111 protein-coding genes, 1 tRNA gene, 1 other RNA gene and 1 pseudogene (1 of these 114 cut by a window edge) are annotated in these 113,527 nt (G+C 54.1%); 49 read left to right on the forward strand and 65 right to left on the reverse strand.

Annotated features, from left to right (window positions below; genetic code table 11):
- Both ampE and ampD read right to left on the reverse strand, forming a co-directional pair.
- Positions 1-866, reverse strand: an 866-nt coding sequence (gene ampE / locus WKJ03_RS06350) for a regulatory signaling modulator protein AmpE (protein ID WP_337841336.1), incomplete at its 3' end; no start/stop codon positions are given.
- A complete protein-coding gene (gene ampD / locus WKJ03_RS06355) occupies positions 863-1,402 on the reverse strand; it encodes a 1,6-anhydro-N-acetylmuramyl-L-alanine amidase AmpD (protein WP_337841337.1) in 540 nt (179 codons plus the stop codon). The genes ampE and ampD, both read right to left, overlap by 4 nt.
- Positions 1,403-1,467: 65 nt before the next feature.
- On the opposite strand from ampD, the gene WKJ03_RS06360 reads away from it, so the two are divergent.
- From WKJ03_RS06360 to yacG, 9 genes are all read left to right on the forward strand, one after another.
- Positions 1,468-1,989 carry a TIGR02281 family clan AA aspartic protease gene (locus WKJ03_RS06360; RefSeq protein ID WP_337841338.1) on the forward strand — a complete coding sequence of 174 codons (522 nt, stop codon included), beginning with the start codon at positions 1,468-1,470 and terminating at the stop codon, positions 1,987-1,989.
- 70 nt (positions 1,990-2,059) lie between these two features.
- Positions 2,060-2,899 (forward strand): carboxylating nicotinate-nucleotide diphosphorylase, encoded by an 840-nt coding sequence (nadC, locus tag WKJ03_RS06365; protein ID WP_337841711.1) that lies wholly within the window; start codon positions 2,060-2,062, stop codon positions 2,897-2,899.
- A gap of 196 nt (positions 2,900-3,095) precedes the next feature.
- A complete protein-coding gene (locus WKJ03_RS06370; RefSeq protein ID WP_337841339.1) occupies positions 3,096-3,473 on the forward strand; it encodes a prepilin-type N-terminal cleavage/methylation domain-containing protein in 378 nt (125 codons plus the stop codon).
- Between the two features lie 72 nt (positions 3,474-3,545).
- The gene (gene pilB, locus WKJ03_RS06375; protein ID WP_337841340.1) at positions 3,546-5,243 is read left to right on the forward strand and encodes a type IV-A pilus assembly ATPase PilB; all 1,698 of its coding nucleotides are present in this window, start codon (positions 3,546-3,548) and stop codon (positions 5,241-5,243) included.
- A 15-nt stretch (positions 5,244-5,258) separates the two neighbouring features.
- Positions 5,259-6,479: a type II secretion system F family protein gene (locus WKJ03_RS06380; protein WP_337841341.1), complete on the forward strand. Its 1,221-nt coding sequence runs from the start codon at positions 5,259-5,261 to the stop codon at positions 6,477-6,479.
- Positions 6,480-6,490: 11 nt separating this feature from the next.
- Positions 6,491-7,360, forward strand: a complete 870-nt coding sequence (locus WKJ03_RS06385; RefSeq protein WP_337841342.1) for a prepilin peptidase — start codon at positions 6,491-6,493, stop codon at positions 7,358-7,360.
- Complete coding sequence (gene coaE, locus WKJ03_RS06390) at positions 7,357-7,974, forward strand: dephospho-CoA kinase (protein ID WP_337841343.1); 618 nt, start codon at positions 7,357-7,359, stop codon at positions 7,972-7,974. The genes WKJ03_RS06385 and coaE overlap by 4 nt, the downstream gene beginning before the upstream one ends.
- 44 nt (positions 7,975-8,018) lie before the next feature.
- Positions 8,019-8,765, forward strand: a complete 747-nt coding sequence (gene zapD / locus WKJ03_RS06395; protein WP_337841344.1) for a cell division protein ZapD — start codon at positions 8,019-8,021, stop codon at positions 8,763-8,765.
- A gap of 26 nt (positions 8,766-8,791) precedes the next feature.
- Entirely contained in the window at positions 8,792-9,043 is a 252-nt protein-coding gene (yacG, locus tag WKJ03_RS06400; RefSeq protein WP_337841345.1) for a DNA gyrase inhibitor YacG, read from the forward strand.
- A gap of 48 nt (positions 9,044-9,091) precedes the next feature.
- Here yacG and mutT read toward each other — a convergent pair whose 3' ends face one another.
- The 3 genes from mutT to WKJ03_RS06415 are packed head-to-tail and all read right to left on the reverse strand — an operon-like array spanning position 9,092 to position 13,170.
- Entirely contained in the window at positions 9,092-9,493 is a 402-nt protein-coding gene (gene mutT, locus WKJ03_RS06405) for an 8-oxo-dGTP diphosphatase MutT (RefSeq protein ID WP_337841346.1), read from the reverse strand.
- On the reverse strand, positions 9,493-12,204 hold the full coding sequence (gene secA, locus WKJ03_RS06410; protein ID WP_337841347.1) for a preprotein translocase subunit SecA: 2,712 nt from the start codon (positions 12,202-12,204) through the stop codon (positions 9,493-9,495). The genes mutT and secA overlap by 1 nt, the downstream gene beginning before the upstream one ends.
- 51 nt (positions 12,205-12,255) lie before the next feature.
- Positions 12,256-13,170 (reverse strand): peptidoglycan DD-metalloendopeptidase family protein, encoded by a 915-nt coding sequence (locus tag WKJ03_RS06415; protein WP_337841348.1) that lies wholly within the window; start codon positions 13,168-13,170, stop codon positions 12,256-12,258.
- A 29-nt stretch (positions 13,171-13,199) separates the two neighbouring features.
- On the opposite strand from WKJ03_RS06415, the gene WKJ03_RS06420 reads away from it, so the two are divergent.
- Entirely contained in the window at positions 13,200-13,673 is a 474-nt protein-coding gene (locus WKJ03_RS06420) for a DciA family protein (RefSeq protein WP_337841349.1), read from the forward strand.
- A 6-nt stretch (positions 13,674-13,679) separates the two neighbouring features.
- Here the strand turns inward: WKJ03_RS06420 and lpxC are convergent, their stop codons facing one another.
- The 18 genes from lpxC to chrA all read right to left on the reverse strand — a co-directional run bounded on the left by lpxC (position 13,680) and on the right by chrA (position 33,735).
- Entirely contained in the window at positions 13,680-14,591 is a 912-nt protein-coding gene (lpxC, locus tag WKJ03_RS06425) for a UDP-3-O-acyl-N-acetylglucosamine deacetylase (RefSeq protein WP_337841350.1), read from the reverse strand.
- 92 nt (positions 14,592-14,683) lie between these two features.
- Positions 14,684-15,859 carry a cell division protein FtsZ gene (gene ftsZ, locus WKJ03_RS06430; RefSeq protein WP_337841351.1) on the reverse strand — a complete coding sequence of 392 codons (1,176 nt, stop codon included), beginning with the start codon at positions 15,857-15,859 and terminating at the stop codon, positions 14,684-14,686.
- Between the two features lie 63 nt (positions 15,860-15,922).
- Positions 15,923-17,158, reverse strand: coding sequence for a cell division protein FtsA (gene ftsA / locus WKJ03_RS06435; RefSeq protein WP_337841352.1), 1,236 nt, complete (start codon positions 17,156-17,158; stop codon positions 15,923-15,925).
- Entirely contained in the window at positions 17,136-17,912 is a 777-nt protein-coding gene (locus WKJ03_RS06440; RefSeq protein WP_337841353.1) for a cell division protein FtsQ/DivIB, read from the reverse strand. Before WKJ03_RS06440 ends, ftsA begins: the two co-directional genes overlap by 23 nt.
- Positions 17,909-18,823, reverse strand: a complete 915-nt coding sequence (locus tag WKJ03_RS06445) for a D-alanine--D-alanine ligase (protein ID WP_337841354.1) — start codon at positions 18,821-18,823, stop codon at positions 17,909-17,911. The genes WKJ03_RS06440 and WKJ03_RS06445 overlap by 4 nt, the downstream gene beginning before the upstream one ends.
- 3 nt (positions 18,824-18,826) lie before the next feature.
- Positions 18,827-20,275, reverse strand: coding sequence for a UDP-N-acetylmuramate--L-alanine ligase (murC, locus tag WKJ03_RS06450; RefSeq protein WP_337841355.1), 1,449 nt, complete (start codon positions 20,273-20,275; stop codon positions 18,827-18,829).
- A complete protein-coding gene (gene murG / locus WKJ03_RS06455; protein WP_337841356.1) occupies positions 20,272-21,348 on the reverse strand; it encodes an undecaprenyldiphospho-muramoylpentapeptide beta-N-acetylglucosaminyltransferase in 1,077 nt (358 codons plus the stop codon). Before murG ends, murC begins: the two co-directional genes overlap by 4 nt.
- On the reverse strand, positions 21,341-22,540 hold the full coding sequence (ftsW, locus tag WKJ03_RS06460; RefSeq protein ID WP_337841357.1) for a cell division protein FtsW: 1,200 nt from the start codon (positions 22,538-22,540) through the stop codon (positions 21,341-21,343). The genes murG and ftsW overlap by 8 nt, the downstream gene beginning before the upstream one ends.
- Entirely contained in the window at positions 22,537-23,862 is a 1,326-nt protein-coding gene (gene murD, locus WKJ03_RS06465) for a UDP-N-acetylmuramoyl-L-alanine--D-glutamate ligase (protein WP_337841358.1), read from the reverse strand. The genes ftsW and murD overlap by 4 nt, the downstream gene beginning before the upstream one ends.
- 3 nt (positions 23,863-23,865) lie before the next feature.
- Positions 23,866-24,948, reverse strand: a complete 1,083-nt coding sequence (gene mraY / locus WKJ03_RS06470) for a phospho-N-acetylmuramoyl-pentapeptide-transferase (protein WP_337841359.1) — start codon at positions 24,946-24,948, stop codon at positions 23,866-23,868.
- Positions 24,942-26,318 (reverse strand): UDP-N-acetylmuramoyl-tripeptide--D-alanyl-D-alanine ligase, encoded by a 1,377-nt coding sequence (gene murF / locus WKJ03_RS06475; RefSeq protein ID WP_337841360.1) that lies wholly within the window; start codon positions 26,316-26,318, stop codon positions 24,942-24,944. Before murF ends, mraY begins: the two co-directional genes overlap by 7 nt.
- Positions 26,315-27,796, reverse strand: coding sequence for a UDP-N-acetylmuramoyl-L-alanyl-D-glutamate--2,6-diaminopimelate ligase (locus tag WKJ03_RS06480; protein WP_337841361.1), 1,482 nt, complete (start codon positions 27,794-27,796; stop codon positions 26,315-26,317). The genes murF and WKJ03_RS06480 overlap by 4 nt, the downstream gene beginning before the upstream one ends.
- Complete coding sequence (locus WKJ03_RS06485) at positions 27,786-29,549, reverse strand: penicillin-binding transpeptidase domain-containing protein (protein WP_337841362.1); 1,764 nt, start codon at positions 29,547-29,549, stop codon at positions 27,786-27,788. The genes WKJ03_RS06480 and WKJ03_RS06485 overlap by 11 nt, the downstream gene beginning before the upstream one ends.
- Positions 29,546-29,851 (reverse strand): cell division protein FtsL, encoded by a 306-nt coding sequence (ftsL, locus tag WKJ03_RS06490; protein ID WP_337841363.1) that lies wholly within the window; start codon positions 29,849-29,851, stop codon positions 29,546-29,548. The genes WKJ03_RS06485 and ftsL overlap by 4 nt, the downstream gene beginning before the upstream one ends.
- Positions 29,848-30,786: a 16S rRNA (cytosine(1402)-N(4))-methyltransferase RsmH gene (gene rsmH, locus WKJ03_RS06495; protein ID WP_337841364.1), complete on the reverse strand. Its 939-nt coding sequence runs from the start codon at positions 30,784-30,786 to the stop codon at positions 29,848-29,850. The genes ftsL and rsmH overlap by 4 nt, the downstream gene beginning before the upstream one ends.
- On the reverse strand, positions 30,786-31,250 hold the full coding sequence (gene mraZ / locus WKJ03_RS06500; RefSeq protein WP_337841365.1) for a division/cell wall cluster transcriptional repressor MraZ: 465 nt from the start codon (positions 31,248-31,250) through the stop codon (positions 30,786-30,788). The genes rsmH and mraZ overlap by 1 nt, the downstream gene beginning before the upstream one ends.
- Before the next feature lie 524 nt (positions 31,251-31,774).
- A complete protein-coding gene (locus WKJ03_RS06505; RefSeq protein ID WP_337841366.1) occupies positions 31,775-32,398 on the reverse strand; it encodes a flavin reductase family protein in 624 nt (207 codons plus the stop codon).
- Positions 32,398-33,735, reverse strand: coding sequence for a chromate efflux transporter (chrA, locus tag WKJ03_RS06510; protein WP_337841367.1), 1,338 nt, complete (start codon positions 33,733-33,735; stop codon positions 32,398-32,400). Before chrA ends, WKJ03_RS06505 begins: the two co-directional genes overlap by 1 nt.
- A gap of 313 nt (positions 33,736-34,048) precedes the next feature.
- On the opposite strand from chrA, the gene WKJ03_RS06515 reads away from it, so the two are divergent.
- Entirely contained in the window at positions 34,049-34,627 is a 579-nt protein-coding gene (locus WKJ03_RS06515; RefSeq protein WP_337841368.1) for a hypothetical protein, read from the forward strand.
- A complete protein-coding gene (locus WKJ03_RS06520) occupies positions 34,624-36,249 on the forward strand; it encodes a hypothetical protein (RefSeq protein WP_337841369.1) in 1,626 nt (541 codons plus the stop codon). Before WKJ03_RS06515 ends, WKJ03_RS06520 begins: the two co-directional genes overlap by 4 nt.
- Before the next feature lie 69 nt (positions 36,250-36,318).
- On the opposite strand, the gene rnpB is transcribed toward WKJ03_RS06520, so the two are convergent.
- Both rnpB and rsmI read right to left on the reverse strand, forming a co-directional pair.
- An RNA gene (rnpB, locus tag WKJ03_RS06525) (RNase P RNA component class A) lies at positions 36,319-36,672 on the reverse strand.
- A 95-nt stretch (positions 36,673-36,767) separates the two neighbouring features.
- Positions 36,768-37,613, reverse strand: coding sequence for a 16S rRNA (cytidine(1402)-2'-O)-methyltransferase (gene rsmI / locus WKJ03_RS06530; protein ID WP_337841712.1), 846 nt, complete (start codon positions 37,611-37,613; stop codon positions 36,768-36,770).
- 77 nt (positions 37,614-37,690) lie between these two features.
- Here rsmI and WKJ03_RS06535 point away from each other — a divergent pair, with 77 nt between their 5' ends.
- The 4 genes from WKJ03_RS06535 to dolP are packed head-to-tail and all read left to right on the forward strand — an operon-like array spanning position 37,691 to position 41,046.
- Entirely contained in the window at positions 37,691-39,544 is a 1,854-nt protein-coding gene (locus tag WKJ03_RS06535) for a penicillin-binding protein activator (RefSeq protein WP_337841370.1), read from the forward strand.
- Positions 39,545-39,880: a YraN family protein gene (locus WKJ03_RS06540; protein ID WP_337841371.1), complete on the forward strand. Its 336-nt coding sequence runs from the start codon at positions 39,545-39,547 to the stop codon at positions 39,878-39,880. It abuts the gene before it with no gap.
- A 12-nt stretch (positions 39,881-39,892) separates the two neighbouring features.
- The gene (locus WKJ03_RS06545) at positions 39,893-40,480 is read left to right on the forward strand and encodes an SIS domain-containing protein (protein ID WP_337841372.1); all 588 of its coding nucleotides are present in this window, start codon (positions 39,893-39,895) and stop codon (positions 40,478-40,480) included.
- The gene (gene dolP, locus WKJ03_RS06550; RefSeq protein WP_337841373.1) at positions 40,480-41,046 is read left to right on the forward strand and encodes a division/outer membrane stress-associated lipid-binding lipoprotein; all 567 of its coding nucleotides are present in this window, start codon (positions 40,480-40,482) and stop codon (positions 41,044-41,046) included. Before WKJ03_RS06545 ends, dolP begins: the two co-directional genes overlap by 1 nt.
- Before the next feature lie 32 nt (positions 41,047-41,078).
- Here dolP and WKJ03_RS06555 read toward each other — a convergent pair whose 3' ends face one another.
- Both WKJ03_RS06555 and WKJ03_RS06560 read right to left on the reverse strand, forming a co-directional pair.
- Positions 41,079-41,753 (reverse strand): DUF599 domain-containing protein, encoded by a 675-nt coding sequence (locus WKJ03_RS06555; RefSeq protein ID WP_337841374.1) that lies wholly within the window; start codon positions 41,751-41,753, stop codon positions 41,079-41,081.
- An 18-nt stretch (positions 41,754-41,771) separates the two neighbouring features.
- Positions 41,772-43,688 carry an ATP-binding protein gene (locus tag WKJ03_RS06560; protein WP_337841375.1) on the reverse strand — a complete coding sequence of 639 codons (1,917 nt, stop codon included), beginning with the start codon at positions 43,686-43,688 and terminating at the stop codon, positions 41,772-41,774.
- 168 nt (positions 43,689-43,856) lie between these two features.
- On the opposite strand from WKJ03_RS06560, the gene pyrC reads away from it, so the two are divergent.
- Positions 43,857-44,897, forward strand: a complete 1,041-nt coding sequence (gene pyrC, locus WKJ03_RS06565) for a dihydroorotase (RefSeq protein WP_337841376.1) — start codon at positions 43,857-43,859, stop codon at positions 44,895-44,897.
- Here the strand turns inward: pyrC and WKJ03_RS06570 are convergent, their stop codons facing one another.
- Entirely contained in the window at positions 44,898-46,409 is a 1,512-nt protein-coding gene (locus WKJ03_RS06570) for a DUF3612 domain-containing protein (RefSeq protein WP_337841377.1), read from the reverse strand.
- A gap of 122 nt (positions 46,410-46,531) precedes the next feature.
- Here WKJ03_RS06570 and WKJ03_RS06575 point away from each other — a divergent pair, with 122 nt between their 5' ends.
- Both WKJ03_RS06575 and WKJ03_RS06580 read left to right on the forward strand, forming a co-directional pair.
- Complete coding sequence (locus WKJ03_RS06575; RefSeq protein ID WP_337841378.1) at positions 46,532-47,026, forward strand: malate synthase; 495 nt, start codon at positions 46,532-46,534, stop codon at positions 47,024-47,026.
- Between the two features lie 109 nt (positions 47,027-47,135).
- The gene (locus tag WKJ03_RS06580) at positions 47,136-48,074 is read left to right on the forward strand and encodes a ZIP family metal transporter (protein WP_337841379.1); all 939 of its coding nucleotides are present in this window, start codon (positions 47,136-47,138) and stop codon (positions 48,072-48,074) included.
- Here the strand turns inward: WKJ03_RS06580 and WKJ03_RS06585 are convergent.
- Positions 48,071-48,886 carry a polysaccharide deacetylase family protein gene (locus WKJ03_RS06585; protein WP_337841380.1) on the reverse strand — a complete coding sequence of 272 codons (816 nt, stop codon included), beginning with the start codon at positions 48,884-48,886 and terminating at the stop codon, positions 48,071-48,073. The two genes, WKJ03_RS06580 and WKJ03_RS06585, sit on opposite strands and share 4 nt — an antisense overlap.
- The gene (locus tag WKJ03_RS06590) at positions 48,886-50,607 is read right to left on the reverse strand and encodes a potassium/proton antiporter (protein ID WP_337841381.1); all 1,722 of its coding nucleotides are present in this window, start codon (positions 50,605-50,607) and stop codon (positions 48,886-48,888) included. The genes WKJ03_RS06585 and WKJ03_RS06590 overlap by 1 nt, the downstream gene beginning before the upstream one ends.
- A gap of 520 nt (positions 50,608-51,127) precedes the next feature.
- Between WKJ03_RS06590 and WKJ03_RS06595 the strand changes: the two genes are divergently transcribed.
- Together WKJ03_RS06595 and WKJ03_RS06600 are read left to right on the forward strand one after the other, a co-directional pair.
- Entirely contained in the window at positions 51,128-53,206 is a 2,079-nt protein-coding gene (locus WKJ03_RS06595) for a TonB-dependent receptor (RefSeq protein WP_337841382.1), read from the forward strand.
- Positions 53,207-53,213: 7 nt separating this feature from the next.
- The gene (locus WKJ03_RS06600) at positions 53,214-54,395 is read left to right on the forward strand and encodes a heparan-alpha-glucosaminide N-acetyltransferase domain-containing protein (RefSeq protein WP_337841383.1); all 1,182 of its coding nucleotides are present in this window, start codon (positions 53,214-53,216) and stop codon (positions 54,393-54,395) included.
- Positions 54,396-54,547: 152 nt separating this feature from the next.
- On the opposite strand, the gene pelA is transcribed toward WKJ03_RS06600, so the two are convergent.
- The 14 genes from pelA to kduD form a co-directional block, all read right to left on the reverse strand.
- Positions 54,548-55,711: a pectate lyase gene (gene pelA, locus WKJ03_RS06605; protein WP_337841384.1), complete on the reverse strand. Its 1,164-nt coding sequence runs from the start codon at positions 55,709-55,711 to the stop codon at positions 54,548-54,550.
- Positions 55,712-55,737: 26 nt separating this feature from the next.
- The gene (locus WKJ03_RS06610; RefSeq protein ID WP_337841385.1) at positions 55,738-57,360 is read right to left on the reverse strand and encodes an NADP-dependent glyceraldehyde-3-phosphate dehydrogenase; all 1,623 of its coding nucleotides are present in this window, start codon (positions 57,358-57,360) and stop codon (positions 55,738-55,740) included.
- Between the two features lie 90 nt (positions 57,361-57,450).
- A complete protein-coding gene (locus tag WKJ03_RS06615; protein ID WP_337841386.1) occupies positions 57,451-58,392 on the reverse strand; it encodes a sugar kinase in 942 nt (313 codons plus the stop codon).
- Positions 58,393-58,405: 13 nt separating this feature from the next.
- Positions 58,406-59,074, reverse strand: coding sequence for a bifunctional 4-hydroxy-2-oxoglutarate aldolase/2-dehydro-3-deoxy-phosphogluconate aldolase (eda, locus tag WKJ03_RS06620; protein ID WP_337841387.1), 669 nt, complete (start codon positions 59,072-59,074; stop codon positions 58,406-58,408).
- Entirely contained in the window at positions 59,071-60,594 is a 1,524-nt protein-coding gene (locus WKJ03_RS06625; protein ID WP_337841388.1) for a mannitol dehydrogenase family protein, read from the reverse strand. The genes eda and WKJ03_RS06625 overlap by 4 nt, the downstream gene beginning before the upstream one ends.
- The gene (gene uxaC / locus WKJ03_RS06630; RefSeq protein WP_337841389.1) at positions 60,591-62,003 is read right to left on the reverse strand and encodes a glucuronate isomerase; all 1,413 of its coding nucleotides are present in this window, start codon (positions 62,001-62,003) and stop codon (positions 60,591-60,593) included. Before uxaC ends, WKJ03_RS06625 begins: the two co-directional genes overlap by 4 nt.
- Before the next feature lie 28 nt (positions 62,004-62,031).
- On the reverse strand, positions 62,032-63,597 hold the full coding sequence (locus WKJ03_RS06635; RefSeq protein WP_337841390.1) for an altronate dehydratase family protein: 1,566 nt from the start codon (positions 63,595-63,597) through the stop codon (positions 62,032-62,034).
- Between the two features lie 72 nt (positions 63,598-63,669).
- Positions 63,670-65,187 (reverse strand): glycoside hydrolase family 28 protein, encoded by a 1,518-nt coding sequence (locus WKJ03_RS06640; protein WP_337841391.1) that lies wholly within the window; start codon positions 65,185-65,187, stop codon positions 63,670-63,672.
- Between the two features lie 818 nt (positions 65,188-66,005).
- Entirely contained in the window at positions 66,006-67,034 is a 1,029-nt protein-coding gene (locus WKJ03_RS06645) for a LacI family DNA-binding transcriptional regulator (protein WP_337841392.1), read from the reverse strand.
- Between the two features lie 93 nt (positions 67,035-67,127).
- The gene (locus WKJ03_RS06650; RefSeq protein ID WP_337841393.1) at positions 67,128-68,423 is read right to left on the reverse strand and encodes a TRAP transporter large permease; all 1,296 of its coding nucleotides are present in this window, start codon (positions 68,421-68,423) and stop codon (positions 67,128-67,130) included.
- The gene (locus WKJ03_RS06655) at positions 68,423-68,920 is read right to left on the reverse strand and encodes a TRAP transporter small permease (protein WP_337841394.1); all 498 of its coding nucleotides are present in this window, start codon (positions 68,918-68,920) and stop codon (positions 68,423-68,425) included. The genes WKJ03_RS06650 and WKJ03_RS06655 overlap by 1 nt, the downstream gene beginning before the upstream one ends.
- On the reverse strand, positions 68,913-69,935 hold the full coding sequence (locus WKJ03_RS06660; RefSeq protein WP_337841395.1) for a TRAP transporter substrate-binding protein: 1,023 nt from the start codon (positions 69,933-69,935) through the stop codon (positions 68,913-68,915). The genes WKJ03_RS06655 and WKJ03_RS06660 overlap by 8 nt, the downstream gene beginning before the upstream one ends.
- Positions 69,936-70,006: 71 nt before the next feature.
- A complete protein-coding gene (gene kduI, locus WKJ03_RS06665) occupies positions 70,007-70,849 on the reverse strand; it encodes a 5-dehydro-4-deoxy-D-glucuronate isomerase (protein WP_337841396.1) in 843 nt (280 codons plus the stop codon).
- A 31-nt stretch (positions 70,850-70,880) separates the two neighbouring features.
- A complete protein-coding gene (kduD, locus tag WKJ03_RS06670; protein WP_337841397.1) occupies positions 70,881-71,648 on the reverse strand; it encodes a 2-dehydro-3-deoxy-D-gluconate 5-dehydrogenase KduD in 768 nt (255 codons plus the stop codon).
- A 325-nt stretch (positions 71,649-71,973) separates the two neighbouring features.
- Between kduD and WKJ03_RS06675 the strand changes: the two genes are divergently transcribed.
- The 4 genes from WKJ03_RS06675 (at position 71,974) to WKJ03_RS06690 (ending at position 79,194) form a co-directional block, all read left to right on the forward strand.
- Positions 71,974-74,760 carry a TonB-dependent receptor gene (locus WKJ03_RS06675; protein ID WP_337841398.1) on the forward strand — a complete coding sequence of 929 codons (2,787 nt, stop codon included), beginning with the start codon at positions 71,974-71,976 and terminating at the stop codon, positions 74,758-74,760.
- A gap of 92 nt (positions 74,761-74,852) precedes the next feature.
- On the forward strand, positions 74,853-77,333 hold the full coding sequence (locus WKJ03_RS06680; RefSeq protein WP_337841399.1) for a glycoside hydrolase family 88 protein: 2,481 nt from the start codon (positions 74,853-74,855) through the stop codon (positions 77,331-77,333).
- Positions 77,334-77,440: 107 nt separating this feature from the next.
- Positions 77,441-78,421: a hypothetical protein gene (locus tag WKJ03_RS06685; protein ID WP_337841400.1), complete on the forward strand. Its 981-nt coding sequence runs from the start codon at positions 77,441-77,443 to the stop codon at positions 78,419-78,421.
- Positions 78,418-79,194: a rhamnogalacturonan acetylesterase gene (locus tag WKJ03_RS06690; protein WP_337841401.1), complete on the forward strand. Its 777-nt coding sequence runs from the start codon at positions 78,418-78,420 to the stop codon at positions 79,192-79,194. Before WKJ03_RS06685 ends, WKJ03_RS06690 begins: the two co-directional genes overlap by 4 nt.
- Here the strand turns inward: WKJ03_RS06690 and WKJ03_RS06695 are convergent.
- Positions 79,186-79,479, reverse strand: a complete 294-nt coding sequence (locus tag WKJ03_RS06695; protein ID WP_337841402.1) for a DUF3861 domain-containing protein — start codon at positions 79,477-79,479, stop codon at positions 79,186-79,188. The two genes, WKJ03_RS06690 and WKJ03_RS06695, sit on opposite strands and share 9 nt — an antisense overlap.
- Positions 79,480-79,558: 79 nt before the next feature.
- On the opposite strand from WKJ03_RS06695, the gene WKJ03_RS06700 reads away from it, so the two are divergent.
- Entirely contained in the window at positions 79,559-79,981 is a 423-nt protein-coding gene (locus tag WKJ03_RS06700; RefSeq protein ID WP_337841403.1) for a MarR family transcriptional regulator, read from the forward strand.
- Positions 79,982-79,993: 12 nt separating this feature from the next.
- Here the strand turns inward: WKJ03_RS06700 and WKJ03_RS06705 are convergent, their stop codons facing one another.
- Positions 79,994-81,958, reverse strand: a complete 1,965-nt coding sequence (locus WKJ03_RS06705; protein WP_337841404.1) for a methyl-accepting chemotaxis protein — start codon at positions 81,956-81,958, stop codon at positions 79,994-79,996.
- 110 nt (positions 81,959-82,068) lie between these two features.
- A complete protein-coding gene (locus WKJ03_RS06710; RefSeq protein ID WP_337841405.1) occupies positions 82,069-82,956 on the reverse strand; it encodes a LysR family transcriptional regulator in 888 nt (295 codons plus the stop codon).
- Positions 82,957-83,045: 89 nt separating this feature from the next.
- On the opposite strand from WKJ03_RS06710, the gene WKJ03_RS06715 reads away from it, so the two are divergent.
- Positions 83,046-84,218 (forward strand): MFS transporter, encoded by a 1,173-nt coding sequence (locus WKJ03_RS06715; RefSeq protein ID WP_337841406.1) that lies wholly within the window; start codon positions 83,046-83,048, stop codon positions 84,216-84,218.
- A gap of 115 nt (positions 84,219-84,333) precedes the next feature.
- Positions 84,334-85,146, forward strand: coding sequence for a 2,5-didehydrogluconate reductase DkgB (gene dkgB / locus WKJ03_RS06720; RefSeq protein WP_337841407.1), 813 nt, complete (start codon positions 84,334-84,336; stop codon positions 85,144-85,146).
- Between the two features lie 32 nt (positions 85,147-85,178).
- Here dkgB and WKJ03_RS06725 read toward each other — a convergent pair whose 3' ends face one another.
- The 3 genes from WKJ03_RS06725 to WKJ03_RS06735 are packed head-to-tail and all read right to left on the reverse strand — an operon-like array spanning position 85,179 to position 87,356.
- Entirely contained in the window at positions 85,179-85,376 is a 198-nt protein-coding gene (locus WKJ03_RS06725; protein WP_337841408.1) for a hypothetical protein, read from the reverse strand.
- Positions 85,377-85,412: 36 nt separating this feature from the next.
- Positions 85,413-86,330, reverse strand: coding sequence for a LysR family transcriptional regulator (locus tag WKJ03_RS06730; RefSeq protein ID WP_337841409.1), 918 nt, complete (start codon positions 86,328-86,330; stop codon positions 85,413-85,415).
- Between the two features lie 15 nt (positions 86,331-86,345).
- Positions 86,346-87,356: a zinc-binding alcohol dehydrogenase family protein gene (locus WKJ03_RS06735; protein ID WP_337841410.1), complete on the reverse strand. Its 1,011-nt coding sequence runs from the start codon at positions 87,354-87,356 to the stop codon at positions 86,346-86,348.
- Between the two features lie 379 nt (positions 87,357-87,735).
- Between WKJ03_RS06735 and WKJ03_RS06740 the strand changes: the two genes are divergently transcribed.
- The 3 genes from WKJ03_RS06740 to WKJ03_RS06750 all read left to right on the forward strand — a co-directional run bounded on the left by WKJ03_RS06740 (position 87,736) and on the right by WKJ03_RS06750 (position 90,434).
- Positions 87,736-88,152 (forward strand): organic hydroperoxide resistance protein, encoded by a 417-nt coding sequence (locus WKJ03_RS06740; protein ID WP_337841411.1) that lies wholly within the window; start codon positions 87,736-87,738, stop codon positions 88,150-88,152.
- 64 nt (positions 88,153-88,216) lie between these two features.
- Positions 88,217-89,251 (forward strand): alpha/beta hydrolase, encoded by a 1,035-nt coding sequence (locus WKJ03_RS06745; RefSeq protein WP_337841412.1) that lies wholly within the window; start codon positions 88,217-88,219, stop codon positions 89,249-89,251.
- Between the two features lie 280 nt (positions 89,252-89,531).
- Positions 89,532-90,434, forward strand: a complete 903-nt coding sequence (locus WKJ03_RS06750; protein WP_337841413.1) for a GNAT family N-acetyltransferase — start codon at positions 89,532-89,534, stop codon at positions 90,432-90,434.
- 39 nt (positions 90,435-90,473) lie between these two features.
- Here the strand turns inward: WKJ03_RS06750 and WKJ03_RS06755 are convergent, their stop codons facing one another.
- Positions 90,474-91,121, reverse strand: a complete 648-nt coding sequence (locus tag WKJ03_RS06755) for a hypothetical protein (protein ID WP_337841414.1) — start codon at positions 91,119-91,121, stop codon at positions 90,474-90,476.
- A 45-nt stretch (positions 91,122-91,166) separates the two neighbouring features.
- The gene (locus WKJ03_RS06760; RefSeq protein ID WP_337841415.1) at positions 91,167-92,039 is read right to left on the reverse strand and encodes a hypothetical protein; all 873 of its coding nucleotides are present in this window, start codon (positions 92,037-92,039) and stop codon (positions 91,167-91,169) included.
- Positions 92,040-92,372: 333 nt separating this feature from the next.
- On the opposite strand from WKJ03_RS06760, the gene WKJ03_RS06765 reads away from it, so the two are divergent.
- The 15 genes from WKJ03_RS06765 (at position 92,373) to WKJ03_RS06835 (ending at position 98,262) form a co-directional block, all read left to right on the forward strand.
- A complete protein-coding gene (locus WKJ03_RS06765; RefSeq protein ID WP_337841416.1) occupies positions 92,373-93,374 on the forward strand; it encodes a sigma-54 dependent transcriptional regulator in 1,002 nt (333 codons plus the stop codon).
- Complete coding sequence (locus WKJ03_RS06770) at positions 93,371-93,589, forward strand: DUF2046 domain-containing protein (protein ID WP_337841417.1); 219 nt, start codon at positions 93,371-93,373, stop codon at positions 93,587-93,589. Before WKJ03_RS06765 ends, WKJ03_RS06770 begins: the two co-directional genes overlap by 4 nt.
- Positions 93,564-93,908: a hypothetical protein gene (locus WKJ03_RS06775; RefSeq protein ID WP_337841418.1), complete on the forward strand. Its 345-nt coding sequence runs from the start codon at positions 93,564-93,566 to the stop codon at positions 93,906-93,908. Before WKJ03_RS06770 ends, WKJ03_RS06775 begins: the two co-directional genes overlap by 26 nt.
- 9 nt (positions 93,909-93,917) lie before the next feature.
- The gene (locus tag WKJ03_RS06780; protein ID WP_337841419.1) at positions 93,918-94,286 is read left to right on the forward strand and encodes a hypothetical protein; all 369 of its coding nucleotides are present in this window, start codon (positions 93,918-93,920) and stop codon (positions 94,284-94,286) included.
- Positions 94,279-94,569, forward strand: coding sequence for a hypothetical protein (locus WKJ03_RS06785; protein ID WP_337841420.1), 291 nt, complete (start codon positions 94,279-94,281; stop codon positions 94,567-94,569). Before WKJ03_RS06780 ends, WKJ03_RS06785 begins: the two co-directional genes overlap by 8 nt.
- 180 nt (positions 94,570-94,749) lie before the next feature.
- Entirely contained in the window at positions 94,750-94,965 is a 216-nt protein-coding gene (locus WKJ03_RS06790) for a RebB family R body protein (RefSeq protein ID WP_337841421.1), read from the forward strand.
- Between the two features lie 12 nt (positions 94,966-94,977).
- A complete protein-coding gene (locus WKJ03_RS06795) occupies positions 94,978-95,289 on the forward strand; it encodes a hypothetical protein (protein WP_337841422.1) in 312 nt (103 codons plus the stop codon).
- A gap of 26 nt (positions 95,290-95,315) precedes the next feature.
- The gene (locus tag WKJ03_RS06800; protein ID WP_337841423.1) at positions 95,316-95,945 is read left to right on the forward strand and encodes a hypothetical protein; all 630 of its coding nucleotides are present in this window, start codon (positions 95,316-95,318) and stop codon (positions 95,943-95,945) included.
- Positions 95,946-96,102: 157 nt separating this feature from the next.
- A complete protein-coding gene (locus WKJ03_RS06805; RefSeq protein ID WP_337841424.1) occupies positions 96,103-96,333 on the forward strand; it encodes a RebB family R body protein in 231 nt (76 codons plus the stop codon).
- 32 nt (positions 96,334-96,365) lie between these two features.
- Positions 96,366-96,596, forward strand: coding sequence for a RebB family R body protein (locus WKJ03_RS06810; protein ID WP_337841425.1), 231 nt, complete (start codon positions 96,366-96,368; stop codon positions 96,594-96,596).
- Between the two features lie 56 nt (positions 96,597-96,652).
- Entirely contained in the window at positions 96,653-96,892 is a 240-nt protein-coding gene (locus tag WKJ03_RS06815) for a RebB family R body protein (RefSeq protein ID WP_337841426.1), read from the forward strand.
- A gap of 25 nt (positions 96,893-96,917) precedes the next feature.
- On the forward strand, positions 96,918-97,157 hold the full coding sequence (locus WKJ03_RS06820) for a RebB family R body protein (RefSeq protein ID WP_337841427.1): 240 nt from the start codon (positions 96,918-96,920) through the stop codon (positions 97,155-97,157).
- Positions 97,158-97,253: 96 nt separating this feature from the next.
- Positions 97,254-97,463: a hypothetical protein gene (locus tag WKJ03_RS06825; RefSeq protein WP_337841428.1), complete on the forward strand. Its 210-nt coding sequence runs from the start codon at positions 97,254-97,256 to the stop codon at positions 97,461-97,463.
- Positions 97,464-97,510: 47 nt separating this feature from the next.
- On the forward strand, positions 97,511-97,765 hold the full coding sequence (locus WKJ03_RS06830) for a hypothetical protein (protein WP_337841429.1): 255 nt from the start codon (positions 97,511-97,513) through the stop codon (positions 97,763-97,765).
- 59 nt (positions 97,766-97,824) lie between these two features.
- Positions 97,825-98,262 carry a hypothetical protein gene (locus tag WKJ03_RS06835; RefSeq protein WP_337841430.1) on the forward strand — a complete coding sequence of 146 codons (438 nt, stop codon included), beginning with the start codon at positions 97,825-97,827 and terminating at the stop codon, positions 98,260-98,262.
- A 41-nt stretch (positions 98,263-98,303) separates the two neighbouring features.
- On the opposite strand, the gene WKJ03_RS06840 is transcribed toward WKJ03_RS06835, so the two are convergent.
- From WKJ03_RS06840 to WKJ03_RS06870, 7 genes are all read right to left on the reverse strand, one after another.
- The gene (locus tag WKJ03_RS06840; RefSeq protein WP_337841431.1) at positions 98,304-98,546 is read right to left on the reverse strand and encodes a hypothetical protein; all 243 of its coding nucleotides are present in this window, start codon (positions 98,544-98,546) and stop codon (positions 98,304-98,306) included.
- 5 nt (positions 98,547-98,551) lie between these two features.
- Positions 98,552-99,055, reverse strand: a complete 504-nt coding sequence (locus tag WKJ03_RS06845) for a hypothetical protein (protein WP_337841432.1) — start codon at positions 99,053-99,055, stop codon at positions 98,552-98,554.
- A gap of 13 nt (positions 99,056-99,068) precedes the next feature.
- Positions 99,069-99,524, reverse strand: coding sequence for a hypothetical protein (locus WKJ03_RS06850; RefSeq protein WP_337841433.1), 456 nt, complete (start codon positions 99,522-99,524; stop codon positions 99,069-99,071).
- A gap of 157 nt (positions 99,525-99,681) precedes the next feature.
- Positions 99,682-100,242, reverse strand: coding sequence for an AraC family transcriptional regulator (locus WKJ03_RS06855; RefSeq protein WP_337841434.1), 561 nt, complete (start codon positions 100,240-100,242; stop codon positions 99,682-99,684).
- On the reverse strand, positions 100,239-100,385 hold the full coding sequence (locus WKJ03_RS06860; RefSeq protein WP_337841435.1) for a hypothetical protein: 147 nt from the start codon (positions 100,383-100,385) through the stop codon (positions 100,239-100,241). The genes WKJ03_RS06855 and WKJ03_RS06860 overlap by 4 nt, the downstream gene beginning before the upstream one ends.
- A 138-nt stretch (positions 100,386-100,523) precedes the next feature.
- Positions 100,524-102,902 carry a PAS domain-containing protein gene (locus WKJ03_RS06865; protein WP_337841436.1) on the reverse strand — a complete coding sequence of 793 codons (2,379 nt, stop codon included), beginning with the start codon at positions 102,900-102,902 and terminating at the stop codon, positions 100,524-100,526.
- A 220-nt stretch (positions 102,903-103,122) separates the two neighbouring features.
- Positions 103,123-104,058 (reverse strand): alpha/beta hydrolase, encoded by a 936-nt coding sequence (locus WKJ03_RS06870; protein WP_337841437.1) that lies wholly within the window; start codon positions 104,056-104,058, stop codon positions 103,123-103,125.
- A 125-nt stretch (positions 104,059-104,183) separates the two neighbouring features.
- Here WKJ03_RS06870 and WKJ03_RS06875 point away from each other — a divergent pair, with 125 nt between their 5' ends.
- Positions 104,184-104,771, forward strand: coding sequence for an ABATE domain-containing protein (locus tag WKJ03_RS06875; protein WP_337841438.1), 588 nt, complete (start codon positions 104,184-104,186; stop codon positions 104,769-104,771).
- Between the two features lie 198 nt (positions 104,772-104,969).
- Here WKJ03_RS06875 and WKJ03_RS06880 read toward each other — a convergent pair.
- Positions 104,970-105,046, reverse strand: a tRNA-Arg gene (locus tag WKJ03_RS06880).
- Positions 105,047-105,263: 217 nt separating this feature from the next.
- On the opposite strand from WKJ03_RS06880, the gene WKJ03_RS06885 reads away from it, so the two are divergent.
- Complete coding sequence (locus tag WKJ03_RS06885) at positions 105,264-106,802, forward strand: L-lactate permease (RefSeq protein WP_337841439.1); 1,539 nt, start codon at positions 105,264-105,266, stop codon at positions 106,800-106,802.
- A 15-nt stretch (positions 106,803-106,817) separates the two neighbouring features.
- Here the strand turns inward: WKJ03_RS06885 and WKJ03_RS06890 are convergent, their stop codons facing one another.
- Positions 106,818-108,797 carry a winged helix-turn-helix domain-containing protein gene (locus tag WKJ03_RS06890; RefSeq protein WP_337841440.1) on the reverse strand — a complete coding sequence of 660 codons (1,980 nt, stop codon included), beginning with the start codon at positions 108,795-108,797 and terminating at the stop codon, positions 106,818-106,820.
- Positions 108,798-108,915: 118 nt separating this feature from the next.
- Between WKJ03_RS06890 and WKJ03_RS06895 the strand changes: the two genes are divergently transcribed.
- Entirely contained in the window at positions 108,916-109,731 is an 816-nt protein-coding gene (locus WKJ03_RS06895; protein WP_337841441.1) for a hypothetical protein, read from the forward strand.
- 190 nt (positions 109,732-109,921) lie between these two features.
- Here the strand turns inward: WKJ03_RS06895 and rnk are convergent, their stop codons facing one another.
- The 4 genes and pseudogenes from rnk to WKJ03_RS06915 form a co-directional block, all read right to left on the reverse strand.
- Positions 109,922-110,338: a nucleoside diphosphate kinase regulator gene (rnk, locus tag WKJ03_RS06900; protein ID WP_337841713.1), complete on the reverse strand. Its 417-nt coding sequence runs from the start codon at positions 110,336-110,338 to the stop codon at positions 109,922-109,924.
- Positions 110,339-110,416: 78 nt separating this feature from the next.
- Positions 110,417-110,824 (reverse strand): annotated as a pseudogene (locus WKJ03_RS06905) (GreA/GreB family elongation factor); the annotation flags it as partial.
- 191 nt (positions 110,825-111,015) lie between these two features.
- On the reverse strand, positions 111,016-112,323 hold the full coding sequence (locus WKJ03_RS06910) for a DUF3472 domain-containing protein (RefSeq protein WP_337841442.1): 1,308 nt from the start codon (positions 112,321-112,323) through the stop codon (positions 111,016-111,018).
- A gap of 56 nt (positions 112,324-112,379) precedes the next feature.
- Positions 112,380-113,527, reverse strand: partial view of a TonB-dependent receptor gene (locus WKJ03_RS06915; RefSeq protein ID WP_337841443.1) — the final stretch only. Its footprint extends 1,687 nt past the window's final position; only the last 1,148 of its 2,835 coding nucleotides appear in the window; the start codon falls outside the window, past its right edge; its stop codon occupies positions 112,380-112,382.

Consider the following 113,527-nt stretch of genomic DNA (forward strand, 5'->3'; position numbering starts at 1 on the left):
GTTTCTTCGCTGCAGTTGTAGCTGTCTTCCGGTAATGGTTCTGCCGCTTTGGCGACAGTGGTAATCACAGTGCTGGCTGGCGCCTGAGTATTGGCAAAAAAGCCAATCAATGCAGCCGAAGCCCGCGAGAAATGCCCAACCAGAGCTAAACCCAGGCCAAAGATCCGGGCGGGCAACCAATCCGCCCAAAACATCAGTCGCTGCAAAGGCTGCCGTTCTTGCAGCCAGCCGGAAGCTGGCTCTGGTTTTCCAGTTTCCGGCGTTTTATCATCTTGAGCCTGATAAACTTCAGTCCCTTCCTCGACAGTCACCAGTTCGGTGTCCGCCACCTCTGCTGTTGCCTCGTCTTGCCACAACACAGGCTCCGACAGCTGGCGCAGCAATGCATAAGTTAAAGCGCCGGCTCCACCGAATAAAGCGAACCAAAACAACACAGCGGCATAGTAGCGGAAATTCAGCCAGACCAGACGCTGACCATAACTTAATTCCTGTTCCGTCAGTCCCGTATCTTTGGCTATTTGCTGCATCGTCAGAAAAGCGGCTTCATTGTCGCCCCGTTCTGTCGCATTCAGGTAGTGTTTGTACTGTTGACGGTAGTGCCAACAGCCAATACAGAGCAACAGCACCAGCGTATTGAGCACCAGCGACAGCAGGCCGCTGTCAGCCAGCCAGAGCAGCAGCGCATACAACAGCCCAGGCAATAACAGCCAAAGGTACTGACCATGAGGATGTGAAGCCAGCCGGGCAAGGCCACTGTTCTGGCTGAATCTGAGGTATTTTCGGGCATAGGGCCAGAATTGCCAGGCATCACTGCGCACGGCCAGACGTTCCACTATCAGGGCTATCAGCATACTGATCAGCGTCATATATTGTTCTCCTTTACAGCCTGCAGGTACCTGCCCCAGTCAAAACTGGCGCCTGGGTCGGTTTTACGGCCTGGTGCAATCTGCTGATGTCCGACAATACGTTCAGCAGTAATTCCTGGGTAAAAGCGACAGAGTAAAGCAGTAACCTGAATCAAACTTTGGTATTGCGCTTCGGTGTAAGGCACCTGTTCCGTACCTTCCAGTTCTATACCTATCGAATAGTCATTACAGTTTGCTTGTCCTTGAAACTCGGACTGGCCTGCATGCCAGGCTCTTTTGTTAAAAGGCACGTACTGATGCACTGTACCATCACGAAAAATCACCAGATGTGCCGACACCTGCACTCCGGCCAGACTGGCAAAGCTGGGATCGGCTTCATAATCCAGCTGCCCCATAAAAAGGTCATGGATGTAAGGCGTACCAAAGTTCCCGGCGGGCAAACTGATGCAATGGATCACCAGTAAACTCACAACTGTGCCTTGCGGTCTGTCGTTGTAATGCGGGCTTTGGTACTGCACCATCTGAACAGCGGACATCTGCCTTTTCCCGTTGCACGCTATTGGTTAAGCTATGGCTTTATTGTCAACGCGAAAAGAAATGAATGCAAGCACATGAAGGGACAACAAAAATCGGCAGACTATTCAGCTGGATCAGCTGGTTATTGCTGCTTGGTCTGCTGTATTGGTTCTTTGCTGACTATATTTCGTTACAAATTAACCCGAACCAGCAATTGCAAAGCCAGACGGGTCTATCCGGTGAAAAAATTACTGTACTCAAACGCAACTCTTCCGGTCATTATGTCGGCACCGCATTGTTTAACGGGGTCGAAGCGCAATTTATGCTGGATACAGGCGCCACAACGGTCGCCGTCTCCGAACAAGCCGCTGTGCGCCTGGGCATGCCCAGAGGCCGGGCCTACCCGGTCAGCACGGCCAACGGCACCAGTACAGCTTATGACAGCCGGCTGAGCAGCCTGCAATTGGGTGATATTGTGTTGACCGATATCCGCGCCAGCATCAGCCCAGGCCTGGCAGGCACTGATATTTTGTTAGGCATGAGTGCACTGAAACAATTAGAATTCAGCCAACAGGGAGACGAACTCCGTCTTATTCAACGCCACTGACACCAGCTTGTCTGGTGCAAAAACGGACCGCTTTATGACGTTATTTGCTGTACCTTATGCCGACCAGCTGATGCTGGAAATCCAACGTTCTGTCGCTGCTGCTTTAGCCGAAGATTTAGGCCATCAGGATCCGCTCAGCGGAGATATTACTGCGTCACTGATCCCCGCTGAGCAGCAGGCTGTCGCCACTATTATCAGCCGTGAAGATTGTGTGCTGGCCGGCGCCGCCTGGCTGGACCAAGTCTTTGCCCAGTTATCGCCACAAGTTCAGGTGCAATGGTTTGCCCAGGACGGTGATCACCTGACTGCCAATACCGTCTTGTGCGAGCTGACAGGACCGGCCCGGGTTCTGCTGACCGGTGAACGCACCGCATTAAATTTTGTGCAGACTTTAAGCGGTACTGCGACCACAACAGCAAGGTACGTTGCTCATCTGACAGGCAGCCACACCCAACTGCTCGACACCCGCAAGACTTTGCCCGGTTTACGGCTGGCGCAAAAATATGCAGTGGCCTGTGGAGGGGGTAAAAACCACCGCCTGGGTTTGTTTGATGCTTTTTTGATCAAAGAAAACCATATCGCCGCCGCCGGTTCCATTAAAAAGGCGGTCGATAACGCGCGCCTGAATTTTCCGGGTAAAGCCGTTGAAGTGGAAGTCGAAGATCTGATTGAGTTTGAACAGGCTCTGCAGGCCGGTGCCGACATTATTATGCTGGACAACCTGCATGTGGCCGATATCCAGCAGGCCGTCAGTCTGAATAAAGGCCAGGCTAAACTGGAAGTGTCAGGCAACATCACTGCCGAAGCCCTGCGTGCGCTGGCAGCCACCGGTGTGGATTATATTTCCAGCGGTGCTTTGACCAAACATGTCCAGGCCATCGATCTGTCCATGCGGCTGCGTTCGCTGTGAAGATTTGTTCTGCGGGCGACCTGGGTCGCCCTGCCTCACCTCTCTCCAGCCGGCTTTCAGAAGAATCGGCTCAATACGCTCTAATCCTTTGTTTTCTTTTCAATTTAGCAAAAGCAGGCCCCTGGACTTGCGGAATAACAAATTTTTACCACACTTAGACTGTTCTTCAGTGGACAGGACTTTCAGGAGAAGTTTCATGAAAAGAAATCAAGGCTTTACCCTTATTGAACTGATGATTGTTGTTGCCATTATCGGTATTTTGGCCGCAATAGCTTTACCTGCTTATCAGGACTACACTGCCCGCGCCCGTGCTTCTAATGCGGTCGCATCTTTGGGTGGTCAGAAGATCAAAGTAGCAGAGGCATTTGCGACCACTGGTACTTTGGGATGCACAGATTCTGCAGGCACTGCGATTCCGGATTGTACCGATGCGGGCGTATTGTCGATGGACTATGATGGTATTACCGCAACCTTAACCCCCACAGCTCCGGCCAATGCCGGCGAAAGCATCACCTGGGCTTGTACCCTCAGTGGCGATGGCGCTGTGCCCATTCAGGGTTGCACTGCAGGTTAAGCACTACATCTGAAAACGGCCCACAGGGGCCGTTTTTATCTTGATGCCGGTTTTCCTTTCTGGTCGGACAGAATGGCTCTGAATACACAGTCAGTACTGGTCAAACGTCTACAACAGTCTCAGCTGCTGGATTTACAGCTGCTGCAAAAACTGCTGCAGGAAAAGTCCCACCACTACCAAAGCCTGGTGGAGCTGTTGGTGCAGGAAAAACTAATCAGTGCCAAAGCCTTGGCCGAATCGGCTGCAGCTTATACCCTGCACAGCAGTCTGGACCTGGATTTTTTTGATCTCAACGCCATTCCTGAAGCGGTCCGTAATGAAAAACTAATCCGTAAACACCAGATACTGCCTTTGGCACGACGCCACAAAACATTATTTCTGGCTGTGGCGGACCCCACAGATATGGCACCGGTGGAAGACTTTGAGTTCAACACCGGCCTCAATGCAGAACTGGTCGTGGTGGAGTTTGATAAGTTACACAGAGCCATTGAGCAGCTGTTTGAAACCACCAGCACCGACAGTTTTTCCAATACAGAGTGGGACCTGGCCAAACTGGGTTTAACAGGGCCTGAGGACGAGGAACACAAAACAGTTGGCAGCGACAGCGAGGACCAGCCCATCATCAGCTTTATTAACAAGATGCTGCATGACGCTGTGCGTAAAGGTGCCTCCGATCTCCATTTTGAGCCTTATGAAAAGATCTACCGTATCCGCTTTCGTATCGACGGTATTTTGCATGAAGTGGCCTCCCCACCAGCGGCACTGTCAACCCGTTTGTCTGCCCGACTGAAAGTGATGTCCAGGCTGGATATTGCCGAAAAACGCGTGCCGCAGGATGGCCGGATTAAGCTCAAACTGTCGCAGAAAAAGTCCATTGATTTTCGTGTCAGTACCCTGCCGACTTTGTGGGGCGAAAAAATCGTGATGCGGATCCTCGACTCCGACAGTGCCATGCTGGGTATTGATGTATTGGGTTACGAAGCCGACCAGAAGCAGCTGTATTTACAGGCTCTGGAACAACCACAAGGCATGATCCTGGTCACAGGCCCCACAGGTTCGGGCAAAACAGTGTCGCTCTATACCGGGCTGAATATTCTCAATACGGAACAAACCAATATTTCCACCGCTGAAGATCCGGTGGAAATCAACCTGCCTGGTATTAATCAGGTGCAAGTGAACCCCAAAGCGGGCCTCACTTTTCCCTCCGCACTGAAGGCCTTTTTGCGTCAGGATCCGGACGTCATTATGGTTGGCGAAATCCGTGACCTGGAAACCGCTGAAATCGCTATTAAAGCGGCTCAAACCGGCCATTTGGTGCTGAGCACTTTGCACACCAACTCCGCACCTGAGACCTTGACCCGTCTGCTGAACATGGGGGTGCCGGCTTATAACGTGGCAAGCTCTGTCAGCCTGATCATCGCTCAGCGCCTGGCCAGACGTTTGTGCCCGCACTGCAAGGCGCCGGAGCAACTGCCGGAAAACGAAGCGTTAAAACAAGGCTTTGAGCCCAGTCAGCTTGCGGGGCTGAAGCTGTTTAAAGCCGTGGGCTGTGATTATTGCACCGGTGGCTATAAAGGCAGGGTCGGTATTTACGAAGTGATGCCCATCACCAGCGGAATAGCTGAACAGATTATGCAAGGCGCCAATTCTTTAGACATAGCCCAACTGGCCCGCCAACAAGGGTTTGCCAGTCTGCGCCAGAGTGCGCTGAAAAAAGCCGCAGCCGGCCTGACCAGCCTGGCTGAAGTGAACCGGGTCACCAACCTCTGACGGGAACACTGATGCATGGCGCAACCTAAACTAAAAGAGCTGGACACCTTTAGCTGGAAAGGTCTGAACCGACGCGGCCAGAAAATCAGCGGTGAATTGAAAGCAGGCTCCATCGCTGACGCGCGCCAGCAATTAATCCGTCAGGGCATTAACCCAACTGCGGTGAAGAAAAAAGCCAAACCTATTATGATTGGTCAGCCGAAAGTGGGGTCGGCAGATATTGCAGTCGTCACCCGGCAAATTGCCACAATGCTGGGCGCTGGTGTGCCATTGGTGCAAAGCCTGGATTTAATTGCCAATGGCGCCAGCAATGAAACCTTACGTCAGTTGATGCTAAAAATATCGTCCAGGGTACAAGGCGGCACCCCCTTGTCAGAAGTGCTCAGAGAGCATAAAGATTACTTCGACGAACTCTTCTGTGACCTGGTTAAATCTGGCGAACAATCCGGTGCGCTGGACCGGATTTTTGACCGCATTGCGCTCTACAAAGAAAAAGCGGAAGCGCTGAAGTCCAAAATTAAAAAAGCCATGTTTTACCCTATAGCAGTGGTGGTGGTTGCCATCATAGTCACCTCCATACTGCTGATTTTTGTCGTGCCTCAGTTTGCGCAAATTTTCGGCAGCATGGGGGCCGAATTACCGGCTTTTACCCTGTTCGTACTGGGTATATCCGAGTGGATGCAGGCCTATTGGTACGTCGCATTGGGTGTGGTGATGGCGCTCATCTGGGCCTACGGCAAGGCTTACAAAAACAACCTGCAGTTTAAAATAGGCGCCGACCACGCCATGCTGAAACTACCGATCATAGGCTCCATACTGAACAAAGCCGCAGTGGCGCGCTATGCCCGCACCCTGTCGACTACCTTTGCAGCCGGAGTGCCGCTGATTGAAGCATTGGAATCTGCAGCAGGAGCCTCAGGCAATGAAAAATACCGTGCTGCTATCCTGACGGTGCGGGAAGAGGTGGCCGCAGGCAACCAGATGAATATGGCGATGAAAACCACTCAGGCCTTTCCGGAAATGCTGAATCAAATGGTGGCCATTGGGGAAGAATCCGGCGCTTTGGACAGCATGCTGGCGAAAGTGGCGACGATTTACGAACAGGAAGTGGACGATGCGGTCGACGGCCTCACTTCCTTGTTGGAGCCCTTGATTATGGCGGTATTAGGTGTCTTAATAGGCGGCCTTATCGTGGCAATGTACCTTCCGATTTTCCAACTGGGCAGTATTGTGTAATGGATTTTTTTATGCCGTTGTTGCAGGCCATGCAACAGTCTGATTGGGTGTTTTTACCTTTGGTATTTCTGTTCAGCCTGATGGTCGGCAGTTTTCTGAATGTGGTGATTTACCGTCTGCCGAAAATGCTGGAACTCGAATGGCAACGGGACTATCAGGCGTACTTTCAACCCGATCAGCCAGCACAGACCAAAGGTTTTAATCTGGCCGTGCCTGGTTCCAGCTGCCCGCACTGCGAACATCCGCTGGCAGCCAAAGACAATATTCCGCTGCTGAGTTATCTGAGCCTGAAAGGCCGTTGCCGGTATTGCGGTGTCAGCATCAGCGCTCGTTATCCACTGGTGGAGTTGTTTACGGCGCTGTTGTCGGTGGCATTGGCCGCACATTTTGGTGTCACCCTCACCTGCCTGGTGTATCTGGTGCTGAGCTGGGGCCTGATTGCATTAACCTTTATCGACCTGGATAAAATGCTGTTACCGGACCAGATCAGCCAACCTTTGTTATGGCTGATGTTGCTTTGCGCTGTGGCTGGCTGGACTATTCCCGTAGCGGATGCATTACTTGGGGCTGTGTTTGGGTACCTGAGCCTCTGGTCCGTGTACTGGCTGTTTAAACTGGCCACAGGCAAAGAGGGCATGGGGTACGGTGACTTTAAACTGCTGGCGTTGCTTGGCGCCGGTTTGGGCTGGGCCTTATTGCCGCAGATTATTTTATTTTCCGCTTTGGTCGGTGCTGTAGTGGGCTCCATGCTGCTTTTGGTGCAAGGCAAGGACAAAGCAACCCCCATTCCTTTTGGCCCATATATTGCGGCAGCCGGTGTCATTGCCATGTTGTGGGGCGAACAGATCAACCACTGGTATCTGGCGAGCCTGGGTTTATGAGTCAGTTTATTGTCGGCCTGACCGGTGGCATTGGCAGCGGTAAAAGCACAGTGGAGTGTTTCTTTCAGCAATTAGGCATTCAGACTGTCGATGCCGATCGGATTGCCCGCCAGGTGGTTGAACCAGGCCAGCCAGCGCTGCAGCAAATTATCGACCACTTTGGAGACCGGTTGCAGACAGCCGAAGGTCTGCTGGATCGGGCAGCGTTGCGCGACATTATTTTTGCCAACCCGGAAGCGAAAGCCTGGCTGAATCAGTTGCTACACCCGCTGATCAGACAACAGCTGCTGCAGCAGCTGGCCCAATGCCAGTCGGTTTACGCCATTCTGACGGCCCCTTTATTACTGGAAAATGGTTTGCAGCAGTACTGCGACCAAATCCTGGTCGTTGATGTTCCGGAGCAGGTGCAAATAGAGCGTACTGTGCAACGCGACCAGGTCAGCGAGCAGCAGGTACGCAGCATCCTGGCCAGTCAATACAGCAGGGCCCAACGCCGGGAACTGGCCGACCAATTAATAGATAACCATCAGAGCCTGCAGCTGGTCGAACAGAGGGTAAGACGGCTGGATGAACTCTATCGTCAGCTTGCTGAGGAAAAACTAGCCAAAGCCTGAACTTAGGTTTATGGTAATGAACATTGTTAACAAATGTTTCTGCTATGGCTGCTGTACTGTACGAACATCCGTTGAACGAAAAAGTCCGGACTTACCTGCGGGTTGAGTACCTGTTTGCCCAGGTGAAGCAGTTTTTGCCTTTAGAAACTCAGTGGCAACAACAAGGTTTTTTCACTGCACTCTTCGCCCTGATTGAAGTACTGGACCGCAACGATGTGCGGCCGGATCTGATCAAGGACATCGAGCGCTGTGAAGCCTCACTAGTCAACTGGTCACGCCATCCACAAATCTCCGACGACGCTTTGCAGCAAGTGCTGCAAAAAGCGGTACGGTTGCAAAGCGAGTTACTGCGAGGCAGTAAATTTGCGAATTGCCTGAAAGAAGATAAATTTCTCTCTCCGCTGCGCCAACGTTTTTTTATTCCGGGCGGCACCTGCCCTTTTGATTTGCCTCAATTGCAGTACTGGTCTGAGCAAGCACACCGCATCCGCCAGCAACAGGCCAATGACTGGCTGGAGCAATTGCGGCTGGTCGAATCGGCCATCACCTATGTACTGAGCTTTCTCCGTGAACGGGGCCAGTTCCACAGCCTGGTGGCTGAAAACGGTTTTATGCAAAACAACACTGAACAATTTGAATTACTGCGCATTCAGTACGACAGCCAGGCTGGCTGTTACCCCACCATCAGTGGTAATAAATACCGCTATGCCATTCGTTTTATGCAGCTTTGTGACGCACTGGGACGCACGACCATCGACAAAAACGTCAGCTTTCAACTGGCCTGCTGCTGAGGCTTCCGCTACACTGCGGCCGATATTTGTCGCAGGAGAGCCCAATGGCCACTATTGTAAAATGCCCAACCTGCCAGACTGAAGTTGTCTGGGGACCCGAAGCCCTATTCCGACCTTTTTGCTCTGAGCGTTGCCGCTTGATAGACTTGGGCGCCTGGGCCGCAGAAGAACATCGTATTGCCGACAAAAGCCTGCAGGAGCAACCCTTGACTGAAGCGCAACTGACTGAGTTAGATGAGTTATTTGCTGAGCAGGAGAATCAGTTTTTTAAAGACTGATTGCCGCAGATGGCGGCTGTATAGCACAGGCGGATAGAAAAAAGCCGCTTATAAGCGGCCAAATTCTGCAAGCAATTTGTCGAGAATGGGTTGGTTGGCATCAGGAAACTGATACTGCCCCAGCTCAGACAGCGGCACCCAACGCACCGGCTGCCCTTCCAGCCCTTGAGCTTCCCCGCTGAAGTCCTGCACCAGATGAATATCCAGCCGGACTGTTTTTTCCGGGTAATCGTACGTCAGTTCAAACCAAGGCGTGCTGCTGTGCACCGTTAAGGCCACCTCTTCAGCCAGCTCGCGGGCCAAAGCCTGCGCAGTGGTTTCACCGGCTTCCACTTTACCGCCCGGAAACTCCCAACGCCCGCCCTGATGCAGCTTGTCAGGCCGCAGTGCCAGCAACACCTGCTGCTGGCGCAAAATAATGCCAACAGCCACATGCACCACTTTAGTCATCAGACTAACTTACCGTGACAGGCTTTGTACTTTTTCCCTGAACCACAAGGGCATGGGTCGTTACGGCCAATCTTCTCGCTGTCGCGGAACACAGGCGCTTTCTGTTCAGGTGCTTCAGAAGCAACCCCTTGTGCTTCGTCATGCTGATACTGCACCTGTGTGCTTTCTGCCTGACGACGTTGTTCTTCCACTGCATCGACGTCTTCGGCAGCACGGATTTGCACCCTGGACAATACCCCAATGACGTCCAGTTTTAACTGATCCAACATGGTGGAAAACAGTTCAAAGGCTTCACGCTTGTATTCCTGCTTCGGGTTCTTCTGCGCGTAACCACGCAGATTAATGCCCTGACGCAGATGATCCATAGCCGCCAGATGCTCTTTCCAGTGCGTGTCCAGACTCTGCAACATCACCGATTTTTCGAACTGACGCATCACAGACTCACCCACCATCTGCTCTTTCAGCTCATAGGCTTTTTCAACAACATCCTGAATACGTTCACGCAGTTGTTCTTCAAAGAGTTTTTTATCGTCAGCCAGCCATTTGGCCACCGGCATATCGATGGCGAAGTCAGCACGCAGACGGGCTTCCAGACCAGGCACATCCCACATTTCATCCAACGACTGAGGCGGAATGTACTGGCTGATCACCGAATCCACTACGTCGTGGCGGATGGCTTTGATGGTGTCCGATACATCGCTGGCATCCATCAGCTCATTACGTTGCTCGTACACCACTTTACGCTGGTCGTTGGCGACATCATCGAACTCCAGCAATTGCTTCCGGATATCAAAGTTACGGGCTTCCACTTTACGCTGCGCATTTTCAATAGCACGGCTGACCCAAGGGTGTTCAATGGCTTCGCCAGGCTGCATACCCAGTTTACGCATCATGCCCGCCATACGGTCTGAAGCAAAAATACGCATCAGTGCATCGTCCAGCGACAGATAGAAACGGCTGACACCCGGATCCCCCTGACGGCCGGCACGACCACGCAACTGGTTGTCAATGCGGCGTGATTCATGCCGCTCAGTACCGATAATATGTAAACCACCCGCTGCAATAACGGCATCATGCCGCTGTTGCCATTCGGCTTTGGCCTGTGCGACCTGTGCTTCAGTCGGGTTTTCACCCAAAGCCGCAATAGCAGCCTGTAAATTACCACCCAACACAATGTCGGTACCACGACCCGCCATGTTGGTCGCAATGGTCACAGTTCCTGGAATACCCGCCTGGGCAATAATCTGCGCTTCGTTGGCGTGAAACTTGGCATTCAGTACCTGATGCGGGATTTTGGCTTTATGCAGTAAAGATGACAGGTATTCAGAGGTTTCTATCGACGCTGTCCCCACCAGCACCGGGCGGCCGGCTGCACGGGTCTCTTCAATATCTTTGATAATGGCGTTGTATTTCTCTTCCGCCGTCAGATACACCAAGTCCGCCATATCCTTACGGATCATCGGTCTGTTGGTTGGAATCACAATGGTTTCCAAGCCATAGATTTGTTGAAACTCAAAAGCTTCAGTGTCGGCCGTCCCTGTCATACCAGCCAGCTTGTCATACATCCGGAAATAATTCTGGAAGGTGATAGACGCCAGTGTCTGGTTTTCGTGATTAATCCGCACCCCTTCTTTGGCTTCAATCGCCTGATGCAGACCTTCAGACCAGCGACGGCCTTCCATGGTGCGGCCTGTGTGCTCGTCAACGATGACTATTTCACCTTCTTTGATCACATAATCCACATCCTTACGGAACAGGTTATGGGCACGCAAAGCGGCATAGACATGGTGCAACAAGGTGATATTGCTGGCGGAATACAGGGAATCACCGGGCTGGATCAGCTTCAGCTCGGTCAGCATCTCTTCAACCTGGATCTGACCACGTTCGGTCAGATAAATCTGTTTGGCCTTTTCATCGATGGTGAAATGGCCATCCCCCATTTCACCTTCTTGGTCTTCTTTTTCCTGCTTCTGCAGCTTAGGCACCACAGTATTGATCACCCGGTACAGCTCAGAACTGTCTTCCGCCTGACCGGAGATAATCAGCGGCGTGCGGGCTTCGTCGATCAGAATGGAGTCCACTTCGTCGATAATGGCGTAGGCCAGACGACGCTGCACCCGCTCTGGTGCTGAAAACGCCATATTGTCGCGCAGATAGTCGAAACCAAATTCATTGTTGGTGCCGTAGGTAATGTCGGCCTGATAAGCCTGCTGTTTTTCGTAGTGGCCCATACCAGGCACGTTGACACCTACACTCAGCCCCAGAAAACCGAACAGCGGCGCATTGGTTTGTGCATCCCGTTTAGCTAAGTAATCGTTGACGGTAATGACATGCACTGACTGACCACTTAACGCATTCAGATAAGCCGGTAAAGTTGCCGTCAGGGTTTTACCTTCCCCTGTACGCATTTCGGAGATTTTGCCCTGATGCAGCACCATACCGCCAATCAGCTGCACATCGAAATGCCGCATGCCGAATACCCGTTTGCTGGCCTCACGCACTGTGGCAAAAGCTTCAGGCAATAACTCGTCCAGCGTGGCGCCGTCAGCAAAGCGCTGCTTAAATTCTGCTGTTTTTTGCTTCAGTTCGTCATCAGACAAAGCCGCAAATGTAGGCTCAAGGCTGTTAATCAGATCGACATGCTTTCCCAGCTTTTTCAGGAAACGATCATTGCGGCTACCAAACATCTTGGTAAAAAGTTTTGCGAACATCAGTTGTTACCACTTCATAGGTTGAAACCTGCACTGGCGCAGGTCTTTTTCTTATTGGATACGGCGATTGACAAACAGCATAGGGTCAATTTGCTGGCCATTCTTTAATACTTCGTAATGCACATGGGGCCCGGTAGAGCGGCCTGTATTGCCCATCTCTGCCACCTGCTCCCCTTTGCTGACCACCTGACCTATTTGTACTGTGACTGCTTTGGCATGGGCATAACGGGTGCGGTAGCCATCACTGTGTTCTATCTCCACCATTAAACCATAACCAAAACGCTCACCGGCCCAGGTGACAATGCCACCGGCTGTCGCCATAATGGCATCGCCCTCTTTACCGGCGAAGTCCACGCCGCGGTGAATAGCAGGTTCACCACTGAAGGGATCACTACGCACCCCAAAGCTTGAGGATAAATAACCGCTCAGTACAGGCCGGCCTGACAAGGCAACGCTTTTTCCGATCTGGTGATTCAGATCCAAAGATTCAAGCATGGCAAAGCGGGTTTGTTCAGACTGCAGGTTTTGCTCCAGCTCATTGAGCTGCAATAACACCGCATTAAGCTCCGCCAGACTGATCTCCGTGGAGGTCTGAGAAGGCCCGCCCATCGCAGGAGCACTGTGCAGATTGAATTCTTCAGTCGGTAAATTCGCCGCATCAATCAGGCGTTCACCGACCATATTCAGCCGGTTCACTTGCGCCTGCAGTGTGGCGACTTTGGCGGTCAAGGCGGCCAGCTGGTTTTCAGCACGGCGGCGGATATCGGCAATTTCTTCGGTTTCAGCAGCCCGGCTTAAACGTACTTTTTCTAATTCTGCATTGCCTTGCTGGAATAAATTAGAAAAAGCAGCTCCTGCGCCTGCGGCTATACAAAACAGCATAACGGCCGACACTGTCAGCTGCCATGGCGTACTGCCAAAGCTGAAGTGCCGATGTCGGCCACGATAGAAAACTGTTACACTCATGCAACCTCAATTCGAATTTTTGTCAGACCATGGCGCGTTACAGCACTAAACCTGTCGCTTTGCATCAGCTTTTGGAACAGAACTCTTTGGCCTGTTCAGCCCAGCACACACAATTGTTGCGCCAACTTAATACCGAATTAATCCGGTTCTTGCAACTGGAACAGTCTGCTTTTTGCAAAATCAGTACCATCAAAGCAGGCCGGCTGATGATTTTATGCCAGTCACCTGCCTGGGCCACCCGGCTGAAAATGCAAAGGGACGCCATTCTAGCCAATTTCCGCCAGAAAATCCTGCCTGAATTGGCAGGTATTGATATTGAAGTCTCGCCCAATCTGCAATTGCAGTATGAAAAGCCTGAGCCTGTACCACAAAAAGACTTACCGAAAATCTCAGAGCAGGCAGCAGATTATCTGCTGGCAGCAGCAGATACGATGGACGGGAAACTGAAAGAGAAACTGCAGAAGCTGGCGGAGCTGGCACAACGCCGCTCCACCACAAACTGAGCCAGCCTAGGCCAGAGAAGGCGCCAGGTAAGAGATAGGCAGGTCAGCTTCCTGTTCGAAGGTGACAAACTCGTAGTTTGCTTCATCCGCCAGCACCGCATTTAACAGCACGTTATTCAGTGCATGGCCTGTTTTGTAGGCGCGGAATTCACCCAGAATGCTGTAACCGGCCATATATAAATCGCCGATGGCATCGAGAATTTTGTGTTTGACGAACTCATCGTCATAACGCAGACCATCCGGGTTCATCACCCGGAACTCGTCCAGTACCACCACATTATCCATACTGCCGCCGAGCGCCAGTTTATTGGCGCGCAGGTACTCCACTTCCTGGATAAACCCAAAAGTACGGGCACGGCTGATATCTTTGATAAAGCTGGCGGCCGAAAACTCCATCTGCACATGCTGACGGCTTTCCGAAATCACCGGGTGGTCAAAATCGATAGCAAAGTCCAGACGGAAGCCATGGTGTGGCACGAACTCGGCCCATTTATCACCATCCTCTACCCGTACTTTCTGTTTGATACGAATAAACTTTTTCGCTTTTTTCTGAGCGCTGATACCTGCCTGCAGTAGCAGGTAGACAAAAGGATTGGCGCTACCGTCCATAATGGGGATTTCCGGCGCATCGACTTCAATCAGCAGATTGTCAATGCCAAGACCGGCGATAGCGGCCATCAGGTGTTCTGTGGTCGACAGGCGCACACCTTCTTCATTGATCAAACAGGTACACATGACAGTGTCACCCACTAATTCTGGGCGCACCGGAAAATCCACGACCGGATCGAGGTCCACACGACGGAACACAATACCTGTGTTGTCAGGGGCAGGCCGGAGAGTAAGCGTAACCTTTTCCCCTTTGTGCAGGCCGACACCGACCGAACTTACCGTTTTTGTAATGGTACGTTGTTTAATCATAATTTCTTCCTGTTCAAATTTTGAACATGTCAAAATGGTGGCGCAGCATACCACAGCCTATCCATTCTGCCAACTTAGAGCCTGTGCAGGCCTTAGTCTGCCTGCTTACGCAGGAATGCCGGAATATCAAAAATATCGATATTCGCTTGTTTTTCCGCCACTGGTTTGGTGGCTGTCATTGGCATTTCCATCGCAGCTGGCGCCAGCTCGCGTGCGGCATTGCCCTGGTAGGTTGTACCCGCATTGCCATAAACGTGCGCTGAACGGGCCGGTTCACGGTGGCTCTGCACCAGCGTAATGTCCGCTTTACGCTCTGCACCAATACCTGTAGCAACTACAGTCACCCGCAGCTCGTCAGACATATCCGGGTCAATCACAGCACCGACCACTACGGTGGCATTTTCAGAGGCAAAGGCTTTCACTGCATTACCCACAGTTTCGAACTCTTCGATACTGATATCCAGACCCGCTGTGATATTCACCAGAATACCTTTGGCACCGGACAGATCGATATCCTCCAGCAGTGGGCTGGAAATCGCCTGCTCTGCCGCTTCCTCAGCACGGTCCGGGCCTGAAGCACGGCCAGTGCCCATCATTGCAGTCCCCATTTCTGACATCACAGTACGCACGTCAGCAAAGTCCACGTTAATCAGACCAGGACGGGTGATCAGTTCAGCAATACCCTGCACAGCACCTAACAACACGTTGTTCGCGGCTTTGAAGGCGTCCAGCAGGCTGGTGCCTTTGCCCAACACTTTGAGCAGCTTGTCGTTTGGAATGGTGATCAGGGAGTCGACATGTTTCGCCAGTTCGCTGATGCCTTCGTCGGCGTAAGTCGAACGTTTTTTGCCTTCGAACGGGAAGGGTTTGGTGACCACAGCCACCGTCAGTATCCCCATTTCACGGGCCACTTCTGCGACTATAGGCGCAGCACCAGTACCAGTCCCGCCCCCCATACCGGCAGCGATAAACACCATGTCAGCGCCAGCCAGGGTTTTCTTGATGGTTTCACGGTCTTCTTCGGCAGACTTGCGGCCCACTTCCGGGTTGGCACCTGCACCTAAACCTTTAGTGACGTTCGCACCTAACTGCAGCGTCAGGTGAGCAGACGAATTACGCAGCGCCTGCGCGTCTGTGTTTGCAGCAACAAACTCCACACCTTCGATATTGCTGGCGACCATGTATTCCACGGCGTTACCGCCGCCACCGCCAACCCCAATCACTTTAATAACAGCTTCTTCGCTGTGGTTTTCCATTAACTCAAACATAGCTTCTCTCTCCGTTTTGTTACGCCTAAGCAGTTACGCTTTTTCTGTTACGCTTACTCAAAATTAAAATTCACCTTTAAACCAGCTGGTCAGCCGCTTCATCATCGAGCCCATGCTCTCCCGCGAAGCCACAGATTTTTTCAGCTGGTTTTTCATGTCTTTGCCGTAAATCAGCAGGCCAACGACACTGGCATACGCCGGGTCGGCCACATATTCTTTCAGGCCGGTAATGCCAATGGGGTAGCCCAGGCGCACTGGCATCTGGAAAATGTCTTCGGCAAACTCCACAGCCCCTTCCATCTTGGCTGTGCCACCTGTCAATACGATGCCAGCCGCAATCTGCTCTTCCAGACCGGACTTGCGGATCTCATCCAGCACCAGTTCAAACAGTTCCTGGTACCGGGGTTCCACCACTTCAGCCAGGGTGTGGCGAGACATACTGCGGGCCGGACGACCGCCGACACTGGGTACTTCAATGTTTTCTTCTTTGCCCACCATGCTGCGCAGTGCACAGGCGTACTGCACTTTAATCTCTTCTGCATGGCCTATAGGGGTGCGGAATATTTTTGCAATGTCACTGGTCACCTGGTTGCCTGCCACGGGAATCACAGCGGTGTGGCGTAAAGCGCCATTGGTAAAAATGGAGATGTCGATGGTGCCGCCCCCCACGTCGACCACACAAACCCCCAGCTCTTTTTCATCTTCAGTCAGCACTGCGTAGCTGGACGCCAGCGAGCTGAAAATCAGCTGGTCTACATGCAAATCACAGCGTTCGGCACATTTTTCAATGTTTTTTGCCATGTCGTTGGCGCAGGTGATGATATGCGCCTTGGCCTCCATCCGCACGCCGGACATGCCAATAGGGCTTTTAATGCCTTCCTGCATATCCACAGAGAACTCCTGTGGCAACACGTGCAGCATGCGTCGTTCGGCCGAAATAGGCACCGATTTGGCCGCATGGATCACATTGGTGACATCTTCAGCCGTCACCTCAGCGTCATTAATAGGCACCATGCCACTTTCGTTCTGGCAGCGAATATGTTTACCGGTAATGCCCAGATACACCGAAGACACCCGGCAATCCGCCATCAGCTCGGCTTCTTCGACAGCACGACGCACCGACTGCACCACCAGGTTCAAATCGTTGACGCCACCTTTGTCCATACCACGGGCCACATGAGTGCCCACACCAACAATACTCAGTTGGTTGTCCGGGGTAATTTCCCCCACTAAGGCTTTTACCTGCGCCGTGCCTATATCCAGGCCTACAATCAGGTCACGTTCTGCTGACTTTGTCATCTTGTTCTCTTGTCTCTGGCGCTTCGACCCAACGCACTGCCATGCCGGTGTCGTAGCGCAAATCCACCTCCGCCAGCGGCAGAGGTTTGTGTTGGCTGATCTGTGGGTACAAATCAATAAAACGTTGCACCCGTTTGACCGTATCTTCCCGCCCCAGGGTAAGCAACAAACCGTGCTCCAGCTGCAACTGCCAGGCCTGACGGGCAGTCACTTTCAGGCCTTTGGCCTGATGCTGATGCACTTTAAGCATCTGATTTAAATTGTTGAACATGGCCAGGGCATCCTGCTCTGAGCCATCCGGCCCCTGCAACAGAGGCAATGGCTCTTTCAGCTCATTCACCGGTGCGACAAAGATCTGACCTTGTTGATTGAGTAGTGCATGATCATTCCATATCGCCACTGGCTTATGCTCCGTCACCACCACCACCAGGGTATCAGGCCATTGTTTGCGCACGGCTGCCTGAGCGACCCAAGGTTGTTGTTGCAGGAACAACTGCACCTGATCCACGTTCAAGTTAAAAAAATTGCCCAGATACTGCTGCTGCAGTTTCTGATTCAGACCTTCGGCCTGAATATGGGCGAATTCACCATAAAGCCGGATCTGCTGAATAGGCGCACTGTTCTGATCCTGACGCCAGGCCCAGATCTGCATCGCCATCCAGCTGACCAGCCAGAGGCAGAGACAAAAAAACAGCACACCCGCCCAGTAGGGCTTGTCGATGCGTTGCCAGATTGTCAGCTGCGTTTTTTTCATAATGTCTGTTCTAAAATCTCAACCACGAGCTGTTCAAAACTCAACCCTGCCGCTTTGGCCGCCATAGGCACCAGCGATTTCTCAGTCATGCCAGGCACTGTGTTCACTTCCAGCAGGTAGAAATGCCCCTCTTGGTCCAGCATGGCGTCCACCCGGCCCCAGCCTGAAGCCCCTACGGCCTGAAAGGCTGCCACAGCGGCTTGTTGCAAGCTGGCCGTTTGTTCAGCCGTCAAAGGCGCCGGGCACAGATACTGGGTGCTGTCGGATTTGTATTTGGCTTCGTAATCGTAAAAAGAGCGGGGGGTACGCATTTCGACCACGGGCAGCGCTTTGCCATTGAGCACAGACACGGTAAATTCACGGCCCTGGATCCACTGCTCCACCAGCACGTCAGTGTCGTAGGCAAAAGCGGTGTCCAGCGCCTGCTGCAACTCGGCAGCGGTGCTGGCCGCACTCATGCCAATACTGGAACCTTCGTTGGCTGGCTTGACCATCACTTTGCCGTTGAGCTCTGCCAGCATAGCGGCATGATCCGGCTGGCTGCCCGCTTTAGCGACCCGGAACGGTGCTGTCGGTAAGCCCTGCGCCTGGAATAACCATTTGCAGCGGATTTTATCCATCGCCAGCGCTGAACCTAAAACGCGGGAACCTGTGTAAGGCAAACCGAGCAGCTCCAGCGCACCCTGCATAGTGCCATCTTCGCCGCCACGACCGTGTAATACGATAAAGACCCGGTCGAAACCAGCCGACAGCAGTTCTGTCAGCGCCTGGTTTTTCGGGTCAAAGGCGTGTGCATCAATACCTTGTTTTTGCAATGCCGCCAGAACGGCAGCACCAGAGCGCAGTGACACTTCACGCTCTGCGGAATGTCCACCAAACAACACAGCCACTTTGCCAAATTTGTTGCTCATACTTCAAGCTCCTTCGTTTGGTTTTAATGCAGAAATTTTCAGCTCAAGCGCCGCCAGTTGTTTGGCCAGAGCACCTATATTACCGGCCCCTTGGGTCAGCACCACATCACCATCCTGCAGCACATCAGCCAAAGCGGCAGGTAAATCGGCCGGGCCCGCCACATACACTGGGTCGAGCTGGCCCCGGGCACGGATAGAGCGGCACAGGCTGCGGCTGTCGGCACCAGGAATGGCGGTTTCACCGGCGGAGTACACTTCCAGCAGCAGCAACACATCCACCCCCGACAGCACTTTGGTAAAGTCTTCGTATAAATCACGGGTGCGGCTGTACCTGTGAGGTTGGTACGCCATCACCAGACGGCGATCTGGCCAGGCACTGCGGGCAGCCGCCAGCGTGACCGCCACTTCACTGGGGTGGTGACCATAATCATCGACCAGCAGCACTTTGCCACGGCCGGTGTCGAACTCGCCGTATTGCTGGAAGCGACGGCCAATGCCTTCAAACTTACGCAGCGCGGCCAGAATGGCCTCTTTGCGGATGCCTTCGTCTGTCGCCACCGCAAAAGCAGCTGTGGCATTGAGCGCGTTGTGGCGGCCCGCCAGATTCAGTTCAATGCTGTGCAGCTGTCCTTGGGGGTCTTTAATCTCAAAGCGGCTTTGGGTGCCGGTCTGGCTGAAGTGGCTCAGCACATAATCAGCGTCTTCGCTAAAACCGTAAGTAATCACCACCCGGCCAATCTGCGGGATCAGTTCACGCACCACAGGGTCGTCAATACAGACCACCACAGCGCCGTAAAACGGCAGGTTGTGGCAGAATTCCAGATAGGTCGATTTCATCTTTTCAAAATCGCCCTGGTAAGTGTCCATATGGTCGGGTTCAATATTGGTAATGACCGACGCCATTGGCTGCAAATGCAGGAAAGACGCATCGCTTTCATCTGCTTCCGCAATCAGGTAACGGCCTGAGCCCAGACGGGCATTGGTGCCGGCCGAATTCAGCAAACCACCAATCACAAAAGTCGGGTCTGTACCGGCCTCGGCAAAAATGGAAGCAATCAGGCTGGTGGTGGTGGTTTTGCCATGGGTGCCGGCAATGGCAATGCCATGACGGAAGCGCATCAGCTCAGCCAGCATCTCAGCACGGCGCACCAGCGGAATACGTTGCTCCAGCGCTGTGGCCACTTCAGGGTTATCGGTTTTAATGGCGCTGGATACCACCACCACACTGGCCCCCTGAATATTGTCAGCGGCGTGACCGATAAAAATCTGTGCGCCCAAAGCGGTTAAACGCTCAACCACCGGATTGCTGGAAATATCTGAACCCGACACTTTATAGCCTTCATTCAGTAACACTTCGGCAATACCACCCATACCGGCGCCACCTATGCCGACAAAGTGGATGCGCTCAACCCGGCGCATGGCTAATTTCTTTTGTTGTGTTGTCGTGCTCATTTCGTGTTACCTGCTAACTCACGGCAGACTCTGACTACTTGTTCTGCCGCATCATCTGTGGCGGCACGGCGGGCCTGTTGCCCCATCCGCACCAGCGCTGTTTTGTCCTGCAGCCAGGGCTGCAGCAAAGGCACCAAAGCACCCTGGATTAAGTCGTTTTGTTTCAGCAGTACAGCGCCCTGCTGTTGCACCAGATAATTGGCGTTTGCGGTCTGGTGGTCGTCAATGGCCGATGGCAGCGGCACAAAGACCGCCGGCAGACCGGCACAGGCCAGCTCAGACACAGTTAAAGCACCGGCGCGGCACACCACCAGATCGGCCCAGTGGTAAGCACCCGCCATATCGTCAATAAAGGCCTCCACCCGGGCCGCTAACCCCAGTTGCTGATAAGCCTGCTGCACCTGCGGCAAATTGGCCTGACCTGTCTGGTGCCAGATCTCCAGCTCACCCAAAGCGGCGAGTTGTGCAAACTGGCCTGGCAACTGCTGGTTAAATACCTGAGCCCCTAAACTGCCACCGACCACCAGCACCCGCAGCGGCTGCCCGACTGCTTTGCCTTGGCCTGTCACAGCTAAAACTTCTTTGCGCACCGGGTTACCCACGACTAAGCCTTGACCTAAACCTGCCAGCGCTTGTGGAAAAGCCACCAGCACCTTGTTGGCCAGGCGGGCCAACAGTTTGTTGGTGGTCCCTGCCACCGCATTTTGCTCATGCACCAGCAGCGGAATACCGGCCAGGTAAGCCGCCAGCCCGCCGGGGCCACTGGCATAACCACCAAACCCCAGCACCAGTTGCGGCTTCAGCTGACGCACTAAAGCCCGGGCCTGTGACAGAGAGCGCCATAACATCAGCGGCGCTTTCAGCAAGGATTTCAGGCCTTTGCCCCGTAAACCGGCCACCGCAATGCTGTGAAATTCATAACCAAAACCCGGCACCAGCTTCGCTTCCATCCGATCGGCTGTTCCCAGCCAGTGCACAATCCAGCCTTCTGCCTGCAGCAGATCCGCCACAGCTTTGGCCGGGAAAATATGCCCGCCTGTGCCCCCAGCCATCACCAAAGCCACCTTAGCCATGTGGAGCCCCGCCGATCGCCTGGCGGCCTTTGAGCCGCACTTCAAAATCAATACGCAGCAATAAAGCTGCCGCCATACACATAATGATCAAACTACTGCCGCCATAACTGATAAAAGGCAGCGTCAGGCCTTTGGTTGGCAACAGGCCGCTGGCCACACCGACATTGACGCAGGTCTGAAACACAATCCAAATCGCCAGCGCATAGGCCAGAAAACCATGAAAGCTCATCCCCTTGTTCAGCGCTTTGTTACCCATCCATAAGGCACGGCAGACCAGCATAAACAGCAGGCTCAGCACCAGCATCACTCCGACCAGTCCGGTTTCTTCGGCGATGACCGCAAAGATAAAATCGGTGTGGGCTTCCGGCAGGTATTCGAGCTTTTGCACACTGTTGCCCAAGCCCTGACCAAACCAGCTGCCGCGGCCAAAGGCCATCAGGGATTGAGTCAGCTGATAACCACTGCCAAAGGGGTCGGCCCAGGGGTCGAGAAAAGCCGTGACCCGGCGCCAGCGGTATTCGCTGTACACAATCAGCACACCAATAGCGGCCAGACCGGTAAAGATCAGCGCAAAAAACTGCCAGAGTTTGGCGCCGGCTAAAAACAGCAACACCACCGAAGTGGCAAACATCACAATGACGGTGCCCAGGTCTGGCTGCATCAACAGCAACACCGCCAGAATAAACAGGATAATCAGCGGCTTCACAAAACCTTTTAAGTTTTCCCGCACTTCTTCATGCCGGCGCACCAGGTAGCTGGACAGGTAGACAAAGAAAAACAGTTTGGCCGGTTCCGCCGCCTGAATATTGATCGGGCCTAAGGCCAGCCAACGGGTGGCCCCATTTACATTGCGACCAAGCAACAACACCGCAATCAACGAAATCACCGCAAACATCAACAACAACAAATTGGTATTGTGCCACCAGGACACAGGCACATTCAGCACCACATAAGCAGCGCCAAAGCCTGCAGCCAGATACACCAGATGGCGCAGGGTAAAATACAGCGGGTTGCCATAGAGGCGTTCAGCCACAGGCACCGAGGCGCTGGTCACCATAATCAGGCCCACACAAAGTACCAACACCAGCAAAGTCAGAAACAGCCGGTCATAGCTGTTGATTTCGTCGCGCCGCCACCAGTTGGCAAGCCACTGGGTGGGTGATGGCATGAACTGCAACACGCGCTGCATCATAACCACACCTTCTGTACCGCCTGTGCAAACTGCTCACCGCGGTCCTCGTAGTTTTTAAACATATCCAGGCTGGCACAGGCTGGGGATAACAACACCAGATCACCTGGCTGCGCCCGAACAGCCGCAGCTTTAACGGCAGCCATTAAGTCTTTTACCTGCTGCGCCTTTGGCACCAGAGCCGCAATAGCGGGGCCATCCTGCCCCAGGGTAATCACCACATCCACCTGGCTGTTCAGCACCTGCGCCAGCTCGCTGAAATCAGCCCCTTTGCCATCACCACCAGCAATCAGCACCAATTTGCCTTTCACTTCAGGCCGCAAACCGGCAATAGCCGCCAGGGTTGCACCCACATTGGTGGCTTTGCTGTCATTGACCCAGCGCACACCTTTATGGTCAGCCACCAGTTGGCAACGGTGTGGCAAGGCATCAAAAGTACGCAGTGCCTGGATAAGGCCTTCGCGGCTGGCGCCAGCCTGCAGCGCCAGTACACAACTGACCAGCGCGTTAAACTGGTTATGGCTGCCGACCAGCGTCATTTCGCGGGTGGGCAGTAAGGGGTCGCCATCCACCACCAGCCAGCTTTCGCCCTGATGCTGCACTAGGCCGTACTCTGTCCCATTCAGGCTGAGCTGTAGCTGTGCGACTGGCGACTGGCACCAGGTCAGCGGATCAGCCTGATTGGCCACTGCCAGCTGAGTGCCCTGATACACACGCTGCTTAGACGCCGCATAAGCCGCCATGGTGCCGTAGCGGTCCATATGATCTTCAGTCACGTTTAGAATGCAGGCGGCTTTGCTGCGCAGCGAATAGGTGGTGTCGAGCTGGAAGCTGGACAGCTCCAGTACAAAGACCTCGGCGTCTGAGTTCAGCGCATCCAGAATAGGCAAACCAATATTGCCGGCTGCCAGCGCATGCACACCTGAGCACTGCAGCATAAATTCGGTCAGTTTGGTGACTGTGGATTTACCATTGGCGCCGGTAATGGCCAGCACGGGTTTGGTATTAGCAAGTGCAAACAGCTCGACATCGCCAATCAGCTGTACGCCTTGTGCCAGCGCAAAACGAATGGCCGGGTGTTTTGGGTCCAGGCCTGGGCTCACCACCAGCACATCCATCTGTGCCAGCCGGTTCGCATCCAGCTCCCCCAAATAAATGCCGTCAACCTTATCGGCGGGCACCTGCTCCAGACCAGCGACTTTTAAACGGGTGTCCATCAGCACAGGTTTAACGCCTTGTTTCAGTAAATAGCGCACTGTGGCCAGACCTGACAGGCCCAGTCCAATCACCGCAACACGTTTTGACTGAAACAATTTCGTGCTCATGCTTTATCTCAGTTTCAGGGTCGCCAGACCCACCAGCACAAAAATCACCGACAATATCCAGAAACGCACAATCACGCGCGGTTCCGGCCAGCCTTTGAGTTCGTAGTGGTGGTGAATAGGCGCCATACGGAAAATACGCTGGCCACGCAGCTTGTACGAGCCCACCTGCAGGATCACCGACAGAGTCTCCATCACAAAAATGCCGCCCATAATGAACAGCACAATTTCCTGCCGGACCAGAATGGCGATCACGCCCAGCACAGCACCTAAAGCCAAGGAACCCACGTCACCCATAAAAACCTGAGCCGGGTAAGTGTTAAACCAAAGGAAACCTAAACCTGCACCTATCAGTGCAGCACAGACCACCACCAGTTCACTGGCTTGTGGCAGGTAAGGAATATTCAGGTAAGCGGCGAAATTCACGTTACCGCTGGCATAAGCAATAATGGCAAAAGCGGCGGACACCATAATGGTCGGCACTATGGCCAGGCCATCCAGGCCATCGGTCAGGTTCACCGCATTACTGGTACCGACAATGACGAAGTAACATAAGGCGATGTACAGGAACCCCAGTTGTGGCAGCACATCTTTTAAGAAAGGCACCACCAGGCTGGTTTCAGCCGGGCGCTCAGAGGTGGCATACAGAAAAAACGCCACCACCAGCGCAAACAGCGACTGCCAGAAGTATTTCCACTTGGCGATCAGGCCTTTCGGGTCTTTGCGCACCACTTTGCGGTAATCGTCAATAAAACCAATCCAGCCGTAGCTGACCAGCACAAAAATCACCACCCAGACGTATTTGTTTTCCAGGTTGGCCCACAGCAGCACAGAGGCCAGCACTGAGCCTAAAATCAGCAGACCACCCATAGTTGGTGTGCCTTTTTTCGAGAAGTGGCTTTGTGGGCCATCATCTCGCACCGTTTGGCCTATTTGTAGTTTCTGTAAGCGGGCAATCAGCTTAGGCCCCAGATAGAGGCTCAGCATTAATGCAGTCAGAATGCCTAAGATAAACCTGAAGGTCAGGTAACTGAATACGTTAAAGGCGTTGATATACTGAGTAAGAAATTCAGCTAACCAGACTAACATGGGCGACTCTCCTGCTGACTACGTTCTAGCAAGTCCTGTACGACTAACTCCATTTTGGCGCTGCGTGATCCTTTCACCAGCACAGTGGCTTGCGGTTGCTGGTCAAGCAGCGGACCGAGTTTCTGGATCAGTTGCTGGCGGGAGCTGAAGTGCGCCCCCTGGCCATTAAATAAATCACTGGCGCTTTGTGATAACACACCCAGGGTGAATAACAGGTGAATTCCTTTTTGTTTGGCGTATAAACCCACTTCTTCGTGGTAACGCCGCGCATCCGCACCCAACTCGCCCATATCGCCAAACACCAGCACCTGATAACCCGGATAAGTGCTCAGCAAATCAATAGCGGCTTTGACCGATTCCGAGTTGGCGTTGTAAGTGTCATCAATCAATCGCAACGCTGGCGTGGCCTGGATCACATTAATGCGGCCTTTCACCGGCTTCATTGACGCCAAACCCAGCTGCACATCGGTCAGGCTGGCCCCCAGCTGCAATACGGCAGCGGCTGCCGCCAGCGCATTGGCCACATTGTGTTTGCCTGGCAGGGCCAGTTGGATCAGAATGCGGCCCTGTGGGCAGACCAGGTCAAAACCGGCACAGCCCTGTTCATTCAGCACTATGTGTTCAGCGTAAAAATCTGCTTTCTGCGTGGCGCTGAAGGTCAGTACCTTTTTATCGCCCAGCCGTTTCAGCCAATACTCAGCAAATTCGCTGTCCAGCGGCACCACGGCAGTACCGCCCGCAGGCAAAGCGCCATAAATTTCACCTTTGGCGCGGGCCACACCAAACAAATCCCCAAAGCCTTCCAGATGGGCAGCCCCCACATTGGTGATCACGGATACTGAGGGCTGAGATAAACCGGCGGTGTAGGCAATTTCGCCTAAATGGTTGGCCCCCAGTTCCATCACTGCATGGGTATGTTGGGCGGTCAAACGCAACAGGGTCAGAGGGGCACCAATATCGTTATTAAAATTGCCGGCCGTCGCCAGCACATGGCCGATGCTGCCCAGAATAGCCGCCATCATTTCTTTCACAGTGGTTTTACCGACACTGCCGGTCACAGCCACAGTTTTCGGGTTCACCCTCTGCCGTACAGCGGCCCCCAGAGCACCTAACGCCAGCCGGCAGTCTTTCACCAGAATTTGTGGCACGGCCAGATCCTGCAGCTGTTCAACCACCAAAGCAGCTGCCCCTTTGCTGACCACATCGGCGGCAAACTGATGGGCATCAAAATTTGGACCTTTCAGTGCAATAAACAAGTCACCCGGCGCAATAGCCCGGCTGTCCGTGCTGACGCTTTCAATAGCCACATCAGCGCCATGCAACTGGCCCTGAACTGCAGAGGCAATCTCTGTTGTAGTTAAGCGGATCATAATGGCGGCTCCGTAACCAGTTGCTGTACAAATGCGCGTTCGTCGTAAGGGATCACAGATGTCCCGATGATCTGATAATCTTCATGGCCTTTGCCGGCGATCAACACCAGGTCTCCGGCTTGTGTCAGACTGAATGCCTGACGGATCGCAGTTTTGCGGTCAGGAATAATCTGGTAATTCTGTTTGCGGCAACCCGCAGCAATATCGGCACAAATGGCATTCACATCTTCGGTGCGCGGGTTGTCAGCCGTAATCACCAGCTGGTCAGCCAGGCGCTCAGCAATGGCGCCCATCAAGGGTCTTTTGCCTTTATCGCGGTCACCGCCGCAGCCAAAAACCAGCCATAACTGCCCCTGTGTGTGGTTGCGGCACGCCAGCAGGCTTTGTTCCAGCGCGTCTGGCGTATGGGCATAATCGACCACCGCCATCACCTGACGTGACGCCTGATAAAACTGTTCAATACGCCCTGGCACGCTGCAAAGCTGAGTTAACGCCTGGACCACAGTCTGCAGCGCATGACCCAGCTGCAGCATCGCCGCCGCTGCTGCCAGCGCGTTCTGGACATTAAATTCGCCCAGCACCTGCAATTGCACCAGCTGCGCAGAGGTGACCCCCTGTAAACGGCTGTGCAGTACAAACTGATAACCACGAGGGGTAACAGTCAGCTCGTGATAAGCCAGATAAGCTGCATAAGACTGGCAGTCCTGCAAGCGGCCATAAGCGATGACCGGCAATGCGGTGCGGGCGGCCAGCTGACGACCGAAGTCATCAGAAACATTGATCACCGCTTTTTGCGCCAGTTCATTGGTAAATAACAAAGCTTTCGCCTCACCGTACGCCTGCATGGTGCCGTGGTAATCCAGATGATCCCGCGTCAGGTTGGTAAACACAGCCACGGCAAACTGCAGGCCAGCCACCCGTTTTTGATCCAGTGCGTGCGACGACACTTCCAGCGCCATCAGTTGACGGTCTGCCCCGGCACTTTGTGCCAGAATACGGTGTAAATCGGCTAAATGCGGTGTGGTGTTATTCAGAGGAGTCAGCTGCTGGTAATGACCATGGCCCAAAGTGCCAATCACCCCGGCGGCAATACCCAGCAGTTGCGCCAACTGATTGACAAAAATAGCAGTGCTGGACTTACCATTGGTGCCGGTCACGCCGACCAGCTGCAGCTCTGGGTGCGGGTAAAAAGCTTCAATCACTGTTGTCAGCTGAGTCATCAGCTCAGGCCAGACCAGAATGCGCGCATCCGCCACACTCACTGGCTGATTGGTCAGCACCAGCGCTGCGCCTTGCGCCAGCGCCTGCGTTATAAAGTCATTTCCATGGCGACTGGTGCCAGGCAGTGCCAGGAAGACATCGCCAGGTTGCACCTCTTTGCTGCTGACACGCAGTTCGCCCAACACCTGCTGCGCCAGAGCATCCGGAACCTGTACGGCAAAAGGAGTTAACCAGGAAGCAGCGGTATTAACCTGCATGGTGACCTCCGCTGACCTTGCTGATCCGGCTGTCATTGGCGTCTGGGGCAATATTCAGTAACTGCATGGTGGCGCCCATCACGGCACCAAAGACAGGCGCAGCCACTTCGCCGCCATAATAATAATCGCCGCTGGGCTCGTTAATAATGACCACACAAGCCAGACGGGGGTTGGAAATAGGCGCAATGCCGGCGAATGAACCTATGTAATCGTCGCTGTAGCCGCGAATACCGGCTTTTTTCGCCGTACCGGTTTTACCACCTACCCGGTAACCCGGCACCACGGCCCGTTTACCACCACCACCAGGGCCAACCACAGCCTCCAGCATAGCGGCCATATTCTCGGCGTTCTGCTCGGACAAGACCCGTTCACCGGGTGGAATTTTATCCTGTTTGATAATGGTTAAAGGCCGCAGTATGCCGCCATTGGCAATGGTGGCATACATGCGGGCCAGCTGCACCGCGTTGACGGTAAAACTGTACCCAAAAGACACTGTGGCCAACGCATGTTCGCCCCAACGTTTTTGTTCACGCAGCACTCCAGGGGTTTCACCGGTCAGGTTCAGGCCTGTTTCCTGGCCTATACCCATTTTGTAGTACATACCAAGAAACTTATCGACCGGCAAATCCAGTGCCAGACGGCTGACGCCAATATTGCTGGATTTGCGCATAATGCCGGTTAAATCCAGGTCGCCATAGCCATTAATGTCCCGTACCAGACGGCCACCAATTCGCACCGGGCCATAACCTGTGGAAATGACGGTATCCATAGTGGCAGTGCCATTTTCCAATGCCGCTAATACCGGCAGCGGTTTGATGGTGGAACCAGGTTCAAAGGTATCGGTAATGGCGCGGTTGCGGTAACGGCCTGCATCCGAGTTTTTACGGTTATTCGGGTTGTAAGACGGCGCGTTGGCCATCGCCAGTACTTCACCTGTATGCACGTCGACCACCACGACAGAACCAGAGGTGGCGCCAAACTGCAGCACAGCTTTTTTCAGCTCACGGTAAGCCACCGCCTGAATACGCTGATCGATACTCAGCTGCAGGTTTTTTGAGGCTTCGCCGTCGGTTTGTTTCAGCACTTCAATTTCACGGCCTTTGGCATCTTTACGCACCGTTTTGGTGGCCGGTTTGCCGGTCAACAATTCGTTAAACTGCCGCTCCAGGCCTTCCATGCCCTGCTCATCGACGTTGGTAAACCCCAACAGATGCGCAGTGACCTCACCGGCCGGATAATAGCGGCGCGATTCCTGTTTAAAGGCAATACCTGGAATTTTCAGTTGCCGGATATAATCCACAGTGGCTGGGCTGGCCTGACGCTGCAAATACACAAAACGTTTGTTGTCGTCTGAGCCAATTTTGTCACTGAGTTGCTGGGGAGTGATGCGCAGCATCTCGGCCAGCGCATGCCAGTGGCGTTGGTCAATTTTATTTTTATTGCGCAGCACCAGTTGCGGATCGGCCCAAATGGACTGCGAAGGCACGCTGACTGCCAGTTCTTCACCATGGCGGTCCAGGATCATGCCACGCATCGCCGCATCGGCTTTCACCCTTAAAGTGCGGGCGTCGCCTTGTTCCAGCAGCATTTCAGGTTCAATCACCTGCAGGTAAGCGGAGCGGATCACCAAGGCGCTGAATACCCCCAGTAATGCCACTATTACAAAAGCAAAACGCCAACTGATCACAGCTGGCTGTTGGTTCTTCTTCGCCTGGCGTTTTGGCACTGCGGCTTTGGCGGGCTTTTTGATCATTGCTGCACCACCACTTCCTGCGCCCCGTAGGGTCGTACCATATTCAGCTGATTTGCAGCTATATCCTCCACCCGGCTGTGTTCAGCCAGAGCGCGCTGTTCGACCAACAGATTGCGCCATTCCATTTCCAGGCTGTCCCGTTGCTGTAACAGCTTGTCTTCGGTCATGGTCAGCTGGCGGTTCATATGGGTGAATTCCACCACGGCCAGAGCAGACCCCAAACATGCCAGGATCAGCGTAATCACCAGCTTGTGACGCCAGATATCGACCAGGATCAGACGGTTCAGTTTAATGGCGCTCATGCGGTACGCTCCGCTATCCGCAGCACGGCACTGCGGGCACGGACGTTCTGCGCCAGTTCCTGCTCAGACGGCATAATGGCTTTACCAATCAGTTTCAGCGGCGTATGGCGTTTCAGCTGCTCTTCGGTTAATGGCAGCCCTTTGGGGATGGCCGGGCCTTTGCTGTACAGACGCATAAACTGTTTCACCAGCCGGTCTTCCAGCGAGTGAAAACTGATCACCGTCAGGCGGCCACCTGGTTTCAATACTGTCAGCGCGGCTTCCAATGCAGTTTTCACCTGCTCCAGCTCACTGTTGATATAAATGCGGATGCCCTGAAAACTGCGGGTGGCCGGATGTTTTTTCTCTTTGGCACTTTTCGGCACCACAGCGCTAATCAGGCTGGCCAGCTGAGCAGTGCGGGTAAAAGGGGTTTCGTCACGTTTTTCGACTATGGCATTGGCAATACGCCAGGCGAATTTTTCTTCACCGTATTCGCGCAATACAAAGCTGATTTCTTCCACATCGGCTTTGGCCAGCCAGTCGGCGGCAGACAAACCACTGGTCGGGTCCATCCGCATATCCAGCGGGCCATCCCGCATAAAACTGAAACCACGCTCGGCATCGTCCAGCTGCGGCGATGACACGCCTAAATCCAATAAAATGCCATCGACCTGCCCAGTGATTTGCTGCTGTTCCGCAATAGCGGCCAGCTCAGCAAAAGCGCTGTGCGTAATATGAAAACGCGGGTCAGTGGCAAAGGCTTTGGCGGCTTCAATGGCCGTCGGGTCACGGTCAATGGCAAAAAGCCGGCCCTTGTCAGACAGTTTGGATAAGATCACCTTGCTGTGGCCACCGCGGCCAAAGGTGCCGTCCAGGTAAATCCCGTCTGGTTTGATGGCTAATCCGTCTATGGTCTCGGCCAATAACACGGAAATGTGGGCGCTTTGATCCATCAGAGTACAAAGTCCTGCAGCCGTTCTGAGATTTCGGCGTCGGCTGGCAACTCGCGTTCAAGGGCCATGTCGTCAGCCACCCGGCGATTCCAGATCTCTTCGTCCCAAATCTCAAATTTGTTCAATTGACCGACAAGTCGGATGTTTTTGCTTAAATTGGCGTGACTTCTCAGCGGTGCCGGCAATAAAATGCGGCCGCTTTTATCCATGTCACAGTCGGACGCATGACCGATCAGTAAACGTTTGAAACGCAATTCCTGGGCATTTTGGTTAGACAGCCGTTGCAGTTGCTCTGCCACCTCTTCCCATTCCGGTAGCGGATACAACAAAAGACAGGGATCTTTAATATGGATGGTGCAGACCATGGCACCATTAGCATCGGCAAAAAGGCTGTCACGGTAGCGCGTTGGCAGCGCTAACCGTCCCTTCTCATCCAATGTTAATGAAAACGAGCCACGAAACATTTTTCATCCCACTTGTTGTTGTCAGATCCGTGAATTTGATCCACAAATACCCACAATTCTCCACTAGCAGACAGTTTAGGGCTGTGAATCAAAGCTTGTCAAGGCAAAAACCATGTGAAGCGATCGGCGCGGATCCAGTAAAAATGCGGCTTAGCGCGAAGATCCTGATTTGTGTGGGGAAAAGTGGAAGAAAAAAACGTAAAAAAACACCCAAATCTGACAGGATAAAACGCGTAACCATCAATTTCAGACCAATTCCATCCTGCCTGCGACCGGCGTGCCGGCCTTTTTGCTACACCACTAAAAGAATGAAAATTTAAGTGACTGATTTTATTTATGAATGTTAGATGAACCCCATAAATCTCAGCGCCAGCTGAGACAAAAACTCTCTGCCAGACTGAACCGCAGCAATCAGATAAAAAGCAGAAAAATTAGCAGAAAGCTTACAGAAAAAACGTAAGCAACCACTAACATTTGTTATTTTTAAAGATTATTGAAGTAAGCAAGCACTTACATGAAGAAAGTTAACGTTGCCCTGAAGCAGGCCGCTGCAGACTGAAGACTTCAGCAGCCACCCGGCTGTAGTCTGCGCCCCCCAAACGACTGATCAGATCCAGCTTTTGCGGATCGGGCCGCCCCTGCGCATTCAGCACCAGCGGGTTCAGATAAAGCGACTGCACTTCCAGCAAAATCAGCTCGCAGGACGGCTGAGCCGCCGGATAAGGTTGCAGCTGCGCCAGAGAGCACTCAAAGGCCGCTGGCGCCAGTTCCAGCCGGGGTACCGCGACTTTGGCCGACGCCACTGTCGTCAATCCGGTCAATGCCAATTCGCTTTCATCCGCAGGTAAGGCTGCTGCTGTTTGATTCATGGCATCAATTAAGGCGTAGGGCACCAGATTAATCACACACTCACCTGTCGCTTCAATATTCAGGCTGGTGTCTTTTCTGCCTCCGCCCGGTTTATGCTGAGTGGCGATCATCAGCGTTGGTGGCTGGTCGGTCACCATCTGGAAAAAACTAAAGGGTGCCAGGTTCAATACACCGGCTTTGGAATAACTGCTGACCCAGGCGATAGGCCTTGGGATCACCAGACTGGTCAGCAAGCGGTAGCAATCCAGCGCTTCGAGACTTTTCACATCAATCAGCATCAGGCCACTCCTGCGATCAGCAAACCTGACAGGGCAGAGAGCGCAATCACCCGCATCACCTCTTGTTTAAAGCGGAACAGCAATAACGCTGAGATCAACGCTATCGCCAAAGCCCACAGGTCCACCCCCTGCACTAAGCCAGCTGAATCCCCTTGCGGCCACAAGGTGTGCCAGGCAAAAAACAGTGCCAGATTGACAATCACCCCCACCACTGCGGCACTGACGGCAGTCAGTGGGCCTGTCAGTTGCCATTGCCCGACCGACGACTCCACCAGCGGACCTCCTGCCAGAATAAAAATAAAGGACGGCAAAAAAGTAAACCAGGTGACCAGCACAGCCGCTGTGACTCCTGCGAGCAGCATCTGCTCAGGCCCAAAGCTGGCCTGCAGATAAGCGCCGACAAAGGCCACAAAGACCACTACCATAATCAGCGGGCCCGGTGTGGTTTCTCCCAACGCCAGACCATCCATCATCTGGCCCGGCGTCAGCCAGCCAAATTTATCCACAGCGCCCTGATAGACATAAGGCAGCACTGCATAAGCCCCACCAAAGGTCAGCAAAGCCGCTTTGGTAAAAAACCAGCTCATTTGCGTCAGTTGATGCTGCCAGCCCAGGCTTAGTGTCAGCGCCCCCATAGGCAATGCCCAAAGCAGCACACCACAGCAAAACACCAGACTAAAACGGCTCCAGCGAAACAAGGCATGAGCAGGGGTTGGCGTGTTGTCGTCAATCAAAGCCGGGCCATAACTTTTCTGCGCGCTTGTGTGTGCACTGCCGGAAAAAGCCGCTGGGACCAGTTTACTGCCAATAAAACCAATAATGGCCGCAGACAATACAATCAGCGGAAAGGGCAACTTTAACGCAAAAATAGCGACAAAAGCCGCCGTAGCTATAGCCCAAAGCAGCGGATGCTTCATCACCCGCCCGCCGATCCGCCAGGCCGCATGCAGCACTATGGCCGCTATCGCAGGTTTAATGCCATAAAAAATACCGGCCACCCAGGGATGTTCGCCATAGACCAGATAAGCCCAGGACAGCAGCACCAGCAATACTAACGAAGGCAGAATAAATAACAGCCCGGCGACAATACCGCCCAGGGTACGGTGCATCAGCCAGCCTAAATAAGTGGCGAGCTGCTGCGCCTCAGGCCCGGGCAGCAGCATGCAATAATTCAGCGCATGCAAAAACCGGCCTTCGCTGATCCAGCGCCTTTTTTCCACCAGCTCCTGATGCATAATGGCAATTTGCCCGGCCGGCCCACCAAAGCTGATACAGCCCAGCTTTAACCAGAACCTGAAGGCTTGCCAAAAGGGGATGGCTGTTGTGAGCTGTTTCATTTTTTTCCTGCCTAAAAACGTTGCAAGCTCCAGCCTACCAAACCGGGCATGCCACAACCAGCCAAAGTGATTGAATTAACGTCACTTCTGCTACAGCTGTGGGTTAGAAATCCGGCTGGACGTGAAAAAAAATGCTGATTATTATTTCTCTATGCCAAAGGAGTGAACCTTGAGTCACTCCCTCTTTCTTCGTTGCCCCACCCGATGCAACCGAAGTCAGCTATCTGGCCTGAACAATAACAATAAATCTGGCCGCCTGATCCCAGTGCTTTGCTCAGGGATAAAGGCATAAGCCCTATCAGAGGGAAACACTATGACATCCATCATCAAACTGGGCGCAATGCTCGTTATTTCCATTGTTCTCACAGGTTGCGCCGCCGAAGCAAAGTTGGGTAAAGCCGATGTGTCAGGATTTAATGCAGCCAATGCCACTGTGCAGGTGGAGTACAGCATCCCCTCAGATGCAGAACTCACAGCCGAAGAAATGACTGAACAACAACAGCTGCGCCTGACGGAAATTCAGGATTTATTAAAACTGCATGGCTTCAAACCAGTCTCTGAAGGCAACAGCAACTTCAAAATCAAAATCAGCGAGGGCCCTGTCGAAGAAATTACCGGCGAATGGGCTGGTGCTTTGGGCGCCAATGCGGTGATCTTCACATTAGGGGTCGTACCGGCCATTTTCAGCTATCGAACACGGATCCACTATGAATTGTGGGCAGGACCGGAACAGCTGCATAAGATTGACACGCCAGCAGAATGGGATGAAGCCATAGGTTTAATTTCCGTTTCATCCACTCTCAGTGGTGCCGATGCCGCCCGCTCCAAAGCCCGCACAGAAGCCCATGACAGCGTACTGCGGTTGTGGATTGAGCAAGGTTCTTTTGAATGAAATCGGTGCAGCGCACAATACGGCCACTGCTCATCTGCCTGGCACTGCTGATAACCCCCTGGCTAAGCAACGCAGGTCGCTATCAGCCTGACAACCAATGGTTGCAGGATATCAGGACAGCAACTCCCTTTCTGCCCTACCGGCTGGGTGTGGTTGAGTTTAAAGATGGCCACAGCGACGAGTGGCTGGAGTATATGGGCGATTTGCGGGCTGTATTAAAAGCCAGTAACTTCTTTCAGTCATCACAGGCACCGCGGCTGAAGCTTCAGATAGAACGTGGTTATCAGGCTGGTGATGTGGACGAAGATGGCTGTAAAACTACGGCGGGTCGCCTGGCTCTAACCTACAGGTTTTTTGACGCTGGCAAGGAGATCAGCCGCTTTTCCATCACCACTCAGGCGCCCGTTGATGGCGATAGTAATGATTTTGATGCCGCCATGGCCGGGAATCTGAAATACCTGCTGTTGGAACTGCGAAAAAAACAGGGGGATGCAGCATTTGATACAAAGGCGGCCAGTCTGGCCAACGCCGTAGCACAACAACTGAGCGGAGGTTCCAGCTTTGGCTGCACAGTCGGTGTTGCCCTGGCCAATGGTTTTGTGGCGACAGTTGAAGGCACCATGGATGTTGTCGCAGGTATGGGCGAGGTGGCCGGAGCCGCGTTGGAAGTTGCTGCCAGTCCCGAATTCCAGAATACCTTAAACGCTGAAATGGCGCACTATCAGGCACAACAAGCGCAACAAACCGCCTATCTGAATGACTTGCAGGCACAAGCCAATGCTCAGGCTGAAGCACAGCACCGCCAGCAGCAGGCAGAACAACAAGCTGAGCAACAGGCACAGGCGGCCCAAAAGCAGGCCGGTCGCGAGGCGCTGGCCAAACAATTGGCAGATGGTATTGCCTACCGCAACCTGCAGATGTCCAAAACCACAGACCCTGCCACCTTGCAGCAGCTCAAACGCGATAACGATGCCGCCATGCAGGCAGCACAGCAAATAGGCATGTACAGTCAGGTGGATAGCATGGCAACCCAAGGCACTCAGGCTGGTTATGACGAGGCCCGGGCTCAACGAACTGCCGATGAGCAGGCCGAAAAACAACAGCTGGCTGCCGAACGGCTTGAGCGGGAGCAGCAACAACGTGAGCAAGAGGCCGCACAACGGGCAGAGCAACAACGGCTGGCCGCAGAAAAAGCAGCGCAAGAGCGGGCTGAACGCCAAAGGCAATTGCAACAAGAAGCCGAAGAGCGGCGTCTGGCCGCTGAACGTGCTGAACAGCAGAAAAAACAGGCATGGAGTAACTGGCTGGCGGTATATAAACGCAGCATCCGTCTTGGCGCCAAACAATGTGATGGCAAAGACAAACCCTACCGCCTGATCGGTGACCGGCCTTCCAACCCATTGCCAAAAGAAATTAACTATTACTCGTCTTGCATCTCAGTGCACTACGAAGCCCGCTGCCCGGGCACACCGCGAGGATCAGGCCTGCGCAGTACGCAATATAACTTCACGGGTATGGGTTTAGGTTGTTTGTCAGCAGAATCATTAATGCCGCAGCGTCTGGCTTGTAAGGACGATGCCGTGATAGTTGAGACGCTGGATGTGACAGGCTGCGGCGGATAAATAAATATAAGGCAGACCCGGTCACTGCATCTGCGCAGTGGCTGTGGTCTGGCTCAACAAAGTGAAAAAGTGTGAGTCGGCCCGATAAGCCGGGTTCTGTCGTGGACAATCATTCCTCTAGGACGTACGTCACCATACGCCTCCAGCAACCTACCCGCCCCCAACGCGGGCCACGCCAAAGGGGGCCTATTTGGTCTTGCTCCGGGTGGAGTTTACCGTGCCACGAACTGTTACCAGTCGCGCGGTGCGCTCTTACCGCACCCTTTCACCCTTACCTGATCCCGCAAGCGGGCCATCGGCGGTTTGCTCTCTGTTGCACTGGTCGTAGGCTCGCGCCTCCCAGGCGTTACCTGGCACCCTGCCCTATGGAGCCCGGACTTTCCTCCCCCTGCTTACGCAGGCAGCGATTGTCTGGGCCAACTCACGGCGCGCATTATACCCTTCTTCCCCGAAGCTGCAAGGTGGTTGACCACACAGCAGCAACACCTGATAAAACCGGGCGGAGTAAACTACCGCCCCTACATCCCGGTCCAGCTGAGCCCCAGTTTATACAAGGCGTTTTTCTTTTCGCCGTGAATTTCTGCTGTTAAAGCTGCGGCTTTTTTCAGGGGTAATTCACTCATTAAGAGTTTCAGAGTTTGCTGGGCCGCAGGGTTAATGTCTTCTTCAGCGGCCAGAGTCGGCGCTATCATCAGCACCATTTCGCCCTGACAACGGGCTGGGTCTTCATCTAACCAGGCTGTAATTTCTGCTGCTGTACCATAAACAAAGTTTTCAAAAGTCTTCGTCAGCTCTTTGGCCAAAACCAGTTCACGTTCAACACCAAACACCTTCACTACATCTTCTAAACAATCTTTAATACGACGCGCTGTTTCATAACAAATTAAAGTACCCACGCCTTGTGGAATAGCGCTTAGCACATTCTGACGTTGCTGACTTTTGGCGGGTAAAAAGCCGATAAAATGGAATTTGTCTGTAGGTAAACCTGCACAGCACAAAGCGCTGATTAAAGCGCAGGGGCCAGGAATTGGCACCACACGCACCCCAGCGTCACGGCATAAACGCACCAGGCTATAGCCTGGGTCGCTAATCAGCGGCGTACCCGCATCGGAAATCAAGGCAACATCTTCACCGGCCTGCAATTTTTGCAATAACGTGGCTGCCCGTTGTTTTTCATTGTGGTCATGCAGCGCCAGCATGCGTGCTGATATGCCCAAATGGCTCAGCAATTTTCCGCTGTGTCTGGTGTCTTCTGCCGCCACCCAGGCTACTTTGCTTAAGGTCTGAATAGCCCGCTGGCTGATGTCATCCAGGTTGCCGATCGGCGTGGCAACTATATAGAGGTGTCCGATTTGTTGGGTCATAATTTGTGAATTCATTGAGCTTGGGCCCGGCTCTTTGTAAGATACCCGCATTCAAAGCCTCATTGTACCTGTGCATTGTGAAAAGCAGCAAACTCAAGCCCTTATTTCTGTTGACCGCCAGCCTGGCCCTGACCGCCTGCAGTTCCACTCCGGCGCCTTCGCCTGTGAAAGCAGTTCAGCCCGAGCTGAAAGCCAAAGTAGAAGTACAACCCGAACCGGACGTTGAAGTGGCGCCACTGACACAATCGCTGTCGGCCAGTGAGTTCCTGCAACAGGCCGAACAAAGTCAGGGCACAGAACAGCAGCAGGAGCTATTGCAGGCCGCCCGGGCTAACCTGCAACAAGGCCAGGTCGATCAGGCGCTGGCTATCCATCAGGTGCTGCAACAACAGGCAGACAGCAGCATTATGCAGCAGAACCTGCTGCCCTGGTTTGAAGCCCTGCTGGCCAGAGGCCAGCATCAGGACATTCAGCAATTTATCCAGCAGTTTCCATTGAACCAGTTCCATCTGGCCGATCAGCAGCTGTATCTGCAGAAGCAGGCACAGTACTGGACAGAGCGGCAGGAACCGAAAAAAGCCGTTGCCGCTTACCTGCAGTTGTTGCAGTTAGTGCCCACAGACCAAAGCAGCCAACTGGCTTTATGGCAACAACTTGGCCTGTTGACACCTCAGCAGCTGCAGCAACTGGCTCAGAGCAATGATAAAGCAGCGCAGGGCTGGGCCTCTTTGCTGCAAATCCATCAGCGGTTGCTCGGCGATCTGCCAGCCTTACAGGCTGAATTGCAAAACTGGCAAAGCAGCTTCAGCACCCTGCCCGCTCTGGCGCAATTGCCGGCCGAAATTCAGCAGCTGAGCCTGGTACAGGGTTACAACCCTCAGACCATTGCCGTGTTATTGCCTTTTAACAGCAATTTTCGCCAGCATGCCGAGGCCATTCAGCAGGGGTTGCTGGCTGCATCAGTCAACCACCCGGCACGACTGCTGTTTCTGGACAGCACCCTGAGCCCGGCTGAGCTGAAGCTACAGATGCAGCAGCAACAGGTTGAATTTGTTATTGGCCCTTTACTGAAAGAACAGGTTGACAGCCTGGCCAATGACCCGGACTGGACCTGGCCTACTTTGTTTTTGAACAGCCGCACTGAACAGATAGCCCCTGCTGAGCAGAAATACTACTTCGCTTTAAGCGTTGAAGATGAAGCGCACCAGATGGCGCAATGGTTCCAGCACAAAGGCTACAAACAGCCGGTGCTGATGGCAAGCCGCAACCCGCTGAGCCAGCGGATGGTCAACCAGTTCAGCCGCGACTGGCAGCAAATCACAGGCAAAGCCCCTGAGACCTATTGGGTGACGGATATGGCCTCGATGGAAAGCACCATCAAACAACTGCTGGAAACCGCAGCCAGCGAACAGCGCATTCAAGAAATTGAGCGTTTAAGCGGCCAGGATGTGCGCGCTGAAACCCACAGCCGTCAGGACATAGACGCCATTTATCTGTTGGCCGACCCGGCTCAGACCCGAATGTTGAAGCCCTTTATTGATGTGTCTGTGGCGCCAGCCGCTATCAGCCTGCCCATTTATGCCAGCTCGCGCAGTCATCAGAAATCGGCGGAGCTGACAGACAGGCGCGACCTGCTGAATTTAACTTTTACCGAAATGCCCTGGATGCTAAGCCAACAGCAACAGCAGGCGCTGCGTGAGCAATACAACACGTTGTTTCCGCAACAGGACGAAACCCTGCAACGGTTGTTTGCCATGGGTTTTGATGCCTTCCAGCTGGTCTTTAAACTCAAACAACAGCAGCAGTTTCCGGCCTTGCCACACAGGGGCCTGACCGGCGACTTACGTCTGGCAGCCGATGGCCAGATTCAGCGCCAGTTAACGCTGGGCAAATACAGTAAGACCAGTTTACAAAGCCTGGATCAGCCTTAAATGAACCAGCAACGCGGCCAGCTTTACGAAGAACAGGCTCTGCGTTATCTGGAACAACAGGGGTTGTCCTTGCTGGAGCGGAACTACCGCACCAGCCTTGGGGAACTGGATTTAGTGATGCAGGAAGGCAGCTGTACTGTGTTTGTCGAAGTGAAATTCCGCCAGTCGCGTGCCTTTGGAGGTGGCGTGGCAGCTGTCACCCACGCCAAACAGCAAAAGCTGCGCCGCGCGGCGGCCCTGTATTTACAGCAGCATGGCCAGTGCCATTGCCGCTTTGACGTGATCGCCATTGGCGCGGACCCGGCGGATATCCGCTGGGTAAAAAACGCCTTTTAGGACCAGGAACCCATGCAGGACCATATTAAGCAGTTATTTACCGAAAATATTCAGACCATGATCGCCACAGGCGAAGCATTGGCCGCCCCGATAGAAAATGCGGCAGTGTCGATAGTGAACTGCCTGATCAATGGTGGCAAAGTAGTCTGTTGCGGTGAAGGTGCTTCGGCGGCGCTCGCCAGTCATTTTTCACAACTACTGCTGGATCAGTTTGAAGCTGAGCGTCCTTGTTTACCGGCTTTTGCATTGGTCAGCCAAAGCAGTGCGCTGCAGCCGGATAATCAGGCTAAACCTGAACACCTGGCTCGTCAGGTGCGGGCTATAGGCCAGGCCGGTGATGTGCTGGTCGTTATTTCAATGACTGGCGAAGAGCACAGCCTGATCAAAGCGGTGGAAGCAGCCCTGACCCAGGATATGGCTGTGGTGGCATTGACAGTCGACAGCAGCGGCGAGTTGTCCGGTTTATTGGGGCCACAGGATACTGAACTGCGGGTACCGGCACACAGGCCAGCCCGGGTGTTTGAATGTTACAGCTTTTTATTGCATGCGATCTGCGAGCTGATCGACATGACCTTATTCCCACAACAAGAGGATTACTGATGATGTTCCGTATCACAGCTTTAGTGTTAGTTGCCTGGTTAGTACAGGGGTGTGCAGCGGCGGTGTTGGCCGGTGGCGCCACTGCCGTCACCTCAGCAGGCGACCCTCGCACCCTGGGCAGCCAAATCGACGATAAAACCATAGTACTGCGGGCATCCAAAGCACTGGATCAAGACCCTGTCACTAAAAAAACCGGCAATATCAATATCACCAGTTATAACGGTATTGTGCTGCTCACTGGCCAGGTGCCGAATAATGGCGTACGTGAACAAGCGGCAGAGCTGGTGCGGGTCGATGGGGTGCGCGACGTGCATAACCAAATCCGGGTGGGCAGTGAAGTGACCTTTGGTACCGCCAGTCAGGATGCTTGGATCACCACCCGCGTCAAAACCAAATTTCTGGCTGACGAAGCGGTGAATGCGATGAATATTAAAATTGTCACCGAAAACGGTGAAGTCTTTCTGATGGGTCTGGTCAGCGAAGAGGAAGCCAATAAAGCCGTTAACCTGGCCCGAAATGTGGACGGTGTAGCCCGCGTCATTAAAGCCTTTGAATACAAACAATAAAGCAATGGGGTCAGACTCTGACCCCAGTTTATTCAGCATTGCTGCAAGGCTTTAAGCACCTTGGAATGAAATTCGCGATGGCGCATCACCGCCAGTACCACCACTGAAGTGGCCATAAAAGCTATGGGGTCGATAAACCAGCTTAAGGTGGCCAGTGAAAAGTAAATGGCCCGCAAACCGTAGTTAAAGGAGTGGCCAGCCAGATCGATAACTTTGGCTGTACGGTTGGCATAGAGCGCATGCTCCTCTTCAGTCAGGTTTTTTCCATCAGGCGCGGCGGTAATCAGCACACCACCAAAACCATACTGCCGAAGCGCCCAGGTAAACTGGAAAAACGCAAACACATAAATGACCGCCAGAAACAGAATTTTTACCTGAATCGCCTCCTTGCTCACCTCGCGCCAGGGGGCCAGATACGCCAGCACTTCGGCCAGACTGGTGCTGGACACCATAGCGGTCAGCAAGCCAGCCAGAATTAATAAGGTACTGGATGCAAAAAAAGACACGTTACGCTCCAGCGTCGAAATCAGCGCCACATCGGCCATTTTGTTGTCACGGCTCAGCATTTGCTGCATCCAGTCATTGCGTTTACGCCGCATCTCAAAGGATAAACAACTGACAGTGCGGGCTTTGCGCTTGGCGTAGAAGGTGTAACCGCCCCACAACAATAAAAACCAGAGGACAGCAGCAGCGTCGATCAGGGTCATGAATGCTCCATGGTGATGTTAAAACAATTGGGTTGCCAGTGGCAGGCGGAAATAGAAGCAGGCGCCGCCCTGCTCCGTTTGGCGGTAACCTATCTCGCCCTGCATAGCCTTGACCAGCTCCTTGCAAATCGCCAGCCCAAGGCCGGTGCCGCTGATGGCCCGTCGGTCTGAAGCATCCGCCTGTGAAAACTTCTGAAACAGCCTGGGGACAAATTCAGGCGGTACTCCGCTGCCTTGATCAATCACCGACACAGTGACCTGAGTCTGTTGCAGTTCAATCCGTATTTTCACCTGCCCTTTCACAGGGCTGTGGCGGATGGCATTGGCCAGCAGGTTGGCCATCAGTTGCTGAAAACGGGTGTCGTCCACTTCCACCCAGGCATCAGCCTGGTCCGGGTCGTCGAGCAGTAATTGCACCTGCCTGGCCAAAGCAACGGGCTGATTCAGCTCAAGTGACTGATGCAACAGGTTTTGCAGGGGCCAAAGTTTAAACTTAAACGGCATCTTATTCACCGCCAGTTTTTCAATATCCAGCAGATCATTGATTAAATTCGCCAGACGCTGGCTGTTTTGTTGTGCCAGAGACAACATATGCTGCTGTTTATCGGTCAGCGGCCCCAGCACCCCGCCCAAGGTCAGGCCCAAAGCCCCATTGATGGATGTCAAAGGCGTACGCAATTCATGACTGACCGTCGAGACAAACTCGTCTTTCAGTTGCTCCACCTCTTTACGGGCAGAAATATCCCGCAGCAACCAGACGTAACGGCGTTGGCCGCCGCGTTCAGTTTCCCGTCGCGACAATTCCAGTGCAAACAGCTCACCGGACTTACGCACCCCTATAGTCTCCTGCAGTGGCAGTTGCCCTTCATTCCAGCCGGGCTCGGCCGCTTGCAGTAATAAACGGAAATCTTTTCCCAATAACTCAGGCTGCAGGTAACCAAACACCACTGTCACCGCCTGATTCATCCGTTCAATCCGGCCTTGCAGGTCGGTGGTAATAATCACATCCGACACGGCATCGAGAATACGCCGGCCATAGGTTTCCGTTTCCTGCAATGCTTCCGAAAACTGATAGCTGCGCCGGAACGAAAACAATAACCAGCCCAGCATCAGGCAAAACAACAGTGACACCGAGCCACCCGCCAGGCGCCACTGCCACAATCCCCACCCTTCAGTGTCATCCAGTGAGCGAATGGCCATCTGCCACTGCGCGCCACGTAAACTCAAGTCCAGCGTCAGGGTGGCGTCCTGAAACCACTCGCTGCGGCCAACAAAAGCCTCAGTGTCACCGGCATACCTTAATGCCAGCAACACCTGGTAGCTGTTACTTTGCTGCGCCAGGTTTTGCCAGAGCGCATTCAGATCCAGCACTGTGCTGATTAAGCCCCAGTAGCGGCCATCATTCAGAAATACCGGCACCCGGTAGATAAAGCCCTTACCACCCTGCACCAGTGACACAGGGCCAACCAGCCTGGCTTTCTTTTCGGCAATAATCTGCTGAATTGCAGGCCATTGCTGCGGCAGATTCGCGTAATGGACGCCAAGCGCCCGTTCATTGCCTTCCACAGGAAAAACAAGAGTCAACACATTGTCGGGGGCCAACGCCAGATTGCGGATATGTTTGCCTTGTTCCAGCAAGCCCGCTAACAGCAGTAAGGTGTCTTTTGGATCCGGCTGACCGCCACTGGCCTGCACATGCGACGCCAGCCCTAAACTCAGATACAGCGGCGTATTGACTTCAGATTCAATAAAGGAGCGCAGCTGACCCGCCACACTGACAAGCTGCTTCAGTTGCCGGTGCTGCTGGCGAGCCACAATCTCACGGGCCTGATATTCTGTCAGCACCAGCGCACAGGCCAGGCAGAACAAAGGCAACACCCAGGACCAAAGCTTCAGTCTTAACAACGGCCCTTGCGGCAATGAGTTGCCCTGCATCCTGACTCCAAAGTGGCAAAATAAACTGAAGTTTCAAAACTATAACTCATTCTTTCCGGCTTTGACCATGCACAGCCAAACAAGCATAAAACTTTACTGCGGCAGCCGCAGCGACCATGCTAAACTGCGCCGCCCTGACGGCATGAACCTAGACCCGAGGAGAGAACTGTGACCACTCTGACCATTCAGACCCCTGACGACTGGCATCTGCATTTTCGTGACGGCGATATGCTCAAAGAAACCGTAGCAGCCACGGCCCGTTGTTTCCGCCGTGCCATTGTCATGCCAAATCTGGTTCCTCCTGTCACCAACGCTGTTGAGGCCATGGCCTACAAAACCCGTATTCTGGCAGCCCGCCCGACAGGCAGCAGCTTTGAACCTTTGATGGTGCTGTACCTGACCGACCAGACCAGTGCTGACGACATCAAAGCGGCCAAAGCGGCTGGTGTGGTTGCCGCCAAACTCTACCCGGCTGGCGCCACCACCAACTCGCATTCAGGTGTCAGCAGTTTAAGCAAGCTGTACCCTGTGCTGGAAGTGATGGCCGAACAGCAGATGCTGCTGCTGGTGCATGGTGAAGTCACCGACAGCCATGTTGATATTTTCGACCGGGAAAAAGTCTTTATCGACCTGCACTTATCGCAGATTGTTGAAAAAGTACCAGGCCTGAAAGTGGTGTTTGAACATATCACCACCGCCGATGCAGCCGAATTTGTCAAAGCAGCCCCAGAGCGGGTGGCTGCCACCATCACACCGCAACATTTGTTACTAAACCGCAATGATCTGCTGGTTGGCGGTGTCAGGCCCCATAATTATTGTCTGCCTGTCTTAAAGCGCCGTACGCACCAGGAAGCCTTACGCGCTGTGGTGGCCTCCGGCCATTCACGCTTTTTCCTCGGCACCGACTCAGCCCCCCATGCCAGACACAAAAAAGAAGCGGCTTGTGGCTGCGCCGGTTGTTACAGTGCCTGGAGTGCGATTGAGCTCTATGCCCAGGTGTTTGAAGAGCTGGGTTGCCTGAACAAACTGGAAGCATTCGCCAGCCACTATGGCCCGGATTTTTACAATCTGCCACGCAACAGCGGCACCATTACGCTGGTGAAAGAAGACTGGACTGTGCCAGCTGAAATCAGCCTGCCAGACGGCAGCCCTATAGTGCCGTTTTTCGCTGAGCAGAAGTTAAGCTGGAAACTGCAACAAGGTCTGTGATCAGACCTTGTGCTGACAACTCTGATAACAGCCCGGCTGCCGGGGGCAACTGCCGCCTCTGGCACAAATCAGCTGGGCTGGTTTTTCCATACTGCGTTGCACCCACTGAATATTCAGCACATTGGCCACTGTATTTAAAGTGCTGCGAATGGCTTTAGGCACCATCACGCCGCCCTGCGCCGTGACACACAACTGTTTCAGTTCCAGTGCCATTGTATCCGCATCTATGCCCTGTGCGGCGATCGCCGGGTTTAAGTCCACTCCGGCACAGAGCACATGGGCATTGCCTGCCAGGTCCGTCACTTTGGTGGATTCACAGCAATAAATCCGTGGTTTGCCCTGCACATCCAGCAAAGACAACTGGGCTGACGAACCGGTATCCGGCTGGCCAAACATGCGGAATACCGCCCAGTGCTGGCAAGGATCGGGCACCTGACGCATATTGCCCCAAGGCAGAGGGATACCATTGCCACGGTACACGGCCTTGAGTTTGCCCGGCGTATAGGCATCAAAATAATGCCAGTACCTGTAGGGCGAAACCGCCGTCATCCGGCGCATGGCCACCGAGGCAGACACGCCCGCCAGTTCATGGCTGCTGATGGCATAACCTGTCCTGTCCAACAGTTGGCGGAAGGGCTGTTTCGGACAGAGCAAAGCGCCGGCAAAAAAACTGGATTCAAAATCACGCCAGGCCTGCAATATATCCTGCGGTGCCATAGAGGCGGTATCTGTGCTTTCACTGTCGTAAGCACCGCCCACCTGCATGCTGCTTTTCACCCTGTCTTTGCCATGCAACACCGCATGGCCTATGTGCACCGCCAGCTCATACTTGAGCCGGGTTGGCCATTGCTGCAGCAACTGGTTCAGGTGCAGCTGATTCGGAGGCAAAAAATACGAGGTGGGCACATTTTGACTGCGCACCCCCAGTTCATCCAGTACTTCAGATGGCGTTTCACTGAACCAGTGCAGCTCCAACCCCAGCTGGCGACAAATCTGCAGCAGCTCATCCAGGTTCAGTGGCATTCGTTTTAAACCGACTTCTTCGGCCGCCCGTTCCAGTTCGGGAAAATGGTTCTGGTGATGTTCCTGATGGGCCCGGATCAACAGCTGCGCAAACTGTCGGCCGCTGATACCGGTTTGTGACAACATCTCCGGTATCGCAATTTGCAAAATGTCCTGGGTGAATAAAAAGCCAGGCTCCAGCGGCATACCGGACACACCGCCTTTGCTGCTGAATTTGGCCGGTGTCAGGTCCAGCTGCTGCTCATCGCCATCCAGAAACCAGTCCGCTTCCTTCTGAAACACCTGGGCTATCACTTCCAGCATTTCGCGCGATGGCGTACGTTTGCCGTTTTCAATCATCGACAGGTACGACACAGACGGCGCGTATTCCGGACTGATACGCACACAACGGGTGGATAAATCCTCCATCGTCAGTTGGTTGCGTTTACGTAAATTGCGCACTTTGGTGCCCAAAAAATGCGACTGTCGGCTCAGGCTGGATTGGCTCATTTTGTAAAATTCACAGTGTGAAGTTTTTATTGTGAAATTTGTCAGATTTTCAGACTAGACTGTTTTTCACACAGTGACAACTGGTGTGACCACCCTACACAGAAAATAACGAGGAACAAACCATGAACAATACAGCCCTGACCCCAAAGGAGCAGCCCTTCCAGCAACAGTGCCAGATGATTGCGGAATTTAATGTGATGCACCGCCGTCAGATCCTGGATTATTCCAAAGCCTTCCTCGACAAAGTCTTTCCACTGGACAGAGGCAGCCATCAGGATGTGCAGAGTTATGTGGTGTATTACCAGCATTTATTGGTGTTTTTTGCTGACGGCAGCCAGACCGGCCTGCAAAACCCGGCGCAACTGGTGGCTTTTGGTGGCGCCGAAGAAAAACCGCAAAGCCTGCTGCTGAGCGATAATGGCCGCCACGTCGAGTTACTGTTTTGCCGTGCAAGCAGTGAAGATAAAGCCGGCATCAGTGACATTCTGCTGCAGCTGTCGGACGGCCAGTGGTTCAGCATGTTAAGAGGCAACACCACACCGGCAGCCTGTGTCAGCCCGGCGCAGCACAGCCCGTGCTTCCGGAGCCTGCAAGGCGGTTTTTATCAGCCCCAATAAGGTTGCATCGTTTTAAGCGAAAACCACCATCGTTTTATCTCAGCCAGCTGCTGTTGCACTTGGGCCCCAAAACAGGTTTTACTGGGACCAGTGCAACAGGAGCCTTACGATGAACACGCCAACCTCCTTATCCCTGAGCGGCCACAGCTGGTGGCCTGAACTTCGCAGCCATATTGTTGATCACAAACTGGCAGCCTTTGGTTTGGCTGTGGCGCTGCTGGCTGTGCTGCTGTTGCTTGGCCAAAGTCTGTTGCATTTGTCTGACAGCCCCAGCAGCGACAAACTGAAACTGGCGCTGTTGGGTGGCACTGCGGGTTTTGTGGCAACGACACTGGGCGCTGTACCTGCGTTATTTTTCCGCCGCCTCAATGCCGTAGTGGAAGACAGCCTGCTGGGGCTGGCGGCCGGTATGATGCTGGCTGCCAGCGCCTTTTCCCTGATACTGCCCGGCATCGAAGCCGGCTCCGAACTGCTGCACAGTGACGCTTTGGGTTCTTTTGTCGTGGTGGGCGGTATGGCTTTGGGTGTGCTGCTGATGTTAGGGCTGGATGCTTTTACTCCGCACGAACATGACAAAACTGGCCCTTGTGGCCCGGGGCACCAGAAATGCGACCGCATCTGGCTCTTTGTATTTGCCATCGCCTTACATAACCTGCCGGAAGGTATGGCGGTCGGTGTCAGTTTCGCCAATGGGGATATGAGTGTGGGTCTGCCGCTGGCCACCGCCATCGCATTGCAGGATATTCCTGAAGGTTTAGCTGTGGCCCTGTCACTGCGGGCCGCAGGTTTTAATCCTGGTCTGGCCGTGCTGGTGGCTGCAGCCAGCGGTATTCTGGAACCTTTGGGAGCGCTGATGGGCGTGGGGTTATCCAGCGGCTTTGCGCTGGCCTACCCTGTAGGGCTTGGCCTGGCTGCAGGAGCTATGCTCTTTGTGGTGTCACATGAAGTGATACCGGAAACTCACAGAAATGGTCATCAGACACCGGCCACTTTGGGCCTGATGCTGGGTTTTGCCGTGATGATGGTGCTGGACACCAGTCTGGGTTAAGCCTGCGGCGAGGGTATTTTACCTTGTTGCAGATACTGCTGAATCCTCAGGTAAGTGTCGGTCCAATACAGGGATTGATGCTGTTTCAGGTAATCCAGAATGGCCTGATGGGTTTGCACCGACACCGCCATATGATCGCCTCCGACGCCATGAAACAACAGATTGGCTAACGCGCCCTGCGCGGCCGCCTGCAGCAGAAAGGATTTAATTTCTGCAAAGCTTTGTTGTTCAACGACCAGAAACAGGTTTGGCACGCTGACACCATTGTAGCTGGTCCACTGCTGGATCTGATTGGTTTTGGCTGCCAGTAAAAAGGGCGGCAATCTGGCCCAGTAATGGCCGTCTTTGGCCTGAAAGTCAAAACAAGGTGGCGTGAAGGTACGCAGTGCTTGCCGATCCAATGCGGCCAGCGCCTGATGCGCCTCCAGCAGCTCCTGCTGCATTTGCGCCACAGTGCGCCGGTTTAAATCCTGCTCTGGCGTCACCCAGGGCCTGCCTTCAGGGCGACAGGGATGGCTGACACTATGATTCCCCAGCTCATGCCCCTGCTCAGCGACCTGCCGCCACTGTGACAAATGCTGCCGGAATACCGGGAAGGCGGTTGGCAGATAAAAGCTGGCTTTCAAACCAGCCTGGTTTAATGCGGGCACTGCATGTTCCAGCTGACTCAGCAAAGCATCGTCATAAGACAGACTGACCGCCGCTTTGGCCCCTTGCGGCCACTGAAATTCAGCCGCTGCTGACACAGACGCAGAGAAAGCCGCATAAAGCCAGATACTCAACCAGACACAAAGCAGTTTCACCTTCAGCATCAGTCAGACTCCAGCGGCTTCACCCCGATTTTTTTCACCTTGCCGTTATCCAGCTCAGCGATGGTCCACAGCATATTACTCCATTGGCAGGTATCACCGACCACAGGTTTACCACCGACCAGTTCGGTTAACAGATCACCTATATTGTCGAATTTATCCATCCCAGCCAGGTCCAGAGCATAGAATAAGGCCATGTCCGTCAGTCTGGCGTTGCCTTCAATCATAAAGTCGCCAAAGAAACCAAAATCGAAGTTACGTTGTGGGGTTTCGCTGAACATCCGCCCCAGCACAGGTAAATCAGCGTCATGGGCCATCACACAAAGAATATCGCCTTCGAGCAATGTGGTACTGCCGCTTGGGTGCAACAGCATTTGCTCGCGGAACAAAGCCACAATACGGGTATTTTCCGGCATATTCAGCTCACGCAATTCGGCGCCGATACACCATTTTTCGGCGCCCAGCTTGTAGACAAAAATTTCCCACTGACTGGTCAGATGCACATTGATACCGGCTCGGGACACCGGCATCGGCATAGGCGGCACCACCACTTTGGCTTTTTGCGCAGCCAGACTCAGCGTGGTGCCCTGAATCAGCAAAGACACCAGCACAATAAAAAACGCCACATTAAAAAACAGATGGGCATGCTCAAGGCCCGCCATCAGCGGGAACACAGCCAGAATCACCGGCACTGCCCCCCGTAAGCCAACCCAGGAGATGAACAGCCGCTCTTTCAGTTTAAAGCTGCGAAACGGCAGCAAACCGACAAAGACGGATAAAGGCCGGGCAAAGAAGATCATCCATAACGACAGAATCAGTGCAGGAATGGCGATGGGCAGCAGTTCTGACGGCGTCAACAGCAGCCCCAACACCAGAAACATACCGATCTGGCTGAGCCAGGCCAGCCCGTCAAACATATGCAAAATACCATGGCGATTGCGGATCGGTTTATTGCCGAGCATCAGGCCTAGTACATAGACCGTCATAATGCCGCTGCCACCCACTGCACTGGAAACGGCATACAACAGAATGCCGCCGCTGACGGCCAGCAAAGGGTACAGACCATCGGCAATTTCCAGCTTATTGATCAGCTGCAACATCATCCAGCCGCCGCCCAGCCCGAGCAGAATACCCACACCAAACTGCTGCACCAGATCCACCAGAATCATCAGCTCAAAACTGCTTTTGCCCTGAGCGATCATCGCAATCAAAGTGACGGTTAAAAACATCGCCATCGGATCGTTGGTGCCGGATTCAATTTCCAGTGTCGAACCAACCCGCTCGTTCAGCCCTTTGCCATTGAGCAGGTTAAATACCACTGCGGCATCGGTGGAACCAACAATGGCCCCAATCAGCAGGCCTTCAATCAGTTCCAGATTAAATAACCAGGCCGCCACCACACCGGTTAAGCCAGCGGTAATGGCCACCCCCAGAGTCGCCAGCGACAACGATGGCCAGAGCGCCACCCTGAATGTTTTCACATTGGTACGCATCCCGCCGTCCAGCAGAATGACCGCCAGCGCCAGGTTACTGACCAGATAAGCGAGGGAATAGTCGTTGAATTCAATACCACCGGGACCGTCGACACCAGCCAGCATGCCCACAGCAAGGAAAATAACCAGAATAGGCACACCAATTTTGCTGGCCACCGAGCTGACCATAATGCTGGACGCAACAAGCAAGGCACCAATCAGTAATAAGTTATTGATGGTAATAGCATCCAAAATGCGGCCTCCTGTTGCTGTGCTGTTTTTTCAAGATACCAGATCTTTGCTGGTTATCTATGGGCTTTATGATAAAAAATCATGGCCAAATTAATGATATAGCAAGAAATATTTTTTTAGTTAATTATTTTCAATAAGTTACTTCGAAACATTTTTAACTAAACTTCAGATTAAACAGCCCTTAACCTGCGAATGATAAAAAATAAAACCAGGTTTTCACCATAAAAACTCAGTTCAACAGGGATGGTGCAAGAAACCGACTAAATTCATCAGCACAAGCCTGGTTGCCGGCTCAAAAAAGAAAAAAGCTGCCAGAAGGCAGCTTAAAGGTCTGATGCGCTAGTTCGATCCATTCAGACCCTGCCAGTGTGCCTGAACAGAAGCAAAATAAACATAAACAAATTGTTAATCAATGTAACAAGCGAATGACCCCTGATTCCCGTTATTTCATCGGCAATGACTCGAATCCCTCAGACAAAACGTGATACTATCACATCACTTTTTTATTGAAGGAACCATCATGCCCCGCTTGTCCCTTGTTGCCGCCTTATTGTCAGGCTCTATTGTCGCCAATGCAGCTGAAACCTCTGTTGAGCATATTCAAGTTCATCATCATCAGGCTTACCGTGGCAATGTGCCAGCCGAGCATTTGCCTCAGGCCATTGATCTATTGTCACGCGATGAGTTTGATCAGCTGGCCCTGAGCCGGTTTCAGGATGCTCTGGACAGCTCGGCCAGTATTGCCCGGCAAAACAATGGCGGTGGTTTATGGGACAGTTATTCATTACGCGGATTCCCGGGCAACGAAAATATGCCTTCCGGTTATTTGATTAATGGGTTTAATGGCGGCCGCGGTTTTAGCGGTCACCGCGATTTATCCAATGTTGAATATGTCGAAATACTGAAGGGGCCTGGTTCCGCTTTGTATGGCCGCTCAGAACCTGGTGGCACCATTAATATAGTCACCCGTAAACCGGCGTTTGATTCTCAGGGTTATATCAAAGCCAGCCACGGCCGTTTTGAGCAAAATCGCGTTGAAGCCGACTACACAACGGGCCTTTCCGATGCACTGGCGTTTCGGGTCAATGGCGCTGTGCAGGATTACGGCAGCTTCCGCGACGAGGTCAGTTCAGACAAAAAAGTGGTCACGCCGTCACTGCTGTGGCAAATCAATTCGGACAGCTCTTTGTTGTATGAATTTGAATACCTAGAACAATCTCAATTATTTGACCGTGGTTTAGTGGTGCTGAATAACAATTTTGACACCCTGCCACGCGAGCGTTATCTGGGGGAACCCGATGATGGCCCGACCGAGATCAGCGCCCGCGGCCACCAGCTCACTTACCAACAGGATCTGGCCAATGGCTGGGCATTTAATGCCGGCGTCAGTTACCGCGACTCTGATTTGTCTGGTTTTTCTTCCGACGCGGAACTGGCCGTTTCCCGCCAGTCCTTATACGACGATGGCCAGACCCTGACCCGCCAGCGCCGTTTCCGTGATTACTGGTCTGAAGATTTGTCAGTCCGGGCCGAAATCAGCGGCAGCCTGCAGTGGCTGGGGCTTACGCATCACCTGATGCTGGGTGCTGATGGTTACGACTATGAACTCTACACTTACCTGGGCCGTTACCGTGGCAGCAAAGGCAGTTACGCACTGGATATTTTTAACCCGCAGTATGGCGTCGCTGTACCAGGCACAGTCAACCCGCTGTACGCCAATTTAGAGCAGCAGAAAGCTCATGGTGTGTATGTACAGGATATTATCCGCTTGCATCCGGACTGGCAGCTGTTAGTGGGTCTGCGGCTGGATCACATCAGACAGAACCTGGAAGAACAAACCAAAGGCACCAGGGCAGATAAATCCTTTACCGAGCGCAGCCCACGTTTAGGTCTGGTGTACGATGTGACAGCCCATGTGCAATGGTATGCCAGTTATTCTGAGGGCTTTTTACCGCTCAGCGGTGCCGATTATCTGGGCCGGGGTTTCGACCCTGAGAGCAGCCGCTCGAAGGAGATGGGACTGAAATGGCATGAAGAAGGCGCCAGCTGGACTCTGGCACTGTTTGATGGCACCAAAACCAATATTCTGACCTCAGACCCTGTCAACGTCGGTTTTGCTGCGCCTCTGGGTGAAGCCCAAAGCACGGGTGTGGAACTGGACCTGCGTTACCCGCTGACCAAAGATTTAACACTGGATCTGTCCTACGCCTGGCTGGACAGCCGCACCTTAAACAACGCGCTGAGCCTGGACTGGGGTGTCGAGATCCCGGCGGGCAGCCGCCTGGTGAACGTGCCGAAACACAACCTGAGCCTGGCGCTGAACCAGCATTTTGCTGCTTTGGGTTACCAGCACAATGCGGGTGTGCGCTGGCGTTACCAGAGCGAGCGGCTGGGGGATTCAGTGCAGCCGTCTTACCTGCTGCCATCCTACAGCCTGACCCATTTGTTTTTACGCAGTGAGCTGAGTGCAAACTGGCAGCTGGAGCTGAATATCGACAACCTGTTTGATAAGCACTATGTACTGAACTCTTATTCAGCGCTGTGGACAGTGCCGGGAGAACCCCGCAGCTACCGTGTCGGGGTCCGTTATGGTTTCTGAAGGCAGTATGGCGCTAGCTGCTCATAATGCGAGTCAGGCTGCCGCTCTAAGTCAGACCAATCGCATCCTGTCTATCGATGCGATGCGGGGGTTAATCATTATTTTTATGATGCTGGACCATATCCGCGAGCGCTTTGCATTACATATTCCATTGCTGGACCCGATGGATATCACACAGACGTCGCCTGCGCTGTATTTTTCCCGTTATCTGGCGCATCTGTGTGCACCTATGTTTGTATTTTTAACCGGCTTATCTGCCTGGCTCTATGCCCATCCGGCGAATAAAGCCGTTCGCTCACCCACAGGTTTTTTGGCTAAACGCGGTTTGTTTTTAATTTTTCTGGAACTGACGGCTGTCTACCTGGTGTGGGCGGGCTCCATCAGCACCATTTTCCTACAGGTGATCTGGGCTATCGGCTTGTGTATGTTGGCGCTTTCAGTGCTGAGTAAACTGAATTATTGGCTGATTGGAGTCTTGGGTTTCACCATTGTGGTGGGGCATAACTTACTTTCACCTGTGCATTTCACGCCCGATGAATGGGGATACAATCTGTGGACATTGCTGCATGACAGAGGCTACCTGACGGATACAGGCCCTGTGACCATCCGGGTGTCTTATCCGGTATTGCCATGGATAGGGGTTATTCTGGTCGGTTATTTCGCCGGGCCTTTGTACGCACATGCGCGGTCGCCGGAAAACCGCAGGAAACTGCTGCTCGCTTCAGGCCTGGGCTGTTATGTGTTGCTGGCCTTGCTGCGGGGGTTCAATCTCTATGGCGAAAGCTTGCCCTGGCATCCCCAGCCAACCCTGGTGCTTACTGTGATGGCCTTCTTCAACTTTACCAAATACCCGCCATCCTTAGATTTTTTGCTGGTCACCATTGGTACAGGGTTGTTATTGCTCCGCCTGTTTGAATCCATTGAGAATCCATTTACCAGGGCCCTGAGGGTGTTTGGCTCAGCGCCTATGTTTATTTATCTGCTTCATTTGTATGTGATACTGCTCATCTACAGCATTTTTTACCTTATTTTTGGTGCCAACCAAGGCGACAGATTTGGTGTCGATTCCTATTACTTTATTTGGGCATTTGCCATCATTTTACCCATAGTACTGTACAAACCTACAAAATGCTTTGCGCACTACAAACACCGGGAAAAACACACAAAACCCTGGCTGACTTACTTTTGAGCGGAAAACCTCTCCAGCCCTGTCTCAGTGCGTTCAACAGCTAAAATCAGGCCTTGGGAGCACACTGCAGGTACCTGGCGGCGTGGCGCTGTTTGCCACAGGCGGGATCTGCAGTTTCCAGCCGGCAGAGATAACACAGCAGCCAATGCCAGCTAAGGAGCTTTCGTCGCATGGCCAAGCTCCTGCTGGCTTGGCGCACACTGTTGTTGCAGCTCAGGTCGTTTGGCCCAGGCTTTTAAAAAGGCTTTCCCTTCCGACTGGTACCAGCCATAGCCTTGCTGCCGTTCCAGTGACAACTGATTGACGTCACTGTACGTCTGACCATCGCGATCAAAAAACACCGGTTTTTCGTCGCTCAGACTGTAAAAACGCGCCCACAGCACCCGGCCTTTCTCCGGCTCCAGACTGGAACCTGTGGCTGTGCGTTGCCATTTTTTGTCTTTGATTTGATGCTGCTGCAGCCATAAAGCGCCATAACACAAGGTACAGTGAACCCCAGGCTGGTCACTGGCTTTGCCCAGCAACAGAGCCAGCAGTTTGGCACTTTCGGTGCTGACCAGACTGGCCTGTTCAAATTTACGGGCCGCCACCGGAGTCAGCGTTAAGGGATGATGCTGGGCAGCCCAGACAGTCGGGCGGCCTTTGAGAACCACCACCGCATTCACCAGAAACTGCACACCGCGCCTAAAGCCCTCTCGGGCTTGCTGTTGCTGCTCAGTGCTAAACAGCGTCGACTCACTGATGTCCCACAGCAGGGTTAACAATTCCGCCATCACATGATCATTTAATGTCACCGCGTCATGGTAACTGCCCCGCAGCGGATAACTTTGCGGAAAACCGCCATGGGGGTATTGGGCTTGCAACAGAAACAGCAAAGCGCGGTTCAGGCTATGACGGATTTGCCGCTGCGAAGTGGCATCAGCCTTGGGAAAATACGCCATCAGCCAGCGCATTTGTGTACTGGTCGCACCGTTGTCAAAGGTCGGTATATAGTCAGGCTCACTGCCAGCCCACTGCCCGGGCTGGCGCGGCTGACGCATATCTGTGCCTTTACTCCAACCGCCGCTATGGCTTTGATAACTCAGCACGGCACTGAGCTGTTCTGCCGACTCAATGGCTGATAAACCAAAACCTTTTAGCCTGACAGCAGCCACAGGCTGGGTAAGGCCTGCTTCACGCAGTTCGGCCCTAAAGTCTTGCTGTTGTTGCTGCAACAGCGCAGCAGATTGTTGCAGGTACTGCTGCCAGCGATCTGACAACTCAGCATCAGCCCAATAGGAGTCAGCAGCCACCTGTTGCAGCAGACAGCCAGCCACAGCGATAAGCCCGAACCACAGCGGCCTCAGAACAAAAAATCCGTAGCTAAAAAGCCAGACTGACGCTGCTGCACCATGCTGCGTACCAGACCAATGCCCTGTTCAGTCCCTTTAATAGCCACCAGTGTCGGAATGGAAAACTGATGCAAGGCATCCTGCACCGACAAGGTGCCTTCGGCTGAGTCTTTGCGGCCGGTAAAAGGGAAGGAATCCGGGCTGCGCTGACACTGGCTGTTGATATTGATGCGGCCCACCTGGTTGGCAAACAAGTCGACCAAAGGCCCAATCGCCGCGCCGTCCTGACCAAAAATACTCAGTTGCTGGCCAAAGTTGCTGTGGATCACATACTCAATGACTTCGCTGATGTCGTCATAAGGCACCAGCGGCACCAGCGGACCAAACTGCTCTTCCTGATACAGCCGCATGGCTGGGCTGACCGGGTACAGCAAGGCTGGCCGCATTAAAGGCCCGGCCAGCTCGCCGCCGCCCGGGTTCTGCACTGTCGCACCATTTGCCAGTGCATCTTCAATCAGCGCCTGCATGGCCGCCGTTTTGCCTGGCTCCGGCATTGGGGTTATTTGTGCACCGGCACGCCAGGGCATAGCCAGTTGTAACTTATTGATTTCCGACACTAACAGCGGCAGTAGTGCCTCGACCTGAGCGCGCGGCGCAAAAATGATTTTCAGCGCCGTACAGCGCTGGCCGTTAAAACTTAAAGCTCCGGCAATAATTTCTTTGGCCGTGGCGGCCATATCAGCGCAAGGCAGCACTATGGCCGGGTTTTTCGCATCCAGACCCAACACAGCTTTCAGCCGGTGTGGCTTAGGGTGCAGCCGTTTTAAGTCACTGGCGCCTTTGTTAGTACCGATAAAAGCCAGCACATCCACTTTGCCGCTTTCCATCAGCGCGCCAACAGTTTCACGGCCACGGCCATAAATCACATTAATAACCCCAGGAGGGAAGCAATCGGCGAAGGCCTGCAGCAGCGGTTCAATCAGTAAAACGCCGTATTTGGCTGGCTTAAACACCACCGTATTGCCCATCATCAAGGCAGGAATTAAGGTGGTAAAGGTTTCATTCAACGGGTAGTTAAAAGGCCCCATACAAAGCACCACCCCCAGCGGCACCCGGCGGATTTTGCCCAACACAGCCTGCTCGCTGACAAAGTGGCTGTCGGCTCTGTCCTGCTGCTTCATTGCCTGAATGGTGTCACGAATGTAGTCACAGGTACGGTCGAATTCTTTGCTGGCATCCAGGGTATTTTTGCCAATTTCCCACATCAGCAGCCGGATCACGGCGTCACGCTGCTTCAGCATGGCCGCCAAAAAGGCTTCAATATGACGGATGCGCTCGAGCACCGGCAGCGTCGGCCAATGGCCGCGGCCCAAATCATAGGCCTTAACGGCGGCGTCCAGCGCCTGCAAGGCGGCTGCGCTGTCCATCAGCGGGGTTGCGCCCAGGATCACTGGGGTCAGCTCCTTTGTGCGATCATCACGCAAGCAGACAGGGCTGATCACAGGAGCCAGTTCACCCAGCCATTGCTGCAGTGCACCAGCCACCAGGTAATGCCGCTGCTCAAGCGCATCAGGCTGTGGAAATTCAGCGGCCAGCTCGGCCGCTGTCGGGAATAACAGCTTTAATTCAGACATAGGGGCTCCTTTTCGCAATTCATGGATTGCAAACCCAGGCTGGGTTGCTGGCGTTATTGTTCTATTCGGGCCAGCTCCATTTTTTTCTACCTAATTCAGGCTATAGCGCTGTGTAAAGGCCCGGAAATTGTCATGGCTAACGATGGCGCCTGTATGCTCCACCACAAATGCCGCTAAGGCTGCAGCCAGCCGGGCTGCTGCTTTGGCATCTTTTCCGGCCAGACGCGCGGCCAGATAACCGCCATTAAAGGAGTCGCCTGCAGCAGTGGTATCCACCACTTTTTTCACCGTGACCGCAGGCATATGGAAGCTGGCGGTACTGGTGCGCACAGTGGCCCCCTCTTTGCCGTTTTTCACTACTATTTCAGCCACACCTAAAGCCGTCAGTTGTGCCACCACATCCTCAGTACTCTGGGCGTTAAACAGCACTTTGTGGTCGTCCAGCCCGGGCAGCGCCAAATCGGATAAGGCATAAGCACGCACAAAAGCGGCTTTGCAGTCGTCGACACTGCGCCATAAGGCAGGGCGGTAGTTCGGGTCAAAGGCCACTTTCACACCGGCCGCCTTTAATTCAGCCAACAGACCAAACAAGGTTGCACGGTCCGCTTCAGGCAAAATCGCCAGGCTGATGCCGGAGAAATAAAACCAGTCACTGCGGCTGAGCTGACCCAACGTCAGCTGTTGCTGGTACAGCGCTATGGTTTGTTTTGCGGCCGAACTGTCGCGCCAGTACACAAAGCTGCGTTCGCCGAAACAGTCGGTGTTGATCATATAAAGGCCTGGGCGGGCAGTTTTACTGCGCAGCATCAGGCTGCTGCCAAGCTTCTCCGCTTCCACCGCCGCCAGCAATTTATCGCTGATTAAATCGGTGCCTACTGCGGTAAAAAAGTCGACCTGCACAGCCGGGTTCATCCGCTTTAAATACACGGCGGTATTAAATACATCACCGGCAAAATTCTGGTGATAGACGTTTTCCACCAGTTGGTACAACTCCACCATGCATTCGCCCAATACGATGACCCGACCCGTCATACACTTCCCCTTGTTAAGCTGATTTGCGCAGTGGCGCAGATTTTTCGGCCAGACAGGCGCTGGCCAGACGTACAGACTCGGCCGTCAGCGCCGTGATAGCCAGGTAATCGCCCGCTTTGACCAGATCGGCCGGTGTCAGCCAGCTGCCGCCCACCACAAATACATTGGGCAGGCTCAGGTACTCTGTCAGATTCGACGCGCTGATACCACCGGTCGGACAGAAACGCACTTGCTGTAAAATGCTGCGCACTGCATTCAGCATCGGCGTGCCACCGCTTAAATTAGCAGGAAAAAACTTCAGTTCATTCAGGCCCATTTCGTGGGCCATTGCCATTTCCGACACAGTCGATACGCCTGGTGCCAACGGCAGTCCGGTGTCGATCATCGCTTGCAGCAAGGCGGGTGTAGAGGCCGGGCTGACCAGAAACTGGGCACCGGCATTTTTGCAGTCCTGCGCCTGAGCCGCATTCAGCACAGTGCCAGCACCGACCAGTACCGAAGGCAAGGCCGAACGAATGGCGCTGATGGCTTCCAGCGCTTTTGACGTGCGCAGCACCACTTCCACCGCACTCACCCCACCCTGCGCCAGCGCAACAGCTATATCGACAGCCTGCTCTGGTTGTTCAGTCTGAATAATGGGCAATAAAGGGCAGCCCTTTAATAAGCGGGACAAAGCGGTCATACAGGGTCTCCGTTAAGTAACAAGTTCCATTGGGGCTGCAAAGCGTCGGTCGCCGACTGGTGGCTCAACAGGTCATAAGCACGGCACAAAGCCGGGACAAACAGCGGGTGCCGACTCAGGCTGGCCGGAAACACAGCATCCAGCGCCAACCATAAGGGCAAATCGGTGGCGGCCTTACCACTGCACTGGCCTGCTATTGCCAGTAACTGCGAGGCTAAGGGGTCCACCAATGGCACAGGTTCAGCCAAATGCTGCTGCATGGCACGGCGGCGGATAAACTGCAGCCAGCTGGCAATAGCGACGGCGAGCAGCCGTACCGGACGACCGGCCTGAACGTTATCCAGAATCACCGGGATCAACCGCATTGGCAGTTTTTGTGAACCATCCCAGGCAATTTGTGCCAGCAAATGCCGCACTGAGGGGTTTAAAAAGCGCTGGAAAATAGCAGCGCTGTACTGGGCTAAATCCAGGCCTTTGAGCTCAGGCACCGAAGGTAAAATTTCCTGCTGCACCAATTGTTTGACAAGCGCAGCTAACTGGGGGTGCGCCATCGCATCCAGCACAGTTTCGAGGCCAAGCAAGGAGCCCAGATACGCCAGAGTGGAATGCGGGGCGTTTAATAAACGCAGTTTGGCTTTCTCAAAGGCGGTCACATCCGGCGTGAAAATCACCCCGGCTTCGCGCCAGGCCGGTTGTTCCGCAGGCAATACGTCTTCCACCACCCATTGCACAAAAGCTTCGCGTTTCACCGGCCAGGCATCGGTAAAACCGGTTTGCTGCTGCACCAGCTCACGCAGCGCATCGTCTGTGGCCGGGGTAATGCTGTCGACCATAGAACAAGGGCAAATCAGCTGCTGTAAGGCCGCAATAAAACCCGCTTGTTCGCGATACGCCAGCGCGTTGGCAGCAAAGGCCTGGACTGCGGCTTTGAGCTTGTGGCCATTGTCGGTCAGATTGTCGCAGCTCATTAAGGTCAGCAGCGGCAAATTGGCCTGATAACGCAGAAACAACGCCTGAACCAGCAAGCCAATGGCAGACTCGGCCCGCACAGCACCGTCTGGCTGCACTTCCGCCAACGCCAGATCAGCGGCCACCACCGGCAGGGTTAAATCCAGCTCACCACGGCCATTCAGGCAATAACCTTTTTCGGTAATGGTCAGAGTGACATAACGGCACTGTTTCGCCGTTAACCGCGCCAGCACCTGACCGTATTGATTGGGTGCCACCAGCACTTCGGCAATGGAGCCAACCAGTTCCAGTTCGGTCTGTTGCTCCATCGCTGCCAGGTAATACAAGCCATCTTGTGGCTGTAATGCAGCGGCCACGTCAGAGCTTCGCATTGATACCGCACAAATGCGCCAGTCACCACCAGCGAGCAACAGAGCTCTGTGGCTGTACCAGGCCTGGTGACCGCGGAAAAAAGCGCCGGGGCCTAAATGCACCAGACCTATGCCCGGTGTTTTGTTCTGCAGATAAGCAGGCAACAGGTCCTGCGCAGTAGTGCGGCTCAGACGACTCATAACTGGTAGGCCTGCTTGGCTAATTTGTAAGTCAAATCATGCGCCAACTGATGGGCTTCGTCTTCGTTCAGACGGTGCTCGGCCACCAGCTGCGCCAGGAAACGGCAGTCAATACGGCGGGCCACGTCGTGACGGGCCGGAATCGACAGAAACGCACGAGTGTCGTCATTAAAACCGACCGTATTGTAAAAACCAGCGGTTTCAGTGACCTGATGGCGGAAACGCAACATGCCTTCCGGGCTGTCGTGGAACCACCAGGCCGGGCCCAGTTTCAGTGCAGGGTAATGACCGGCCAATGGCGCCAGCTCCCGGGCGTAGGTGGTTTCGTCCAGCGTAAACAGAATAATCTTCAGGCTGGGCTCGTTGCCGTATTTCTGCAGCAGCGGTTTTAAGTTGCTGACATATTCGGTCGGGCTTGGAATATCTGCGCCTTTGTCGGCACCAAAACGCTCAAAAATCACCTGGTTATGATTGCGGTGGGCACCGGGGTGAATTTGCATCGTCATGCCATCTTCCAAGCTCATGCCGGCCATTTCGGTCAGCATCTGGCCACGGAACAGCTCGGTCTCTTCCGCGCTGGCCGTGCCAGCCAGGCATTTGGCAAACAGCGCTTCGGCTTCTTTTAATGGCAAATCGGCGGTTTTGGCGGTGGGGTGACCGTGGTCGGTCGCGGTAGCGCCGTGGTCGCGAAATACAGCCCGGCGAATGCGCAGTGCCTGCAGGTAACCGGCCCAGCTTTGGGTGTCCTGACCTGTCAGTTCGCCCAGTTTGGCGATATTGGCGGCAAAATCAGCGCGGTCTGCGTCCACCACGTCATCAGGCCTGAAGGTGGTGATCACCCGTTTTTCAAAACCGCTGCCTTTGAGTTTGGCATGATGACGTAAATCGTTCAGCGCACCTTCTGTGGTGGCAATGACTTCAATATTAAAACGGTCCAGCAGCGCCCGTGGTTTATAGGCGGCGGTCGCCAGCGCCGCATTGATCTGGTCGTAATACAGATCCGCAGTTTGCGGGCTTAATGCCACATTCAGACCAAACACGTCGTGGAACACCGAATCCAGCCAGATGCGGGATGGTGTGCCGCGGAACAGGTAATAGTGTTCAGCAAAAATGCGGAAAATCTTGCGGTAGTCTGTTTCCACCGGGCTGCCGTCTTTACGGCGAATGCCCAGTTGCTCCAGGCTGATGCCCTGGCTGTACAGCATACGGAATACATAGTGATCCGGCAACAGCAGCAGGCTGGTGGCATTGTCCCAATTCTGGTTATCGGCAAACCAGCGCGGGTCTGTGTGACCATGCGGGCTGATAATAGGCAAATCTTTGATTTCGGCATACAAACGGCGCGCGATATCACGTTGCTGTGGTTCGGCGGCAAATAAACGATCGGGATGTAAACTCAGCACTGTCATGATGTCTCTCTTAGCCTTGGGGCTGCGCTTATAAAGTCACGCCGTTTTTCCAGATGGCGATTTCTTTGTTCAGATACACTTCGTTGCGGGTGCGCTCACCTGAGGCCACCGCCACTAAATAACGGAAAAATTCTTTGGCAAATTCAGTCACCGACTGCCCAGGCTGCAACATGGAGCCGGCGTCATAGTCAATCCAGGTCGGTTTGCGGGCCGCCAGCGCCGAATTGGACGCAATTTTGACGGTGGGCACCGGAAAGCCCAGCGGCGTGCCGCGGCCAGTGGTAAACAGGATCAGGGTGGCGCCAGCGGCCGTTAAGGCGGTGGAGGACACCGCGTCATTGCCGGGGCCCTGCAATAAGGTCAGGCCAGGCACTTTGGCCTGCTGACCATAGTCAATCACCTGCTCCACTATGGCGGAACCACCTTTCTGAATAGCCCCCAGCGACTTTTCTTCCAGTGTGGTGAGACCACCGGCTTTATTGCCCGGACTTGGGTTTTCGTACACCGGCTGATTATTGGCAATAAAGTACTGTTTAAAGTCATTCACCAGCTGCACTATGCCGTCAAACACCTGCTCAGTGCGGGCCCGCGCCATCAGCACCTGCTCAGCCCCAAACATCTCGGGCGTTTCGGTCAGGATCACTCTGGCACCGGCAGCACTGGCTAAATCGGCAATCTGGCCCACCAGCGGGTTGGCGGTCAGGCCACTGAAACCATCTGAACCACCGCATTTCATGCCCAAACTTAAATCCGACACCGGGCAGTCGGTGCGCGCATCCTGACTCATCAGCTGCAGCAGTTCTTTGGCGGCGGCCAGACCCTCTTCGTCCTCATCACTGACCTGCTGGGCGTTAAAGGCGCGAAGACGGTTTTGGTCCAGGTGCTCCAGCCCCATCAGCAAGGTGGTCAGTTGGTTGTTCTCGCAGCCAAGACCAATAATCAGCACAGCACCGGCATTGGGGTTTTGCGCCAGGCCAGCCAGAATGCTGCGGGTATGGTTTAAATCATCCCCCAGCTGCGAGCAGCCAAAGGGGTGGGTATAAGCAAAAACCCCATCAATATTTGGCAGTTGCTGCGCTTCACAATACTGCTGGGCGGCTTTGGCAATACGGCTGGCCGCCTGATTGACACAGCCGACCGTATTTAAAATCCACAGCTCATTGCGGGTGCCGACCTGACCATTGCCACGGCGGTAGCCTTTAAAATGGGTGGGTAAATCGGCCGGATAACTCAGAGGGCTGGCCTGTAAGCCCTGGTAGCTGTACTCCAGTTCACCAGCCAGCGCCGTTTTCAGGTTATGGCTGTGGATATGGCTACCTGCCGCCACATCGGCCGTCAGTACCCCAATGGCATAGCCGTATTTAATCACCTTGTCGCCCTGGGCCAGGGCCGTTAACGCCAGCTTATGGCCAGCCTGCACCGCTTCCGGCAGGCGAATATGTTGCCAGGGTTCTGGCAGCTGCTGACCTGCCTCCAGGTTCTGTAAAGCCACCAGCACATTGTCACGTGGATGCACCTGCCAGACCAACGCCTGTGGTTCGCCGGTCAGGGGGGCACTGCAACTGGCAGATTGTGACTTGATTTCTGTACTCACTGTTGACCCTTATGGCCGCTATACAGCCTGAAATTCGCCATTGTCCATCGGTAGCAAAAGCCGGACAAAAATTTAACTCTGTGGGTTGTGTTGCCAGGCCTCACCGTTCAGTTGCACCTGTTGTGTCCGGATCTCGCTCACCTGCTCCAGCACGCCCAGCTGCAAAGCCCTGGCTGTCACCTTAGACAACTGAATAAGACCTATAGGCGCCTCGGCAAAACCACGCAGCTCAAATAAACGTTCTGCCTGACCTATCTCCACATTGTGTAAAGACAGATTGCGGACCTGGGGAAGATAAGCACCATCCCGGCCTTCTTCATAAAAATAGTTGATCACTATGGCGTCTTTCACCTGACCAATCACAATGTCACGCAGCGCCACTGTGTCGATTTCACCGCCACGCAACGCATTGGTTTTAATCCGCAGTCCCCGGTCTAAATCCGGGCTGCTCATGACCAGACGACGGGCAAAAATCGCTTGAGCGCCACCAGAAATCTCACTGCCCAGCACCACACCACCATGACCGGCTTTCATCACACAATCCTGGATCAGCACCTGCTGCACCGGAGTGGCGAACCGACGGCCATCGGCATTGCGGCCGGATTTGAGCGCGATGCAGTCATCACCTGTGTCAAATTCACAACCTTCAATCAGCACCCTCTGGCAGGATTCCGGATCACAGCCATCCGAATTCGGTCCATGGCTGATGCACTTTACATTACGCACTGTTAAATCCTGGGTCAGCACCGGATGGATCAGCCAGAATGGTGAATTGGTCAGTGTCAGGCCTTCAATCAGCACTTGCTGGCAGTCATAGGTTTGCAGCAAAGGCGGGCGCAGAAAATTCGGTGTCAGTACCCGCTGTTCCACTGGCAGCCCCTGTTCTGTCATTTGCATCAGCAAATCACGACCGTTTTTTTGCTCCTGCTCAGGGTTTACCTGCCAGGGTGTGTGTTTCCACGCGCCTTTCCACGGCCACCAGTGCTGATTGCTGCCCCCGCCATCAATACGGCCCTGCCCCGTTACAGCAATATTGGTCGCCTGATAAGCATAAATCAGTGGCTGATAGCCCATCAGTTCCATACCTTCCCAACGCGTATGCACATAAGGCAGGTAAAGTTCCGGCTCAGGCACAAACTGCAATAACGCATCTTTGGCCAGATGCAACTCCACATTGGATTTCAGCCGGATGGCGCCACAAGGCCAGACGCCGGCACTCAGCAGCACCCGGCCACCGCCTTGCTGGTGACATAAATCAATCAGTGCCTGCAACGCCTGACGGTTATGCCGGGCCAGACTGACCGCCTGAATGGCTTCGGCCTGACTGGGCAGTACCTGCACCTGATGAGCGCTGGCCTGATAGACTTTTGGCGGAATAACCACGGCCCGGATGGACGCTTCAATAGCGTCAGCCTGCTGCCACAATCTGTCCAGTTCTGACACCTGTGCTGTTGAAGCAACGGAGCTGCAATGACTCAACAGCACAGGGGCTGTGAATGCTAAGGAGCTTTTCAGGAAATCTCGTCTGTCCATCCGCTTCACTCTGCTCAGGCCTGTAGTCCGGCCCTTTTTATTCTGGAATAAACTCATCTTAAAACAACTTGCCACCGGTAGCAATATGACATTTTAACTTTATGCCACCGATGGACAAATTAATTAGAGCCATAACTCGAGCTTAAGCTTTGTTGACCTTTCAGGACAATAAAAGGGGGGTTAATTAATGCCAGTCAGTTAAGCTGACTGGCATTGTTTTTTATGCTGCAGAGTCGACATTTTCTTTGCCTTGAACATGGTTGTTTCGCCTTTGGCGAGGTCCTTTCTTTTATATCGATAAAAGAAAGGACCACAAAGCAAAAGCAGGCAGGACGGCCCGAAGGGGAATTGGCAGGAGCCAATTCTAAAACCGACCCCATCCGGCTGCGACAGCGCTTGCGCTGAACAGCTTTAGCTGGCCCGAAGGGAAGGACATAGTCCGTATAAAGCCCGGCCCAAAATCGCGCGTCCAAAGCGCCGGGACAACTCGCTCAGCGCTACCGCGCTTCACTCACACACTTCCCGGCTTAAAACCTTGGCCACCCAATTTTGTCTGGGTTCATTCGGGCTTTCGACAAGCCAAGGGTTTGGCTTGACACCGAATGAACGCACGAAGCTCAGCGAAGTGCCGGGACTGCCGTCTAAGGGGGACATTCACCACGAGTTCGAGGCAATAAAAGCAAAGGCGGTATCCAAAGCGAGGGAAGGTAAAGAACTAAGCAGACCCTGTGAGGCATGGATGCCGAACAGGAGCCTACAGGGATGTATCCACGGCGGGTCTGCGTGGGCTTTGTCTTTTCCGCTGCATCTGAACCATCTACTGAATAGATAAGCAGTTTTTGCATAAAAAATGCTTATCTGACTGACATTAGGGGTTAATCCTGTTTTAAGGTGGAATCCCGCACCACTAAAGTCGGTGCTACTTTGGCCGCCACATTGCGGGCTGCTGAGTCATTGTCTTCAATGCTCAGAATAATTTTGGTGGCCGCCAGCTGAGCCATTTGCCGCACCGGCCGGCGAATGGTGGTCAGGGCCGGGATCACCCGGCTGGCCAGTAAGTTGTCATCGAAACCCGCCACTGACAGTTGCTCCGGCACCTTGATGCCCAGCAGATAAGCGGCTTTGAGCAAGCCTGCCGCCATCTGGTCGTTATAGGCAAAAATGGCGGTAGGCCGCTCCGGCTGGCTCAGCAGCTGCATGGCACACTGGGTAGCGGCTTCATAGGTCGCTTCACTTTCCAGCACCCAGTCCGATCGCAGTTTAATGCCATAAGCCGACAAACCCAGTTCAAAACCATTCAAACGTTCGACCGAGGATTTGTAGCGTAACGGACCGCTGATATAGGCAATATGCTGGTGACCCAACTGTGCAAAATACCGCGCCATTTCAGCCGCTGCCGCTCTGTCATCAGACACCACGGAGCGGCTGGGTTCATCCAGCAGTACAGAGGTCAGCCGCACATAAGGCTGGCCTGCCTGATCCAAAGCCTGCGCCAGATGTTCCAACTCCGACACGGGCGGCAGAATAATCACCCCATCCAGTTTGGATCTGTTGATAAAGGTGAAGCAGTCCTGCACCAGAGTTTCGCTGCGGTAGCGGCAGGGGTGAACCACCAGCTCATAACCACGTTGTGAACAGATCTCCAGCACACCACGCTGCACATCATCCAGATACAAGGCGTCCGGGTTATCATAAATCAAGCCAAGCAGATAAGAGCGGCTGGACGCCAGGCCACGGGCCTGCGGACTGGGTGTGTAGTTCAGTTCAGCAATCACCTTTTCCACCCGGACCCGGGTCGACTCGCCAACACTCACAGAGCCATTCAGCACCCTGGACACAGTGCGTTTAGACACGCCGGCAATACGGGCCACGTCATTAATGGTCGAGGTTTTCAGTGAGATCAAAGGTGTTACTCCATGGTTAAAAGGGCCAGTTACAGCTCGGCCACAGCCATTCTATCCTGAACTGCAAAACACAAGCCAGCCGCAACAATTCCGCTACAGCCCAAGCGCCGCTGGCAGCCACTCGCTGATGGCCGGCACATAGGTAATCAGCAATAAGACGGCAATCATGGCCAGATACATAGGCAACAGTGGCCTTAACAGTTGTTCCAGCTTCACTTTAGCGACGGCACAGGCGACAAAGAGCACACTGCCGACCGGCGGAGAAATCAGGCCAATCGACAGGTTCAGAATCATCATAATGCCAAAGTGAACAGGCGACAGGCCCAACTCCATCGCCACCGGCAAGAAAATAGGCGTGAAGATCAGCACGGCTGGCGTCATATCCATAAAGGCGCCGACGATCAGCAGAATCAGATTGATCAGCAACAGGATCAGAATGGGGTTTTCACTTAAGGTGAGTAAGCCTGCACTGACCGACTGTGGAATATTTTCGTAGGACAGAATCCAGGACATGGCCGCTGAAGTGGCAATCAGCGCCAACACTATGGCGGTGGTCTCCGTTGATTTCAGCAAAATTTTACCTAAGTCGGCCAGCGCCACTTCTTTGTAAATCATTACCGCCAGCACAAAGGAATAGACCACAGCTATGGCACCGGCTTCGGTCGCGGTAAAAGCGCCGCTGATAATGCCACCAATCACCAGCACTATCATCAGCATACTGGGAATGGCTGCCGCCACTTTGGGGATCACCACAGACAATGGCAAACGGGCGGCGACAGGAAAACCTTTGATCTTGGCGTAACCGGCACAAACGACCATCAGCGCCAGGCCCAACAAAATACCGGGCAGATAACCGGCCACAAACAAGGCAGCAACAGACACACCGCCACTGGCGATAGCGTACACAATCATAATATTGCTGGGAGGGATCAGCAGACCTGTAGTGGAAGCAGCAGCCGTTACCGCGGCGCTGTAGTTGTCGTCATAGCCCTGCTTTTTCATCTCCGGCAGCATAAAGCTGCCAATGGCAGAGGTCGCCGCCACTGCAGAGCCAGAGATAGCGCCAAACAACATACAGGACACCACATTCACCAGCGCCAGGCCACCTGGCAAAGCACCAACCAGCGCCATCGCACATTCAATCAGCCGCTTGGCTATACCGCCACGCCCCATCAATAAACCGGAAAGTACAAAAAACGGAATGGCCAGCAAAGCAAAACTGTTCAGGCCACCCGCCATGCGCTGCGCCAGCGTAGTGATGGCTGGCAGCAGATCCATACTCAACAACATGGTCGCCAGGGTGGCTAAACCAATACAAAACGAAATGGGCACGTTTAAAAACAGCAGAATAAAAAACAGCCCCAATAACACCAATGCAGACAATTCCATTATTCCGACTCCGCACAATTCAATGGCTTACCACGCCACAAACACAACAGCTGGCAGTAGCCATACAGGGCAATCAGCAAGCCCGTCAGCGGCAACACCAAATAAATCCAGCCCATACCAATGCCCAAGGCGGCTGACATCTGGTTCAGCTCAAAGGCCAGCCGCACCAAGGCGCCACCACCAATAACCAGCACAGCGACCGCAAAGAGCACCACACAGCTGGTCAGCAACATTGCCATCTTGTGCTGAGCTGTGGCCGGCAGTTTGCTGGTCAGAATATCCAGCCCCAGATGCTGGCCGGTGCGATAAGCCCAGGCCGCCCCTAACATACCAATCCACAACAACAAGGTGCGGGCAATTTCTTCGGTCATTGAACTGGGGCTACCCAGGATAAACCGCGATACCACCTGCCAGCACACCACCAGCACAATGGCGGCCATCAGGCCAATCAGCACCCGACGTAAAAATTGATCGATCCAGAACAACGATTTAGTCATGTTGCGGCTCCTGTGTTTGGGTCGGCCTTTGAACCTTCTCCGGCGCGGCTTTCACTTGTGCTATAGCACTGATTAAATCGCCGACCACAGAACCTTGCAGGCGTTGGTGTAGCGGTTGCACCGCCTGAATAAACAGGGTTTTGTCCGGGTAAATCACCTCCACTCCAGCTGCTTTGACTTTGGCCAGCGCCTCTTGGGTTGAGATTTTCCAGGCTTCCCGCTGATACACCACTGAGTCAGCCACGGCCTGCTGTAACCAGCCCTGCTGCTCTGCGCTCAGACGGTCCCAGATATGCTGACTCATCAGAATAAGGTCCGGCACACTGGTATGTTCATCCAGCAGGTAGTACTTACACAGCTCGTAATGGCGGGATAAATAAAAACTGGGCGGGTTGTTTTCGGCGCCATCCACCACACCTTGCTGCAGAGCGGTGTACAGCTCGCCCCAATCCACCGGCGTGGCGGCACCGCCGAGCGTCTGCACCATCTGCACGGCGGTCTGGCTGTTCGGCACGCGGAATTTCAGGCCGGCTAAATCGGCCGGGCTGCTGATTTTCGCTTTGGTGGTATAAAAACTGCGGCTGCCGGCATCATAATAGCCCAGGCCTTTTAGCCGTACCGGCGACAAATCCGCCAGCAGCTTCTGGCCGATCGGACCTTCCAGCACCTGCCACAAGTGCTGCTCGTCGCGGAACACATAAGGCACACTGAATACCTGCATACTGGGAGCAAAGCCTTCCAGCGGTGCGGCCGATACTTTGGTTAATGCCAAAGAGCCTATTTGCAGCAGTTCAATCAGTTCACGTTCAGAGCCAAGCTGACCACCGCTGTACACCTGGATCTTCATCGTGCCGCCTGAGTAGTGTTCCAGCCGTTCCGCCATGTTTAGCATGGCTTTGTGCACCACATGCTCCTGATCCAGCGAATGCGCCATCCGCAGTGTCAGCGTCGGCTCAGCCTGCTGACAGCCGGACAGCAGCCAGCAGCCAGCTGCCAGGCTATACCACCATTTCATCCTCTTCTCCCCTGTTGCGGACAGTCCGGGCTCTTTGTGTTTAATGCGGCCCGGTCCTGAATGAAAACCGGTCAGCGCAGAGCGCTGGCCGGGAATTTATCCATATCGTTGTAGTCGTGATTCTCGCCCGCCATGCCCCAGATAAAGGTGTAACTGCCGGTACCACAACCGCTGTGAATGGACCAGGGCGGTGACACCACCGCCTGTTCATTGCCCACCCAGATATGACGGGTTTGTTGGGGTTCGCCCATAAAGTGGCAAACCTGCTGGCCTTCAGCCAGGCCAAAGTAGTAATAGGCTTCCATCCGGCGGTCATGCTGATGCGCCGGCATGGTGTTCCAGACCGAACCTGGCTCCAGCACAGTCAGACCCATCTGCAGCTGACAGCTGTCCACCACACCACGGATCATCAGCTGGTAAATCTGCCTTTTGTTGCTGGTTTCCAGTGCGCCCATATCCAGCACAGTGCACTGCGCCATCGTAATATGGCGGTTGGGGTACTGATGATGTGCCGGCGTAGAGTTCAGATAAAAACGGGCCGGATTGGCTGCGTCATCACTGTGAAAGCTGACGTCTTTCGCTCCTTTGCCGACATAGAGCGCTTCGCGAAACTGCAATGGATAGTCGGTACCATCCACCCGGACCACACCAGCGCCGCCTGTATTGATCACACCCAGCTCACGCCGTTCAAGGAAATAGTCAGCCTTCAGGGCATCCACAGTCTGCAGCAGCACTGGCGCTTGCACAGGCACTGCACTGCCCACAATCAGCCGCTCATAATGGGTGTAATTCAGCACCAGTTGATCAAGCTGCATCAGGTTATCGACCAGAAAGTGCTGGCGTAATTTTTCAGTGTCGTACTGCCGCACATCATCAGGATGGGTGGCGTACCTTTGGGTAAATACAGGGTTCATCTTCACTCCACTTCATAAAACCACAGGCGGATTAACGGGCTAACCAGCCACCGTCCACGGCCAGTACATGCCCATGTACATAATCACTGGCTTTGGACGCAAGAAACACCACAGCACCGGCCAAATCCGCCGGTTCGCCCCAGCGCCCGGCTGGCAAGCGGGCCAGAATCTGTTGGTTGCGCTCTGCATTGGCCTGCAATGCCGCGGTATTGTCGGTACGGAAATAGCCCGGTGCTATTGCATTCACATTCACGCCCTGCCCGGCCCATTCATTGGCCAAAGCCCGGGTTAAGCCCACCACTGCATGTTTGCTGGCGGTATAGGCCGGGACTGTAATGCCACCACTGTAGGACAGCATGGAGGCGATATTAATAATTTTGCCCTGGCCCCGCTCCAGCATGGCTTTGCCCAACTGCTGGCTCAGCAAAAAAGTCGCATCTAAATTTACGGCCAGGTTTTGTTGCCAGTCCGTCAGCGCAAAGTCTTTAGCCGGAGTGCGGCTGATGGTGCCACCGCAATTCACCAGAATATCAATCTGACCCGCTTGTGCCTGTGCTTGTGTCGCCAGATTTAAAACTGCCTGAGTATCGGCCAGGTCAGCACACAGCGGATGTGCCTTACCGCCAGCGGCCTGGATCTGCGCCAGGGTTTCAGCACAGCCACCAGCACCAGAGCTGGCACACCAGACTTCAGCACCTGCTTGTGCCAGTGCCACAGCAATGGCCTGGCCCAGACCACGGCTGGCGCCGGTAACCAAAGCTTTTTGCCCATTTAAGCCAAATAATTGCTCAAGTAACATGCCTTTTTTCCCCTTTACCTTTACGTAAACTTCCAGAACAACTGACGCCAAGGTAAATAGTTAAGTATATGAAAATAAATAAAAACAACTAAAACATTCAGTTTTGTTACAACTATTTCAGCTTTTTTTCTGTTCAGTATTTGACAGTAATTATGGCTTGGTGTTAGCTTTTTGCCATCGGTGGCAAAAAAACGCAAGCTAATTTTGCCACCGATAGACAAAATAATAAATTTCAATCAACAGGGCTCAGGTTGTATCGGGCCATGCTAAAAAGTCGGCAGCCACGACTGCTGAAAAAGTAAAAAAACCAGACAAGGAATACAACATGGCAGCTCAAGCACAGGCATTTCGCCTTCATCCACTCGTGCTCGCAATGGCTATCGCCGCAGGCAGCACTTCAGCGGTGGCGGATCAACAGACCGATACCACTGCAGCCACAACCAAAGCTGAAGAAAATGTGGAAGTCATTCAGGTGACCGGCAGCTTCCGCGACAGTTTATCCAATGCACTGAACGTCAAACGCCAGTCAGACAGCGCCATTGATTCCATCATGGCAGAAGACATCGCTGACTTCCCAGACTTAAACCTGGCGGAGTCCTTGCAACGTATTCCAGGTGTGGCCATCAGCCGCGCTGCCGGGGAAGGCCGCCAAATCACAGTGCGTGGCCTGGGCCCGGATTTTACCCGCGTCCGCATTAACGGTATGGAAGCCATTTCCACCAGTGGCGGTACTGACCAGATAGGCGGCGCCAACCGTGGCCGTGGTTTTGATTTCAACACCTTCTCTTCTGATTTATTCAGTTCTTTAACAGTGCGCAAAACCGCCAGCGCAGACGTAGAAGAAGGCTCGTTAGGCTCCACTGTGGACTTACGTGCCGCCCGCCCTTTTGACTACGATGGTTTTACCTTTACGGCATCGGGCCAGCTGGGTTACAACGATTTGTCCGAGAAAAACGACCCGAAAGCCTCATTCCTGATCAGCGATCATTTCCTCGATGGCAAATTCGGCGCTTTATTCTCAGCCTCATTTTCTGAGCGTAACTTAAAAGACCAGGGGGCAAGTACGGTGCGCTGGAACAACGTCAATGACTTTGGTTCCTACAAAGGCTCGACCACAGCAACCGAACTGAACGAGATCAACAATGCATTCCGCCCGCGTTTACCCCGTTATGATTCCTACACCCATGATATGGAACGTATTGGCCTGAGTTCAGCCTTCCAGTTCAGACCCAACGAAGATACCAAAATCGACCTGGACCTGTTGTATGCCAAAACCGATGCCACCCGGAATGAAGTGTTCCTGCAGGGCATTCTGAACTCAGGTGCCAACAGACCCACCACGGCCACAGCGGGCAGCGGTAACACAGGGGTGATGAATGTGGTGGATTATTTTATTGATGACACCAACACCATGACATACGGTGCCTTTGAGAATGCCACCATCCGTGCCGAAAACCGTTTTGACGAACTGGGCACTGAATTTACCCAGGCCAACCTGAATTTCAGCCATTACCTGAATGATGACCTGAAACTGGAAGCCATGGTGGGCAGCGCCACCTCTGAATTCGACAATCCGGTGCAAACCACCCTGGTGATGGAAAAACGTGGCGTCGATTTCAGCTACGACTACCGTGGAGCAGGCCGGGAGAGCCCAAGCCTGGTGTTCGGTGACGGTGTCTTTGACCCCAACGGCTGGACGTCCAACTCAGTGCGTTTACGTCCGCTGGGTGCTGAAAACGGCTATGACACAGCCGAAGTCAACCTGAGCTGGACTTTAACTGACAGCATCACCTTAAAAGCAGGTCTGCACTACAAAGACTTTACCTTTGAAACTTTCGAAGCGCGCCGCTCTGCTGAAAACGCCGCTGGTGTTGTCTATACACCCGAATTAATTAAAGAATACAATTCGGGCCTGGGCTCACAGCCGGTCTGGCTGGTGCCTGACTTTGATGCCGTCAATGCGGCTTACAACATTTACAGCAACACAGGGGTTTTTGAAGTCAGTAAAGACTTCCGTCGTGACGACAATTACTCAGCGCAGGAAGAGACCACTGGCGCTTACCTGATGGCCTCCTTTAACACTGAACTGAATGAAGCACCGTTCTGGGGGAATGTCGGTATCCGCCGCGCCAGCACAGACCAGAGCTCCACCGCCTGGGCCACTGTCGGTGGCACAGCGCAGGAAATCACTGTGGATCACAGCTACGACGAAACCCTGCCATCACTGAACCTGAACTGGGAGCCGGTGGAAGACTTTATCGTCCGTTTCGGTTATGCCGAAGTGATGGCTCGCGCTGGTTTAAGCGCCATTCGTCCGAACGTATCGGTGTCCGTGTCAGGCAGCGCCATGTCGGTCAGTGGCGGTAACCCTTATCTGGAACCGACCAAAGCCAAAACCTATGACTTAGGCCTGGAATACTACTTTGGTGACGAAGCCATGATCGCGCTGGCGTTGTTCCAGAAAGACATCAACAGCCATGTGCAGTCGCTGCGGGAAACCAAAGCTTTCACCGAAACCGGCTTACCTGTACAGGCCGCTATTGACGCCTGTAATGCGGGCCCAAGTGGTTATGGCGATGCCTGTAATGAGAATCTGGACTGGTCCGTCACCACGCCACTCAACGGCCCTGGCGGCGACTTAAAAGGCTATGAGCTTTCCTACCAAACCCCATTCAGTATGCTGCCTGAGTTCTGGAACCGTTTTGGCTTTATCGGCAATTACACTCATGTATCAGCAGAAATGGACTACATCAACGTGGCCGGTGAAGTGCAGGCCACCCGTGACCTGACGGGTTTGTCACGCAAAACTGTTGCCGCCACTCTGTACTATGAACACGAAGCGCTGAATGCCCGCGTCAGTCTGGCTAAACGGGACAAGTACCTGACCACAGCCATTGGCCGGGATAACAACGATATGGAAGGCACCAATGCCACCACCAATATCGATGCGTCTGTCAGTTACAGTCTGACTGAGCAGTGGAAACTGACCTTCGAAGCGCTGAACCTGACCGATGAAGTGGACGACCAGTGGGTAGACAGCTCAGGTAACCGCCTGACCTATTACCATGAAACAGGTCGCCAGTACTACCTGGGTGCTCAGTACAAGTTCTGATCCCTCCCGGAGGGCGAGGGCACTCAGCCTCGCCTGAGATGGTTGCAGCGGGTTCACCCGCTGCTTTTTTATAACAGATCCCGGATGCTCTGATGATTGCCGTAAAACACCGACACCTTCCCCTGCTGTTCACCAGTTGCTGGTTAGCCGCCTGTCAGCCAGCCGCTGAACCGGATCGCAGTCCCACCTCAGCGCCTCAGGCTGTGGCTGGCGCCGCACCACAGCCCGCTGCGCTTGCGACTGTGCAGGTGCAAAACCCATCCTCTTTTGCCCGGCCTGACCAGCTGATCTCGCTGGCCCTAAGTGATTTGGGTTTAAAGGAACGGCCGGTGGCCAGTTCGCTCTGGTCTGGCGGTACCGAGCTGCCCACCCAGTGGCTGGATACGGATTTGGATGGCCAGGCAGACCAGCTGTTGGTGTTAAGCCAGCTGGCGGCGGCTGAACACCAACAGTGGCAGTTAACACCACAAAGCTCCGGGCTCAGCCCCACCAGCCGGGTGCAGGCAGAAATCTCCATAAAAGAAGGCGGAGAGTGGCAAGGCAAAGTCTATAAAGGTGGTCAGTTTGTCAATGTGCAGCAGGTCACACCGCCGGCTCACTACACAGACCACAGCGAATACATCCGTTATGAAGGGCCGGGTATTGAATCCGATAAAGTCGGCTATCGCATTTACCTGGACTGGCGTAACGGCTTCGATATTTTTGGTAACAGTACAGGCAAGCCGGTTTTGCACCAGGTCGGTCTGGATGGCTACAGTTCTTACCATGAAATGCAGCCCTGGGGCATGGACTTACTGAAAGTCGGCAAATCCCTGGGCGCCGGTGGTTTTGGCTACTGGGACGGCAAGCAGGCGTTAGGGGTTGCCAAGGTCAGTGGCCACACGGCGACAGTGCTGGACAACGGTCCACTGCTGGCGCGGCAGCGCATTCAGTACCATAACTGGCAAATTGCCGGTAAAACCGTCAATGTCGACAGCAAACTGAGTATCACAGCAGGCAGCCGTCTGCTGCGCAATCAGCTCAGCCTGTCAGAGCCGCTGGATAATCTGGTGATTGGTCTGGTGAAACTGCCGGACACCAAAGTGCTGACCGGTACGCTGGAAAGCTCAGGCCATCAATACACCTACCTGGCCACCTATGGTGCCCAAAGCCTGAATAAAGACAAGCTGGGCATGGCTCTGCTGTTTAAACAAGGCCAGTTAGACCAGCTGACTGAAGATGACCACAGCCATTTAGCAGTGATGAAACTGATTGCCGGTAAACAGCTGGATTATTACCTGCTGGCGGCCTGGCAAGGTGAACCCGGCGGTATTCAAAACGAGCAGCAGTTTGTCGACTACCTGCAGCAACAGGTGGAACTGCTGACCCGCCCGCCCCGGATCCAACTGGAGAACCCGGCCACCACAGCGGCTGTACAGCAGCCGTTAACAGCACAGCGGGCGCTGTTCTGGGCTAAGGCCATGGCGGATGCCGAAATGCAGCGCCAGGTGCCGGATTATGTCTGGGGCGGCTGGGACCATGAACGGCAGCGCCCAACCACCTTTGAGTACACCACAGGGTTATTGCTGCAGGCCATTGACGATTTAAACCAGCTGCAGCCTGACCCGGCTTACCAGCAGGCGGTGCTGAACACGGCCAGTTCTTTTGTCGCAGAAGATGGCACTATCCACAGTTATGAGCTGGAAAAATTTAATATCGACAGCCTGAACAGCGGCAACCTGCTGCTGCGGGTCTGGCAGCGCACTGGCGAAGAACGCTACCAAAAAGCGCTGGCGCTGCTGCGTGAGCAGGTACGCCAGCATCCGCGCACTGAAAACGGCGCTTTCTGGCATAAAAAAATCTACCCTTACCAGGTCTGGCTGGATGGCGTTTATATGGGCATGCCATTTTTAACCCGCTACAGCAGCGCCTTTGAACAAGGGGCCAGCTACAAAGAAGCGGTGCACGAGTTTGAAGTGGTTGCCGAAAAACTGCGCAGCCCAGACACCGGCCTGTATTTCCACGGCTGGGATGAAAGCAAACAGCAGCGCTGGGCCAACCAGGATACCGGCCTGTCGCCTGAATACTGGAGCCGCGGCATGGGCTGGCTGGCCATGGCGCTGGTGGATGTGCTGGAAGAAATTCCGGCGCAGCACACCGAACTGCGCGCCCCTTTAATTGCCCAAAGCCAGCAACTGGCCGCCGTACTGCAACACTATGCCGATCCAGAGCGTCATGTCTGGTATCAAATTCCGGACAAAGCCGGCGCCACAGGCAACTACCTGGAGTCCAGTGCCAGCAGTATGTTTGTTTATTTTTACGCTAAAGCCCTGAATCTGGGCATTATTGACCCGGCCTACCGCAGTTTTACCGTACAAAGCTACCAGGGCTTGTTAAACGAATTTGTCTTGCTGGATGCGAAGGGCCAGGCCCATCTGACCAATATGGTGCAGGTGGCCGGTTTAAGCGCGGGCCGGGATGGCAGTTACGACTATTACATGAACGAACCTGTGATACGTAACGATGCTAAAGGCATGGGCCCGTTTATTATGGCGTCCGTGCAACTAGCGAAACTGCTGGGTCAGCCGAAGTGAGATGGTGGCTGCGAAGTCTGTGCTGCGGGTTCGGGTTCGCGTTCACCGTCACAGCACAGGCTCAGAATACCCAGCCCCCGCCCCCTCAATTGCCGATAGTGCTTCAGGTGGCCACCGACGGCAGCGCGCCTTTTCGCAGTATTCAGGCCGCGCTGGACAGCCTGCCACAGGACAATAACGCCACCCATCAGCGCTGGGCGCTGGTACGTATCGCACCGGGTTTATACCGCGAAAAACTGTATCTGACGCGCAATAAAGTGCTGCTGGCGGGCCATAGCCTGACGGACACTGTGATCCAATACCCGGAGCTGCGTCAGCATTTTCTGGCCCGTCAGGGCGAAGGCGCGCTGCCGACCGGTCAGGGACTGAGCCGGGACTGGGGAGCTGCCGTGGTGAATATTGCCGCCTCCGACATCGCGCTGCTCGACTTAACAGTGCATAACAGTTACGCCTTGGATTATCCGCAGGATCCAGAGCGTTTTGAACATCAGTTTGCGTTGCGCGGTTTTGAGCAGGCCAGCCGTATTCTGACCGACAGTGTGATGCTGTCCAGTGCCGGAGCCGACACCGTCAGTTTATGGAATAAACAACATGGCCTCTATTACCACAGCCGCAGTTATTTCAGCGGCCGGGTCGATTTATTCTGCCCACGCGGCACCGCTTATGTCACAGACTCCGATTTTGTGAATTACACCACTCAGGCCACCTTATGGCATGACGGTGAACTGGCGGAGCAGCAGAAACTGGTGGTCACCCACTCGCGTTTTTATGGGGTGTCGGGGTATCAGCTGGCACGCCGCCATTACGATGGTCAGTTTGTCCTGTTGCATAACAGGTTCAGCAGCAGCCTGGCCGACCAGCCCATTTTCCGCCGCACTTATCCGCAGCAGCCACAACGGGATCAGCCGAATCGTTACGGCGACCGCAATTATTTTTACCAGAACCAGGGGCCGGCTTACGACTGGCTGCAGGATAATCTGACAGCAGACGAGGCCACCCGTTACAGCGCTGAGCAGGTGTTTGCCGGGTTATGGCAGCCAGAGCAACAACTGCAGCAATTCAGACAATGGTTAAAGGAGACGCCATGAACGCATTTTTTCTGCTCTGCAGTCTGCTGCTGAGCCTGCCACTGGCAGCCCTGGGTATACCGGCTGGCACCAGCACAGACCAGCCCAAACCCCGGCTGCATCTGGTGGGCGATTCCACCATGGCCGATAAAACCAATCTGGCTTATCCGGAGCGCGGCTGGGGCCAGCTGCTGCGCGAGTTTTTCAGCCCGCAGCTGACGCTGATTAATCATGCCGCCAATGGCCGCAGTACCTTACGCTTTCTGAATGAAGGCCGCTGGCAACTGCTGCTGAGCGATTTAGGCGAAGACGATTATGTGCTGATCCAGTTTGCCCACAACGACTCGAAACAGGATGATCCGGCGCGATATGCCGCGCCCGACAGCACCTATCCGCAATTGTTGACCCGCTTTATCCGTGACGTCAGAGCCAAAGGTGGCATTCCCATGCTGGCTACGTCCATCTGCCGCCGCAATTTTAACGCCGGGGGCCAGTTGCAGGATGATTTAGCCCTGTACGCCAAGGCGATGCGGCAAGTGGCAACGCAGGAGCAGGTTGAACTCTTTGACCTGCACAGCTGGCACTGTGCCGAATTGCAAAAACTGGGGCCTGCCGCCAGCCAGCCTTATTTTATTCAGGTCCCGGCAGGCTTGTACCAGAAGTTTCCGGACGGCAAAACTGACAATACTCACCTCAGTGTGCAGGGAGCTACTTTGGTGGCTCAGCAGTTTGTGCAGCAACTGAAGCAACGTCAGCACCCGCTGGCCGCTTATGTCTGGCGCGAGTTACTCTGATACCTCAGGGCCACTGCCACGCACTGTGCGCTTCAGATGCCCGATAAATTGCTTGAAATGGGGTTGAAACTCTTTAAACAGCTCCTCTTTACGGTGCTGCATCATCACTTCACTGAATAACTTCAGGCCAACAATCAAGGCCTGATGCTCAGTCTCAGTCAGCTTCAGCTTGCCCTGGCTTCTGGCCAGAATGGCAAAAATGTCGTCGTGGTTCTGGCAATCAAACTGCAGCACAGCGGCGCTATCATCCAGTTTTTGCAGCTGGACCCTGTAGTGGTGTTGCATCTGGTACTCCTGCCCTCTGGGCATTTCATTTAATAGTTGATAAAATCAATTAAATCGAATTTAATTGATATTGTCAACCATGTCATTCAGCCAGCAACTTTTCCATATTCTGGATCTGTATAAAATCGCACTGACACAGGCATTCCGTCGTCAGCAGATCGCACTCAGCCCTCTGTATTACAAAGTGCTGCACTTGATCCAGAGCTTAGACCCAGCCACTCCGCAGTTGATCGCGCAGCAGTCGGGCCGCGATAAAGCCCAGGTCACCCGCTTATTACAGGATATGGAAAAACAGGGACTGATTGAAAAGCAGCCCCACCCGCACGACAAGCGCAGTGTCTGTCTGGTATTAACCAAACGGGCCGCCACTCTGTGTGCTGAGGCAGCTCTGCTGGTCAGCCAGTTGGACAGACAACTCAGCAGCCAGCTGAGCGTCGATGAGCAGCAACAGCTGCATCAGTTGTTGCAGAAGCTGGCACAGGGGCTGAGCCCGCCCCCTTAAAGCAAGCTCAGATCAGAGTTTAAAGCGCCCTACCTGCTGTTGCAGCTGCTCAGCCAGTTGAGCCAGCTGTTGGCTCGTGGCCGCAGTTTCTTCGGCACCGGTGCTGGTCTGATGCGCCACCTCATTAATGCGCTGCAGGTTTTTATTAATATCGTCCACCACCACATGCTGTTGTTCAGCTGCCGATGCAATTTGGGTGTTCATATCGTTAATATGGCTGATGCCACCGGCGATCTGGTGCAACAGCTGGCCAGCAGCCACCACTTGATTCACCCCGACCCTGGCCTGCTCCATACACTGATCCATCGCACTGTTGGCCTGGTCTGCACCGCGGCGTAACCGTTCAATCATGTCCTGAATAGACAGAGTGGATTCCTGAGTCCGTTGCGCCAGAGTGCGGACTTCACTGGCCACCACGGCAAAACCACGGCCCTGGTCACCCGCCCGCGCCGCTTCGATAGCTGCATTTAATGCCAGTAAATTGGTCTGATCGGCAATACCACGGATCACATCCAGCACTGAGGTGATGGTCTCCGAACCGGCTTTCAGCTCAGCCAGCGTCTGAGCCGTCTGATGCACCTGAGCCTCCAGGCTCTGGATCAGCCGCACTGTGCCATCAATATCATGTTGCCCCTGCACGGCTTCTGAGTTGGCCTGCCGTGACAGTTCGGCGGCTTCCCCCGTACTGCGCGCCACATCCCGTACTGTGGCTCCCATTTCGTGCATGGCCGTCACCACAGTTTCGGTATCCTGCTGTTGCTGACTGATGCCTTTGCTTATCTGAGCTGTGACAATGGAGGCCTGCTCTGAGGCTGAGGCCAGTTGCACCGTGGCATCACTGATCAGCAGCATCACCTGCTTTAACTCAGCACTGGTACGATTAAGCGCTTTGGCAATATCCCCAAATTCATCTTGCCCCTGATAGCCAGACACAGCCGTCAGGTCCCGCTCTGATAACTCCTGCAAAGCCCGGGTGACCGAAGCGGCCGCCAGACGGATATTGCTGATAATCAGCAGCGCCAGGTAACAGGCGAGAGCCAGCACCAGTGCGACTGAAACCAGGGCGAGCCAGAAGGCGCGGCCAGCGGCGCTTTCTTTGGCGGCCGCCGCATCGGCAATGCCCTGATTCAGTTGTTTTTCAAACTGATGCAACAATTCAATACGGGCTGTGGATTTGGTGAACCAATCCGCACCACTGATATGCAGTGGCAAGCCCGGCGCTGTTGTTTGCACCAGCTGCTTCAGTTGCTCTACCTCGGCCATAATGGGCTGCGTCAATAACTGCTGCAACTGCTGTTGTTGGGCGGCAGAGAGTTTTTGCGTTAACCTGGCCAGATAGGTCTGGTATTCGCCCAGATTCAGCAAAAAACGCTGTAAAGACTCCGGCGTACTGCCATTCTGGTGAAAGATCACCGCCAGCAAAGCCCGCTCGCGCCCCGCCCGCTCTTTCATTTCAATGAGTTGATTCAACTGAATAAAAGCGGTCAGCAGCTCAGGGTCACTGACCTGGCCTTCCATTTGCTGGGTAAAACCGGTCAGCAAAACAATCTGCCTGGTGTAAGCCGCTGCTGACTGCGGGGGCTGCAGACTGAACCTGTCTACCTGCTGGCGCACAGCCTCCAGCTCTTGCAGCGCCACCAGAGCCTGACGCAACAACGGGTCCTCTTCATTGGCGTGCTGACGTAATTGCTGCAACGCGGCATCTGATGAGGCTCTGAACCGCGCCAGTTCAAGCTGATTCGCTCCCTTACTGCTCAAAAACAGGCCGGATAACCCCCGCTCTTTTTGCAGCTCGTTAATCAGCAAACTGACTAACCCCGTCTTCAGACTGACCTGACGGATCTGCTGCATTTCTGCCAGCGTCTGGTACTTTTGCAGCAAATAAAAGCCAGAAAACAGCACCATCCCGGCCAGTGGCAAGACCAGTAACAGCAACAGTTTTTGCGTCAGCGCCAGCTGACGGATCCAAGAACCCATTTTGATATCCCCGATGCAAGGAAAAGCGACTATGCAGGTGCAGCCATACAACCAACTGGCTGTTTTGTATGACTAATTACCTATAGTTCAGACAAAGGGCCCGTGCCAGCCTAAAGTACTAAACGCCCTTCAAGGAATTGCAGAAAGACCTTGATCCGCCCCGACAACGCACTGTGGCGGTAATACACGGCCTGAACCTGCTCACGGGGATGCGGGCTTTGCAACTGACCGGGCAGCAGCTCTACCAGCTGCCCCGAGTTGATGGCCTGACGCACCATAAAATTGGATAACAAAGCAATGCCATGCCCGGCCAGACAAAGTTGCAGCAGGGTTTCACCACTGCTGGCACGGATCGCAGGCCGGATGACCACAGACTCTGCCAGCGGCAGCAGGTTCAGTCTGGGGTTGTCAGCAAAACCCAGCCACTGATGCCGGGCCAGTTCAGCTGAGTGCTGCGGTATCCCATGCAAATTCAGATAAGCCGGGCTGGCCACCAGATGCAGGGGACTGCGGCCCAATAAACGGGCATGCAGATTGGAATCTGTTAAGCCGCCAATGCGGATCGCCAGATCGGTACGCCGCTCAATCAAGTCGATCAGTTTGTCACTGGACATCAGCTCCAGCTCAATAGCCGGGTACAGAGTGCGAAACTCGTGCATAAGCGGCACCAACTGATGCAACACAAAAGGACTGGCCGCATCCACCCTTAACACGCCAGTGGGCTGGCCTTGCTGCAATTTCAGTTCCTCTTCCGCCTGCTGCAGCTGTGTCAGTGCGTCCCGCACTTTGTGCACAAAGGCTTTGCCCTCGGCCGTAGGTTCCACCCGTCTGGTGGTGCGGGTAAACAGGCTGGCTCCCAATTGCTGTTCCAGCTGCTGCACCGCCCTGGACACCTTGGCCACCTGACAATCCAGCAAGCGGGCGGCGGCTGAAAAGCTGCCGCTGTCGTACACGGCCACTAACAGCTCAAGCTGTTCGGTTTGCGATATTATTGCCATATTTGCAAAAGATATTTGTGATTAATGCCATTTTTCACAATAGTAGCTTTTGGCACACTGCCGCGCACTGACTAACGCGGAGAATTTTTATGCCACTTGCACTTTGGGCGCTCACTTTAAGCGCCTTTGCCATAGGCACCACCGAATTTGTGATTGTCGGTCTGGTGCCAACCATAGCTCAGGATTTGGGCGTGTCTTTACCCTCAGCAGGCCTGCTGGTCAGCCTCTATGCGCTGGGGGTCGCCATTGGCGCCCCTGTGCTGACGGCCCTCACTGGCAACTGGCCACGCAAACCTTTGCTGCTGGCCTTAATGGTGCTGTTTATCGCCGGCAACCTGCTGGCTTTTTTAGCACCAGGCTATCAAAGTCTGGTGCTGGCCCGTGTGCTGACCGGGCTGGCCCATGGGGTGTTTTTCTCCATTGGCTCCACCATAGCCACCAGCCTGGTCAGTAAAGATAAAGAAGCCAGCGCCATCGCCCTGATGTTCAGCGGACTGACGGTCGCTCTGGTGACGGGGGTACCGCTGGGTACCTGGATTGGTCAGGAGTTTGGCTGGCGTGCCACCTTTTTAGTGGTCGCAGGCCTTGGGTTCATCGCCCTGGTGGGCAGCGCTTTGTTAGTACCTGCCCGACTGAAACCAGGTCAGGCCGCCTCTGTGATGCAACAACTGTCGGTACTGACAGAACCCCGCTTACTGCTGGTGTTTGCCATGACAGCGGTCGGTTATGGCGGCACCTTTGTTGCCTTTACCTACCTGGCCCCTATTCTGCAGCAGGTATCCGGTTTTGCCGCCGGTGCCATTGGCCTGATTATGCTGGTGTATGGGGTTTCTGTGGCTGTTGGCAATATCTGGGGTGGCAAGCTCGCCGATAAACACGGCCCGGTGAAAGCCCTGAGCATTATTTTTGCACTGCTGGCTTTGGTGCTGGCGGCCTTTAGCTGGACTGCGCAGTCAGCCGTGCTGGCGGTGCTAACCGTACTGATTTGGGGTGCTTTTGCCTTTGGTAACGTGCCTGGTTTACAGGTGTATGTGGTGCAGCTGGCACAAAAATACCGGCCAGAAGCGGTGGATGTGGCCAGCGGCATGAATATAGCCGCCTTTAACCTGGGCATTGCCTTGGGAGCCTGGCTGGGTGGCCTGGTGGTCGCCAGCCGCCCGCTGACCGACACGGGTTGGATTGGCGCCTTGATCGTACTGCTGGCACTGGGACTGACCCGTTGGTCTGGTGCACTGGAACGCAAACAGCAGAGCCTCGGTTGATTCAACCTGACAAATTCGTCCTGCGGCCACTTCGGCTGACCGCAGTTTTGCCTTTAACATCTTGAGTCTGGAGTCTTAGCCCCCAGACTCAGTGCATCACCCCAGGAGAAATGAAATGAGCACAACCTTATTCGCCCCGGCACTTGGCATGGGCACCTTCCGGCTGAAAGACCAACTGGCCTATGACTCAGTGGCAATGGCACTGCAAGCAGGGTACCGCCATATCGACACGGCCCAAATTTATGGCAACGAAGAACAAGTGGGCCTGGCCCTGGCCGACAGTGGTATTGCCCGCAGCGAAATTTTCCTGACCACCAAAGTCTGGCTGAGCAATCTGAGCGCCGACAGGTTTATCGCCAGCGTAAAGGAAAGCCTGCAGAAACTGCAGACAGACCAGGTGGATTTATTACTGATCCACTGGCCGGACAGCAGCAATGCTGTAGCCATGCAGGACTACTTGCGTGAACTGAAACAGGCTAAAACGCAGGGCCTGACCAAAGCTATTGGGGTGTCGAATTTCACCATTGCCCAGTTGCAGCAGGCGATAGAAATTCTGGGTCCGGGCGAAATTGTGACCAATCAGGTGGAAGTGCACCCTTACCTGCAAAACCGCAAACTGCTGGCGTTTATGCAGCAACAGGGCATCACTCCCACGGCTTATATGCCGCTGGCGGTAGGAAAGGTGTTCGCTGATCCTGTATTGCAGGAGATGTCCGCACGCACCGGCCACAGTATCGCTCAGTTGGTGCTGCGCTGGGTGCTGGACCAGGGCATGGTCACTATTCCGATGTCGACCCAGGCGAAAAACCTGGCCGATAACTTTGGCGCTTTAAGCGTGACATTAGCGGCAGAAGACAAAGCGTTGATCGCTGGGTTAGATGCCGGTGAACGCATCGCCAACCCGGATTTTGCTCCAGCCTGGGATTAACGGGAATTTGTTGAGAAAGCCGGGTTCAAGCCCTAAGGCCCGGCTTTTTTAGCCTGACTGCGTTTTTTCAGGTGCCATAAAGGCCAGAACGCCAACAAAGCGGCCACCAGCACAATCAGGCTAATTGCCACCAGCATCTGATACACAATAAAACCATGGGCTTCAGGGTCCACCACCAGCCCGACAATATAACCACTCATCTGCATCAGCCAGATCACAAAACTTTCCATACAGCCCCCAGCCTCTCAGCCCTGTGACATTGTCAGTCAGAATAGCAGCAAAACCCGCTGCAGTTGCTGTTGAAGCTGCTCAGTCAGAAACTGCTGCAGCGCCTGAACCACTGGGGTCAGCTGCGAGCGGCCAGGCACCAGTAAATGCAAAGGTGCCGCTTCACCTTGCCAGTGGGTACACAGGGGCACCAAGCGGCCAGCCAGCAAGTCCTCGCTGACATCCAGCAGCGACTTAAAGCCTATACCACGGCCACTGACCAGCCAGCGCCGCACCACATCGCCGTCATCGGCCACAGAGCCGCCCTGGATCACCACAGTTTCGGTGTGTTGTTGCCGGTAAAAAGTCCAGTGGCTATGGGTGCTGTCTTTCAGCGCAAAACGCAGGCAATGGTGCTGACTGAGATCGGCAGGCTCTGCCGGTGCACCATAACGTTCAAGATAAGACGGCGCCGCACACAGTACCCTGTGGTTAGCGCCAGACAAAGGCAGAGCCACCATAGTGGAATCGGCCGGCTGACCATAGCGAATGGCGGCATCCAATGGCTCTTTGTACAGATCGGTCATCCGGTCGGTCACCGACAAACGCAAACTCAGGCCGGGGTGCCGCTGATTAAACTGATCCAGCCAGCCCAGCAGCAGGTTACGGCCCAAATCCGACGGCATCGCTAAACGCAACTCGCCAGACAACTGCTCCCGCCCCTGCCGCACCAGTTGCATGCCCAGCTCAATCTGCTCAACGCCGCTCTGGCAATGGCTTAAAAACAGCTCGCCCGCCTGCGTCAGCCGTAAGGAGCGGGTCGAGCGGACAAAAAGCTCAGCGCCCAGCTGTTGCTCCAGCCGCTTAATAGCGGCACTGGTGGCCGCCGGGGTCAGGCTGAGCTGTTTTGCCACCAGGGTCAGGTTGCCCAACCGGGCCGTCGACAAGAAAATATGTAGATCCTGCAATAGCCGCATAAGCGCTCCTGACGCTTAAAACCCTTCCAGCACAATTTTACCTTTGGTGCGCTGCGACTCAATCAACCGGTGCGCCTCACTCAGATTGGCGGCGTTGATAGTGCCCAGATGAGTGCCCAGGGTGGTACGAATTAAACCAGCATCAATTAAACGTGCCACTTCATTGAGCAGTTGGTGTTGCGCCAGCATATCGCTGGTCTGGTACAAAGACCGTGTAAACATCAGCTCCCAATGCAGCGACAAACTCTTGCGTTTCAACTGGGTGGCGTCCAGCTGGTCCGGGTCGTCTATCAGGCCAAATTTGCCTTGCGGTTGCAGGCTTTCAATAATTTCGGCGAAATGCTCACTGGTATGGGTCAGGCTGACCAGATGACTGACCTGCCCAACACCAATGCGCCGCAATTCCTGACTCAGCGGCTTGCTATGGTCAATCACCTGATGCGCACCCAGCTGTTTCAGCCAGTTTTGGGTTTCAGGCCGGGAAGCGCTGCCTATCACTGTTAATGCGGTTAACTGGCGGGCCAACTGCACCAGAATAGAACCGACCCCACCGGCCGCGCCCACCACCAGCAGCGACTGGCCACTGTAGTCTTTGCCCGGTTTCACCTGCAGCCGGTCAAACAGCATTTCCCAGGCCGTAATAGCAGTCAGCGGCAAGGCGGCGGCTTCCGCATCGCTCAGGCTGTGTGGCGCCAACCCGACAATACGTTCGTCCACCAGCTGAAACTCGGCATTGCTGCCGCTGCGGCTGATATCACCGGCATACCAGACGCGGTCGCCAACCTGGAACAAACTGACCTTATCACCCACAGCTTTGACAATACCCACAGCGTCCCAGCCTAACACCTTGTAGCCACCGGCCGCTGCGCTCACCCCTTTGCGGATTTTGGTATCCACAGGATTCACCGAAATGGCTTTCACTTCCACCAACAAGTCGTGACCTGAGGCTTGCGGTACTGGCAGTTCAATATCTTCCAGTGCCAATGCACTGACCGCATGCGCGGATTTATAGCCTATAGCTTTCATCAATCGGGCTCCTGTTTGTCAAAGGCTCCAGCATACGCAGCCTGATTAACAAACAAAAACTAGTAATTTTTAAAACATATTCAAATTTAATTTGAAAATAGAGTGCTGGCCAGCTGTGTTGTGCGACGCTGCCTTGCCCAAGCTCACACCAAGACCATAAAAAAATCAAAATATCTTTCTTTAACTATCAATAAGATGAATAAAAAATCCACAAAAGACAAAAATAAAACTTGCAAGATAATAGTTTGCGCAATAATATTTATCTCAAGCCAGACAGCAACAACGCCACACCAGAGTGGCAGCGCAGAAAGGCGGTAGTTTAAACCAAATAGTTATCGCAACAACTTTAAGTTCAACAACTGAAATCAGGAGAGTTAAAATGCAAGTGATTTATAAAGCCATAGTGACCAGTACTGCAGGCCGTGATGGTCGCGCTCTGTCCAGCGACAACAAGCTGGATGTGAAACTGAGCACCCCACGTGAACTGGGCGGTGCAGGTGGTGAAGCCACCAACCCAGAGCAACTCTTTGCTGCAGGTTATTCAGCCTGTTTCTTAAGCGCCATCAAGTATGTCGCGGGTCAAAGCAAAATTGCCATCGCAGCTGACGCCAATATCCGTGCCGAAGTAGGCATTGGTCAAATCCCAGGTGGTTTTGGTCTGGATGTGGAGTTGTTTATCAGCCTGCCAGGCACAGATGCCGCAGTCGCGGCCGATTTAGTACAAAAAGCTCACCAGGTGTGCCCGTACTCAAACGCTACCCGCAATTCATTAGAAGTTCGTCTGACGCTGGTGTAACCAGCGTTTGACCGGCAAATACTTATCGCACAAATAGTTAAATTTTATTGACGGAGTTGAAGATATGAAAAGCTTACAAAAAACCCTTGGTTACAGCATTGTCGCTTTAGGTCTGGTCAGTGCTTTATCGGCAGATAAGTTGGTTGCCGCTGAATTTCCTGGTGTTGAAACCAAAACTGAAGCCTTCTTAAATGTGTTGGCTCAAGGCACCGGCAAACCGCTGGAGCAATTAAGCCCAACCGACGCCCGCGCTGTGTTAACCGGGGCTCAGGCCGGCGCCACACTGCCTGCCGCAGAGGTCAGTGAAAAATGGATCACCGCAGAGGGCCAGAACATTAAACTGGTGGTGGTCCGCCCTGCGGGTGCCAAAGGTGTGTTACCTGGTTTTATGTTCTTCCACGGTGGTGGCTGGGTGCTGGGCGATTTCCCAACCCATGAACGCCTGATCCGTGACTTAGTGCAACGCTCTGGTGCAGCGGCTGTGTATGTGGATTACACCCCATCACCTGAAGCCAAATACCCAACCGCTGTGAACCAGGCCTATGCCGCAACAGCCTGGGTGGCGCAGCATGGGAAAGAAATTCAGGTCGACGGCAGCCGTTTGGCTGTGGCCGGTAACAGTGTCGGTGGCAATATGGCCGCAGTGGTCGCCCTGAAAGCCAAAGCCGCAGGTACGCCAAAACTGGCCTTCCAGCTGCTGATGTGGCCTGTGACAGACGCCAACTTTGAAAACAGCTCGTACAACCAGTTCCAGCAAGGCTATTTTTTAAGCCGGAACATGATGCAGTGGTTCTGGGACAACTACAGCACCAACCCTGCAGAACGGAACGAAATTTATGCTTCACCGCTGCGTGCCAGCACAGAGCAGTTAAAAGGCTTGCCGCCGGCACTGGTGCAGACTGCCGAGTTTGACGTGCTGCGTGACGAAGGCGAAGCCTATGCAGTGAAACTGGACCAGGCCGGTGTCACCGTCACCTCAGTACGCTACAACGGCATGATCCACGACTTCGGCCTGCTGAACGCGCTGACGGACGTGCCAGGGGTACAGGCTCAGCTGGACCAGGCCGCTAATGCGCTGAAACAGCACTTAGCCAAATAACAGTAACCTCATAGCGCCCAACATCAGACCGCAACCCGCGGTCTGAGTTTTTCGGCATGTCACCGCCTGTTTCGTCCGTTGTTATGGCTGCGTTGGCTGATCCCGGCCAACAGCCGCCGGTTTGAGCCGCTGCAGCGCGGCCTCTGACTGGCACAACCGTTGCTATCTCTGAGTACAGACATCAGCCGCTCTTACAGGATCCATTATGCAGCTTTCCTCGTTGCCATCATCAGCCAGACCATCGGACAGCCTCCAGCAGCAGCTCAGACAGCTGACAAGCGTGCCACTTCAAACTATTCACCCTGCACAGCGCCTGCCTTTGATGCGTCAGATGCGCCGTCTGCTGACTCAAACACAGCGGAAAGGTGAATGCAGAGACCTCAGCCCCCTGACGGATCTGGCATCTCATCTTTGCGACTGGCCTTTCCTGCAACAAATACAACAACTCCAGAAAAAAACTGATGTATTGCGGCACATTCAGCCCGCAGTACTGCAAGGGCACTTCGAACAGGCCTGTTCGCAGCTGCAGGCCGCCAGCCGGTCGCCCACCCAGGCTGACAGCGCGAGAGCATTGCAACAGGAACTGGCGACATTACGCCAACAGTTGCCTTGTGCCGAAGCCGAACTACACCAGGGGTGTATCAGCCTGACGCCACTGCACTACCATCATGTCGCCGACTTTGGCTGGCAATATGCGGATCCGTCCATTGCCAGTCTCTGCAATCTGCCGCAGTTTGTGTCGGCCGAACACTGGCTGGGCTGGTTGTATCAATGCCGGCAGGAACGGGCCCGCCGTTTATTTGCCGTGATGCATCAGGAATGGGGATTTATCGGCTCTGTCAGCCTGCAGCTGTTTCATGGTGTCGGTTTTTTTTATTACTGGCTGGGAAAAGATTTTCAGGGGTGGGGGCTGGGTCCACTGGCTGTACAGATTTTATTGCGACTGGGACGCCGGCTGGGCATGCATTGCTGTTACGCCAAGACATTCAACTTCAACCTGCCTTCGCAAAAGGCTTTGCATAAACTGGGGTTTATTGCGCTGCCGTTTTCCGCACAGGCGCCTTCGGCAGATGAACAGTTTTATTATCTGGGCCCAGCACAACATCAGAGCTGGCTACATCATCAATTACAACAGCTGCTGCTGGCACTTCATTCCGGCATTGAACTGGAACCGCTGAGCTGAAAGCAGGCCCAACTCAGCACTTCCGTAAGACACCAGGGTTTAGTCCCGGCGCTCCCATGGATCAGGCAACCACCAGATAAAAGCACCAGCAGCCAGCATCGCCCAGGGTGGTACCATTTTCAGGTGGGGCCGAAGCGCCTTCTGCCAGCCACTGGCATGCGAATTCATCAGCGCCATCATGCCAAAATTACCCGCGCTGAACAGGCCGTACATCAGGCTGTTTTTATAGTCTCCTTGCTTCCCGTAATACAGCGCCTTCAAACCATCGGCCCAACCGCCATAACGCAAGGCTTGTAAACCCAGCGCATGGAAGCTGTGACCGGAAAAGGCCATAGCCCGGTACAAGGTGATACTCTGCAACGCATAAAGACCATGCCCGCTAAACAGCAGGCCGTTGTTTATATTCAGGCCATATTTATACATATCCAAAGCTGTATAGCCTATGCCCGCAAAGGCAGAGACAAAACTGGTGAACGCCACCTTGTTGTACAAATAAGCGTGCCCGCCTACTTTAAAAATATCTTTCGGATCCAACCTGACTGGCGGATACATAAATCTGCCACTGCCCTCCAGAAACGCCATGATGCTTTCCAGGCTGGCATTGGCAAAAAGGCCATAAGCCGACGTAGTTTTCAGCACATCTTTCAGCGGTTTTGGGTACAGATTTTTATTCGGTATATCACTCATCATGCTCCCCTTGTTGCTCTGCGTAGCCGTCTTTTCAGCACAGATTTATTGCATCCTGGCTTTCACCAGGCTACGCCGCACCAATACCCGCTGGTAGTACTCCTTGTCTTTGGTATAGACAGGCGTAATAGCCGCCATACTGGGGGTCATCCATTTGCTCAGCGTTTTGGTCTCTGCATCCACGCCATACGCATCTTCCCCCACTGGCAGGAATGGGAACAAATAGCCGTACACTTCGGTTTGTGAATAATCCAGCAAGGATTCAGAGCCCTTGTTATTCAGCGCCTGGTACAGCTCCGCAGCCAGACTGCCCTGGGTGCCGATCAGGCTGGTCAGAAAACTGCTGTTGCCTTTGAGGCTGGTCGCAAACTGGTCACGCAGATCCTGCAGGCTGCTAAAGCAATAGTTAGTTGCCGCCGCACTGCCATTGCTGCTGACATAAATTTTCAGACCAGCTCTTGATTCAATAGTCAGGCCATTCAGATACTCCACCAGATCCATGGCTGTCATGGCCTGGTTGTAGCTGTTGTATAACAAAGGCACCCCGGCACAGCCCAGGCCACACAACTCAAGGGCCGCGCCCTGCCCCCTGACCAGCGTTTGCGGATCACCCAAAAAGGTCTCGACTTCCTCTCTTAACTTCAGCAACACCGCCTGGGCAATGTCGTAATTCATATTGCTTCCCATCAGCTGAGTCTCCAGCTTGTCTGCAGAAGTCGGTTCAATCATCAGCCTGCTGATCAGCAGATCCTGAAAAATCAGCGCATCGTTGCGGCTGTTAAACAGAGGTTGCACCCATTTCTCTTTGGTCGGCGTTTCCCCACTGATCGCCGCTCTGGTGAAGTTGACCCCAAATACATGCTCAAACAGAAGTTGCATATCACTGTTTGGGCTTGTCATATATTTGCTTTCTGCCATTTCGAATCTCCTTTTGCATAAAACCATTTTTGACACACAAACCATTAATTTCAAAATTCGCACCAAACAGAGAACCCACCAACAAAAAACCCACAAACCATTAAATAAAAAAGAAATAATAGTTAAAAACCCGCAAAAAATAACCGCAACAGAAACATTAACCACTAATAGATGGACGATTCAATCCAAATGAAAAAACAAACAGGACACTTTCATCCGAAAATAAAAAACAAAATCGAGGCGTTACAAAAACATAAAAAATAGTGACAAATTCATAAGAAATGTTTCATTTATTGGTATAGGTTTTTTATTCATTTCACAGGGAGGCCAGATATGAGTGCTGTCAGTTCTTTTTTACCACTGTTTTCTGAAGTGTTACCTGGAGTGATTAGCCAAAACGCCACGATGAAAACCTTGGCGGCTCATGTAGCAAAAATTGCCCGCAGCGATGGCGCTGTGTTTTTACATGGCGAAACCGGCACAGGTAAAGATTTGCTCGCCAAAGCCATCCACCAGCTCAGTGGCCGGCCTGGCCCTCTTGTCAGTGTCAACTGCGGCGCTATTCCGGAAACTCTGTTTGAATCCTTATTTTTTGGCCATGAAAAAGGCGCCTTTACCGGTGCCGATAAAAAACAACAGGGTTTCTTTTATCAGGCCAGTCAGGGCACCCTGTTTTTGGATGAAATTGCAGAGTTGCCTTTGGTCCATCAGGCGAAATTGTTACGTGTGCTGGAAAGCCGCCAATTCAGCCGGATTGGCAGCAGCGAAACTCAGGCATTTACCGGCCGTATTGTCAGTGCCTCACACGCCAACCTGGCGGCACTGGTCGCAGGGCGGGCCTTTAGGGAAGACCTGTGGTACCGCATCAATCTGTTTGAAATCACAGTCCCGGCGTTGCAACAACGCCGGGATGATATTCCGTTGCTTGCGCAGCATTTCGCCCGTTTAGGCAACACTATCCGTTTCAGCCGCTGCGCACTGAAACTGCTGCAGTGCTCTGCCTGGCCCGGCAATATCCGCCAACTGAAAAACTGCGTCGATAAACTCTCAGTGCTGGCAGACGGGCCGGAAGTCACAGCCCAGACCATTCAGCAACTGGCCATTTGTGATGAACAGGTCGATTGGGCGGCCCGGGTGGCGCAGGAAATCATTGAAATGCCGATCAGCAATAAACTCAGAAGCATTCACGATGCCTTGATAGAGCAGGCGGTGGAAAAAACCAATGGGAACAAAACTGAAGCGGCCCGCTTGCTGGGGGTGCACCGCAAGGTCGTTGAACGTCGTCTGGCACAAATTCAGACCAGGCCTGCTCTGATCCAGGAGGCCAGATTATGAACACAACCCAGCCAATTCCGGCCGTCACACAGCAGACCGAGGCACGTTGCCTGGCCGAGCACAGCGCCCGGCAACTCAACCAGCTAAAAGCCGATTCCAGCCTGCTGCTACAGCATCTGATGCAGGAGCAGCAGGCCAAGCTGCAGCAAATGATGCGTCAGTTGCAACAACAACCAGTGGAGACAACGCATGAACAAAACAAACCTGCTGTTTGAAACCACCAGAACAGCGCCAGACCGCTACGAATGTGTTGCTGTGTATCAGGAAGCCGGCTCATCCGCGGACAATAGCCCGCTGCAAGAGCAGCACGACGCAGTGCCTGATCCATCCGGCCAGCCTTTTGCCATTGATCCCAATATAGCTGCAGCTGTCGCCCCAGAGTGGGCACAACAGGCGCAGGCTATCTTCTTTCAGAGCCTGCACAGCAACAGTTCTGGAGGACACGCCGAGTACCTTAAGCAGATGCAGCAGCAGTTTGAGCTGATGCGTCAGCTGTTGCAGCAACAACTGGCCCGTTTCGGCCAGCCGCGCTGAGCCCGCAGCATGACAGTCTCTATTTCAGCCATAGTGGCACAAAGCACTGCGTTCGCCAGCTCAGAACTGCAGCAGTTTCAGCGCTTTATCAGCACCAGCAAAGCGCTGCAGGGCGCTATCGCCACTGAACTGGTACAGTCACAACGTCGCTTTGTCCAGCTGCAACAGCTGATAGACAGCCTGCAGCAAGGCACTGCCGCCAACGGGATGCAACCCATTCAGATCCTGGCGGCAGATCAGGCCTATGTTACGGCCCTGTCTGCAGAATCCATCCCTGCCAGCGGCTTTAACCAGCCCGCACAGAGCCTGAGTTACATGGAGAAATTTATCCGGCAGGTGGCTCAGGAGATGAACCAAAGGGACAGCAGTGATGAGTAATGCCGAGCTCAGTACCAACTCAGCCCAGCAGCTGATCCAACCGTCCGTAAATCAATCGGTGGCGCTGGCCGTGCAAAGTGCAGTCGATCTGATGCGTAACCTCAATACCATTGAAACCACAGTGATAGGTGTGGCTTCTGCCAGCTGGCTGGCCGATCCGGAAAACATGGCGTACAAACAAATTATTGAGACGGCGACCAAAACCATTACCTTTGCCGTGGAAAACTTAGCCCAGGTCGGTTCTGTTGGCGCCCAGGTGTTACAGGATCTGAAACCGGATTAACCCCTGGCCGCGGCCAGCCGCAGATAGTCTCTGGAATGGCCGGTTCTGGCCTCAGTACCTGGGATTCAGCCGGCTTCAGCACCAGATAAAGCCGCATCAGGGCGTCGTTTTCGATGACCGCTCAGATTGGCAGGTTTTTCGCATTGACACTCTGAAACACAGAGTTTCACAGGAGCTTGTATGACCGAACTGAATACCGCAGTAGTCCAGAGCCTGGCGTTGGTGAATGCCATGACCCTGGGTGTTGCCCCGGCGATGGCCATGGGTAGCCAGTACCAGCATCTGGCCTATAACCTGGGTTTGGCCAGCATGAACCAGGTCTTTGCCCAGCAACAGGCCTGCATCAGTCAGCAAGCGACGTCGGTGCTGGCTGTGCTGCAATTGTACCGTCCCTGAATGGAGGCACTGATGACAGCCAAACCCGATCTCAGCTCTGCCGGGCCAACGCCGGAAACGCAGGAGCTGCTGCAGCAGGCTATGGCCCTGTTTGATATGGCGCCTTTTCAGCCGGTTCAGTTGGCATTTCCTGCAGTCATTAGCGCCACCGCCCCTCCACCTGAAGCGCTGCAGCTGGATCTGCAACAGCTGTACGCCAGTCAGGAGCAGCTGTTTACCAGCCCACCAGCTGAAACAACAGCCAATCACCAGCCCCCGAGTGCTGCAGCCCCGGCTGAACCGCACAGTGTCCGGCAGATGTTTGAACCATCCACAGACGGCTGAATGCGGTCTGCGCCGGATCTCCGAACATGAGTTTTTTAAGTTCAGCCAGCCTGTTGCCGCAAAAACGGCTGGAACAGGACTTAAAAGTGGTGCTTGGCAGTGTGCTGCAGGATCAGCTGTCCAGACTGCAGCAGCAACGGCCCCGACAATACCAGGATTTGCTCAGTGACTATCTGAACCCCTTTTTGCCCAGAGCCGGACCAGCCCCACAGCAGTTGCCAGCCAGGCTGCCACTGTACTGGCAGCAATTAGTCTTACCCGACGCCAGTCTCTGCTCAGAACTGGTGCTGAGCAGCTTTGACCAGGTCACTTACCTGCACTCCCTGACGATGCTGCCGGAAGATTTTGGTCTGTTCAGCCCCTTGTGGCCATCGGCGGCATTCAGCTACATCAACAGCCTGATCGGCGACACACTCAACGCAGTGACAGCCCTGAGCCAGAGCCAACACAACAGCGCCATTGTCTGCACCCTGACCAACCCGAATCTGGCCGCAATTTTTACCGCTTACGGCTTCAGACCCTGCCCTTCAGGGCCACAAATTCAGGGGTTGCCCTTGCCAGCGCGGTTTTACCGGCTACTGAGCCCCACACAGAGGGCGGATCAGGCCGTCAGCAAAGGCCCAATGGCTGATCCAGACCACAGCCGCTTTGACTGAACAGGCAATACAAAAATTAATAGTAAGTAAAAACAATACGTTAAGAACAATCCATGCAATTTTGGCGACTGGCACAACCAATGCAGTACCTCAGATGAATCCAACATTGTGGATTCGAACCCTGGTACAAACAGTACCTAAATCATGGAGATTGATTATGTCGAGTGCACAACTTGTCAATGGCGCAGTCGTCGACTCTGTCACTATTACCAATACAAAAGTACTGGCCGAAGCTCCGGCCATGGCGATGGGCAGCCTGTACCAGACTATTGGTAACTCGGTGGCGATGGCAGCCGCCAACGCCGTTTATGCGCAGCAGCAGGCCAATGTGGTGTATCAGGCGTCAACGACCCTGGGTGTCACCAAATTGTTCTCGCAAAACGCCTAACAGCCTCAGCCCTTTAAACAGGAGATCCAGCGATGTCACAACCCAGTCAGGTGAACGGCGCCATTATTGACGCCGTCGCAGGCACCAACAGCTCAGTCGGTGCAGTAGCCCCGGCCATGGCGATGGGCAGCCTGTATCAGACCATAGGTAACTCTGTCGCCATGGCGGCCGCCAATGCGGTCTATGCTCAGCAACAGGGGTGGGTCACGGCCCAGTCTGCCGGAACTTTGGGGGTCACCAAGCTGTTCAGTCAGAACGGCTAGCGACTTCAGGTCACAGCAGCAGGAAGTAACACAACATCAACTCAGGAGAGAATTTTATGTCCAACTCAACTCAACCCACAGTGGTCAATGGTGCCGTTGTTGATTCCATCGCCACAGTCAATACCAAGGTACTGGCCGAAGCACCGGCCATGGCGATGGGCAGCCTGTACCAGACCATTGGCAACTCTGTCGCCATGGCGGCCGCCAATGCTGTGTATGCGCAACAGCAGGCCAATGTCGGTTATCAGGCGGCCAGCACCCTTGGCGTGACCAAACTGTTTTCAGATAACCAGTAAAAACTAACCCCATAAGGAGATCATGATGAGCAACGCTTCTCAACCCACCTCAGTCAATGGCGCCATTGTGGACGCCGTCACCATTGCCAACACCAAAGTGCTGGCCGAAGCGCCGGCCATGGCGATGGGCAGCCTGTACCAGACCATTGGTAACTCTGTGGCCATGGCCGCTGCCAATGCGGTGTATGCGCAGCAACAAGCCAATGTGGCCTACCAGGCGGCAACAACTCTGGGTGTCACCAAGCTGTTTTCCCAGAATCAGTAAGTTAACGGGGTGGCTGGCAACCAGCCACTTAGATTTCAGGCAGAGCAACCTGGTTGCTCTGTGCCTGTCTGAGCCCAAACCAATGGAGTACTGACTATGTCCGAAACCGATTACATCAACAGCTCTGTCGCCATTAATGATGAAGTACAGAGCCAGAGCAACGAAACTCTGCAAACCCTGTCCTTAGGCGGTCTGGTCAATGCCACCACACTGACCATGCTGAATAACACCGCCAATCAGTACGCGTCGCAGACTTTGGCCAACTCGGCCATGGTGCAGGTCTGTAACCGAATTCTGAGTTCCTGAATGCCGCTGAGCCTGCAACCTTACGCCACTATCACAGGAGTCTGAACATGCCTTTGTCATCTCAATCCAGCGGTATCTCCAACTGCATCAAAGCCCCTTTTGATCCCTTGGATAAAAGCAACCCAGGGGAATGGAGCCTATGTTACAACCTGCAGCAACAAAAACTGACCTTGTCCGTTCAGCTGTTCCAGCCTGACCAGGCAAAACAGGGGCCCTTTATCTGCACACTGGACGCGGCGGGACTGAATGATCTGCTGGAATTTTTAGCTGTCGTCAAAATGCGGATCAATCAACCGGCCTGATGCCGGGCATGTCCTGATGCACGGCCCCGGCACAACGAAAGATGGAAGAGGACGTCACCATGAGTGAGGACAAGAGTAAAGCAAAATCAGGCGCTTCCAGATTAGGCTGGACAGCGGAAGAAGCTGCCGGTGCTGCCATTGCGCAATCGTTGTCGCTGGCCGCGCAGAATGAAGTGGACGCATTCAGAAACCAGAATACCGTCACTATGGTGGCCATGGGGGTTGCTTATGCCAAATGGCTGCAAAACCCTTTGCTCGGTGCTCAATACAGCGAACTGGTGCAGAGCGCCAGCCTGGACACACAAGCCGCTACCACCACACTGGCTGAACGGCTGACGCCTGCGCCAGAGGCGACCAGCAAAACAGCCTCAGACGCTAAATTCAGAGACAGAACCGCAGCGGACGCCCCCGCAGAGGCCAAAGCCAGCAGGCGTTACACACTGCCTGATCAGGTGTTTCAGTATTTCTTATCCCCCAGGCAGGACGATAAGGGGTAATTTTTCCAGCAAAACTGCAGCTCCTGAGCCAGACGGCCCCCCTATTCATCGGGTGTGCGGTCAGGCTTCAGCGAGTCCAGCATCAGTTGCATAGCCAGCCGGGTGCCTTTGGCCTGTGCCTGATTCAAGGCTGCCGCCGTCAACAATTCCTGGCTGACGGCACCCAGGTCAATCGCTTTTTTGGTGGCGGCTGTGACATCAGCCGCAGACATCGAAGCCAGCCAGCCGGCTGGCTGCCAGTACCAGCCAAAGCGGTCAAAAACAGCAGGCACCTGTTTTGTCACAGGTATTACCAATGCAAATCAGGCTGAGGCGTGGCGCCTGAAGCCGGAGACGGGTCCACCCCTTCCGGTCCGCAGATGGCTTCCGCTGGAAAAGGCAGTGGCAAATGGGGAAAGCGGTTCAGCAGATCCTTATAAAACGTCTGGTGCCATTGCCATAACAGCTGCAACGACTGGAGCTGCTGTAATCTGGCTTTGTATTCCTGCTGATAATCAAACCAGTGCAAGGCATCGGCCGGTGACGGGCTGGCATAAAACAACCTGAGCAAACCATCCTGACTGCCGGTATACAAGGCTGACACAGTTTCAAGCTCCTGCCGGCTTTCCTGTGCGGGCAACAGCAGGCATCTTTGCTGGAACACAAAGAGCTGTTGCATTTGACTGGCCCAATGCGCTAACACAGCGTCTTCAGGCCTGGGGTTCATCGCGGTATTGGACTGAGCAAATATCACCACCCGTTGTAAACAGGCCGTCAGCGCTAAATAACTGTCTTCTGTCACCGGCTCACTCATCTGTTTCTCCTGCTTATTCATAACGGCTGTAGCCTGATGCGGGCTGCTGAACCGGCGAAGCTTCAGCATCTGGGCCAGTGAAGGCGCTCTCCGTCGGCATCTGACACGCCGTGGCACTCTGGGGGTCTAGCCCGTGGCCAGCCTCAGAAGCCGCATGCCGCCAGTTCCGTAACAACTGCGCCGGGCTTTGGCCTGTGACTGAGACAATCTCTTTGTAAAAAAGGCTGATTTGCTGTTCCAGCTGCTGGCACAACCCGCGATTCTCAGAAACAGCCTCCCACCCGGCCAGCCTGAGCAACACCGGCTCCAACTGGTGTTTCAGCTGCGAAAGCAACGGCTCTGAAACCACCTCCCCGCTCATCTGAACCCGCAACAAACACGCCGATCCCAGCCAATCCAGCAGTATTGTTTTTTCAGCCTCAGGAGCCGAAAGCTGTTTAAGCACACTGATCACAATCAATGGTTCCATCTGTTTAGTTTCCCCCATTTTCCGTTAACCGATACATAAGCCAGATATATGCCAAAACCCGGATAACGCCAGGGCGGGTTTCACGCGCCAGCCCGGATTAAAACTGGCATAAAATGACCAGACAGGCGCTGCAGACGGTCGCCCGCGGCCAGCGCCATCATCCGGATTTACGCCGGACCCGCAGCGGGCTTTGCTGAAACACACTTTTAAAAGACGCCGAAAAATTCGCTTGCGACTGATACCCCAGGCGGAGCGAAATCTCCTGAATGCTCAGGCTGGTTTCCATCAGCAACTGACGGGCTTTTTCCATACGTTGCTGACGCAACCAGGCTGAGACTCCGGTATTCAGTTCCTGCTTAAAGGCTTTGGCCAGGCTGTTTCTGTTGGTATTCATCGCTTTACTGATGGAATCCAGAGTCAGAGGCAAATGCAGATGTTGCCGGATATAACGACAGGTTTTGTCGACCAGTTCCTGCTGCTTGCTGGGCTGCACTGAAACAGGGTTTTCTTGCTGGCCTGCAGGCACAGCCTGTTCAGCACACAATAAAATCCGCTGACATAACTGCATAAACTGCTGCAGCGGTGCTTCGGATAAAACACCGCAGAGGGTAAAGGTTTTATTGCGCAGATGGATCAGCGCAACGGCTTGCCGGGATACAGCAAACTGTTGCTGGACACGGCTGAACATCAGGTCGTCATCCACCATATACACTGTCATTTTTTTTTGGACACACCAACCGGAGGGTCCTGTAACTGTGCAAGGATCAGACAGGCATAATCCTGACTCAGCAATTCCCACATCGACTGTAATGCGCTTTGGTTTTTAAGCAGAAACACCAACTGCAATTGATCATTTGTCATCCGTATTCCTCGGCGGTTGCGGCCACACTGTGCAGCCAGAACCTGGTTCACTCAGATTTAACAGCCCTCTGAGCATACCGGAGACGGAGCAAATTTTTCTTATTTGGGGAATAAATTCAGCGGATGCGCCACTTTTTGTCAGGCCAATAGTGGAAAACAGACAAAAAATCGTGATCCCATTCCTGGTTCCGATGTGAAGTCAATAGTGCCGCCCATCACTTCCGTCAGCTCCTTGCAGAGTGCCAGCCCCAGACCGGTGCCGCCTTTACGTTTAGAGCTGCTGGCATCGGCCTGCGAAAAGCGCTGGAAAATTTTGTTGTGGAAACCAGGCGGAATACCAGGGCCATAGTCCACCACCGCAATTTCCAGCTGATCCGTGCTGAAGCGGGCCTGCAACAGCACCTTGCCGCCATCCGGGGAAAACTTCAGAGCATTGGATAATAAATTGGCCAGAATTTGCTGGAACCTGTGTTCGTCCAGCATCAGCTGCACCTCGGCCAGCTCCGGTGGCGTATTCAGCACCAGCTTCACTCTGGATTTTTCGGCAAAGGTGGCATGGTCGTGCAGGGCCTGTTGCAGCAAAGGCAAGACGAACACCGCCTTTAACTCCAGCTTCATTTTTCCGGCACTGAGTTTTTCAATGTCCAGCAAGTCGTTGATCAGATGTTGCAACCGGCTGATATTGCTTTGCGCCACATCCAGTAACATCTGAGCTGTGTCACTCAACTGAAGCTGCTGGGTGCCAATCAACAGCTTGATGGCACCACCAATCGAGGTTAAGGGGGTACGCAGTTCATGGCTGACGGTGGAAATAAACTCATCTTTGAGCCGCTGCAAGCGCATAAACTCGGTGACGTCCTGCACCGAACCCAACATAATTTGCTCCGGATTGTCGTCGGCTGGCAGCATTTGCGCCAATTCATGCACCCAGCGGATCTCACCGTCAGCGCGGATAATACGGTGGATCACATTGTGCTCCCCGCTCTGCAACGCCCTGGTTTCACTTGCTTCCACTGCCGCCAAATCGTCCGGATGAATGGTGCTTTTGAACAACGCGATGCTGGGCAAGGTGAATACAGGATCAAAACCGAAAATATCGTAAATCATGGGCGACCACCACAACTCCCCCGTGGTCAGGCTGGCCCGCCAATACCCTATTCTGGCCTGGCGACTGGACAACTCCAGCCGCTGCTGCGCCAGGTGTAAATCGTCATTGGCCTGCTCCAGCTCCAGATAATGCTGTTTTTTATCCGTCACGTCGTAGATATAGCCATGCCAGAGCACACTGCCATCCGGCATTTGTTCCGGCATGGCGCGACCGGACAACCAGGCAGTTTGACCACCTGCTTTGATAACACGGTACTCATGGTTCCACAGGCTGAGCCGGATGCGGGAGTGCTCAATACTGGCCAAAAGCGCGGGAATATCATCCGGCACAATGACCGAAAACACAGACGAAGCGTCCTGCAGTACCTGTTCGGGCGTCACTCCATAGATCTCCCGAATCGATTCACTGGCATAAGGGAAGGCTGCACGGCCGTCCGGCCATTGCTGAAACTGATACACCACACCAGGCAGCTGTTGTGCCATTTTGGCCAGCCGGTCACGGCTTTCAACCAAGGCACGTTCTGCCTGTTTTTGTTCTGTGATATCAGCGTGGGTACCATACATCATCAGCGGCTGGCCATCCTCGGTGCGGGACACCAGACGCCCTCTGTCATGCACCCAGACCCAATACCCGTCTTTGTGCCGCATCCGGTACCGGCAGTCATAAAACGCCGCTTCCCCGGAAAAATGTTGCTGCAGCAGCTGTTCACTGAGCGCCAGGTCCTGCGGATGCACCAGCCCCTGCCAGGTTCTGATACTGACAGGTGCCAGTTGTTCCAGCCGGTACCCGACTATCTCGGCCCAGCGTTCATTAAACGAGGTTTCACCGCTCTGCACATTCCATTGCCAGGTGCCGATGCGAGTGCCTTCCAGCACTGAGCTGTTCAGCAGTTCACTTTGTGCCAGTTGCTGGTGGGCAAACTGCTGCAATCTGTCGCGAATTTCCTGCTCAACCGAATCAGCAAAATGACGCAGTATGTCGCGCTCCTTGTGGCTGAGCTGGCGCGGCTGCGAGTCAATCAGGCACAAGGTTCCTATACGCTGCCCGTCAAAACTTAAGGGCGCGCCGGCGTAAAAACGGATAAAAGGCGGCCCAAGCACCAGGGGGTTGTCAGAAAAACGGCGGTCTTGTGTCGCGTCGGGCACTTCCAGAATAGCGTCAGCCAGTATGGCATGGCCACAAAATGAGATATCTCTGGGGGTTTCGCAGGCGGTCAGCCCCTGTCTGGATTTAAACCACTGACGCTGCTGATCCACCAGAGACACCAACACAATTTCGGTGCCAAGACAGAGCCTGGTCAGATGGGTCAGCCGGTCAAATCTGGGTTCATCCGGAGTATCCAGCAAGGCAGCAGAACTGAGCGCCTTTAAACGTTCAGTTTCATTGGGTGGCACAGATGGGGCAAGCATAAAGTCCTGTCACTCTCTGAATCCTGACGGACCTGTTGCTGAAGGCACCTTGCCTGATCATTGCCGGCTCCGCCGTTTTGTCCCTTAGAGACTAACAGAGGCCTATCCGACTGGCAAACCGGACACTGCGCCTACCGGCTGGCTCTGAAGCAAAAAACGCGGCCAACTGGCCGCGTTGAATCGCGCTCCGGGCAGTGAGTTCCGGCTCCGTTTAGAATGGCTAAGGCTTCAGATTGTAGTCGAGAAACTCCAGCATAGCTGCCGCTAAGTCATGGCCATGCGTTTCAATGGCAAAGTGGCCGCTGTTGACAAACTGCACTTCAGCCTTTGGGTTGTCGCGCTGGAAAGCCAGGGCGCCGGCCGGAAGAAAAAACGGATCCTGGTTGCCCCAAATCGCCAGCAAAGGGGGTTGCCTGCTGCGAAAGTACTGATGCAACTGGCTGTATTGTTTGACGTTGCTGCCATAGTCCATCAGCAAATCCAGCTGGGGTTCCACGCCATGGCGTTCAATGGCAGCATAAGCCAATTGATAAGTTTCTGGCGCAATGACAGACTGGTCTTCCACCCCTTGGGTGTATTGCCATTTCAGCATCTGCGCCGTATTAAACTTACGCAAAGCCTCCCGGTTCTCTGCAGTTGGGTTCGCCCAGGCTTTACGCATATCCGCCCAACCTGCACTTAAACCTTCTTCGTACGCATTGCCATTCTGGCTGACAATAGCGGTGATTTTATCCGGATGTTTAACCGCCAGACGCCAGCCGACCGGAGCGCCGTAGTCAAACACATAAAGGGCATAGCGCTGCAGCCCTTTGGCTTCGGTAAAGGCGTCCATCACAGCAGCCAGATTGTCGAAGTTGTAGCTGAATTTTGCCGTGGGGCTGACGGTGGTCTGGCCGAAGCCAGGCAAATCCGGCGCTATCACATGGTACTTTTCCGCCAGTTTCGGCATTAAATCTCTGAACATATAAGACGAGGCCCCAAAGCCATGCAGCAACAACACTGTTGGCGCCTGCGCTGGACCGGCCTCGCGGTAAAACACCGTCACTCCCTGAACTTCAAGGTTCTGATAACGCACCTGAGTGGGTGTTGGCGCCGCGGTGGCGGTCACAGAGACCGCTAAGGTTGCCGCGGCAAGCAGTAAATGTTGAGTTGTCATGGTTGCTCCGTGAAGTTAAGGTTGGCACATCACCAAGTAACCCATATAATCAACTTTAATAGGTTACATGGAGCAAGTATTGCCAAACCAAAGTAACCTGTCAAATTAATTTTTAGAGGTTACTTATGTCTGAAGCAGCAACTACGACTGAACAACCCCAGAGCGGAGCGCCTATGCTGGGGGATCACCTGGCGATGGATTTACTCAATACCGAAGCCCGTGCCGACGGTCAGCCGGTGGAGTTCTGGAGCAATGACCAGGATCTGCTGCACTGGCTGGCGCGTTACGGCATCAGCCAAACAGCAACCGTGGCACCGGCTGATTTGCTGCCACAAGCTAAGGCGTTGCGGGCCTTGGCGCATCAGTTGATCAGCCAGTTCAGAGCGGGGCAACCGATCGATTACCGCCCGTTAAACCCCTACTTACAGGCCTACAGCACAGTGCCGTATCTAGAACAAGACGCCGAAGGAACACTGACGTTAAGCCGTCACTGCACAGCCGAAGGAACAGGCGCTTTATTGGGCCCGGTGGCGGAAGCGGTGGCTCAGTTGCTGGTGGAAGGCAACGCCGCCCTGGTCAAACAATGTGAACACCCGGACTGCATTTTGTGGTTTTACGATCGCACCAAAGCCCACAAACGCCGTTGGTGCAGCATGGCCTTATGCGGCAACCGCCATAAAGCAGCGCAGTTTAGAAAAAGAAGTGGGGGTTAAGAGGCTTCGAGCCTTACGGCAGATCGGTAACGGAGTTGGCTCACCCATCAGGATTACTCGGCGCTTCCTGCGCCTCGCCCTTCGGGCCGCCTTCGCAAGCGAAGACGTTCAAAAACGCTCCCGGCGTTTTTGTCGAAAAAGGTTCAAATCTGTGAGTACAACAAACAAAAAAACCGCCGAAATGGCGGTGTTTTTGTTTGGCGCACCCATCAGGATTCGAACCTGAGACCTCTGCCTCCGGAGGGCAGCGCTCTATCCAGCTGAGCTATGGGTGCGCGACGCTGGGCATTTTATGGAGCTTTGTTATTAATGTCCAGCCAGCTGATTAGTTTAATAGCGCCGCTTGAGTGTGATGGCACAAAAAACCAGCAACCTGCCAGCCGCCACTTCAGTTGATCTGGCGCAAAACAGCGCACAAAAAGCACGCCCTCCCCTTTTCTGTGGCCGCTCCTGCCGTTAACGTAATGAAAAACCCTGGGAAAAGGATCTTCTATGTCTGCCTTGCATCTGGCCACTGCGCTTTTTCCTGTGCTGAGCATTTTGCTGCTGCTTGGCATGCTGCAGCTTTCCGCCCGTCTGGCGATGGCTATTGGTTTGCTGGGGACGGCGTTGCTGGCCGTTCTGGTCTGGCAGATGCCCTGGTTGCAGCTGGCTGCGGCTGTGCTGGAAGGTTGGGTGATTGCGCTGTCGGTGTTATGGATAGTCTTTGGCGCCATGTTGCTGTTGCATCAGTTGCAGCTGCAGGGCCGCTTTGAACTGATACGGCAAAGTTTTTGCCAACTGACGCCAGACCCGAGAAAGCAACTACTGCTGGTTGGTTTTTTGCTGGTGGCCTTTCTGGAAGGGGTGGCTGGCTTTGGTACGCCAGCCGCCATAGCGGCCCCCTTATTGATCAGCCTTGGTTTTCAGCCACTGGCCGCTGTCATTCTGGCGCTGATTGCCGATTCAGTGCCAGTCTCTTTTGGCGCCATAGGTACCCCGGTGCTGGTGGGTATTGCACAGGGCATTGACGCTCCGCTGGCTTTGCAGGACATTGCGGTGCAGGCTGCCGCCATCGATCTTTTTGCCGCGCCTTTGATCCCTGTCTATATGCTGGCGCTGTATTGCCGTTTTTTCAGTGCCGAAAAAAGCTGGCGCTATTTCTGGCCGGTATTGCTCTGGGCACTGGCCTGCGGGTTGTTTTATGCGTTTTTTGCCTGGCTGGCTGCCCGCACCCTGGGGCCTGAGTTTCCGACCGTGCTGGCTTCATTCAGCACCATGCTGTTGCTGGCACTCGCATTTAAAGCAGGCCAACCGCAGAATATCCCCCCCAGCACAGCACCACGCCAGTTATTGACAGCCTGGTTGCCTTACCTGTGCCTGATCAGCCTGTTGATCCTGAGCCGCTTGCCCGAGTTGCCGTTAAAAAACTGGCTGCAAAGCTATCAGTGGCAATTTGACACCCTGCTCGGCAGTGCTATTTCCACCAGCCTGCAGCCTTTGTATTTGCCCGGCACTTTGTTTGTTCTCACAGTGCTGATGTTTTTACCAAAAAACCGTGCTGCCCTGCCTCAGTTTGCCACCTTATGCTGGCAGAGCCTGCAAAAAATTGGCCCGGCGGCCCTCACCCTGGCAACTGCCGTGCCTATGGTGCGGATCTTTATTCATTCCGATCAGAACCAGGCCGGTTTGCCCGCCATGCCGCTTTATCTGGCCGACTGGGCTGCAGCGCACCTGCAGCAGCTCTGGCTTTGGTGCGCCCCGGTGCTGGGCGCTATGGGCTCGTTTATTGCTGGCTCCGCCACTTTTTCCAACCTGATGTTTGCTCAGTTGCAGCTGGAAATTGCCCGACAAGCCGGGCTGGATGCCAATCTGGTGCTGGCGCTGCAAATGCTGGGTGCCAATGCCGGTAATATGGTCTGTGTGGTAAATATAGTGGCGGCCTGTGCCGTGGTGAAACTGCAGCAGCAGGAAGGCAAAATACTGCGTTACACCCTGCTGCCTATGCTGCTGTACACAGCCCTTGCTGGCATGGTGGCCCACTACCAGTAATCACAGGCCGGTTTATCATTCAGCAAGCAGTTTTAAGGACCAAATCGCTCTTTGCTGGTGGCTGCTTTGTTCACAGACCAGTTGTTTCTCGCCCAACAGGCGGCACTGTTTGCCTTGGGCGCCCAGCCGTTGTGGGGCGCCTTTATCCAGCTGTTGCAGCCACCAGCTCCCCTGGTACTGCGCCAACAGCTGCTCCCCCTGCAGCTGCCAGTGGCGCCAGCCATGCACTGGAAAATCCGCCATAATCAGTTCAGTGTCGCGCCCCTGGCGCCAGCGAAACAGGCCTGGTTTCGAAAAAGCCGTGTAGTAGTAATAACCTTGCTGATCCGGCCCCTGCACACTGTACCCCTCGGGAGGCGCTAACAGTTTTGGCTGATGAGCCGCAGACTCCAGCCGGAATAAACGCCAGATGCCCTGCTCTAATGCGCTGAACAGCACAGCGCCGTCTGTGGCAAAAGTGGTGTAATGCACCTGGCCGAACTGTGCAACCAGCTGTTGCCAGCGGTGTTGTTTCCAGAGAAACAATTTGTCATTGGCAGCCATCAGTAATTGCTCACCGTCGGCAGACCAGCTAAGCGCTGACACAAAATGCAAAGGCTCAGGAAGGGGCCAGGGCACTGCAGTCTCGCCCTGCGGTTGCCGCAGCAGGCGAAGGCCCTGGCTGTCGCTGGCCACATAGGCCAGCGTTCCTTGCGGGCTCAGCGCCGGGTTGCTGTAACGTCCCGCCCCTTGCGGGTACAGCGGCACCAGATCCCCACTGAATGTCTGGGCCACTAGCTGGCTCAGGTAATCAAAACGCTCTGCCAGCAGCTGCTCCGGCCCGGCACGCCGAAACCTCGACCAGCCAGCCTCCTGCTTCAACAGCTGCAACCTGCCATCGGCCAGACCAAGCAAATACACAGCCTGCGCCGTGGTCAGCAGCACCTGATCCGGCAACACCCAGTGCATCGAGGTGGGAGCCAGTGCCACAGGCATTTGCTGCACCAGCCGCCCCTGCACATCCAGCTGTTTCAGCACCACTGTCTGGCCATCGAGGTATTCCAGCACCAGCAGCTCCTTTTCTGCCGCCGACAAGGCAAACAGATAATGGCCCAGGCCATTGCCTGCCACAACAGGCTGGGTCAGCTGGCGGCGCTGCCCCGTTTCCAGATGCAGCGCATGCATGGCATAAGGTGCTGAAATATCGGGCCTTTCATTAAAAAACAGCCAACCTGATTTTTTGGCATAAGCCAGCTGGTTCGCGGACGCCCGAGGGCAAGGGCTCAACGGCTGGCTGTGACCTGTGGTCAGCTCCAGCCTGACCAGCTCGCAGTTACGCTCTTCTTCATTGGACCAGCGCAACGCGACTGCCTGCTGCTCACTGATCAGTGCAAAATCCAGATAAAGATAAGCATCAGCAGTCACCGCTTTTGCCACAGTCCCCTGCTGTACCCAGAGTTGTGGCGGCTGGTCTGCCGCTGCTCTGTGTAAAAAAAACAGCCGCTCCCGGCCCTGAGGGGCGGCTTTAAAGCTTTCGCCAGCAAGACGGGTGACAGGTTCAGCATGGCTCAACTGATACCGAGGTTGCCCGGACGGCCACAGTAGCAGCGCCAGGCCAGACAGCAACACAACCAATAGCCCCACCAGCATTTGAGGCCATCGCCTCAGAAACGGCGTCTGCAGCACCGCTTCTGGCGGCATGCTGCCGGGCAGGGTCGTCACACCGGTCAGCTGATAACCCAGCTTGCTGACAGTGTGCAGATACAAAGGCTGTTTTGGGTCGGGTTCCAGTAGTTTGCGCAGCTCAGCAACGGCGCGGTTCACGGCCGCATCCGTGACAATACGGCCTTGCCAGACCTGATCCATCAGTTCCTGCCGGCTGATGGCCCGGTCGGGCTGCTGGCAGAAATACAGCAGCAGCGCATAGATTTTGGGTTCGCAGTGCAGCCGCTGTCCCTCTTTGTACAGTTGTGCGCTGCGCTGGCACAGCCGGACTGCACCTATCTGATAGTCCATTGCAAACCCATGATTTTATTTGAGATTACCAATTCATTATTAAAAGATTGTTACTTCATTGTCGACGCTTTGCAACTGCAGTTTAGTCTGCAATCTGGCGTTGACAGGAGATGCGTGTATGCAAGGTTATGGGTTACAGCAGTGGGTGCTGGGATTATCCGCTTTGGTGTTGTCAGCTTGTGGTGGCAGCAGTCCGTCCGCCGGAACAGGCCAGGTGCCTCCGCCTGATACTGGGGAGATCCCACCTGCGACCGGAAATCTGAGCGTGCCGGACAGAAGGCAGGCGCGGCCAATCCGGGTACTGCTGATTGGTAACAGCCATGCGTCTGGTGTGGCGCCGCAGCTGAGCCGCCTGTTGCAACTGGGCTTACCGGGCACGGACAACGAACTGAGTTTTATCGGTTTTGTCTTTCTGGACAGTGCCGCCGCCAGTAGCAGCGCCTTGCAGCAAATTGACCAGGGTGGCTGGACTCACCTGATCCTGCAAGGGCAAAAATACTCGCAATCCGGCACTGTGGATTACCCGACCAGCGAAACCGAGTTTTTGCTGAATAAAGGCAAAGCGGCTGGCAGCCAGACCATTCTGTTTCCCGAACATCCGCAATATGGTGACCGCGCCGAAGGCCAGCGGGTCTATCAGTTGCATCTGTCTATTGCGCAACAGCAATCCAGCTGTGTGGCTCCGGTAGGCCCGGTCTGGGATCTGGCCCTGCTTCAGCCCGGTGTGCCGCGACTGCACAGCAATGACGGCAATCACGCCAATGCGTTGGGGTCCTTACTCAGCGCTTATGTGTTGTATCAGGTCATCACAGGACAAAGTGCCGAACTGCTGCCAGAACAGAGCAGCCTGCCCGGCTCAACAGCAGAGCAGGCAAAGCTGCAACAGATCACAGCCCAGTTACTCAGCAGCAAGCAAAGTTGCCCTTCTGAATAAGCTGAGGCTCCGACCATCTTTAACCAACATCTCACCATGACTTCGTCCTGATGAAAGCGCTGTCCTGTCTGGTCTGCTGATATTCAGCTGCGATAACAATGAATAGGTAGGCCGTCACACCAATCGCCACTGCAGACTGGTGTTTGTCTTTCGACCGATCAGAATTCAGCAGGCATAGTTCCGGGGGCCTTTATCTGTGCAGATGGCCCGAGCGCTCGGGCTGGTAGAGCACTTGTATTACCTGGATCTGCTGTATATCCCCATCTGGTATAGGCCAGTGGATCCGATCACCTTCCTTTAACCCCAACACAGCGGATCCAACAGGGGCCAGCACAGAGACCTTCTGACCCGAATGATCCAGGTCCTTTGGATACACCAGCGTCAGGCACGGTTCTTCACCACTTTTTAATAACCTCAACCGGATAGTGGAGTTCATAGTCACCACATTGTCAGGTACAGCAGCAGGCTCTAACACTGCCGCTCTGTCCAACTCAGGTTCAAGGGCCAGCCGGCCGGGGTCTGAGGCTGGCAAACTCCGGAGCAACAGTTCTAAACGGTCCAGATCCAAACTGGACAGGGTTAATTCAGGCAATATTGGATTCATCATTTTCTCCTGCACTGGGGTAAAGCTAAAAGCAGGCGGATGTTTCACCGCCATCAAATCACATACCAAAAATCGCATAGAGCGGCGAAACAGCCGCAGCTGGGCAACCTCGCCGACATTTTTACCCAGCAACACTGCGCCTAAGGGGGACAACACGGAAATAAAGCCGCGGGCCGGATCGGCCTGTTGTGGGTACACTAATGTCAGCCAGGCTTCAGTCTGATCGGATAAATTCAGCACACGTGCAGAACACCCCGGCAACATACCGCTTTCAGTTAAGGATTTGCGTTTGCTGGGCTGATGCAATTCCAGTTGCTGCAACAGCTGCTGCAATTGCCATGGGGGCAGAGGTTGGATCACTGAGGTCGCCAGCCAAAACATAGCCGACGCATCGGTAGAACCCGACTTTTTTTTAATAAACATAGGTTTTCCATAGGTGTGGACCAAATGAACAAGGAGAGTGAGCACTGAACGCTCAGCCGGCCCCATGCAGATGGAGCCGGCTCAGAAATGGAAGACGGTAGAAAACGCGGCGTGATAAGACGGCGAGTTTATTGCTAGCTTCAACAAAAACAACCTCCGTCTCTGCGCTATGGAAAAATGAACACTAGGCACACCATAAAGCATTCGCGAACAAAACTCAAAGCCAGTCCTTACTGAGGCCTGGCTTTATGCTCAGCCTAAGGCAATTTGGCAAAGTCAATCAGCGGCACCCGTGCCGGAGCAGGCAATGGCCACTCAGTGCCAGCCGCTGTGGTATCACTGAAAAAGCCGCCATTTTGCAGCAACAAACCTTCTGCCGTGAAAGCCCCTTTGTAATCCAGCCGGTTGCCACGGGCTCCTGTGTTATCGACGCTGAAGCGGGCTGAGCTGGCGGCAACCCAGTGACCTTCTGTATCGGCAAACCACTGCGCCGGGTACAACACGGAGCGGCCCTGCTCGCCCATTTCCGGCATAAAGTTCTCCAGAAACGAATGCGGACGCTCAATATACCGCTGGGTTTTCGGCCGGGCGAAACTGGCAATCAACTGCCACTGGCCTTGTTCTGGCGGGTAAAACCAGGCGCTGTAGTGGGTGTAGCCATCGGCTTGTGGCTGGGCTTTCAGTAAAAAGCCGTAGCGCTGTTCGGCTTGCCAGGGGTAACGCAAAAAGCTCTGGCCGCCCGAACCTTCATTGCCAAATTCCCCTGTCTGCACCTCTGCCCCTTTTCGCAGCAGCTTCACCTGGTCCTCGGGCGGAATACTGGCGGGGTCATCGGTCTGATACGGGCTCCAGACCGAAAACAGCACCCGGCGCTCGTCGGCAGAATTCACCTGAATACCAAAATAACCATCGGCAAAACCGGCCGCCATAAAGTAACTGCCAATAATGTCCTGCCCTTGCGGCACCCGCATTTCGCTGTAAAACCACTGGCTTTGTTGTGGCTGTGGCAGGCTGTAACTGAAATGCACAGACGGGCCACGCCGCCCCCAATAGACCTCATCTTTAATAAAGCTGGCCCCTTCAGCGGCAGAACCCGCCAGATGCAGTTGGTCCAAATCGGCAAAAGTAGCGCCTTGACGGCTCAGCCCCCGCAACTGCAGCTGCTGATAACCGCTCTGTGACAGGCTGAACTCGGCCACAGCTTTTTCCGAAAAAGCACCGGCTTTCAGTTGCACTTTCTGGCGCTGCCCAGCCAGTTCCAGCTCCAGCCCGGTTTGACCGCTGACCACCCGGCCACTAAGCCCCAGTTGCAGGGTGCCCGACTGCCTGGTATGCAGAAAGACGGTCAGCACATCGGCCTGCTGCTGCCAGTGGCGTATGCCCTGCTCTGTCACCAGTTCAGCGGTGCGCTCAGGCTGCCCCTGCACCCAGCTATTGGCCGCCAGGCTGACCGTCTGACTGAATTGGACTTTCGATTCAGTGGAGACTGTTGTTGCAGCCTGCTCTGAACCGCCACAGCCTTGCAGTAACAACAGCGCAAGCATCACTATGTGTAAATTTTTCATACTGGACCCCAAAAAAAGGGCCGGGTAAACCCGGCCCCTACGGACAATAATTCAGGTTAGAAGCTGCCGCGCACACCAAAGGCCAGCTGGGTACCAAAACGTTCCAGGTAATTCACCTGGTCATCCCGTTTGATATAGCCCCAATACCGGCTGTTGGTCAGGTTGGTCGCTTCAAGGAAGACCGTCAGGTTGGGCATCAGATCATAGCTGGCACTGGCGTCCAGCTGGCCATAATCGGCCACCCAGGCCGCGCCGCCCCAGGCTTCCGGATTGGACACAAATTTCGAACGCCAGTTGTAAGCTAAGCGGGCCTGCACACCATATTGCTCGTAATAAAGCACAGCGTTATAGCTGGTTTTCGACATGCCCTGGAATGGCAGGTTTTTCGCCTTCAGTTCGGGGTCGTCATAACTGCTGTCGACATAGGTGTAGTTCAGCTGCCAGCCAAACCCGTTCCATGGCTGGGGCAATAACTCATCCAGTGATTGCTGCCAGGCCGTTTCATAGCCTGTTACTTTGGCGCCATAACCTTCGTTCACTGCTGTGGTCACCAGGTAATCTGTGCCCATCACATTGGCGGCAAACTTCTGCTCGGAAATAAAGGACTGAATATCCTTGATAAAAATCCCGCCGCTCAGGGCGCTGCTGTCGGCATAGTACCACTCCAGCGTGATATCGGCCTGACGGGCTTTTTCCGGCTCCACGCCTGGGTTCCCCATCGCCAGCGTTGGCAGGTTTTGCTCACGGGTGGTGAAGTTTGGCGCCATCCAGGAGCGCAGGTAATACAAAGACGGACGGCTCAACACTTCGGCAGCCGAGAAACGGAAGATCAGGTCGTCTTTCAGGTTCAGCTTAAAGTTCAGGCTCGGCAAAATATCGCTGTAGCTGTCGTCAAAGCTGACCGCTGTGACGGTACGCCAGTCGTTATTGACGGGCTGACCAGTGCTGTCCAGCTGCACCTTGCTTAAGTCGTAACCAAAACCGCTGGACGTCACTTCAGTGCGGCTGCCGCGTAACCCCAGGTTCAGCATGGACGTCATACCCCACAGCTCTGGTTCCAGTGTCAGCGCCACAAAGGCGGTGCTGACGGCTTCTTTCACCTGGTAGCTGCCCGCTTTGTTTTGCACCGCCACAATCGACTTGTCGGCCGCCGCGGCGTTCAGGCTGCGGTAGTACTCCATCAGCTTGTCGTAGTCAAAACTCG

The organism is Rheinheimera sp., assembly GCF_037442525.1.
In the GTDB taxonomy this organism is placed as follows: domain Bacteria; phylum Pseudomonadota; class Gammaproteobacteria; order Enterobacterales; family Alteromonadaceae; genus Pararheinheimera.

Excerpts from the sequence above, each read along its gene's own strand:
- ampD (WP_337841337.1), bottom strand. The coding sequence starts at position 1,402 with ATGTCCGCTGTTCAGATGGTGCAGTACCAAAGCCCGCATTACAACGAC.
- WKJ03_RS06360 (WP_337841338.1), top strand. The coding sequence starts at position 1,468 with ATGCAAGCACATGAAGGGACAACAAAAATCGGCAGACTATTCAGCTGG.
- nadC (WP_337841711.1), top strand. The coding sequence starts at position 2,060 with ATGCTGGAAATCCAACGTTCTGTCGCTGCTGCTTTAGCCGAAGATTTA.
- WKJ03_RS06370 (WP_337841339.1), top strand. The coding sequence starts at position 3,096 with ATGAAAAGAAATCAAGGCTTTACCCTTATTGAACTGATGATTGTTGTT.
- pilB (WP_337841340.1), top strand. The coding sequence starts at position 3,546 with ATGGCTCTGAATACACAGTCAGTACTGGTCAAACGTCTACAACAGTCT.
- WKJ03_RS06380 (WP_337841341.1), top strand. The coding sequence starts at position 5,259 with ATGGCGCAACCTAAACTAAAAGAGCTGGACACCTTTAGCTGGAAAGGT.
- WKJ03_RS06385 (WP_337841342.1), top strand. The coding sequence starts at position 6,491 with ATGCCGTTGTTGCAGGCCATGCAACAGTCTGATTGGGTGTTTTTACCT.
- coaE (WP_337841343.1), top strand. The coding sequence starts at position 7,357 with ATGAGTCAGTTTATTGTCGGCCTGACCGGTGGCATTGGCAGCGGTAAA.
- zapD (WP_337841344.1), top strand. The coding sequence starts at position 8,019 with ATGGCTGCTGTACTGTACGAACATCCGTTGAACGAAAAAGTCCGGACT.
- mutT (WP_337841346.1), bottom strand. The coding sequence starts at position 9,493 with ATGACTAAAGTGGTGCATGTGGCTGTTGGCATTATTTTGCGCCAGCAG.
- secA (WP_337841347.1), bottom strand. The coding sequence starts at position 12,204 with ATGTTCGCAAAACTTTTTACCAAGATGTTTGGTAGCCGCAATGATCGT.
- WKJ03_RS06415 (WP_337841348.1), bottom strand. The coding sequence starts at position 13,170 with ATGAGTGTAACAGTTTTCTATCGTGGCCGACATCGGCACTTCAGCTTT.
- WKJ03_RS06420 (WP_337841349.1), top strand. The coding sequence starts at position 13,200 with ATGGCGCGTTACAGCACTAAACCTGTCGCTTTGCATCAGCTTTTGGAA.
- lpxC (WP_337841350.1), bottom strand. The coding sequence starts at position 14,591 with ATGATTAAACAACGTACCATTACAAAAACGGTAAGTTCGGTCGGTGTC.
- ftsZ (WP_337841351.1), bottom strand. The coding sequence starts at position 15,859 with ATGTTTGAGTTAATGGAAAACCACAGCGAAGAAGCTGTTATTAAAGTG.
- ftsA (WP_337841352.1), bottom strand. The coding sequence starts at position 17,158 with ATGACAAAGTCAGCAGAACGTGACCTGATTGTAGGCCTGGATATAGGC.
- WKJ03_RS06440 (WP_337841353.1), bottom strand. The coding sequence starts at position 17,912 with ATGAAAAAAACGCAGCTGACAATCTGGCAACGCATCGACAAGCCCTAC.
- WKJ03_RS06445 (WP_337841354.1), bottom strand. The coding sequence starts at position 18,823 with ATGAGCAACAAATTTGGCAAAGTGGCTGTGTTGTTTGGTGGACATTCC.
- murC (WP_337841355.1), bottom strand. The coding sequence starts at position 20,275 with ATGAGCACGACAACACAACAAAAGAAATTAGCCATGCGCCGGGTTGAG.
- murG (WP_337841356.1), bottom strand. The coding sequence starts at position 21,348 with ATGGCTAAGGTGGCTTTGGTGATGGCTGGGGGCACAGGCGGGCATATT.
- ftsW (WP_337841357.1), bottom strand. The coding sequence starts at position 22,540 with ATGATGCAGCGCGTGTTGCAGTTCATGCCATCACCCACCCAGTGGCTT.
- murD (WP_337841358.1), bottom strand. The coding sequence starts at position 23,862 with ATGAGCACGAAATTGTTTCAGTCAAAACGTGTTGCGGTGATTGGACTG.
- mraY (WP_337841359.1), bottom strand. The coding sequence starts at position 24,948 with ATGTTAGTCTGGTTAGCTGAATTTCTTACTCAGTATATCAACGCCTTT.
- murF (WP_337841360.1), bottom strand. The coding sequence starts at position 26,318 with ATGATCCGCTTAACTACAACAGAGATTGCCTCTGCAGTTCAGGGCCAG.
- WKJ03_RS06480 (WP_337841361.1), bottom strand. The coding sequence starts at position 27,796 with ATGCAGGTTAATACCGCTGCTTCCTGGTTAACTCCTTTTGCCGTACAG.
- WKJ03_RS06485 (WP_337841362.1), bottom strand. The coding sequence starts at position 29,549 with ATGATCAAAAAGCCCGCCAAAGCCGCAGTGCCAAAACGCCAGGCGAAG.
- ftsL (WP_337841363.1), bottom strand. The coding sequence starts at position 29,851 with ATGAGCGCCATTAAACTGAACCGTCTGATCCTGGTCGATATCTGGCGT.
- rsmH (WP_337841364.1), bottom strand. The coding sequence starts at position 30,786 with ATGGATCAAAGCGCCCACATTTCCGTGTTATTGGCCGAGACCATAGAC.
- mraZ (WP_337841365.1), bottom strand. The coding sequence starts at position 31,250 with ATGTTTCGTGGCTCGTTTTCATTAACATTGGATGAGAAGGGACGGTTA.
- WKJ03_RS06505 (WP_337841366.1), bottom strand. The coding sequence starts at position 32,398 with ATGCTGATTGATGTGAAAAGTCTCGAAGCGCTGGATTGCTACCGCTTG.
- chrA (WP_337841367.1), bottom strand. The coding sequence starts at position 33,735 with ATGAAACAGCTCACAACAGCCATCCCCTTTTGGCAAGCCTTCAGGTTC.
- WKJ03_RS06515 (WP_337841368.1), top strand. The coding sequence starts at position 34,049 with ATGACATCCATCATCAAACTGGGCGCAATGCTCGTTATTTCCATTGTT.
- WKJ03_RS06520 (WP_337841369.1), top strand. The coding sequence starts at position 34,624 with ATGAAATCGGTGCAGCGCACAATACGGCCACTGCTCATCTGCCTGGCA.
- rsmI (WP_337841712.1), bottom strand. The coding sequence starts at position 37,613 with ATGACCCAACAAATCGGACACCTCTATATAGTTGCCACGCCGATCGGC.
- WKJ03_RS06540 (WP_337841371.1), top strand. The coding sequence starts at position 39,545 with ATGAACCAGCAACGCGGCCAGCTTTACGAAGAACAGGCTCTGCGTTAT.
- WKJ03_RS06545 (WP_337841372.1), top strand. The coding sequence starts at position 39,893 with ATGCAGGACCATATTAAGCAGTTATTTACCGAAAATATTCAGACCATG.
- dolP (WP_337841373.1), top strand. The coding sequence starts at position 40,480 with ATGATGTTCCGTATCACAGCTTTAGTGTTAGTTGCCTGGTTAGTACAG.
- WKJ03_RS06555 (WP_337841374.1), bottom strand. The coding sequence starts at position 41,753 with ATGACCCTGATCGACGCTGCTGCTGTCCTCTGGTTTTTATTGTTGTGG.
- WKJ03_RS06560 (WP_337841375.1), bottom strand. The coding sequence starts at position 43,688 with ATGCAGGGCAACTCATTGCCGCAAGGGCCGTTGTTAAGACTGAAGCTT.
- WKJ03_RS06570 (WP_337841377.1), bottom strand. The coding sequence starts at position 46,409 with ATGAGCCAATCCAGCCTGAGCCGACAGTCGCATTTTTTGGGCACCAAA.
- WKJ03_RS06575 (WP_337841378.1), top strand. The coding sequence starts at position 46,532 with ATGAACAATACAGCCCTGACCCCAAAGGAGCAGCCCTTCCAGCAACAG.
- WKJ03_RS06580 (WP_337841379.1), top strand. The coding sequence starts at position 47,136 with ATGAACACGCCAACCTCCTTATCCCTGAGCGGCCACAGCTGGTGGCCT.
- WKJ03_RS06585 (WP_337841380.1), bottom strand. The coding sequence starts at position 48,886 with ATGCTGAAGGTGAAACTGCTTTGTGTCTGGTTGAGTATCTGGCTTTAT.
- WKJ03_RS06595 (WP_337841382.1), top strand. The coding sequence starts at position 51,128 with ATGCCCCGCTTGTCCCTTGTTGCCGCCTTATTGTCAGGCTCTATTGTC.
- WKJ03_RS06600 (WP_337841383.1), top strand. The coding sequence starts at position 53,214 with ATGGCGCTAGCTGCTCATAATGCGAGTCAGGCTGCCGCTCTAAGTCAG.
- WKJ03_RS06610 (WP_337841385.1), bottom strand. The coding sequence starts at position 57,360 with ATGTCTGAATTAAAGCTGTTATTCCCGACAGCGGCCGAGCTGGCCGCT.
- WKJ03_RS06615 (WP_337841386.1), bottom strand. The coding sequence starts at position 58,392 with ATGACGGGTCGGGTCATCGTATTGGGCGAATGCATGGTGGAGTTGTAC.
- eda (WP_337841387.1), bottom strand. The coding sequence starts at position 59,074 with ATGACCGCTTTGTCCCGCTTATTAAAGGGCTGCCCTTTATTGCCCATT.
- WKJ03_RS06625 (WP_337841388.1), bottom strand. The coding sequence starts at position 60,594 with ATGAGTCGTCTGAGCCGCACTACTGCGCAGGACCTGTTGCCTGCTTAT.
- uxaC (WP_337841389.1), bottom strand. The coding sequence starts at position 62,003 with ATGACAGTGCTGAGTTTACATCCCGATCGTTTATTTGCCGCCGAACCA.
- WKJ03_RS06640 (WP_337841391.1), bottom strand. The coding sequence starts at position 65,187 with ATGAGTTTATTCCAGAATAAAAAGGGCCGGACTACAGGCCTGAGCAGA.
- WKJ03_RS06650 (WP_337841393.1), bottom strand. The coding sequence starts at position 68,423 with ATGGAATTGTCTGCATTGGTGTTATTGGGGCTGTTTTTTATTCTGCTG.
- WKJ03_RS06655 (WP_337841394.1), bottom strand. The coding sequence starts at position 68,920 with ATGACTAAATCGTTGTTCTGGATCGATCAATTTTTACGTCGGGTGCTG.
- WKJ03_RS06660 (WP_337841395.1), bottom strand. The coding sequence starts at position 69,935 with ATGAAATGGTGGTATAGCCTGGCAGCTGGCTGCTGGCTGCTGTCCGGC.
- kduI (WP_337841396.1), bottom strand. The coding sequence starts at position 70,849 with ATGAACCCTGTATTTACCCAAAGGTACGCCACCCATCCTGATGATGTG.
- kduD (WP_337841397.1), bottom strand. The coding sequence starts at position 71,648 with ATGTTACTTGAGCAATTATTTGGCTTAAATGGGCAAAAAGCTTTGGTT.
- WKJ03_RS06675 (WP_337841398.1), top strand. The coding sequence starts at position 71,974 with ATGGCAGCTCAAGCACAGGCATTTCGCCTTCATCCACTCGTGCTCGCA.
- WKJ03_RS06680 (WP_337841399.1), top strand. The coding sequence starts at position 74,853 with ATGATTGCCGTAAAACACCGACACCTTCCCCTGCTGTTCACCAGTTGC.
- WKJ03_RS06690 (WP_337841401.1), top strand. The coding sequence starts at position 78,418 with ATGAACGCATTTTTTCTGCTCTGCAGTCTGCTGCTGAGCCTGCCACTG.
- WKJ03_RS06695 (WP_337841402.1), bottom strand. The coding sequence starts at position 79,479 with ATGCAACACCACTACAGGGTCCAGCTGCAAAAACTGGATGATAGCGCC.
- WKJ03_RS06700 (WP_337841403.1), top strand. The coding sequence starts at position 79,559 with ATGTCATTCAGCCAGCAACTTTTCCATATTCTGGATCTGTATAAAATC.
- WKJ03_RS06705 (WP_337841404.1), bottom strand. The coding sequence starts at position 81,958 with ATGGGTTCTTGGATCCGTCAGCTGGCGCTGACGCAAAAACTGTTGCTG.
- WKJ03_RS06710 (WP_337841405.1), bottom strand. The coding sequence starts at position 82,956 with ATGGCAATAATATCGCAAACCGAACAGCTTGAGCTGTTAGTGGCCGTG.
- WKJ03_RS06715 (WP_337841406.1), top strand. The coding sequence starts at position 83,046 with ATGCCACTTGCACTTTGGGCGCTCACTTTAAGCGCCTTTGCCATAGGC.
- dkgB (WP_337841407.1), top strand. The coding sequence starts at position 84,334 with ATGAGCACAACCTTATTCGCCCCGGCACTTGGCATGGGCACCTTCCGG.
- WKJ03_RS06725 (WP_337841408.1), bottom strand. The coding sequence starts at position 85,376 with ATGGAAAGTTTTGTGATCTGGCTGATGCAGATGAGTGGTTATATTGTC.
- WKJ03_RS06730 (WP_337841409.1), bottom strand. The coding sequence starts at position 86,330 with ATGCGGCTATTGCAGGATCTACATATTTTCTTGTCGACGGCCCGGTTG.
- WKJ03_RS06735 (WP_337841410.1), bottom strand. The coding sequence starts at position 87,356 with ATGAAAGCTATAGGCTATAAATCCGCGCATGCGGTCAGTGCATTGGCA.
- WKJ03_RS06740 (WP_337841411.1), top strand. The coding sequence starts at position 87,736 with ATGCAAGTGATTTATAAAGCCATAGTGACCAGTACTGCAGGCCGTGAT.
- WKJ03_RS06745 (WP_337841412.1), top strand. The coding sequence starts at position 88,217 with ATGAAAAGCTTACAAAAAACCCTTGGTTACAGCATTGTCGCTTTAGGT.
- WKJ03_RS06755 (WP_337841414.1), bottom strand. The coding sequence starts at position 91,121 with ATGAGTGATATACCGAATAAAAATCTGTACCCAAAACCGCTGAAAGAT.
- WKJ03_RS06760 (WP_337841415.1), bottom strand. The coding sequence starts at position 92,039 with ATGGCAGAAAGCAAATATATGACAAGCCCAAACAGTGATATGCAACTT.
- WKJ03_RS06765 (WP_337841416.1), top strand. The coding sequence starts at position 92,373 with ATGAGTGCTGTCAGTTCTTTTTTACCACTGTTTTCTGAAGTGTTACCT.
- WKJ03_RS06770 (WP_337841417.1), top strand. The coding sequence starts at position 93,371 with ATGAACACAACCCAGCCAATTCCGGCCGTCACACAGCAGACCGAGGCA.
- WKJ03_RS06775 (WP_337841418.1), top strand. The coding sequence starts at position 93,564 with ATGAACAAAACAAACCTGCTGTTTGAAACCACCAGAACAGCGCCAGAC.
- WKJ03_RS06780 (WP_337841419.1), top strand. The coding sequence starts at position 93,918 with ATGACAGTCTCTATTTCAGCCATAGTGGCACAAAGCACTGCGTTCGCC.
- WKJ03_RS06785 (WP_337841420.1), top strand. The coding sequence starts at position 94,279 with ATGAGTAATGCCGAGCTCAGTACCAACTCAGCCCAGCAGCTGATCCAA.
- WKJ03_RS06790 (WP_337841421.1), top strand. The coding sequence starts at position 94,750 with ATGACCGAACTGAATACCGCAGTAGTCCAGAGCCTGGCGTTGGTGAAT.
- WKJ03_RS06795 (WP_337841422.1), top strand. The coding sequence starts at position 94,978 with ATGACAGCCAAACCCGATCTCAGCTCTGCCGGGCCAACGCCGGAAACG.
- WKJ03_RS06800 (WP_337841423.1), top strand. The coding sequence starts at position 95,316 with ATGAGTTTTTTAAGTTCAGCCAGCCTGTTGCCGCAAAAACGGCTGGAA.
- WKJ03_RS06805 (WP_337841424.1), top strand. The coding sequence starts at position 96,103 with ATGTCGAGTGCACAACTTGTCAATGGCGCAGTCGTCGACTCTGTCACT.
- WKJ03_RS06810 (WP_337841425.1), top strand. The coding sequence starts at position 96,366 with ATGTCACAACCCAGTCAGGTGAACGGCGCCATTATTGACGCCGTCGCA.
- WKJ03_RS06815 (WP_337841426.1), top strand. The coding sequence starts at position 96,653 with ATGTCCAACTCAACTCAACCCACAGTGGTCAATGGTGCCGTTGTTGAT.
- WKJ03_RS06820 (WP_337841427.1), top strand. The coding sequence starts at position 96,918 with ATGAGCAACGCTTCTCAACCCACCTCAGTCAATGGCGCCATTGTGGAC.
- WKJ03_RS06825 (WP_337841428.1), top strand. The coding sequence starts at position 97,254 with ATGTCCGAAACCGATTACATCAACAGCTCTGTCGCCATTAATGATGAA.
- WKJ03_RS06830 (WP_337841429.1), top strand. The coding sequence starts at position 97,511 with ATGCCTTTGTCATCTCAATCCAGCGGTATCTCCAACTGCATCAAAGCC.
- WKJ03_RS06835 (WP_337841430.1), top strand. The coding sequence starts at position 97,825 with ATGAGTGAGGACAAGAGTAAAGCAAAATCAGGCGCTTCCAGATTAGGC.
- WKJ03_RS06845 (WP_337841432.1), bottom strand. The coding sequence starts at position 99,055 with ATGAGTGAGCCGGTGACAGAAGACAGTTATTTAGCGCTGACGGCCTGT.
- WKJ03_RS06850 (WP_337841433.1), bottom strand. The coding sequence starts at position 99,524 with ATGGAACCATTGATTGTGATCAGTGTGCTTAAACAGCTTTCGGCTCCT.
- WKJ03_RS06855 (WP_337841434.1), bottom strand. The coding sequence starts at position 100,242 with ATGACAGTGTATATGGTGGATGACGACCTGATGTTCAGCCGTGTCCAG.
- WKJ03_RS06860 (WP_337841435.1), bottom strand. The coding sequence starts at position 100,385 with ATGACAAATGATCAATTGCAGTTGGTGTTTCTGCTTAAAAACCAAAGC.
- WKJ03_RS06865 (WP_337841436.1), bottom strand. The coding sequence starts at position 102,902 with ATGCTTGCCCCATCTGTGCCACCCAATGAAACTGAACGTTTAAAGGCG.
- WKJ03_RS06870 (WP_337841437.1), bottom strand. The coding sequence starts at position 104,058 with ATGACAACTCAACATTTACTGCTTGCCGCGGCAACCTTAGCGGTCTCT.
- WKJ03_RS06875 (WP_337841438.1), top strand. The coding sequence starts at position 104,184 with ATGTCTGAAGCAGCAACTACGACTGAACAACCCCAGAGCGGAGCGCCT.
- WKJ03_RS06885 (WP_337841439.1), top strand. The coding sequence starts at position 105,264 with ATGTCTGCCTTGCATCTGGCCACTGCGCTTTTTCCTGTGCTGAGCATT.
- WKJ03_RS06890 (WP_337841440.1), bottom strand. The coding sequence starts at position 108,797 with ATGGACTATCAGATAGGTGCAGTCCGGCTGTGCCAGCGCAGCGCACAA.
- WKJ03_RS06895 (WP_337841441.1), top strand. The coding sequence starts at position 108,916 with ATGCAAGGTTATGGGTTACAGCAGTGGGTGCTGGGATTATCCGCTTTG.
- rnk (WP_337841713.1), bottom strand. The coding sequence starts at position 110,338 with ATGATGAATCCAATATTGCCTGAATTAACCCTGTCCAGTTTGGATCTG.
- WKJ03_RS06910 (WP_337841442.1), bottom strand. The coding sequence starts at position 112,323 with ATGAAAAATTTACACATAGTGATGCTTGCGCTGTTGTTACTGCAAGGC.